Source organism: Pseudomonas sp. ACN5, from assembly GCF_002303975.1.
GTDB lineage: Bacteria > Pseudomonadota > Gammaproteobacteria > Pseudomonadales > Pseudomonadaceae > Aquipseudomonas > Aquipseudomonas laurylsulfatiphila.
In genome coordinates, this window is the sequence record NZ_MRCP01000009.1 from 54,829 (window position 1) to 170,171 (window position 115,343).

100 protein-coding genes and 7 pseudogenes (2 of these 107 only partly in view) are annotated in these 115,343 nt (G+C 57.8%); 67 read left to right on the forward strand and 40 right to left on the reverse strand.

Annotated features, from left to right (window positions below; genetic code table 11):
* Together BSF40_RS17710 and BSF40_RS17715 are read left to right on the forward strand one after the other, a co-directional pair.
* On the forward strand, positions 1-60 hold the end of the coding sequence (locus BSF40_RS17710; RefSeq protein WP_095966046.1) for a HAMP domain-containing sensor histidine kinase. It extends 1,308 nt beyond the left edge of the window; 60 of the gene's 1,368 nt are visible here — the last part of the coding sequence; its start codon lies off the left edge, out of view; it ends in the stop codon at positions 58-60.
* A gap of 322 nt (positions 61-382) precedes the next feature.
* A complete protein-coding gene (locus tag BSF40_RS17715; protein ID WP_095966047.1) occupies positions 383-1,084 on the forward strand; it encodes a response regulator transcription factor in 702 nt (233 codons plus the stop codon).
* On the opposite strand, the gene BSF40_RS17720 is transcribed toward BSF40_RS17715, so the two are convergent.
* The 4 genes from BSF40_RS17720 to BSF40_RS17740 form a co-directional block, all read right to left on the reverse strand.
* Positions 1,081-2,568 carry a sensor histidine kinase gene (locus BSF40_RS17720; protein ID WP_095966048.1) on the reverse strand — a complete coding sequence of 496 codons (1,488 nt, stop codon included), beginning with the start codon at positions 2,566-2,568 and terminating at the stop codon, positions 1,081-1,083. The genes BSF40_RS17715 and BSF40_RS17720 overlap by 4 nt on opposite strands.
* A 584-nt stretch (positions 2,569-3,152) precedes the next feature.
* Positions 3,153-4,418 (reverse strand): nitrate/nitrite transporter, encoded by a 1,266-nt coding sequence (locus tag BSF40_RS17730; RefSeq protein ID WP_095966049.1) that lies wholly within the window; start codon positions 4,416-4,418, stop codon positions 3,153-3,155.
* Positions 4,419-4,469: 51 nt separating this feature from the next.
* Positions 4,470-5,540, reverse strand: a complete 1,071-nt coding sequence (locus BSF40_RS17735) for a sugar phosphate isomerase/epimerase (protein WP_095966050.1) — start codon at positions 5,538-5,540, stop codon at positions 4,470-4,472.
* 112 nt (positions 5,541-5,652) lie between these two features.
* Positions 5,653-7,158, reverse strand: coding sequence for a PLP-dependent aminotransferase family protein (locus tag BSF40_RS17740; protein WP_095966051.1), 1,506 nt, complete (start codon positions 7,156-7,158; stop codon positions 5,653-5,655).
* A 143-nt stretch (positions 7,159-7,301) separates the two neighbouring features.
* Here BSF40_RS17740 and BSF40_RS33090 point away from each other — a divergent pair.
* The 3 genes and pseudogenes from BSF40_RS33090 to BSF40_RS17755 form a co-directional block, all read left to right on the forward strand.
* Positions 7,302-7,412, forward strand: a pseudogene (locus BSF40_RS33090) (DNA/RNA non-specific endonuclease); the annotation flags it as partial.
* Between the two features lie 301 nt (positions 7,413-7,713).
* Complete coding sequence (potE, locus tag BSF40_RS17750; protein ID WP_095966052.1) at positions 7,714-9,060, forward strand: putrescine-ornithine antiporter; 1,347 nt, start codon at positions 7,714-7,716, stop codon at positions 9,058-9,060.
* A gap of 42 nt (positions 9,061-9,102) precedes the next feature.
* Positions 9,103-10,008, forward strand: a complete 906-nt coding sequence (locus BSF40_RS17755) for an amino acid ABC transporter substrate-binding protein (protein WP_095966053.1) — start codon at positions 9,103-9,105, stop codon at positions 10,006-10,008.
* Between the two features lie 165 nt (positions 10,009-10,173).
* On the opposite strand, the pseudogene BSF40_RS33550 reads toward BSF40_RS17755, so the two are convergent.
* From BSF40_RS33550 to BSF40_RS17780, 4 genes and pseudogenes are all read right to left on the reverse strand, one after another.
* Positions 10,174-11,148 (reverse strand): annotated as a pseudogene (locus BSF40_RS33550) (methyl-accepting chemotaxis protein); the annotation flags it as partial.
* Between the two features lie 312 nt (positions 11,149-11,460).
* Positions 11,461-11,739: pseudogene (locus BSF40_RS33555) on the reverse strand (PAS domain-containing protein); the annotation flags it as partial.
* Positions 11,740-11,963: 224 nt separating this feature from the next.
* On the reverse strand, positions 11,964-12,500 hold the full coding sequence (locus BSF40_RS17765; protein WP_095966055.1) for an AAA family ATPase: 537 nt from the start codon (positions 12,498-12,500) through the stop codon (positions 11,964-11,966).
* Between the two features lie 850 nt (positions 12,501-13,350).
* The gene (locus BSF40_RS17780; RefSeq protein WP_095966058.1) at positions 13,351-14,688 is read right to left on the reverse strand and encodes an MFS transporter; all 1,338 of its coding nucleotides are present in this window, start codon (positions 14,686-14,688) and stop codon (positions 13,351-13,353) included.
* 236 nt (positions 14,689-14,924) lie between these two features.
* Here BSF40_RS17780 and BSF40_RS17785 point away from each other — a divergent pair, with 236 nt between their 5' ends.
* Positions 14,925-15,491: a nucleotidyltransferase family protein gene (locus BSF40_RS17785; protein ID WP_256585697.1), complete on the forward strand. Its 567-nt coding sequence runs from the start codon at positions 14,925-14,927 to the stop codon at positions 15,489-15,491.
* 73 nt (positions 15,492-15,564) lie between these two features.
* On the opposite strand, the gene BSF40_RS17790 is transcribed toward BSF40_RS17785, so the two are convergent.
* The gene (locus BSF40_RS17790; protein WP_256589558.1) at positions 15,565-18,885 is read right to left on the reverse strand and encodes an Ig-like domain-containing protein; all 3,321 of its coding nucleotides are present in this window, start codon (positions 18,883-18,885) and stop codon (positions 15,565-15,567) included.
* Between the two features lie 356 nt (positions 18,886-19,241).
* Here BSF40_RS17790 and BSF40_RS17795 point away from each other — a divergent pair, with 356 nt between their 5' ends.
* On the forward strand, positions 19,242-19,403 hold the full coding sequence (locus BSF40_RS17795) for a DUF2986 domain-containing protein (protein ID WP_095966060.1): 162 nt from the start codon (positions 19,242-19,244) through the stop codon (positions 19,401-19,403).
* 53 nt (positions 19,404-19,456) lie between these two features.
* Here the strand turns inward: BSF40_RS17795 and BSF40_RS17800 are convergent, their stop codons facing one another.
* Positions 19,457-20,779 (reverse strand): DUF1329 domain-containing protein, encoded by a 1,323-nt coding sequence (locus tag BSF40_RS17800; RefSeq protein ID WP_095966061.1) that lies wholly within the window; start codon positions 20,777-20,779, stop codon positions 19,457-19,459.
* A gap of 331 nt (positions 20,780-21,110) precedes the next feature.
* Here BSF40_RS17800 and BSF40_RS33095 point away from each other — a divergent pair, with 331 nt between their 5' ends.
* The 4 genes from BSF40_RS33095 (at position 21,111) to BSF40_RS17820 (ending at position 25,628) form a co-directional block, all read left to right on the forward strand.
* The gene (locus BSF40_RS33095) at positions 21,111-21,356 is read left to right on the forward strand and encodes a hypothetical protein (RefSeq protein WP_095966214.1); all 246 of its coding nucleotides are present in this window, start codon (positions 21,111-21,113) and stop codon (positions 21,354-21,356) included.
* A gap of 262 nt (positions 21,357-21,618) precedes the next feature.
* Positions 21,619-24,555, forward strand: a complete 2,937-nt coding sequence (locus tag BSF40_RS17810) for an EAL domain-containing protein (protein ID WP_095966062.1) — start codon at positions 21,619-21,621, stop codon at positions 24,553-24,555.
* Between the two features lie 21 nt (positions 24,556-24,576).
* On the forward strand, positions 24,577-25,008 hold the full coding sequence (locus tag BSF40_RS17815) for a GFA family protein (protein ID WP_095966063.1): 432 nt from the start codon (positions 24,577-24,579) through the stop codon (positions 25,006-25,008).
* A 41-nt stretch (positions 25,009-25,049) separates the two neighbouring features.
* Complete coding sequence (locus tag BSF40_RS17820) at positions 25,050-25,628, forward strand: DUF4157 domain-containing protein (protein WP_095966064.1); 579 nt, start codon at positions 25,050-25,052, stop codon at positions 25,626-25,628.
* Positions 25,629-25,736: 108 nt separating this feature from the next.
* On the opposite strand, the gene BSF40_RS17825 is transcribed toward BSF40_RS17820, so the two are convergent.
* A complete protein-coding gene (locus BSF40_RS17825) occupies positions 25,737-27,020 on the reverse strand; it encodes an MFS transporter (protein WP_095966065.1) in 1,284 nt (427 codons plus the stop codon).
* A gap of 135 nt (positions 27,021-27,155) precedes the next feature.
* On the opposite strand from BSF40_RS17825, the gene BSF40_RS17830 reads away from it, so the two are divergent.
* A complete protein-coding gene (locus BSF40_RS17830) occupies positions 27,156-27,614 on the forward strand; it encodes a helix-turn-helix domain-containing protein (protein ID WP_095966066.1) in 459 nt (152 codons plus the stop codon).
* Positions 27,615-27,722: 108 nt separating this feature from the next.
* Here BSF40_RS17830 and BSF40_RS17835 read toward each other — a convergent pair whose 3' ends face one another.
* The 3 genes from BSF40_RS17835 to BSF40_RS17845 all read right to left on the reverse strand — a co-directional run bounded on the left by BSF40_RS17835 (position 27,723) and on the right by BSF40_RS17845 (position 29,491).
* Positions 27,723-28,181, reverse strand: coding sequence for a metallophosphoesterase family protein (locus BSF40_RS17835; protein ID WP_095966067.1), 459 nt, complete (start codon positions 28,179-28,181; stop codon positions 27,723-27,725).
* 72 nt (positions 28,182-28,253) lie between these two features.
* Positions 28,254-28,709 (reverse strand): glycine zipper 2TM domain-containing protein, encoded by a 456-nt coding sequence (locus BSF40_RS17840; protein WP_095966068.1) that lies wholly within the window; start codon positions 28,707-28,709, stop codon positions 28,254-28,256.
* 83 nt (positions 28,710-28,792) lie between these two features.
* Positions 28,793-29,491, reverse strand: a complete 699-nt coding sequence (locus BSF40_RS17845) for a potassium channel family protein (protein WP_095966069.1) — start codon at positions 29,489-29,491, stop codon at positions 28,793-28,795.
* 236 nt (positions 29,492-29,727) lie between these two features.
* On the opposite strand from BSF40_RS17845, the gene BSF40_RS17850 reads away from it, so the two are divergent.
* Complete coding sequence (locus BSF40_RS17850; RefSeq protein WP_095966070.1) at positions 29,728-30,501, forward strand: ParA family protein; 774 nt, start codon at positions 29,728-29,730, stop codon at positions 30,499-30,501.
* A gap of 57 nt (positions 30,502-30,558) precedes the next feature.
* On the opposite strand, the gene BSF40_RS17855 is transcribed toward BSF40_RS17850, so the two are convergent.
* Positions 30,559-31,731: a DUF1624 domain-containing protein gene (locus BSF40_RS17855; protein WP_095966071.1), complete on the reverse strand. Its 1,173-nt coding sequence runs from the start codon at positions 31,729-31,731 to the stop codon at positions 30,559-30,561.
* 126 nt (positions 31,732-31,857) lie between these two features.
* Between BSF40_RS17855 and BSF40_RS17860 the strand changes: the two are divergent.
* Together BSF40_RS17860 and BSF40_RS33100 are read left to right on the forward strand one after the other, a co-directional pair.
* A pseudogene (locus tag BSF40_RS17860) lies at positions 31,858-32,088 on the forward strand (LLM class flavin-dependent oxidoreductase); the annotation flags it as partial.
* Between the two features lie 404 nt (positions 32,089-32,492).
* On the forward strand, positions 32,493-32,627 hold the full coding sequence (locus tag BSF40_RS33100; RefSeq protein WP_256589550.1) for a hypothetical protein: 135 nt from the start codon (positions 32,493-32,495) through the stop codon (positions 32,625-32,627).
* Between the two features lie 117 nt (positions 32,628-32,744).
* Here BSF40_RS33100 and BSF40_RS17870 read toward each other — a convergent pair whose 3' ends face one another.
* Positions 32,745-33,359 (reverse strand): hypothetical protein, encoded by a 615-nt coding sequence (locus BSF40_RS17870; protein ID WP_095966073.1) that lies wholly within the window; start codon positions 33,357-33,359, stop codon positions 32,745-32,747.
* Positions 33,360-33,454: 95 nt separating this feature from the next.
* Between BSF40_RS17870 and BSF40_RS17875 the strand changes: the two genes are divergently transcribed.
* Positions 33,455-34,333: an MliC family protein gene (locus BSF40_RS17875; protein ID WP_256589551.1), complete on the forward strand. Its 879-nt coding sequence runs from the start codon at positions 33,455-33,457 to the stop codon at positions 34,331-34,333.
* A 66-nt stretch (positions 34,334-34,399) separates the two neighbouring features.
* Here BSF40_RS17875 and BSF40_RS17880 read toward each other — a convergent pair whose 3' ends face one another.
* The 5 genes from BSF40_RS17880 to BSF40_RS17900 form a co-directional block, all read right to left on the reverse strand.
* The gene (locus tag BSF40_RS17880; protein ID WP_015095164.1) at positions 34,400-34,582 is read right to left on the reverse strand and encodes a DUF1289 domain-containing protein; all 183 of its coding nucleotides are present in this window, start codon (positions 34,580-34,582) and stop codon (positions 34,400-34,402) included.
* 2 nt (positions 34,583-34,584) lie between these two features.
* Entirely contained in the window at positions 34,585-34,956 is a 372-nt protein-coding gene (locus BSF40_RS17885; protein ID WP_095966074.1) for a hypothetical protein, read from the reverse strand.
* A 39-nt stretch (positions 34,957-34,995) separates the two neighbouring features.
* Complete coding sequence (gene dmeF / locus BSF40_RS17890) at positions 34,996-35,943, reverse strand: CDF family Co(II)/Ni(II) efflux transporter DmeF (protein WP_095966075.1); 948 nt, start codon at positions 35,941-35,943, stop codon at positions 34,996-34,998.
* Between the two features lie 19 nt (positions 35,944-35,962).
* Positions 35,963-36,238 (reverse strand): metal/formaldehyde-sensitive transcriptional repressor, encoded by a 276-nt coding sequence (locus BSF40_RS17895; RefSeq protein WP_007974809.1) that lies wholly within the window; start codon positions 36,236-36,238, stop codon positions 35,963-35,965.
* Positions 36,239-36,446: 208 nt separating this feature from the next.
* Complete coding sequence (locus BSF40_RS17900) at positions 36,447-37,493, reverse strand: ornithine cyclodeaminase (RefSeq protein WP_095966076.1); 1,047 nt, start codon at positions 37,491-37,493, stop codon at positions 36,447-36,449.
* A gap of 576 nt (positions 37,494-38,069) precedes the next feature.
* Between BSF40_RS17900 and BSF40_RS17905 the strand changes: the two genes are divergently transcribed.
* From BSF40_RS17905 to ctlX, 7 genes and pseudogenes are all read left to right on the forward strand, one after another.
* Positions 38,070-38,849: a transporter substrate-binding domain-containing protein gene (locus BSF40_RS17905; protein ID WP_095966216.1), complete on the forward strand. Its 780-nt coding sequence runs from the start codon at positions 38,070-38,072 to the stop codon at positions 38,847-38,849.
* Between the two features lie 59 nt (positions 38,850-38,908).
* Positions 38,909-39,634, forward strand: a complete 726-nt coding sequence (locus tag BSF40_RS17910; protein WP_095966077.1) for an ABC transporter permease — start codon at positions 38,909-38,911, stop codon at positions 39,632-39,634.
* Positions 39,631-40,341: an ABC transporter permease gene (locus BSF40_RS17915; RefSeq protein ID WP_095966078.1), complete on the forward strand. Its 711-nt coding sequence runs from the start codon at positions 39,631-39,633 to the stop codon at positions 40,339-40,341. Before BSF40_RS17910 ends, BSF40_RS17915 begins: the two co-directional genes overlap by 4 nt.
* Positions 40,342-40,397: 56 nt before the next feature.
* On the forward strand, positions 40,398-41,159 hold the full coding sequence (locus BSF40_RS17920) for an ABC transporter ATP-binding protein (protein ID WP_007986657.1): 762 nt from the start codon (positions 40,398-40,400) through the stop codon (positions 41,157-41,159).
* Positions 41,160-41,171: 12 nt separating this feature from the next.
* The gene (locus tag BSF40_RS17925) at positions 41,172-41,651 is read left to right on the forward strand and encodes an Lrp/AsnC family transcriptional regulator (protein ID WP_007974731.1); all 480 of its coding nucleotides are present in this window, start codon (positions 41,172-41,174) and stop codon (positions 41,649-41,651) included.
* Positions 41,652-41,864: 213 nt separating this feature from the next.
* Positions 41,865-41,999 (forward strand): annotated as a pseudogene (locus BSF40_RS17930) (Lrp/AsnC ligand binding domain-containing protein); the annotation flags it as partial.
* Between the two features lie 253 nt (positions 42,000-42,252).
* The gene (ctlX, locus tag BSF40_RS17935) at positions 42,253-43,191 is read left to right on the forward strand and encodes a citrulline utilization hydrolase CtlX (RefSeq protein ID WP_095966079.1); all 939 of its coding nucleotides are present in this window, start codon (positions 42,253-42,255) and stop codon (positions 43,189-43,191) included.
* Positions 43,192-43,369: 178 nt separating this feature from the next.
* On the opposite strand, the gene BSF40_RS17940 is transcribed toward ctlX, so the two are convergent.
* Together BSF40_RS17940 and BSF40_RS17945 are read right to left on the reverse strand one after the other, a co-directional pair.
* Positions 43,370-45,028 carry an arylsulfatase gene (locus BSF40_RS17940; RefSeq protein ID WP_095966080.1) on the reverse strand — a complete coding sequence of 553 codons (1,659 nt, stop codon included), beginning with the start codon at positions 45,026-45,028 and terminating at the stop codon, positions 43,370-43,372.
* Between the two features lie 224 nt (positions 45,029-45,252).
* Positions 45,253-46,332, reverse strand: a complete 1,080-nt coding sequence (locus tag BSF40_RS17945) for an HAD family phosphatase (RefSeq protein WP_095966081.1) — start codon at positions 46,330-46,332, stop codon at positions 45,253-45,255.
* Positions 46,333-46,597: 265 nt separating this feature from the next.
* Here BSF40_RS17945 and BSF40_RS17950 point away from each other — a divergent pair, with 265 nt between their 5' ends.
* Positions 46,598-47,044 carry a hypothetical protein gene (locus BSF40_RS17950; protein WP_095966082.1) on the forward strand — a complete coding sequence of 149 codons (447 nt, stop codon included), beginning with the start codon at positions 46,598-46,600 and terminating at the stop codon, positions 47,042-47,044.
* An 88-nt stretch (positions 47,045-47,132) separates the two neighbouring features.
* Here BSF40_RS17950 and menE read toward each other — a convergent pair whose 3' ends face one another.
* A complete protein-coding gene (menE, locus tag BSF40_RS17955) occupies positions 47,133-48,635 on the reverse strand; it encodes an o-succinylbenzoate--CoA ligase (protein WP_095966083.1) in 1,503 nt (500 codons plus the stop codon).
* Between the two features lie 32 nt (positions 48,636-48,667).
* Positions 48,668-50,332, reverse strand: a complete 1,665-nt coding sequence (locus BSF40_RS17960) for an isovaleryl-CoA dehydrogenase (RefSeq protein ID WP_095966084.1) — start codon at positions 50,330-50,332, stop codon at positions 48,668-48,670.
* A 128-nt stretch (positions 50,333-50,460) separates the two neighbouring features.
* On the opposite strand from BSF40_RS17960, the gene BSF40_RS17965 reads away from it, so the two are divergent.
* The 7 genes and pseudogenes from BSF40_RS17965 to BSF40_RS17990 all read left to right on the forward strand — a co-directional run bounded on the left by BSF40_RS17965 (position 50,461) and on the right by BSF40_RS17990 (position 58,955).
* Positions 50,461-51,276 carry a PaaX family transcriptional regulator C-terminal domain-containing protein gene (locus BSF40_RS17965; RefSeq protein WP_256589552.1) on the forward strand — a complete coding sequence of 272 codons (816 nt, stop codon included), beginning with the start codon at positions 50,461-50,463 and terminating at the stop codon, positions 51,274-51,276.
* Positions 51,277-51,517: 241 nt separating this feature from the next.
* Positions 51,518-52,735 carry a DUF3422 domain-containing protein gene (locus tag BSF40_RS17970; RefSeq protein WP_095966086.1) on the forward strand — a complete coding sequence of 406 codons (1,218 nt, stop codon included), beginning with the start codon at positions 51,518-51,520 and terminating at the stop codon, positions 52,733-52,735.
* 656 nt (positions 52,736-53,391) lie between these two features.
* On the forward strand, positions 53,392-53,832 hold the full coding sequence (locus tag BSF40_RS17975) for a CBS domain-containing protein (RefSeq protein ID WP_007971558.1): 441 nt from the start codon (positions 53,392-53,394) through the stop codon (positions 53,830-53,832).
* A gap of 94 nt (positions 53,833-53,926) precedes the next feature.
* Positions 53,927-54,454: pseudogene (locus tag BSF40_RS33560) on the forward strand (MCP four helix bundle domain-containing protein); the annotation flags it as partial.
* 387 nt (positions 54,455-54,841) lie between these two features.
* Positions 54,842-55,546, forward strand: coding sequence for a methyl-accepting chemotaxis protein (locus BSF40_RS33565; protein WP_371918098.1), 705 nt, complete (start codon positions 54,842-54,844; stop codon positions 55,544-55,546).
* A gap of 324 nt (positions 55,547-55,870) precedes the next feature.
* Entirely contained in the window at positions 55,871-57,592 is a 1,722-nt protein-coding gene (locus tag BSF40_RS17985; protein WP_095966088.1) for a type I secretion system permease/ATPase, read from the forward strand.
* A complete protein-coding gene (locus BSF40_RS17990; protein ID WP_095966089.1) occupies positions 57,585-58,955 on the forward strand; it encodes an HlyD family type I secretion periplasmic adaptor subunit in 1,371 nt (456 codons plus the stop codon). The genes BSF40_RS17985 and BSF40_RS17990 overlap by 8 nt, the downstream gene beginning before the upstream one ends.
* A 121-nt stretch (positions 58,956-59,076) precedes the next feature.
* On the opposite strand, the gene BSF40_RS17995 is transcribed toward BSF40_RS17990, so the two are convergent.
* The gene (locus tag BSF40_RS17995; RefSeq protein WP_095966090.1) at positions 59,077-64,692 is read right to left on the reverse strand and encodes a putative Ig domain-containing protein; all 5,616 of its coding nucleotides are present in this window, start codon (positions 64,690-64,692) and stop codon (positions 59,077-59,079) included.
* Positions 64,693-65,673: 981 nt separating this feature from the next.
* Between BSF40_RS17995 and BSF40_RS18000 the strand changes: the two genes are divergently transcribed.
* The 23 genes and pseudogenes from BSF40_RS18000 (at position 65,674) to BSF40_RS18110 (ending at position 85,791) form a co-directional block, all read left to right on the forward strand.
* Positions 65,674-66,591, forward strand: a complete 918-nt coding sequence (locus BSF40_RS18000) for an NAD(P)-dependent oxidoreductase (RefSeq protein ID WP_095966091.1) — start codon at positions 65,674-65,676, stop codon at positions 66,589-66,591.
* Entirely contained in the window at positions 66,585-66,899 is a 315-nt protein-coding gene (locus BSF40_RS18005; protein ID WP_095966092.1) for an NIPSNAP family protein, read from the forward strand. The genes BSF40_RS18000 and BSF40_RS18005 overlap by 7 nt, the downstream gene beginning before the upstream one ends.
* Before the next feature lie 15 nt (positions 66,900-66,914).
* Positions 66,915-67,847: a VOC family protein gene (locus tag BSF40_RS18010; protein WP_095966093.1), complete on the forward strand. Its 933-nt coding sequence runs from the start codon at positions 66,915-66,917 to the stop codon at positions 67,845-67,847.
* Positions 67,840-68,217: a YciI family protein gene (locus tag BSF40_RS18015; RefSeq protein WP_095966094.1), complete on the forward strand. Its 378-nt coding sequence runs from the start codon at positions 67,840-67,842 to the stop codon at positions 68,215-68,217. The genes BSF40_RS18010 and BSF40_RS18015 overlap by 8 nt, the downstream gene beginning before the upstream one ends.
* Before the next feature lie 10 nt (positions 68,218-68,227).
* Entirely contained in the window at positions 68,228-69,181 is a 954-nt protein-coding gene (locus tag BSF40_RS18020) for a fumarylacetoacetate hydrolase family protein (RefSeq protein WP_095966095.1), read from the forward strand.
* A 184-nt stretch (positions 69,182-69,365) separates the two neighbouring features.
* The gene (locus tag BSF40_RS18025) at positions 69,366-70,313 is read left to right on the forward strand and encodes a transporter (protein ID WP_095966096.1); all 948 of its coding nucleotides are present in this window, start codon (positions 69,366-69,368) and stop codon (positions 70,311-70,313) included.
* Positions 70,314-70,399: 86 nt separating this feature from the next.
* Complete coding sequence (locus BSF40_RS18030) at positions 70,400-71,635, forward strand: MFS transporter (protein WP_095966097.1); 1,236 nt, start codon at positions 70,400-70,402, stop codon at positions 71,633-71,635.
* Between the two features lie 189 nt (positions 71,636-71,824).
* Positions 71,825-72,688: a VOC family protein gene (locus BSF40_RS18035; RefSeq protein ID WP_007971585.1), complete on the forward strand. Its 864-nt coding sequence runs from the start codon at positions 71,825-71,827 to the stop codon at positions 72,686-72,688.
* Complete coding sequence (locus BSF40_RS18040) at positions 72,685-73,389, forward strand: class II aldolase/adducin family protein (protein WP_172435724.1); 705 nt, start codon at positions 72,685-72,687, stop codon at positions 73,387-73,389. The genes BSF40_RS18035 and BSF40_RS18040 overlap by 4 nt, the downstream gene beginning before the upstream one ends.
* Positions 73,390-73,407: 18 nt before the next feature.
* On the forward strand, positions 73,408-74,868 hold the full coding sequence (locus tag BSF40_RS18045; protein ID WP_095966098.1) for a 2-hydroxymuconic semialdehyde dehydrogenase: 1,461 nt from the start codon (positions 73,408-73,410) through the stop codon (positions 74,866-74,868).
* Positions 74,869-74,878: 10 nt separating this feature from the next.
* Positions 74,879-75,661 carry a 2-oxopent-4-enoate hydratase gene (gene dmpE, locus BSF40_RS18050; RefSeq protein WP_007971588.1) on the forward strand — a complete coding sequence of 261 codons (783 nt, stop codon included), beginning with the start codon at positions 74,879-74,881 and terminating at the stop codon, positions 75,659-75,661.
* Positions 75,662-75,672: 11 nt separating this feature from the next.
* Entirely contained in the window at positions 75,673-76,476 is an 804-nt protein-coding gene (gene dmpH / locus BSF40_RS18055; RefSeq protein ID WP_095966099.1) for a 2-oxo-3-hexenedioate decarboxylase, read from the forward strand.
* 16 nt (positions 76,477-76,492) lie between these two features.
* Positions 76,493-76,693 (forward strand): 2-hydroxymuconate tautomerase family protein, encoded by a 201-nt coding sequence (locus BSF40_RS18060; protein ID WP_007971593.1) that lies wholly within the window; start codon positions 76,493-76,495, stop codon positions 76,691-76,693.
* 35 nt (positions 76,694-76,728) lie between these two features.
* Positions 76,729-77,667 (forward strand): acetaldehyde dehydrogenase (acetylating), encoded by a 939-nt coding sequence (locus tag BSF40_RS18065; RefSeq protein WP_095966100.1) that lies wholly within the window; start codon positions 76,729-76,731, stop codon positions 77,665-77,667.
* Between the two features lie 10 nt (positions 77,668-77,677).
* On the forward strand, positions 77,678-78,697 hold the full coding sequence (gene dmpG / locus BSF40_RS18070; RefSeq protein ID WP_095966101.1) for a 4-hydroxy-2-oxovalerate aldolase: 1,020 nt from the start codon (positions 77,678-77,680) through the stop codon (positions 78,695-78,697).
* A 123-nt stretch (positions 78,698-78,820) separates the two neighbouring features.
* Positions 78,821-78,952 carry a LysR family transcriptional regulator gene (locus tag BSF40_RS33570; RefSeq protein ID WP_371918099.1) on the forward strand — a complete coding sequence of 44 codons (132 nt, stop codon included), beginning with the start codon at positions 78,821-78,823 and terminating at the stop codon, positions 78,950-78,952.
* A 262-nt stretch (positions 78,953-79,214) separates the two neighbouring features.
* Positions 79,215-80,858, forward strand: coding sequence for an acetolactate synthase large subunit (locus BSF40_RS18080; protein WP_095966102.1), 1,644 nt, complete (start codon positions 79,215-79,217; stop codon positions 80,856-80,858).
* 28 nt (positions 80,859-80,886) lie between these two features.
* Positions 80,887-82,329, forward strand: coding sequence for an NADP-dependent succinate-semialdehyde dehydrogenase (gene gabD / locus BSF40_RS18085; protein ID WP_095966103.1), 1,443 nt, complete (start codon positions 80,887-80,889; stop codon positions 82,327-82,329).
* 156 nt (positions 82,330-82,485) lie between these two features.
* A pseudogene (locus BSF40_RS18090) lies at positions 82,486-82,928 on the forward strand (4-hydroxy-2-oxovalerate aldolase); the annotation flags it as partial.
* 98 nt (positions 82,929-83,026) lie between these two features.
* Positions 83,027-83,791, forward strand: a complete 765-nt coding sequence (locus BSF40_RS18095) for an SDR family NAD(P)-dependent oxidoreductase (RefSeq protein WP_095966104.1) — start codon at positions 83,027-83,029, stop codon at positions 83,789-83,791.
* Between the two features lie 76 nt (positions 83,792-83,867).
* Positions 83,868-84,332 carry an SRPBCC family protein gene (locus BSF40_RS18100; protein ID WP_008049901.1) on the forward strand — a complete coding sequence of 155 codons (465 nt, stop codon included), beginning with the start codon at positions 83,868-83,870 and terminating at the stop codon, positions 84,330-84,332.
* A gap of 54 nt (positions 84,333-84,386) precedes the next feature.
* Positions 84,387-84,779, forward strand: a complete 393-nt coding sequence (locus BSF40_RS18105) for a nuclear transport factor 2 family protein (protein ID WP_095966105.1) — start codon at positions 84,387-84,389, stop codon at positions 84,777-84,779.
* 103 nt (positions 84,780-84,882) lie between these two features.
* On the forward strand, positions 84,883-85,791 hold the full coding sequence (locus BSF40_RS18110; protein WP_095966106.1) for a LysR family transcriptional regulator: 909 nt from the start codon (positions 84,883-84,885) through the stop codon (positions 85,789-85,791).
* A gap of 71 nt (positions 85,792-85,862) precedes the next feature.
* On the opposite strand, the gene BSF40_RS18115 is transcribed toward BSF40_RS18110, so the two are convergent.
* Positions 85,863-86,801, reverse strand: coding sequence for a LysR family transcriptional regulator (locus BSF40_RS18115; RefSeq protein ID WP_095966107.1), 939 nt, complete (start codon positions 86,799-86,801; stop codon positions 85,863-85,865).
* Positions 86,802-86,981: 180 nt separating this feature from the next.
* Here BSF40_RS18115 and BSF40_RS18120 point away from each other — a divergent pair, with 180 nt between their 5' ends.
* Entirely contained in the window at positions 86,982-87,857 is an 876-nt protein-coding gene (locus tag BSF40_RS18120) for a LysR family transcriptional regulator (RefSeq protein WP_095966108.1), read from the forward strand.
* Here BSF40_RS18120 and BSF40_RS18125 read toward each other — a convergent pair.
* On the reverse strand, positions 87,820-89,181 hold the full coding sequence (locus BSF40_RS18125) for an aromatic acid/H+ symport family MFS transporter (protein ID WP_095966109.1): 1,362 nt from the start codon (positions 89,179-89,181) through the stop codon (positions 87,820-87,822). The genes BSF40_RS18120 and BSF40_RS18125 overlap by 38 nt on opposite strands.
* Positions 89,182-89,284: 103 nt before the next feature.
* On the opposite strand from BSF40_RS18125, the gene BSF40_RS18130 reads away from it, so the two are divergent.
* A complete protein-coding gene (locus tag BSF40_RS18130) occupies positions 89,285-90,181 on the forward strand; it encodes a LysR family transcriptional regulator (RefSeq protein WP_095966110.1) in 897 nt (298 codons plus the stop codon).
* Between the two features lie 54 nt (positions 90,182-90,235).
* Here the strand turns inward: BSF40_RS18130 and salA are convergent, their stop codons facing one another.
* Positions 90,236-91,498 (reverse strand): salicylate 1-monooxygenase, encoded by a 1,263-nt coding sequence (gene salA / locus BSF40_RS18135; RefSeq protein ID WP_095966111.1) that lies wholly within the window; start codon positions 91,496-91,498, stop codon positions 90,236-90,238.
* A gap of 131 nt (positions 91,499-91,629) precedes the next feature.
* Here salA and BSF40_RS18140 point away from each other — a divergent pair, with 131 nt between their 5' ends.
* From BSF40_RS18140 to BSF40_RS18165, 6 genes are all read left to right on the forward strand, one after another.
* The gene (locus tag BSF40_RS18140) at positions 91,630-92,559 is read left to right on the forward strand and encodes a LysR family transcriptional regulator (protein WP_095966218.1); all 930 of its coding nucleotides are present in this window, start codon (positions 91,630-91,632) and stop codon (positions 92,557-92,559) included.
* A 195-nt stretch (positions 92,560-92,754) separates the two neighbouring features.
* Positions 92,755-93,519, forward strand: coding sequence for an SDR family NAD(P)-dependent oxidoreductase (locus BSF40_RS18145; protein WP_095966112.1), 765 nt, complete (start codon positions 92,755-92,757; stop codon positions 93,517-93,519).
* Between the two features lie 172 nt (positions 93,520-93,691).
* The gene (locus BSF40_RS18150) at positions 93,692-94,639 is read left to right on the forward strand and encodes a transporter (protein WP_095966113.1); all 948 of its coding nucleotides are present in this window, start codon (positions 93,692-93,694) and stop codon (positions 94,637-94,639) included.
* Between the two features lie 160 nt (positions 94,640-94,799).
* Positions 94,800-95,744: an alpha/beta fold hydrolase gene (locus BSF40_RS18155; RefSeq protein WP_095966114.1), complete on the forward strand. Its 945-nt coding sequence runs from the start codon at positions 94,800-94,802 to the stop codon at positions 95,742-95,744.
* An 83-nt stretch (positions 95,745-95,827) separates the two neighbouring features.
* Positions 95,828-96,562, forward strand: a complete 735-nt coding sequence (locus tag BSF40_RS18160) for a pirin family protein (RefSeq protein WP_095966115.1) — start codon at positions 95,828-95,830, stop codon at positions 96,560-96,562.
* A gap of 25 nt (positions 96,563-96,587) precedes the next feature.
* Entirely contained in the window at positions 96,588-97,193 is a 606-nt protein-coding gene (locus BSF40_RS18165) for an isochorismatase family protein (RefSeq protein WP_095966116.1), read from the forward strand.
* 67 nt (positions 97,194-97,260) lie between these two features.
* Here BSF40_RS18165 and BSF40_RS18170 read toward each other — a convergent pair whose 3' ends face one another.
* Genes BSF40_RS18170 through BSF40_RS18195 form a run of 6 tightly spaced genes read right to left on the reverse strand, consistent with a single transcriptional unit; the run spans position 97,261 to position 103,580 of the window.
* On the reverse strand, positions 97,261-98,376 hold the full coding sequence (locus BSF40_RS18170) for an FAD-dependent monooxygenase (RefSeq protein ID WP_095966117.1): 1,116 nt from the start codon (positions 98,374-98,376) through the stop codon (positions 97,261-97,263).
* Positions 98,377-98,422: 46 nt separating this feature from the next.
* Complete coding sequence (locus BSF40_RS18175; protein WP_095966219.1) at positions 98,423-99,943, reverse strand: MFS transporter; 1,521 nt, start codon at positions 99,941-99,943, stop codon at positions 98,423-98,425.
* A gap of 11 nt (positions 99,944-99,954) precedes the next feature.
* Positions 99,955-101,145 carry an efflux RND transporter periplasmic adaptor subunit gene (locus tag BSF40_RS18180; RefSeq protein ID WP_095966118.1) on the reverse strand — a complete coding sequence of 397 codons (1,191 nt, stop codon included), beginning with the start codon at positions 101,143-101,145 and terminating at the stop codon, positions 99,955-99,957.
* A gap of 48 nt (positions 101,146-101,193) precedes the next feature.
* Positions 101,194-102,030 (reverse strand): pirin family protein, encoded by an 837-nt coding sequence (locus BSF40_RS18185; RefSeq protein ID WP_095966119.1) that lies wholly within the window; start codon positions 102,028-102,030, stop codon positions 101,194-101,196.
* Between the two features lie 11 nt (positions 102,031-102,041).
* The gene (locus tag BSF40_RS18190) at positions 102,042-103,112 is read right to left on the reverse strand and encodes an alkene reductase (protein WP_095966120.1); all 1,071 of its coding nucleotides are present in this window, start codon (positions 103,110-103,112) and stop codon (positions 102,042-102,044) included.
* A gap of 36 nt (positions 103,113-103,148) precedes the next feature.
* Complete coding sequence (locus tag BSF40_RS18195) at positions 103,149-103,580, reverse strand: antitoxin Xre-like helix-turn-helix domain-containing protein (RefSeq protein ID WP_095966121.1); 432 nt, start codon at positions 103,578-103,580, stop codon at positions 103,149-103,151.
* Between the two features lie 644 nt (positions 103,581-104,224).
* On the opposite strand from BSF40_RS18195, the gene BSF40_RS18200 reads away from it, so the two are divergent.
* Positions 104,225-104,596 carry an inositol monophosphatase family protein gene (locus tag BSF40_RS18200; RefSeq protein ID WP_371918097.1) on the forward strand — a complete coding sequence of 124 codons (372 nt, stop codon included), beginning with the start codon at positions 104,225-104,227 and terminating at the stop codon, positions 104,594-104,596.
* A gap of 292 nt (positions 104,597-104,888) precedes the next feature.
* Here BSF40_RS18200 and BSF40_RS32035 read toward each other — a convergent pair whose 3' ends face one another.
* The 3 genes from BSF40_RS32035 to BSF40_RS18210 all read right to left on the reverse strand — a co-directional run bounded on the left by BSF40_RS32035 (position 104,889) and on the right by BSF40_RS18210 (position 108,483).
* Entirely contained in the window at positions 104,889-105,062 is a 174-nt protein-coding gene (locus BSF40_RS32035; RefSeq protein WP_141249758.1) for an MFS transporter, read from the reverse strand.
* Positions 105,063-105,117: 55 nt separating this feature from the next.
* Entirely contained in the window at positions 105,118-105,528 is a 411-nt protein-coding gene (locus tag BSF40_RS18205; protein ID WP_064680710.1) for a phosphate-starvation-inducible PsiE family protein, read from the reverse strand.
* Between the two features lie 192 nt (positions 105,529-105,720).
* Positions 105,721-108,483 (reverse strand): ATP-dependent Clp protease ATP-binding subunit, encoded by a 2,763-nt coding sequence (locus BSF40_RS18210; RefSeq protein ID WP_095966123.1) that lies wholly within the window; start codon positions 108,481-108,483, stop codon positions 105,721-105,723.
* 732 nt (positions 108,484-109,215) lie between these two features.
* Here BSF40_RS18210 and BSF40_RS18215 point away from each other — a divergent pair.
* From BSF40_RS18215 to BSF40_RS18230, 3 genes are all read left to right on the forward strand, one after another.
* Positions 109,216-109,758, forward strand: coding sequence for a redoxin domain-containing protein (locus BSF40_RS18215; protein WP_095966124.1), 543 nt, complete (start codon positions 109,216-109,218; stop codon positions 109,756-109,758).
* An 11-nt stretch (positions 109,759-109,769) separates the two neighbouring features.
* Positions 109,770-110,297, forward strand: coding sequence for a thioredoxin domain-containing protein (locus tag BSF40_RS18220; RefSeq protein ID WP_095966125.1), 528 nt, complete (start codon positions 109,770-109,772; stop codon positions 110,295-110,297).
* A gap of 518 nt (positions 110,298-110,815) precedes the next feature.
* Positions 110,816-111,916 carry a low temperature requirement protein A gene (locus tag BSF40_RS18230; RefSeq protein ID WP_095966126.1) on the forward strand — a complete coding sequence of 367 codons (1,101 nt, stop codon included), beginning with the start codon at positions 110,816-110,818 and terminating at the stop codon, positions 111,914-111,916.
* A 229-nt stretch (positions 111,917-112,145) separates the two neighbouring features.
* Here BSF40_RS18230 and BSF40_RS18235 read toward each other — a convergent pair whose 3' ends face one another.
* On the reverse strand, positions 112,146-112,961 hold the full coding sequence (locus BSF40_RS18235) for a CmcJ/NvfI family oxidoreductase (RefSeq protein ID WP_095966127.1): 816 nt from the start codon (positions 112,959-112,961) through the stop codon (positions 112,146-112,148).
* 319 nt (positions 112,962-113,280) lie between these two features.
* Positions 113,281-114,588 (reverse strand): OprD family porin, encoded by a 1,308-nt coding sequence (locus BSF40_RS18245; protein WP_095966128.1) that lies wholly within the window; start codon positions 114,586-114,588, stop codon positions 113,281-113,283.
* A 753-nt stretch (positions 114,589-115,341) separates the two neighbouring features.
* Between BSF40_RS18245 and BSF40_RS18250 the strand changes: the two genes are divergently transcribed.
* Positions 115,342-115,343 carry a 2-nt sliver of an LLM class oxidoreductase gene (locus BSF40_RS18250; protein ID WP_015095116.1) on the forward strand. Its footprint extends 982 nt past the window's final position, so just 2 of its 984 coding nucleotides fall inside the window; the start codon is cut by the window's right edge — 2 of its three bases fall inside, at positions 115,342-115,343; the stop codon falls past the right edge of the window.

The window sequence follows — 115,343 nt, forward strand, 5'->3', positions numbered from 1 at the left end:
AGACTGGAGAACCGTATCGCTGGCGGGTTACGCGCCACGTTGGAAATTTGTCGCGTTTGACGTAGGGGCTGGTGATGCCGGGTGCTGTGGTTGCCTGTACCCAAGTGTCGCAGGGCGACTGCTGGTCGGAATGAAGACGGATCCGGATTTTATGAAAGTCTCTGTTTTTTATATGCTAAAACACATGAAAAACAAAGGGTTGGAATATAAATATAAAGTGTTTTGCAAGACTTTTTGTTTGTTCCGGTTCTGATTGCATCCGACCTAAGTCTGATATCCCGACGCCTGGAGCCCGGTACATACGACTGATGACCGGCGGCTTCGCGGGTTCCCTGCTATTAATCAATGTGTATCCGAATGCTTATTCTTGCGGGAGCGTCTCATGAGCCCATTCATTCGCATCGGCATTGCCGACGATCACCCGATGTTGCGTGAAGGCGTTGCCAATACGTTGAGAAAACGGGCGGATCTTCAGGTCGTGGAGCAAGGTTCCAATGCGCAGGAGGCCATGGATATTGCGCAGAAGGAGCGTCCGGACGTGATGTTGATGGACGTCAATATGCCGGGCGACGTGTTCGCCGCGGTGCGGTTCATTTGCACACAGCTGTCGGATGTGAGGGTGCTGATGCTGACGGTTTCGGAGTCCGAGGATGATGCCTTCCTGGCACTGGAGGCCGGCGCGCGCGGGTATGTGTTGAAAGGTGTCAGCGGGCCGGAACTGGTCCTGGCGATCAGGACGGTTGCCAAGGGTGAATCGTATATCACCCCCGAGTTTGCCAACAAACTGCTGAGCAACATCAACAAGCACGAAGCGGAAACCCGCAAGTTCGATTTGACCCACCGCGAGGAGGAGGTTATTCGTGAAGTGTCCAAGGGGCTGACCAACAGGGAAGTGGCGCAAAGGCTGTTGATCAGCGAAAAAACCGTCAAGCACCACATGGGCTGCGTGATGCAGAAGCTGAACGCGCGAAATCGAGTCGAAGCGGTCACGGCTCTGCGCCACTACCGGGAGCGTGAAGCGATCGGGCACCTTCACATCGGCGCGGCGAAAGCGACAATGGATGCTGAAGCGGCGTCTGACTAGAGTTTGAACTGCGCATTGACCGACGTACCCGCGTCGCAGGAGTCGATACTGAACAACCCGCCCAGCGATTCGACGCGATAACGCAAACCGGCGAGACCCAATCGGGTTCTACCTGATTTCTCGAACTGCATCGCGTCCGCCGCCATGCCTGGACCACTGTCCCTGACGCTGATGTTCAATACGCCATCTATGTACTTCGCCAGGATGACCTGGCCCTCGCCGTTGGCGTGCCGGTAAGCGTTGTTGAGGGCTTCTTGCACAAACCGGTACAAACAGAGTTTGAGCGGCAATGGCGCGGCCTTCGGTAGCTGCCCCAGGGTCAATGTGACCTTGGTGCCAGTGCGTTGCTCGTGCCGTTGCGCCACCAGTTGCAACTCTTCCACCAGGCTCACGTCGTTGATTTCCGGAAGTGCCAGGCCACGTGATAAATCGCGGACCTCACGCAATGCGTCGGTGGCGGCGGCACGGATGGTTTCCAGGGATTCCTGATCGACCGCCGTGCAGTTTTCGGCCAGGTCGTCGAGCCGGATCAGAATCAAGGTCAATAGCTGCGCGGTCCCATCGTGCAGGTCTGCGCCAATGCGCCTCAAGGTGAGTTCGTTGACTCGGGAAAACTCCTGGGTAGCCGTTGCCATCTTGTGCTGGAGTTCAGCATTGCTGATGTGCAAACGGGTTTGTTCGATCAGCCGCAAGTGCAGTGCCACCTGCTGTTGCTGGATAATCTTGTCGCCGCGTCGCACGATGAAGAAAAGCAGGGTCAGCATGGCCAGTGTCGCGGCGCCGACGACCCCCCATACCTCTTCCCGGACCCGATTGATCTCGCGCCTGAGGCTGTCGGCCTTTTCATAGAATTCGCCCACCGCGATGATTTTCCCGGAGCGTGAATCCCGCAGGGGCGCGTAGATTTCATAGAGTGGGACGTTGAGCTGGCGCTCGAACGCGTCCTCATCCTGGGTCAGTTCTTGAAGATCGGTGACCACTTTGCCCTTCAGTGCCTCGGCGATCTCATCCAATGGGAATTGAACGTTGGTGATGTCTTTGTTCGTGCTGTAGACCACCGTGCCATCTGCTCGCCAGATCTTGATCGAGACAATGTGCTGTTTCAGCGAGCGACTTTCCGTGAGGCGGTCCAGGGACTGGACACTTGCTGCCGAGAGGGTGTTGTCCCGGCTCAACTCCTGCACAAAGGGCTCCAGAAACGTATCCATGTACTGAGCGCCTGCTTCTGCTGCGCTATGAACCGCGGCACTTTCAATGCGTACACTCACCAGATTGCCGACGAAAAACATGGTCAGCCCCAGGATCACCGCAGCGGCGATGACAAACTGGGTCGAGTGACTCAGCTTGCGCGTCCGGCCCCTGATCCATGTACGCCAGAGGCCATTGCGATTCATATCGCCAACAGGAGCAGGTTGGTCCAGCACCTCGGCTTGCTGCGCGGTGAACGTCTGGTTTTCGGATTCCGCTTTTGCATTTTTTGCCATAGGTCCGGTTCCCTGATCATCGAGACAGGTCGGTTGGAAACCCGGCAGTTCAACGCAAATCTGGAGATTGACGCCAAGCCCATGACTGACAGTAGATCACTGCATGACGATCCGACAGTTTCAGCGTGGGCACGGTCCCCTGTGGGAGCTGGCTTGCCAGCGATGGTCGTTAACGATAACGCGTGTGCACCGGATAAACGCGGCGCACTGGAGTCCATCGCCAGCAAGCTGGCTCCTACAGTTTTCTCGCGTGGACGCGGTCCCTTGTGGGAGCTGGCTTGCCGGCGATGGTCGTTAACGATTACGCGTGTGAACTGGATGAACGTGGCGCACTGGCGTCCATCGCCAGCAGGCTGGCTCCTACAGTTTTCTCGCGTGGACGCGGTCCCTTGTGGGAGCTGGCTTGCCAGCGATGGTCGTTAACGATAACGCGTGTGCACCGGATAAACGCGGCGCACTTTAGTCCATCGCCAGCAAGCTGGCTCCTACAGTTTTCCGCGTCGGCGCGGTCTTTTGTGGGAGCTGGCTTGCCAGCGATGGTCGTTAACGATAACGCGTGTGCACTGGATAAACCCGGCCTATGTTCAGGCTTGCGCGGCGCTGACCTCGGCAGTGACCGTGGCGTTCTTGCGCACCGCTTGATACAGCAGGCTCGATACCATGAACCCGACAATGGCCAGCAGACTCATCAACGAGAAGACGTAGTTGTAGCCTTGTTGACCCGGGAAGTGGTCGAGTATCGCGCCATAGATGACGTAGGCGAACATGCCCGGCGCATAGCCGATCAGGCAACCAATGCCAAAGGCCGAGCCCGTGATGTGCTGGGGAATGCCGACTTCACCCATCGGTGCCCAGAACACACCGCGCATGGAAAACACAATCAGCGCGAAGGACAGGGTGGCTGCCATGCCTGCGTAGATGAAACCCGGGTTTTTCGGAATGAGCATGATGACGCCCATCAGCGGCAACAACGCCAGGAATGCCCACTTCAGGTAACGGCTGGAACTCTTGAACTGTTTGTCGGCAATGAAGCCGCCAGCGGGGCCGCCGAGGATCTTGAGGAAGTACTGGTTGATGATGCCGTAGGCGCCCACCAGGGCCACGGGCAGTTCGTACATTTCCTTGAGGTAGGGAATGAAGTAGGTCAGGCCGCAGTACACGATGTAAACCATGAACACGTTGAGGCTGACCAGCCAGATGCCCGGCACCTTGATGGCCTCGAGCAGGTTCGACAGTCCGTTCTTCGGCTTGGCGGTCGACTGGGTTTTGCCGCTCTTGAGCAACAGCCAGGTCAGGGTACCGGCAAGAATGTCGATGACCGAGTAGAACAGGATCGCCGACTTCAAGCCGTTTTCACCGGAGCCCATGGCGACGAAGACGCCCAGCGCAGAAAACGCGACCAGGGTATCGATGACGCCACGCCCGCCTTCGAGCAGACCGAACAGGCGCCCCTGTTCCTTGTCGTCACCCAGGTTGCGGATGGCCTTGAGCAGCGAAGGCCAGAAGAGGCAGTCGGCACACACAGCCAGCAGGCAGAACACAACCAGCAGATTGCTGAAGGGCGGAAAGGTCGCCAGGTAAAGCCCCAGGCCCCCGGTGCCGATCAGGCCAAGGGGGATCAGCTTGCGCGTGTCGTAACGGTCGGCGAGCATGCCGCCCACCACGAACAGCGCGGTGGCGATGATGGCGTTGGCGCTCAGCAGCACGCCGATTTCAGTGTGGGACAGCCCCATGAATTCCTGCATGGGGATGTAGAAGGCGTCTTTGAGGTTCGCCAGCTTGTAGATGGTGCCGCCACCGAGGATGAGAATCAGGAATCTGAGCCATTTGGCCTTGTCTTGGGATGTCATTATTGTTCTCCAGGCTTGATTGGGTAGGCAGTGCCGTTCGGCACATCAGGTTCAGGCGTCAGCGCAATGGGCCAGGGTCAACTCGGCCAGGGTTCGGAACTCGGCCAGCAGACCTCGTACATAGGCGACCTGGTTGTTTGCCCAACGGTGTTCATCGGCCAGCATTCGCTCCAGCGAGTAGCCTTGCGGCAGCGCTGTTTCACTCATTTCCCGGTACGCAATGAACGGGTCGGCGGCTTCGTCGAGCTGGCGGAACGCCGGTGCCACGTAATGGTTTTCCTGCTCGAGAATGAAGGCGATCACCTGCGGGGTTGATTCGCCGAGCATCAACAGTTCGAACAACAGGCGAGCGCTGGGCAGGTCGTCTTCGTCACTGCCCTGCAGCACGCCGTAATGCCCGAAGCCGTTTTGCTCAGGCACGATGCGCACACCTTTGAGGTGCGTCTGGCGTATGTGCGGACCCAGGGTGCGCAGTGCCGCGAGGGGCTGCTCGCAGGCATTGATCATGTTGCCGAAGTCGAACAAGGCGTGCAGGCGAGGGTGGTTCAGCCGGCTCAGCAGTTGCGCGATCTCGCCGCTCTTGAGTTCCTCGTGCTGCTCGAAGTCGAAGAACAGGTCGTGTTCGTCTGCCTGTTGCGCGAGGTAGTGCAGGTCCGACTCGATCACGTCCATGACCCGCGACAGCGCCCCTTCGTAGCGTGAGTAGACACGGATGTTGCGGGTGCCCAGCGCCTTGGCGATGGCGATCACTTGATCGACATCCTTTTTCAGGGTGCTGCTGATTTCCAGATGCACATCCAGCCCGAGTGTTTTGGCCTTGTCTGCAAACACCTGAAGCTGCGTGGGTGTCATTTGACTCAGGCTGTTTTCCTCACCGTCGAGCAGGTGCAGGCTCAGGCCCTGGAGTTCGTGGCGATAGGCGAAGTCCAGCAGGTCGCCCGGGGTGACACGGCCGTGGGTCAAGTTGGTCAGCAAGGGGTAGGCATGGGCAAACAGGCGCAGTTGCGCCAGTCGGTCGAGCAACTGGCGGGCCAGTGCCTCCGTCAGTAGGGGGGGAGCCTCGGCCTCGACAGCCTTATGGCTGAGCAAGGCGTTGAATCGTTCCTGGATCTTATTGTTCATTCGAGTCGTTCCTGGTTCAGACACCGGGTCTACCGGCGCAGCCTTTATCGCGCCAGTCAGGAACTCTCGATAGATCCATTATCAGTTAAATCATAAGACCACTTGCCCGGCGTCAAGTGGCCGGCTGCAGGTAGCCCATTTTGTCCAGGGCCTGGGCCAGCGCTTCGACCCGCGCCTGGGCCTGGTCCTCGGGGGTGCTGGCGAAGCCGATCAGCAGCGCCGGCGGCAAGACATGTTCGACGCAGTAGTCGCTCAGGGGATAGGTATGAATGCCATGCTGGCCGAGCGCCCTGGCCAGGGCGTCGTCATCGAGATGCCCGGGTAACCAGGCGATCAGGTGCATGCCGGCTTCCACCGGGGTGATCCTGAAGAAAGTCCCGAGCTGTTTCTGCAACTGTTCGACCAGTGCCTGCTGGCGAGCCTGGTACAGGGCGCGCATGCGGCGGATATGGCCGAGGAAGTGGCCTTCGCGCATGAAGTCCGCGGTGGCGGCCTGAAGCAGGGTAGGCGGGCTGCGATCCATGACCGCCCGCAGGGTGCAGAAGGGTTCGACCAGGGCGTGCGGCAGTATCACGTACCCCAGTCGCAGCGAGGGGAAGAGCACCTTGCTGAAGGTCCCGGCGTAGATGACCCGGGCCCACTGGTCCATGGCATAGAGCGCGGGCAGGGGGCGGCCGTTGTAGCGAAACTCACTGTCACAATCGTCCTCGATGATCCAGCTTTGATTCTGCGCGGCCCAGTCGATGAGTTCCTGGCGTCGTGCATAACTCATGGTGACGCCCAAAGGATGCTGGCGAGACGGCGTGGTAAACACCAGGCGGGCGTCAGGACACACAGCCAGGCCTTGCCGGACGTCGATCCCCTGTTCGTCGATACGCAACGGCACGACCTGGCCACCCTGGGCCTGGAGCGCAATACGCGCCGCGATATGCCCCGGATCTTCCATCCAGAAGCTGTCCTGCGGATTGAGCAACAGCATGCCCAGCAGGTTGAAGGCTTGCTGGGCGCCGGACACGATGACCACCTGATCGGCACTGCAATCAATGCCGCGGGCGTCGAAGACGTACTCGGCAATCGCCTCGCGCAGGGCCAGCAAGCCCTGCAGTTCGCCATAGCCGAGCATGGCCTTGGTCGGCTTGTGCAGATGGCGGTTCAACAGGCGCTTCCAGACCGACTGCGGGAACGCATCGTAGGCGCTGTGACTGGGCAGGAACGAGGTCGGGGTGCCGGTCGCCCAGTCGGCATAGGAAACACCGCGAAAATGATCGCTGCGCAACGACAGCATCGACTGGCTCAGGTCGGACAGGCGAGGCGGTTGGCGCGGCTGCTCGTCATCAATACCGCGGCCTTCCCACTCATGGCCGACATAGGTCCCGGCCCCGGTCCGCGACGTCAGGAAACCCTCGGCAATCAGTTGATCGAACGCATTGAGGATGCTGATCCGCGACAGCTCAAGCTCCTTGCTCAGGGTCCGCGTGGACGGCAGGCGCACGCCACCCTGAAGCCTGCCACTGAGAATCTGTTTGCGAATCTGCAAGTAGAGTTGGCGGTACAAGGGGATGGAACTGGCACGGTCCAGTTCGATACCCGACAACAGCAAACCTGCGGAGGATTTCATTTTTCGTTCGTCTGGATGGAATGTGGTCTGGCCTGAATCGCTGTCAGGCACCCGGGTGCGAAAGGGTAGCGAGGGGTGTCGGATAAGTCATCCACCCCAGCGTCACAATAACAGGGCTGCCGAGTGCGGCGTTGCACTGACCGCCCATTGTTGAAGCCCGTGTCCAGAGGCCGATGGATGACGACACTTCGGTCAAGAGCACTGGGCTCAAATTGCTCGGGGACCTGCCCGTTACAGGTTGCACAGGACGCACCTGGCGGCTGGATGAGCAGCACCCCACAGGTTGGAGGCAACCTAAAGAAGTAACAGATCTTGAATTTGAACTATACCCAATAAGGCAATCGCTCCTGGCCCCGGGAAATGATGCTTGCCCTGATACTCGTCCCAGGATCTTCAACGTCGGACAGACCGAGAAATACCGGTTATGAACGTCTTGAAAATCGCTGTCAGCGATGCGTTGCGTTTACAGGCTCAAGGTCTGATCCCACTGTCCGGCCCCGTGCTGTACGTCGCCAGGCCCAGGTTCAAAACTCTGAACAAGGCAAGGAGTTTGCGATGGCTGATTCAAGCAAGAAAATGGGCCTGATGGGGCTCACGACGCTGGTAACGGTCAACATGATGGGCTCGGGCATCATCATGTTGCCCACCAACATGGCTCAACTGGGTGCCGTCTCGCTACTGTCATGGATCTTCACCGCGATCGGTTCGATGGCCATCGCTTACTGCTTTGCCCAATGCGGGGTCTTCTGTTCGCGCTCTGGCGGCTTGTCCGCCTACACCGAAGAGGCCCACTCAAAGTCGGGTTTTTTCCTTTGCTCGTACCTGTACTTCCTGTCCCTGGCCATCGCCAACGTGGCCGTGGCCATTTCGGCGGTGGGCTACATGACCGCCTTCGTGCCCTGGCTGGGCACGGGTGCCATTCCTTTGTGCGTGGGCACCATCGGGTTGATCTGGTTGACCACCTTCGCCAACTTCGGCGGCCCGGGCATCACCGGCAAGATCGGTGCATTCACTGTGTGGGGCGTGATCATTCCGGTCGCGGGCCTGAGCATCATCGGCTGGTTTTGGTTCAAGCCCGATGTGCTGGCCGCCGCCTGGAACCCCAACAGCCTGCCGATTTCCGAAGCCATCAGCAAAGCCATTCCCCTGACCCTGTGGGCCTTCCTGGGCATGGAGTCGGCAGCCCAGGCCACCGATGCCGTGGAAAACCCCAAGCGCAACGTACCGCTGGCCTGCCTGTTCGGTACCCTCGGCGCTGCCGTGGTCTATGTGCTGTCGACCACCGTCATCCAGGGCATCATTCCCAACGCCGAGCTGGCCAAGTCCTCGGCGCCTTTCGCGCTGGTCTACGCCACGATATTCAATCCGATGGTGGGCAATATCGTCATGGCCCTGGCGGTCATGGCCTGCGTCGGCTCGCTGCTGGGCTGGCAATTCACCCTGGCGCAAACGGCGAAGATGACGGCTGACCAGAACCTGTTTCTCAAGCTGTTCAGCAAGGTCAACTCGATGAATGCGCCCGTCGTCGGCATGATCGTCTGCGGCGTGCTGCAAACCCTGATGGCCCTGTCGACCATCTCGCCCGACGCCGCCGCGCAGTTCAGCAAGCTGGTCAGCCTGGCCGCGGTCACCAACCTGATCCCCTATATCACTGCGCTGACCGGCCTGCTGGTGATCATGCACAAGGCCGGGGTCTCGTCAGCGATTCGCACGCGTAACGTGGTGGTCTTGCTGATTGCCGTCACGTACTCCCTGTACGCCCTGTATGCCTGCGGCAAGGACGCGGTGATGGGCGGCACCCTGGTACTCGCTGTCGGCTACCTGCTCTACGGATTCCTCGCCAAGCGCTTCACCGAAGTGCCAGCGACCAATCAGGCCAGGGCCGCAAACCCTCAGGCGTAGCCATCAGGACTGCATAGACATCTGCATACGGGGAAACCGGACATGAACGTACCATTTGCCACAACCACCAGACTGCTGTTTGCCTTCGCACTCTTGACGCTGCCGCTGGTGGCCGGCGCCAACACCCTTGAACGCGTGCGCAGCAGCCACACCTTTACCCTGGGCTACTTGCCTGACCTGGCGCCCTTCAGCAAGCAGGAAGGCGACAAGGCCAGCGGTTATGCCATCGATCTGTGCCTGAAAGTCGCCGACAAGCTCAAGAGCGAGCTGGGCCTGCCCGACCTGCAAGTGCACTATCTGCCGGTCACGGTTGCGGATCAGGTCAGCGCCGTCAGCCAGGGCAAGGTGGATATCCTCTGCACGCCGACCGCGCCCACCCTGGAGCGGCGCAAGATGATCAGCTACTCCATCCCGGTCTACACCGCCGGCCTCTCGGTCGTGGTGCGCAACGATGCGGCCGAACCCTTGCTCAATGTGCTCAATGGCAAGGTCGCCACTGCCGGCCCGACCTGGCGTGCCAGCATCAACAATGGCCTGGCCAACCAGACCTACGCGACCCTCGAGGGCGGGGTGACCGAAGACTGGATTCGCGAGCGGATGCGCCTGCTCAACGTGATCGCCTCGCTGGTGACCGTGGCCAACAATGACGAGGGCGTCAAGCTGGTCGCCGAGGGCAAGGCCGATGCCTTTTTCTCCGAACGCATGTTGCTGCGAAACGAAATCGCCAAGGAAGGTGCGGCCAGGAACCTGATGATCCTGGACCGCATTTTCGAATACTCGCCGGTGGCGATGATGGTCGATCGCAACGACGAAGACTTCCGCCTGCTGGTCGATACGGCCCTGAGTGAAGCCTATTACTCGGGCTTTGTGGAAAAGGCCTACGACCAGTATCTGGGCGGCAGCAACCTTACCGTGAAGAGACTGTTCAGGGTCTATGCATTGCCGTAGCTGTGGCGAGGGAGCTTGCTCCCGCTGGACTGCGCAGCAGTCCCTCTTTTTGGGGGCGCTGCGCACCCCAGCGGGAGCAAGCTCCCTCGCCACAGGTGATGCCATTGGTTCGGAGCCGCTTCAATGGGCGAGGACCACGGCGAAGCAGGAATCGCCCTGTCGCTACTAACGGTTAAAACGCTCGGCCAGGCTGTGCAGGTAGTCGGCCATGGCTTCAAGGTCCTGGCTGATCGCGGCGCCTTGTTTGGCCTGCCCGGCGCTGTGATCACAGAGTTGGGCAATACGGGTGATCTGCTGATTGATGTCTTCAGCCACGTGACTTTGTTCTTCTGACGCCGAGGCCATCTGCTGGCTCATTCCGGTAATCCGGGTGACGGCCTGACTGATGCCGACCAGCGCCGACTGCACCGCCTCGACACGCTGCATGCTTTCGCGGGACATCTGCTCGCCACGGCTGGCCGTTGACACTGCGCGATCGGCACCGTCGTACAGAGAAGCAATGATGCCGTGGATCTGTTCGGTGGAGGTGCGAGTGCGTTGTGCAAGGGAGCGCACTTCGTCGGCAACCACGGCAAAACCGCGACCTTGCTCACCGGCCCGGGCCGCCTCGATCGCCGCATTGAGCGCCAGCAGGTTGGTCTGTTCGGCAATGGACGTGATGACATCCACGACACTGCCGATCGATTGCGTTTCGCTCGCCAATGCGTTGACCGCCTTGCCGATTTCGTTGACCGCTTCATGCATGGTTTCCATGGCGTTCAGGCTTTGCCGGGCCAGTTCACTGCCCTCGCGCGTCAACTGGTCGGCCTGCGACGCGGCATGCGCGGTGCTGATGACGTTCTGGGTAACTTCCTGGATGGTGGCGGCCATCTGTGAGATGGCGGCGGCAGACTGATCGGTTTCACTGCGCTGACGATCAAGCGACTGCGCCTGAGAACCGGAGAGTTCGGACGACTGCGCGGCCTTGGCCTTGACATTGACCCCGGCATCGACGAGTCGGCTCAGGGCGGTCTGCAAGCGCGCTTCCTCACTGACCATGGCCATGTCCAGGCGACCCTGGGGACCATGATTGTCGCTGTAGGTGAGCGCGACCAACGGATCGGAAAAGGCTTTCGGATGCTCGGCCAGGGTGCGCTCGATGGCTTTGCGATGCCGGGACTCGATCAGGTACCAGGCCATACACAGGCTCGCCACCATCAGCCCCTGTGCCGCCGAATCGGGCAGCCACTGCTCGGCGAGCAATGAAACTGCGCCAGCGATCAGCAACGGCCAGCCGTGTTGCAGTGGCCGGGAAATCCGCGTTTTCAGGGAAACGATGGGCTTGCCGGCCCGCATCCGTGCATAGAGTGCTGCAGCCCGACGGACCTGGTCGCGGCTGGGCAGTGAACGAACCGACTCGTAACCGCTCAGGCGTCCGTTTTCATGGATGGGCGTGACGTAGGCACTGACCCAATAGAAATCACCATTCTTCGCGCGGTTTTTGACAATGCCCATCCAGGGTTTGCCTTGCTTGATGGTGTGCCACATGTGAATGAATACCCCGGGAGGCATGTCGGGGTGTCGAACCAGGTTATGGGGCTGGCCCACCAATTCGTCGTAGGTGAAACCGCTGATGGCAACAAAGGCCTCATTGCAGTAGGTGATCCGGCTATCGAGATCGGTCGTGGAGATCAATCGTTGTTCGGCGGGAAATACTCTTTCATGCTCGGTTACGGGCAAATTCACGCGCATACGATGCGACCCCTCGGATTATTATTATGATGTTGAGCCTATAGAACAGAACGGGCCCGAAGAGGAATTTATGGAGGGGGGAGGCTGACGGAGATTCATCTGACGACAATTTCTTTTCATTTCATGACAAATTCACGATATCGCTGTGGAATCATGCGTGACGTCCAATTGAGTCGGTTTCGGAGCGCGACGTATAACCTCGGGTGACGGATGTCGTCGCCCCTCTATTCAAGGCAGGTTCCAGGCATTGCGGGCAAGCCATGGAGAAAGGCGGCAATCTCCCGACTATTGCGCAAATGCACCACAGGAATCCGCGGGCCCGTGGCCATGCGCACCGCTTCGATGCCCGGGCGGTAGCCCCGATCGAAACTCCACACGAACCCAAGGAACGTCAGGAACGCCCGGTCGAGCTTCTCTGCGCAGCCGGCTGCAAGGTCAGGGCGAGGACGGTTCATGACGCTGCGCAGGATCACCCGGGCGAAGCAGGTGAGGCGCGGCGTATCGAGCCAGATGATCAGGTCGGCCCGGGGCAGGCGCAGGTCGAAGGTGCGCCGGGCATAGTTGCCTTCACAAATCCAGGTATCCGCTGCGATCGCTGCGCTGACCCGCGCGCGAAACTGCTCCGCGTCGGGTTCGATCCAGCCGGGCTCCCAGAACAAAGTATCGAGGTGTACCACGGGCAGGCCCAGATGCTTGCCGAGGGCGCGGGCGAGGGTGGATTTGCCGCTGCCGGCATTGCCCAGAATAACAATCCGTTGCACGAGTGACGTCCTGTCGAAAAAAGATTCTTTACGCATTCCCGGGGAACTGTAGGAGCCAGCTTGCTGGCGATGGACTCCAGTGCGCCGCGTTCATCCAGTTCACCCGCGTTATCGTTAACGACCATCGCAGGCAAGCCAGCTCCCACAAGGGACCCTGCCCAAGCTGAAACTACTGTAGGAGCCAGCTTGCTGGCGATGGACTCAAGCGCGCCGCGTTCATCCAGCTTCCACGCGTTATCGTTAACGACCATCGCTGGCAAGCCAGCTCCCACAAGGGACCCTGCTCACGCTGAAACTACTGTAGGAGCCAGCTTGCTGGCGATGGACTCCAGTGCGCCGCGTTCATCCAGTTCACACGCGTCATCGTTAACGACCATCGCAGGCAAGCCAGCTCCCACAAGAACCCTGCCCACGCTGAAACTACTGTAGGAGCCAGCTTGCTGGCGATGGACTCAAGCGCGCCGCGTTCATCCAGCTTCCACGCGTTATCGTTAACGACCATCGCTGGCAAGCCAGCTCCCACAAGGGACCCTGCTCACGCTGAAACTACTGTAGGAGCCAGCCTGCTGGCGATGGACTCCAGTGCGCCGCGTTCATCCAGCTCACCCGCGTTATCGTTAACGACCATCGCAGGCAAGCCAGCTCCCACAAGGGACCCTGCCCACGCTGAAACTACTGTAGGAGCCAGCTTGCTGGCGATGGACTCAAGCGCGCCGCGTTCATCCAGCTTCCACGCGTTATCGTTAACGACCATCGCTGGCAAGCGGCGATTGTGCAGGGTTCTGCTCGCCAGTCAAAGGCCGCTGAGGGAAACCTCGCTGGCATGACACCTGCCGGCCCGTTTCGTGTGTCAGGCGGATGCACCCACGCCTTCGGCTTTCTCCTGCGCCGCCACGTCATGCAGGGAAATCCTCGAGGTTTCCGGCAATGCCAGCCCACCCGCCAGCGCGAGCAATGCGATCGCGATCAGGTAGAACGCCGGCGACAGGTTGCTGCCGGTGGTGCTGATCAGCCACGTCGCCACCAGCGGCGCGGTGCCGCCGAACAAGGTGTACGCCATGTTGTACGTGATCGCCGAGGCGGTGTATCGAGTGCGGGTCGGGAAGGTTTCCGAGAGCAAGGCCGCCGTCACCACGCCACACAACACCGCGCCAATCGCCAGGAGCATGACGCCGACGACGGACGCTGCGAACGAGCCGGAGCTGGCCATCAGGAACGATGGATACACGACAACGATCAACAGCGCGCAGGCCGTCATCACCGTCATGCGTCGCCCGACCCGATCCGAATACAGCCCGGCCAGCGGGCAGATCGCCGCAGCGAACAGCAATGCAATCAGTGACACCAGCAACGCGGTTGCGCGACTCAGGCCACCGGCGACTTGCAGATAAGTCGCGAAATAGGTGGTGAACATATAAAACGACAGGGCGGTCAGTGACACGAAGGCACCCAGGCAACAGATCGCCGCCCCATGGTTGCGCAAGGTGTCCTTGAGCGGCGAGTGGGCGACCGCATGTTCCTGGGTCACCGCCTGGAATGCCGGTGTCTCGTCGAGCTTCCAGCGCAAGTAAAGCCCCACCAGGCCCAGCGGCGCAGCAATCAGGAACGGCAAGCGCCAGCCCCAACTGCCCATGGCTTCGGCCGACAATGACGCCTCGAGCGCGTAAGCCACCACGGCGGCCGCGGCGAAGGCGGAAAATGTCGACACCGGGATGAAGCTGCCGTACCAGGCGCGTTTGTCACTCGGTGCATGCTCCATCAGGTAGGCACAGGCACCTGCGTATTCGCCCCCGGCGGAAAAGCCCTGGGCGCAGCGGATCAGCGACAGCAGAATCGGCGCCATGACCCCGATCGCCGCATAAGTGGGCAGCAGACCGATCAGGGTCGTCGCGCCAGCCATCAGCAAAATGGTCATCGCCAGGGTTCGCTTGCGGCCGATCCGGTCGCCCAGCATGCCGAAGAAAATCCCGCCAAGGGGCCGAAACGCGAAGGCCACGGCGAACACCGCAAAGGTCTTGAGCAGCGCGGCGCTGGCATCGCCGCTGGGGAAGAACTGCTGGGCGATGGTCGTGGCCAGAAAGCCATAGACGGCGAAGTCGAACCACTCGACAAAGTTGCCGATGCCGGCGGCGACAATCACTCTTCTCAGTGTTTGCGGGCTGACTTGTTCCGTATTTGTGCTCGTCATGCTTGACCTCGACCGTTCGTCAGTAAGCTATCGATTATCGGGGCAGGCACGGCGGCGGCTCACTTCAAAAGTGTCATCCACATAGTCAGTACCGACTTCATACCCTTGAAGGACCCATGATTGGCGCCTGACTGGCCGAAAGCCGCAGTTGGCGAAGGGCGGTGTTTTTGGTGAATTTGTAAAGCACCGGGGGTATTGTCGGTCGCCAGGATCAGATCGATAGGGAAGGGATGAAGATGACATTGACTGCCGAAAGCCTGGTCAGGATCGCAATGACCAATCCGGTCAACGCAGAAATTTACACACGCTTGCCTAAGCTTGGCTTGAACCAATGCATGCTCACGGCCGGCTGCCTGTTCCAGGCCGTCTGGAATCATCGGTCACAGCGACCGCCAGAGTGGGGAGTGAAGGATTACGACGTCTTTTACTTCGATGATGATCTGTCCTGGGAAGCAGAGAATGAGGTCATCCAGTCAGCCCGGCAGCTGTTCAATGATCTCGACGTCAACGTTGAGGTCAAGAATCAGGCTCGCGTTCACCTGTGGTACAGCCAGCGGTTCGGCGGGGATTATCCCAGGCTTGAGTCAGCCAGGGACGGGATCGATCGCTATCTGGTTGCCGGCACCTGCATCGGTTGGGATGTCGCCACCGGCGAGGTCTATGCCCCCAACGGCCTGGCCGACACAGAGCACGGGCTGCTTCGAATCAATCCAGGCAATCCCAGGCCGGACTTGTTCGATCAGAAGGCCAGAAGTTATCAGGTTCGCTGGCCATGGCTCAGGATCATCGCGCCGCACAGTTGAACGGGACCCACCGAACTGACCGATTCGGGCCTCAGATCCTTTGAGGCCCTCGTCGCTAAAGCCAGGTTGAAACTCAGTTCTTCACGACCGGCACCGTCACGGTTTTGCCTAAGGCCGACTTGATGGTCGCCGTCGGGGCAGCCGACGGGCCGCTGCCGACGGTTGTCACCGCTATATTCCAGCGCGCGCCTGTCGGCGTAAGCGTCAGGGTGGCGGTGCCAAGGTTCACCGTGCCGGTTGTGGTCGTGGCCGTCGCCGTGATGCTATTGCCCGTGCCACGCGAGGTGGTGCCGGACAGCACCCAATACCAGCGGCTGCTGCTGCGGGCGGTGACGGTGGCGCTGGTGACGATCAGGTTCTCGACGACCGCTGGCGAGACCGCCACGGACACCGTCGCCGGTGCCGACTCCGCGTTCTTGGCATCGCTGGCCCTATAGGTAAAGGTCGCGGTGAACGGCGCGGGGATCGTGGCCGGTGGTGTGTAGATCACGCGCAGACCGTCGGTGCTGACCGAGCCTTTGCCGGAGTCCGGTTGCTCCAGACCCACCACTTTAAGTGGCACGTTACCGTCAGGGTCGCTGTCGTTGGCCAGCACGTTGATGGTCACCGGTTGGCCGGTGTTGCTGATGGCGCTGTCGGGGTTGGCGACAGGTTTCTGGTTGTCGAGGTCTTCGACGCGTTCATCGCCAGTGCGGAAAGTCGGCAGCGCGGCGGAGTTGACATAGGTGACGCCGTCCCAGCCGGGCAGGGGCGTTGGCATCAACTGGAACTGGCCGGGGTGCTCGACATCCCAACGCATCAGCATGGACGTGTCTTCGTGCTGGGTGTTGTGGCAGTGCTCCAGGTAGGTCCCGGCGAACTCGCGGAAGCGGATCGCGATGTCCACGTCCACCGAGCTGTCGATGCCTTGGCCGATGAGATAGACATCCTTGCGTGCCCATTTTTCCCATTCCGGCGGTGCCTTGCCGTCGCGGCTCAGGACGACGCCTTCTTCGAAATGCACGTGCACCGGGTGGCTCCAGCCGTTGCCGCCGTTCCTGATTTTCCAGACTTCCAGGGTGCCATCGCCGGAGAACCCGGCAGAGGTCGGACCGGTGGCCAATTGCGGCGCGGCGCTGATGATCCGAGGATCCATTTGGTAGCCGAAACCACCGTCGGTCTTGATGGTCCAGGGTTCTTCGTCGGTGCCGTCGGAGCGACCGAAGATGAACTCGCGATGCCGCGCCGCCTTGAGCTTGGCCTGCATCGTCGGGTCGTCGCGATTGATCGTCAACGGGATCATGCTTTTACCCACTGGCTTGCCCGGCTTGGCGGGTTCGTAGTCGGCGGGGTTCATGCTCACGTCCTGGCCGGCATAAGGCTGGACCACCATCTGCATGAACTTGCCCACCACCGGGTCGCCGTCCTCCCATCGCAAGCCGGTACTGGTCAGCTTGAGCACTGCCTTGTACCTGCCGGACAGGACATCGGCCAGGCTCAGCGGCAGACTTTCCGGACCCTTGCCGTCGTGGTGCTCCATCAGGTTGACGAAGTACAGCTTGTCGCCGGTCCTGATCCCGTATTTCGAGAAGTTGACGATGATGTCAAAGCGCTCGGCGATGCCCTGGGCGGGCAGGATGGCGTTGTGGTCCTGCAGGTCGCCGTCAGCGTCCAGATCCATGCTGCCGTCGAACGGCACGGCATGTTCCATGAGGTTGCCGTCGTTGGCGATCAAGTGGAAGGGCACGCGGGTATAGGACAGACCGGAGCCTGTCGGGCCGGGGAATTCGCCACCGGTGCCGACGACTTCACGCACCAGTGCGATCCTGAAGAAGCGTGACACCGAGCCATTGAGAATGCGGAAGCGATAGCTGCGCGCGCGCACGTTCAGGCGTGGTTGGTACTGCCAGTTGACCAGCATCTGATCGCCGAGGAAGCCGTCGGTGTTGAACGGGTTGAACCACAGTTGGCCGTTCTGATCCCAGGCCTTGTCGGCCAGCATCAGGTTGACGTCGTAGTCGCGGTTGCCCCAGGGCAAGGCCGAGCCGCTGGGCAGGCGCAGGTTGACACCGTCTTCCAAGGCTTCGTTACCGCGATCCATGGCACTGTAATAGTTCATCATCGACGCGCTGCCCTTGTAGACGTTCTGCGCGGTGAAATCGAGCATGTGGTCGTGGAACCAGTGGGTGCTCATGGTTTCGCGCCAGTCGCCACGAATCTTGATGGTGCCGTTGTTGCAGGTCTTCAGGCCCGGCGTGGCATCGTTGACATACAGGGTTTCGCCCGGGGCGCAGGGGAACGCCGCGCGGGGATCCTGGGCGCTGGTGTTGATGCTGTCGTAACCGGCCAGCTGGATCGGCCAGCGATAGTCAAAGTACTGCCCGGGAAAGAAAAACGCATTGGCATAGCCGTCGCTTTCGGCCGGGTTGTGACCGTTGTGTTCGTGGGTGCTGAGGGTGTGCAGGCCAAAACCCATGTTGGCCGACGGGTCGATCGGCAGGGCGTTGTAGTGCCGCATCAGCACGCCCTGACCGTAGCGCACCATCAACAGTTTTGGCGGAAAGGTGCCGTCGAAGGTCCAGAGCGCCTTGTGGTTCTGAATCGGCATGTTGGGGTGAAAGCGCGTGTCGATGCCTTTGGTGGTACCCGCAATGATCGGATTGTCCGAGGTCTGGTTGTAGAGCCCGCCTGGCCCGAACTCGCCGACGGCGTAGTTGTGCAGCTGGCGGCGGTCGCGCATGCCGCCGTTGAGCTTGGCGCCTGCTTGCGCGGTCTTGAAGGCGACCTGTGGGTAGAACTCGTTCCAGCGCTGGTGCGACCAGCCTTTTCCTGGCGGACGCCCCTCGGCCGGCGAGCCGACCGGATGGCGGTTGAGGAAGGCTTCTACCTGCGCTTTCCACGGGTTGCGGTCCAGCACGTTGGAATACTGTGACGGAAACGGGTACAGCCCGGGCTGGCGCATGAAAGCTTCGAGCGCCGCAGCCGAAGGGCCGCTGCGGGCGATGTTGTTCGGGTCCTGCGTGGGCGCCGGGCCGACAATCGGAGGCGGGAAGGTCAGGGTGGGCGGCGGCAGTGTCGGGTCAAGTTTTTCCGTGCCGAATTCTTCGAACAACAGCAATTGCTGGGTGTACGGTTGCGCCCCGAACAACGGGCTGGGCTTGCCGTTGGTGGGGATCTTGAACGATGTCTGCAGCGCCGGCGGCAGCACGTTGTCGGTCGTCGGCGTGGTGCGGGTACCATACACGCCATTGGGCAGGGCGAAGGAGCCCGTATTGGCGGGTGGCATGGCCTCTACGGCATCCACCGCGGCCTGGGGGTCGGCCGGCGGATTGGTAAACGCCGAGGGGTCCGTCGGTGATGGCGGGCCGAAATCATCCAGTGGTGCGGCGTCTGCCGTGGCCAGGGTAAAGAACATCGCACAAGGCAGGCTTGTTTTGCGCAGCAAGTAGAAGGAATTGCCTGGTTGAGTCGTGCGTTTCATGTTTCACCCCTCGCGTGATGTCCCGTCGTCTCCCTGTCCGGGACGACTGCTGTTGTGGGCACAAGTGGGGGACGTGCAACTAATGAGCCATCACCCGGAAAAAGAAAAAATCCAGGTAAATGAACAAGTTGTTGTCTGGGGGGCCGGCAGCAGAAGGGGGGGATATTCCTCCAAAATGGTGGTGATTACCCGGAAGGGTGGGTGAAGTACCCCAGTTATGGGGAATGTGGCAGCGCGGCTTGAATGTTTAAGCTGATATCATTCAAGAAATACCGGTTGAGCAGAAAAACATGAATCGTCGCAAGAAAATAAAGCAGCTGCTGAAGGCTCACGCGAAAAAGGCCAGTGCCAAACTGGCACCGCAAAACAAGGATAAATACATCAGCAAGGCTGACCGGTTGAAGCTGGCTGCCGAATCCGCTCAAGACCCGGTTGTTGCCTGCGACAGCTGATCCCGGCAGAGCCAGCCCCCTTTTTCGAATCAGGGGGCCTTGTCACCACCCACTCAGCGAATACCGGCGCCCGCCATGGACTCCGGCACCCACTGTGCCGTCGATAGTGGCTCGATGTAGCGGATGCCGCCATGAGGGCCGACCACGCCATTGATGTTGTAGGTGCCTTTCGACAGGTCGTACGTCATGAAGGGCGTGGCATCCGGGACTTGCTGGTCATAGCTCTGGCTGAAGAACGCGAAGGAGCCACGATACAGCTGGCCACGGGTGTCGTACTGGTCGGAGGCCACCGCGGCCCAGGTATCTTCATCCAGGTAAAAGCGGCGCTTGTGGTAGATGTGCTTTGCACCGGGCTTGAGATTGCCCTCCACGACGTAGACCCGATGTTTTTCCCAGCGAACGAAATCCGGGGCAATGAAATTCGGCGTGGTCAGGGATTTGGCGTCGCGAGCGTAGGTGAGCTTGTAGGTGTTGTAGGGCACGATCATTTCCTGCTTGCCGACCAGCGTCCAGTCATACAGCTCAAGCGCACGGGCAGTACCGGGGTTAGGGGTGTCGTAGGCCAGGATCGAAATCTGTTTGACCCGGCGCTGGGCCGGCATGTATTGCCAGGCGCGGCCGGGAAACTCCGTTGCATTGGTGGCGTTCTTGAGCATGATCGACTCGCCGGCTCGGCGCGCAGGCCCGGTATAGGACAATTTCAACTGATAATAAATGTCCGAGCTGTTGAACGGCTTGGACATGTTCTCGTAGATCGGGAAGGAGACGAATGCCTCGCCGGTGACCGCAAGGCTCGGTACGCCGGCTGTGTCGACCGTCCAGGAGTCGTACTTGGAATGGATGTTGACGCCCTGGTAGCGCAGCAGGAAGTTCCACATCGCTTCGGCACCTGATTGCGGGATCGGGAACGGCACCCCGGGCATCACATTGTCGATGGCGATCCCGCCGTTGAGGGACCTGGCATGGGTGGCATTGCGGCGGCTGTTGTCCAGTACCGCCTGGGGCAGCGAAGCCGTGCGGTGGGTCGGATACACGTCGATGCGAAAGCCGGGGTAGCGCCTGGCCAATGCTACGGTCGTGGCGGTGAGCATGCCTTTGTACGAATCGACATTCTTGCCGTTGATCACCAGCAGCGGTTTTTCGCCCGCAAAGGGGTCCGGGCGCATGCTGTCGCCGGACTTGTAGCCGGGCGGGGCAGTGGTCAGGCCGCCGTTGTAGGGCGGAATGGAGCCATCGGCATTACCGGCTTTTTCGGCTCCCACCCACGTCAGACTGCTGCCCAGCCGGGCGGCTTCCTGGCTCGAGACATAGGCCTGGGCATCGATAGCCAGCGCCATGAGGGGTACGGCAGCCAGAAGAGTTTTCACGAATTTCATATTGTTGTTCTCCTGCCTGGTGTTCCAGGCAACTCGTGACTCCGGCGCAGCCGTCGCTTACGTCGACTCGTCGCCAGAGACCTTTTCAGTACTGCCATTAGATAACCCCCGTGTCAGGGGCGCTTTTCATTCGACGACAGCCCCTTGGCTATTGATGACAGGCCCGGTTGGTCCCGGCGCGCATTCGATGGCGTGATCGCTGGGAGTGACCATCTCTTGTTTGTATTTCCCAACGGAATCATTGAGTTACCCAATGGTCATAGCCAAGGCTCCGGATGAACGTCTCGAGCAGCCGTGCCCCTTCCATAATCCCGACATTCAGGACGTTTTCATGAATCGCGCAGCAATCTTGATCTTGGCCATTTCCAGCGCTGTGTTGTTGGGAGGCTGCGGCCCGCATTGGGATGACGGAGAACGGTACGGGCGATATCACGATCATGATCATCGACGTGGTGACGACTGGAGAGGGAACGATGATCGAGGTTATGACCGTGACTATGATCGTCGTGGCTATGATCGTAGCGACTATGATCGCGATCACCGTCGCTACCGTGATCGCGATGACAATGACGACTGACAGGTTCAACGCCATTGAAAAGCAGGGTGTTATGGGGCGCTGCAGTTAAACCTGGCCCACCGCAGAGCCTGTGCCCGATGGCTCAGACATTCGATGGACAGCAATACGCAGCGAATAATTTGCAGCCCGTCTCATACATGGCACTAAAGTGAACAAATCATTGAAAAAAACCGCTATAAGCTTTACATAAATGTGAAACTAGATGGCACATTGCTAGCAATCAGTCAGTGAGTTTCGGCAGTATTTGGCTCAGGGAGCCCTGATGAGTTTTCGTACATTGACCGACTCCCGGCGGCATTCGAGCCATTGCGAAGTGGCCGCGCTCCAACCCATGGTGAATCCTGATGCTGTCGGCATGGCTTACGCCGGCAACGACGACTCGATCGAACACGTGCTGGACTCAGCGCGCCACTGGGCCCACAGCACTGCCTGGGTGTTCTACCGCGCCGGCGAACAAATGCATTGGGTCGGGCAAGGCGACCCGCAGGCGCAATGGCCTTCGAGCATTGCCAATGAGGCGTTTGAAGCCTTTTGCCGGACTTCGAACCTGCATCGTTGGCCGACCGGCAGAGGCGAAAGTGAGCTGGGTTGGCTGCTCGCACCCGTCAATGAAGCTGCTGAACCTGCGCTCGCGGACTTTGCCCGGCGCCTGGGCATCGAGCTACAGACCAATACCCTGGCCCGTGCGCAGATCACCCAGCGTGTGCTGTATGAAATTACCTATCTGGCCAGTTCGACCCGTGACCGTTCTGTGTTCCTGGTGGGGGTTCACCGTCTGCTGGCCAGCCTGATCGACGCCGAGAACTTCTATCTCGCGCTGTATAACCCGCACACTGGCAAGATCGATTACCCGTATTACGTCGACATCATCGACGTCGATGCCCTGGAATCGGAAAACCATGAATACCTTGACCCTTCGCGCCTGTCGTTGACCGGGCAGGTGTTGACCACTGGCCAGCCATTGTTGATCGACGCCGCCGGCATTCTCGCGGCCCAGGCACAAAACCGTTTCCACTGCGTGGGTGATCGTCCCGAGTTCTGGATGGGCGCACCGTTGAAAAATGCCTCCGATGACGTGTTTGGCATGCTGGCGATGCAGGTCTACGACGTTTCGCGCATCTACAGCGCTGAAGACCGCGCGTTGTTTCTGGTGGTCGCCCGTCACGTGGCCATGGCGCTGGACCGGATCCTGCACCGGGAGGACCTGGAAGAAACGGTGATGCGTCGCACCCTGGAACTGTCCGCACTCAACGATGCATTGCGCCAGGAAGTGGCGGAAAGGGAACGCGCCGAACATCTGCAGAGCGCGCTGTTCCAGATTGCCGAACTGTCCAGCCAGCCCGGTGACATGGCCGAGCTGTTCAAGACCCTGCATGGCATCGTCGGTGATTTGCTGTTCGCGCAGAACTTCTATATTGCGCTGTTCGACGACGCCACCGGCGAAGTGACTTTTCCCTATTACGTGGATGAACGGAAGACGACCTGCCCGCCGGCACGGCGAGGGCGCAGGGGCCTGACCGAGTATGTGATCCGTCAGCGCCGACCTTGCCTGATCGACGTTGCCGAGGCCGAACGATTGCACGCGCAGGGTGAAATCGAAATTGCCCATGAGTCTGTGCGCTCTTACTCCTGGCTGGGCATTCCCTTGTTCGAAGACGACGCGGTGCGTGGCGTGCTGGCGGTGCAAAGCTATACCTCGCAGGTGCGCTATACCCCGCGTGATCAGGAACTGCTGACGTTCGTGTCGCGGCACATCGATACAGCGCTGTCGCGACGCACGGCCGCTGAAGCGATCCATGCCGCCAACCTCCAGCTCGAAGCGCGGGTGCAGAGCCGCACCCGCGAGCTCGATCACGCCAATGCCAAGTTGCAGCACGAAAACGCCCACGATGCGCTGACCGGGCTACCGAATCGCACCTACCTGCAACAGCGCCTCAATCTGGCCTGGTCGCGGTTCGGCAGCGAGGGCGGGCACCTGGCGGTGATGTTCATCGATCTGGACCGCTTCAAGATGGTCAACGACAGCTTCGGCCACCATTTTGGCGACCTGCTGTTGATGCAGGCGGCCCAGCGATTGCGCGGTTGTCTGCGCGAGACCGACATGCTGGCACGCCTGGGGGGCGATGAGTTTTCGGTACTGGCGCCCGAGGCCCCGCTGGATGTGATGATCGAAATCGCCGAACGGATCCTGGTGGCGTTCGACCTGCCGTTTTTCATCAACGGCCATGAGGTTTTTTCTTCCTGCAGCATCGGTATCGTCAGCGCCGACAGTCAGTTCCATCACGAGCCCGCCGACTTGCTGCGCGATGCCGATGCGGCGATGTACCGGGTCAAGAGTGCCGGGCGCGACAGCTACGCGGTGTTCAACCAGGAAGTGCGCCGTGAAGTCTCGGACCAGGTCGAGCGTGAAGGGGCCTTGCGCAACGCGCTCAAGCGTACTGACGAACTGCTGCCGTATTTCCAGCCGATCGTCAGCGTCGAAACCGGCGAGCTGCTGGCCCTGGAAGCGCTGATCCGTTGGCATCAGCCGGGCGGCCGGGTGATCGCGCCGGGCGAGTTCCTGCCGGATGTCGAAGGCTTGCGCCTGATCGGTCGACTGGACCTGTACATGCTGACCAGCATTGCCGCGATCCTCGCGCAGCCCGAGCACGCCAATTGGCCTGCGGTTCACGTCAACTGTTCCAGCTACAGCATGACGCGCCCCGACTTCGCCAGTGAGGTGCTGGAACTCTTGGCGCAGCACCAGGTGTCGCCATCGCGGATCTGCCTGGAACTGACCGAAGGGGCGCTGGTCGCCGAGCCGGCGATCGCCCGACAGACCATGCAGCAACTGGCCGACAACGGTATGTCGGTGGTACTCGATGACTTCGGCGCAGGGTTTTCTTCCCTGAGCTATGTGCATCAGTACCGTTTCAGCGGTTTGAAAATCGACAAGTCGTTCATCCTCGAGCTGACCAGCAGTTCCCGCAGTCGCGCGATCGTCCGGGCGATTGTGCGGATGGCCGAGTCGCTGGACCTGAGTGTGGTGGCCGAAGGCGTCGAAGATGAAGCGACGCTGGAGCTGCTGCGTGAAATGGGCGCAGGGCAGGCCCAGGGTTATCACCTTGCCAGGCCGATGGCGTTGAAGGCGCTGTTGGCGAGTGAACTGCTCGGCCGTCAGGGATCAAGCGGATATCATGGCGCAAGCCAATACGGATGAACATTTTCAAGGGAGAGACTCATGGCATCAGGGCAATGTCTTTGCGGGGCGGTACGCTTTTCCCTCGCGGTTGAACCACGATTTTTCTATCGCTGCCATTGCACGCTGTGCCGCAAGCAAACCGGGGTCGGCCATAATCTTGCCACACTGGTCAACGCTCGCGACTTTCGATGGGAAGACGGGCAAGAGGCGATCACCGGTTGGCGCAAATCCACCGGGTACAGAAATGATTTTTGCTCGCGATGTGGCTCGACCGTGCCTAATGTACTTCGCGAAACACCTTATTTCTGGATTCCGCTCGGACTGCTCGACGCCGGGCTGAGCATGGAATGCATTGGAGATTTCTGCACCGATGACGCGATGCCATGGGATGAACAACGCTCGGAAAAAAGTCATTGCGCAGCCCCGGAATCACTGGGGTTTCTTCTGCATGAACTCCAGGTCAATGCCTGACCCGGAAACGGTTCACCACTGTCTGCTGCCCGGAGTGCCGAATGCCGTCCATCACCACGCCCCTGGTGGCGCTGTTTGTGCTTTGCCTGGCGCTTGAAGTGCCGGCCCAGACCAGCGACTGCCCGGCTGGTGAGAGACAGGTGTGCCTGGACGGCTGCATCTGCCTGCCGGACATGGTGCCCGAGGATATCTACCAGATCGCGACGCCGGCCCTGGCGCTGTGGCTGACCCAGGCCCGCGATGAAGCCGCCACCGCCGGTACCCAATCCATTCCGGCGCACATCCGTGAGCAACTGCTGCCCTGGTACGATCCCGGCGTCCTCGATGCCGCGCGCTACAAAATCAGCGACAACGGCCAATTCAGCGCCGCCACAGCCATGCTGCAGAACCCCGATGTCGGCGCCGTCACGCTGATCGACATCATCCTCTTTCGCGACCCCCAAGCCGCAGAAACGGACGTCGCGCTCTGGGCTCACGAGCTCAAGCATGTGCAGCAATATCAGGAATGGGGTGTGCAGGGATTTGCCCAGCGCTATACCCATGACTTCAATGCCGTGGAGGCACCGGCTTATGCCATACAGGCCGAGGTCAGGCGGGCGGTGCGCAAAGGGGCTGACTGAAGCCGTCCCGGCTCAGCCCCCGTTTGGTGCAGACGATAAATCTGATCACCTAGAAATTCACGCCCCCCATGGCCGCAATCGAAATGGCGAGCAAGAGGTGCCGGGTTTTCATGCTGATTTTCCTTGATCGATCGTTGAGGAATGACAGCTGACCAACCACAGCACCAGGGCTGTCCCACTGATCGAGGCACCCAGCAGGCTGACGGCTGTCCAGCCCCAGTGCGCATACACCTGGGTCGCGGCCGCGGCCCCCAGTGCGCTGCCCACCGAGTAAAAGCACATGTAGGCGCCCACCATGCGGCTTTGGGCGTCGGGGCGTGCGGCAAAAATGAAGCTCTGGTTGGTCACGTGTACGGCTTGCACCGCGAAGTCGAGCAGGACCACTGCGCACACCAGCGCGATCAGTGATGTCTGCGCGAACGCGATGGGCAACCAGGACAGCGTCAGGATCACCAGCGAAAGGCCGGTCACGCGTTGCCCCAGCCCCTCGTCGGCCCAGCGACCGGCGCTTCTGGCAGCAAGAGCACCGGCGACGCCGGCCAGGCCGAACAGGCCGATGGCTGTGTGCGACAGCGACAGCGGAGGCGCGCTCAATGGCAGCACCATGGATGTCCACAACACCGAAAACGCGGCAAAGATCAGCAAGGCCAGCAAGCCCCGGATGCGCAAGACCGGTTCGGTCATGAACAGCCTGAACATCGAACGGATGAGTGCCGGGTAGGTGTTTCGGTTGCGTGGAGACACTGTGGCGGGAAGTACTTTCCAGAACACCGCCGCGAGGGCCAGCATCAAGCCCGACGAAACGAAATACACGGCGCGCCAGCCGGCCAGGTCGGCGATCAGCCCAGAGGTAAACCGCGCCAGGAGAATGCCCAGGACAATGCCGCTGGTGACGGTGCCCACGGCCTGGCCCCGTTGTGACGGCGTTGCCAGCACGGCGGCATAGGCCACCAGCACTTGAACCATCACCGCCAGCAATCCCACGATGACCATGGCGCCCAACAGGGTCAGCCATTGCTGCGCTGCACCGACCCCCGCCAGTGCAATCGCAGACAGCAGTACTTGCGTCAGGATCAACCCCTTGCGGTTGAGCAAGTCACCCAGCGGGACGATGAACAGCAACCCCAGCGCGTAACCGACCTGGGTAGCCGTCACCACGACCCCGATCATCGATGAGGCAACCCCCAGGCTCTGCGCCATTGAGTCGAGCAGGGGTTGAGCGAAATACACGTTGGCGACCGCAAGCGCGCAGGTGCCGGAAAACAACAGCGTAAGTGACGGAGAAAGCCCGGCAGAGCTGTCTGCGCGGGCACTTTCTCCATTATCCGTAGAGGGCAGGCCCGGAGCCTGTGTGGCGAAAGGGCAGGTGGCTGAATCGGCATCGGCTGTCACATGAGCCTCCGTGGCGCTAAACTGGTTTTAATTTAAAACCTGATTGCATTGTTATCGAATCAGGTTTTAAATTGCAACCACTTTGCTCGGGATTGCACGGCAGGCCCGGCAATCCTCATCCGGAAGGTCAATACGATGGTCGAAGACACTTCATCCCACAGCAGCGAATGCCCGGTAGCCAGAACACTGGAGGCCATTGGGGATCGATGGTCGCTGATGATCATCCGCGACGCATTCGACGGTATTCGCCGATTCAGCGAATTTCAAAAAAGCCTGGGGGTGGCCAAGAACATTCTGGCATCACGCTTGAAAACCCTGGTTGAGGTCGGTGTATTCGAGGTTCAACCCGCGTCAGACGGTAGTGCCTACAAGGAATACGTGCTTACGGAAAAAGGGCGGGCGATCTTTCCGGTGGTGGTCAGCATGCGGCAGTGGGGTGAACGTTACCTGTTCAAGCGCGAAGAGACGCGTTCTGTGCTGCTGGACAACGAGCGCGGCCAGACCCTGATGCCGATTGAAGTTCGCTCCTCAAGCGGTCAGAAGCTTGGGCCGTCCGACTGCCACAGGGTCAGGGTGGATGCCGACGAGTCGTGAAACGATGGCCCATGCGTTCGAGGGGGCAGTCGTTGTTCAATTTTTGAATTGTTTTCGGCTTGGCGCTGTATGGCCCGCGCGGAGGTAGGGCGGTACCAGGCCGTTGAATCAGTCGAGCAGTGACACCAGCCGAGGTTCGATTGACTGTGCAGACAGGTCCAGCAGCGCGAGGGTGACCGGTAGCTTGAAGCGTCGACGCCCGGCGCTGCCCGGATTCAGGAACAGTCGTTCGCCGCGCCATTCGATGCCTGGTTTATGGGAGTGGCCGCAGATCACCAGGTCGATACGCTCATCTGGATGGATTGCAACGTCGGCGATGTCATGCACCAGCAGCACCTTCCAGCCGTTGAGGTCCAGGCGCAGACAGTCGGGCAGCTCGCGCGCCCAGGGCGCGTCCAGGTCATTGTTGCCACGCACCCCGTGCACCGGTGCAATGGCCGCCAATTGGTCGAGGATGTGTGCGCTGCCGATGTCGCCGGCGTGAATGATGCCATCGCAGCCCAGCAGGGCGGCGATGGCTTCGGGGCGAAGCAGGCCGTGGGTGTCGGAGATGACACCGACTTTCATTGCTGACGGTTCGAGCGGCATTCTGACGGGCCTGTCTGCTTCGCGATTGTTGCCGCCACTAACTTTGCGGCACTAACTTTGCGGCACTACCCGCGCATCGTTACCGCTGCCCTCGACATAAACGTTCAGGCCTTTTGTCAGCGCCGGATTGATTGGCTGGGTCACCTGAACCAGTACGCCGCTTTGGGTCCGGACGATGATCTGCTGAGCGTCTACGGGCTGATCATACTTTTTCTTTTCGACGTAATTGCCGCCAACCCCGCCGGCGAGGGCGCCGGCAACCATCGCCACATCCCGACCGGTGCCCTGGCCGACCAGGCTTCCCAAGGCTAAACCGCCAAGACCGCCCAATATGGCGCCGACGCCGCTATCGTGATTGGTCTGCATCTGGGTGAGTGTAATCTGCTCGATTTTCCCCGAACGAATCTGTGTCTCGCCAGCGCCTCCGCTCCCGGCGCCGACCGCGGCACAGCCGCCAAGCACCAGCCCAAGAAACGTAACCGACAGCCAGGAAGCGAAAGTTTTCATCGTCGAACTCCATTATCAGGGGAATAGATCATGCAAACGCTTCAATTCACGTTAGACGAAAAAGCCTGATGCATTCGGTTCTTTCACTTGGCCTGATTCGATGGATAAAGACCGGCAAACCGCGCAATCACTACACCCACGTAAAAAACGCCGGAAAATTCTTCGACCATCACCAGTGAACGGGCATGGTTGGTCAACGGGATAAAATCACCGTAACCGGTGGTTGTGAGTGTCGTGAAGCTGAAATAGATCAGCTTGAAGAACGTGCCGGGCTGTGTGAAGTCGAGGTGGCCAGGGCCGAATGAACCAGCGCTGGATACTTCGACCAGGGCATAAACGAAGGACCAGACGAAGGCCAGCATGATGTAACCCGCAAGCGCGCCATGCAGCTTGTCGGCAGAAATTGGCCCTCGCTTCAGAATATAGCGAAGCACTGCGCTAAACGAGACGGCAAGAGACGCCGTATAAGCTATCCCGGCAAGGCCAAGAATCGCGGTACTCCCAGCCAACAACGCCGCCCATTGAAGACCAACCCCAAGCAACGCCAGACCCAGCTTGAGGATGAAGCCCCGCCGAGTCTGCCTGGTGGCGAAAGCACCCACGAGCAGCACCATTGAAAACAGAATGCCAAGCAACGTACGAGCAAATAGACCTTCCTCGAGAAAGGGAAACAGCAGGATCAATCCCAGCAAGAGCAGCAATAGATAGGTGCAGGGACCTTTCCCTATAAGCATCTGAGCTAAACCCTCGTCGGAGTCGGGTTTATCTTGCGGATCTGTCATATCGGTTTCCCAAAGGGCCAAGTAGTGCTTCGGACCTGACGTCGCACGGTTGAAGTCAGACTTGGCTTCAGAATAGTCGGCAGTACGATTCAAGTCGTGAATAGGTGTGGAATGCTCTAGTCCGCGCCTTCAGGCAACCCCTGTCGTGAAACTGTAATATTGCAGTCATAGAATTGACATGAGTGATTACATTTATTACAGATGGCCTTTGGCCTTTTCATGGATGAGCAAGCCTTATGCGTCGTGTCGTATTCAATCAAAAAGGCGGCGTTGGAAAATCCAGCATCGCCTGCAATCTTGCCGCTGTGAGTGCAGCCGAAGGGTACCGAACGCTGCTGGTTGATCTCGATCCCCAGGCAAACTCGACTCACTACCTCACCGGGCTGAGCAACGAGCGTATTCCTGCCGGCATAGCCGATTTCTTCAAACAGACGTTGTCCGGCGGCTTCGAAGGCAGGCGCAATCGGGTGTCCATCACCGAGACCCATTACAACAACCTCCACCTGGTGACGGCGAGTCCCGATCTGGCAGACCTGCAATCAAGACTCGAAAGCAAGTTCAAGATCAACAAGCTGCGCAAGTTGCTGGTTGGGCTGTCCGAGGATTATGAGCGCATCTATATCGATACGCCGCCTTCACTGAACTTCTACACCTTCAGTGCTTTGGTGGCGGCAGACCGGTTGCTGATTCCATTCGATTGCGACAGTTTTTCTCGCCAGGCGATCTACCGGGTCATCGCTCAAGTCGAAGAACTGCGACTCGATCACAATGAGTCCCTTGAAGTGGAAGGGGTGGTGGTGAACCAGTTCACCGGGCACACCGGGTTACACCAGACTCTCGTCAATGAGCTGTTGGCCGAAGGCTTGCCAGTGCTGCCGATTTATCTCAGCAGTTCCGTCAAGATGCGCGAGTCTCACGAAGTGTCTGTTCCCATCGTGCATCTGGCCCCGCGCCACAGACTCTCGCTGGAGTACGCGGGCTTGCTGGATGCACTGGAGCGGGCGGCCTGACAGCGAGTCGCTGTCTACGCACTATTGCAAGCCGCCCGTTACGAACCTGTACTCCGATCAGAAGTATTTGAGCCAGGCGATATCACGACGACGAGCCTTCAATGCGGCAAACCAGCGCACAGGTAGATACAGCGTTATAGCCAGGAGTGCGGCCGTCAGCCACACAGCCCAGATACTGGCGAAACCGAAGTAGTTGCCCTGATTCAAACCGAACAACGCCACATGGGTCAGGTACAGCATTTTCAGCGCGTAAAGATGGAGCAGGTAGAAGAACATCGGCGCCGCGCCAAATACCGCCAAAGTACTGATCCACTTGCGTTGCTGAGCCCGCTCAAAGCCAAGCAGCAGCAACAGGCCCACCCCTAGCGTCAGCGAGAGGAACAGCAGGGAAGGCGGGTACTTTGTGATGTTGAAGAAACTCATGAGGGTGTGTGTGGTGCTTTCATGGAGCACCCAATGTGCCTCGCCATAACCGTTGACCAGGCGCAGTGCGATGAAACCGGTCAATGCGCTGGCCCCGGCCAGTAACAGATGGCGCTGACGCACGGTGGCCGAGGCCGGGCGTGCGAACCAGGGGCCGATGCAGTAACCCAGGGCGATGACACCGATCCACGGCAGCAGCGGATAGGAAGTGCGCAGGCGTAAGCTGTAGGAGAATTCGATCCAGCCGCGATCATGCAAGATTGCCCAAGGCAGGTGCATCGCTGATCCAGACGGGAAGTGCAGAGAATCGAGCAGGTTGTGCCCGGCGACGATGACCAGGCCCAGCACACACAGGAGTGGCCGGGGTAGCCAGACCAGTGCAGCGAGGGCCGTCATGCTGACGCCAATCGCCCAGATCACCTGCAGGTAGATCACATTGGGCGGGAACTGGAATGTCCAGGCGAAATTCACCAGGGTGAATTCCAGCAGAACCAGGAATAGACCACGCTTGAACAGGAACATCGACACCGCTTTCTTGCCCTGGTGCTTTTCGCCGTACAGATAAGCGGACAGGCCCGTGAGAAGAACGAACACCGGCGCACACAAATGGGCGAGGGTCCGGCTGAAAAACAGCGCCGGTTCGGTGCTGTCGATGACCATCGGGTCGGCTACTTGGCGGTGTAGAAAGAACGTCTCGCGCACGTGATCGAGCAGCATCAATATGATCACCAATCCCCTGAGGGCATCGATCGATAGCAGGCGTTGGCTTAGGCTCGTGGCGGGCGGAATCTGATTGAAGTTTGTCATCGAAAGTCGCAGGCAGGGAGGGTGGATAGCTCTGCCAGCAGCCACCGACAGATTATGTTTGGTTACTGTATAACATAATAGGGGTCTGCCCCGTGAGCGTTCCGCCATTGATTCGATACAGCCTGAAGCGAGCCACGTGGCCGTCAGCGTGATGATGTGAAGTCCCTGACAGTGCTGCGTATCGTCACCGCGAAAACCGGGATTGAGGCTCAGCGTAAGTACGACGAACTGCAAAGCAACTATCACTTGCAGGCGCAACTGGTCAGTTACGCGGGCGACACTGGCATTGATATCGGCCGTTATGCCGACAGTGAGGCGCTTTGCACCTACACCGAGGGCATGACCTCCTATGTGATGCATAACTTGCAGGCACTGGCTTGCCCGCGATGGTCGTTAACGATAACGCGTGTGAACTGGATGAACGCGGCGCACTGGAGTCCATCGCCAGCAGGCTGGCTCCTACAGTTTCCCAGCGTGGACGCGGTCCCTTGTGGGAGCTGGCTTGCCCGCGATGGTCGTTAACGATAACGCGTGTGAACTGGATGAACGCGGCGCACTGGAGTCCATCGCCAGCAAGCTGGCTCCTACAGTTCTTCAGCGTGGGCACGTTCCCTTGTGGGAGCTGGCTTGCCAGCGATGGTCGTTAACGATAACGCGGGTGAGCTGGATGAACGCGGCGCACTGGAGTCCATCGCCAGCAGGCTGGCTCCTACAGTTTTTCAGCGTGGACGCGTTCCCTTGTGGGAGCTGGCTTGCCAGCGATGGTCGTTAACGATAACGCGGGTGAGCTGGATGAACGCGGCGCACTGGAGTCCATCGCCAGCAAGCTGGCTCCTACAGTCTTCAGCGTGGGCACGTTCCCTTGTGGGAGCTGGCTTGCCAGCGATGGTCGTTAACGATAACGCGGGTGAGCTGGATGAACGCGGCGCACTGGAGTCTATCGCCAGCAAGCTGGCTCCTACAGTTTCCCGGGGTGCGTAAAAACCTCATTCCATGAAACACGGGGCGATTCACTACTCCGGAAACCAGCGCCGCCGAAGCCTCTCAAGCACACCGTTGGCCTCGATGCGTCGATAGCCCTCGTCATACATTTCCAGTGCTCGCAATCCGTCTGGATGGGACAGGCTAAAACCTATCGTCGAGTTCACCAGACCGCAATTGAAGGCGAAGCGCACGGTATCTTCTGTCCCTGACTGCTGAGCCTTTCGGTTTCTGACCTCGAGGTCGTTGCTCATGATCACGGCTGCCTGAAAGCGTCGAGCAGCGAGTTTTTGGAGGCTCGTCAAGTCTGAGAGGGAATTCTCGAACACGCCCCCTGAGGTCTGGAGCGCCATGACCTGGGCTGAGTATTCGTAATCTCTGGTGATGCCGACGACGGTGCCGGGCGGCAAAATACATTGACCGTCCGGGGTCTTCGGCAAGGGCGCATTGATGGATTCAAAAGCATCGTTACTGACCTTGAATATCGGTCGCGCCGCCAGTTTGATCTTGCCCTGGAATTCGGGTTGCCAGCTCATGTTGAAGCAAGCGGCGACCTGGCCGCTGAGCACCATGTACTTACAGCGTGAATAGGGCACTACTTTTAACCTGGCTTCCACGGCCATCTCTTTGAAGTCGGCGAGGACCACGTCGTTGGTGTAACCGGTACCGTTCCGTTATGGTCGACCCGACGGATGATTTGAGAAACTCGCAAAGAAGCGCTCGCTGACGGAGTAACCGGCCTATGCCGTTGTTTGACGACTGCCCGGATCAAAAAGGACTGCACATGACCCAGTATCTTGCCTTGTTTCTTGTTGGCGCCACGGGATTTGCCCAGGCGCAAACCCTATGCTCCGACGCTTGGTACCAAGCGATCGACAAGCGACTGCAAACGGCCGATGCGCAAGGGCACGGGCCGGATATGGGCTCCGACGAATGGAAATCGGTGATCGAGTTCAAGTTAGGAGTTCGCGGTGGGGCAAACGTCCCTGAACGAAGCTCCGAAGAGTGGTGCATGTACATTGATCAGCAGACCAGGGCGATGCGGGCGACCGGGAGCCACGCCGGAAAACCCCTGACGGTCAATGTCACACCTGGCCCTTCTTACGATTGCGCCAAGGTGGAGCCTGGCAGTATCGAAGCGCTGATCTGTGAGGACAAGGACTTGTCCGCACTCGATCGCAAGCTGTCGCAAGTGTATGCCAGTGCGAGTATCAAGGCCGGCAACGAGCATCCTCCCACGCTGAAAGCAGAGCAGCGTGGATGGATCAAGGGGCGCGATGACTGCTGGAAGAGCGATGACGCGGGTGCATGCGTACGCATGGAATATCAGCGTCGCATCGCCGAGTTGCAGGCGCGGTACCGGCTGGTGTCGGGCACAGGGCCTGTTTACTACGAGTGCGACGGCAACCCGGCTAACGAGGTTACGGCCACGTTCTTCAAAACCGATCCGCCGACGCTAATCGCAGAGCGTGGCGATAGCGTATCGCTGATGTACCAGCAGCCAGGCGGCAGTGGCATTAAATACCTTGGGCGCAATGAGACCCTTTGGGAGCATAAGGCCGAGACGATAATCACGTGGGGATACGGTGCGCTCGAGTTACATTGCAAAAGAAAACCTTGAAACGGCGCGCTTGATCAAAGCGCGCATTCAAACTTTGAGATCAACGACACGCAATACGCTTTTTGGTTAACCCAGTGCTTTCCTGAGCCCTTTCAAGCGCACATTCGCCCGTTGCACAGCGGCCATTTTTTCAGGCCGCTTCATGCGTTTCCACTTTCTGATGTCTTCCTTGCTTCGCCCGCAACTCACACACAGATCACCACTGAGTTGGCAAACTGCAATGCAGGGATTTTCGATTTCCTTAGCCATGGTCAGTCACCTTTGACCACCCGTGATTGAGCCAGGCGACTTTTCCAGTCACCAGCGTGAGTGCGTTGGCACTCCTCCTCAGAGTCGAAGCGGACATGGCGGTCTGAAGGGGTCAGGTCGATGTTGGCCTCATTCAACGCGATGGCCGTCAACTCAAAGATGCGCGCCTTCGCGTGAACCTGGGCGAGCTGCCTGTCAGCCAGGGTTTCGAACACCCAGGTGACCTTCAGGGTTTCAGCCAACGCATTCAGGTCAGCGGTGTGGGTGAGCCAGGTAAAGCCTTTGATTTCACCTTTTGCGGTTTCGCACGCTTCGGTGAGCGTGGTGATCAACCGGCGTTCGATCCGCGCCAGTTCACGTTTGCCTGGTGGCATCAGGGGTTCCTTTGGAGACAAGAGGGGGGAGGTGCGGGATCAGGCCGGTCGAAATTCGACCGTCAGGTGGCTGACTTCGTGCACCGGCTTGAGACGTTCACGAATGCTGTCGGCGCTCGTCGTGGCTTCGCCAAGGACGCTGACGATGGCCGCATGGGCTTGCGGTCCGATTCGCCACACGTGCAAGTCCGTGATGGTGGCATCCCCCGGTTTCTCGACCCGATCGCGGATTTCCTCGGCCACGTGCGCATCGGTCTGATCGAGCAGCACACCGGCGGTGGTCCCCATCAAGGTCCAGGCCCAACGCGCGATAACGATGGCGCCGACGATGCCCATGACCGGGTCCAGCCATACCCAGCCCAGATACCGGCCGGCGAGCAGTGCAACAATGGCCAGAACCGAAGTCAGCGCGTCTGCGATGACGTGGACGTAGGCGGATTTCAGGTTGTTGTCGTTGCTGTGATGGGCATGGGCATGGGCATGGGAATGGCCGTGATCCTCATGATCGTGTCCATGACGGTGCCCATGATTGTGATCGTAGCCCAGCAGCAGGGCACTGACGATGTTGACGATCAAACCGGCAATCGCGATGAGCGTCGCAGTGCCGAACTGAACCTGCGTGGGCTGCAAGAGGCGCATGACAGACTCAACGCCAATGCCCAGGGCAACCATACCGAGGATCAGCGCCGAGGCGAACCCGCCCAGGTCTCCAACCTTTCCGGTACCGAAACTGTAGCGCTGGCTGTAGGCATGGCGTTTTGCGTATCCGTAAGCGGCCGCCGCGATGCCCAATGCGCCGGCATGGGTTGCCATGTGAAAACCATCGGCCAGTAGCGCCATCGAGCCCGTGAGGTACCCGGCGGTGATCTCGCCAACCATCATCACAAGGGTCAATGCCACAACCCAAAGCGTACGCCTGGCATTTTTGTCGTGTGCCGGGCCAAGGAACACGTGGTCGTGCCTGTAGTTGATGGAGGGGCTGCTCATGATGTCTACCTGGATGCGTTCACTTGGAGTAACGGCGAATGGCTTCAAGCAACTCTTCCACGCCCTTGTTGCGCTCCGCTTCGCTCAGCGCAGGGTTCGCGACATGCTCGCGCGCGTGGTCCTCGATGATTTCTTCCATCAAGCCGTTGATGGCGCCGCGAGTGGCGGCCACAAGGTGCAGTGTCCTGGCGCAATCAAGATCCGATTCCAATGCGCGCTCAACGGCCTGGATTTGTCCGGCGATGCGTTTTACGCGCTTGAGAAGATCGTCTTTGTTTGCTGCGATATGGCCCATTGGATGGATACCCCCCCCTACCTATGCTTTGCGCATGATAGGCATACCCCCTATACCTATGCAAGGTCGGCCAAAGCCCGGCCGTGGACCGTAATTCTGTTCAGTAAAGCGAGAATGCTCCTACAGAATCAGCATTACGGCCGTGGACCGGACTTTGCGACCGGGCAGGCGTCAGTCTGCCATATGGGTTGCGGCCCATTGAGTGGAATCAAGCCCGAAGTCTTTCATCGGCGGTTGCTGAAGGCTGCAGCAGCGAAAACAGATTCTTGGGATCCTGCAACTCTGGCACCAGCTGAATATCGCTGCCAATGTTGAGCGTTTTTGCAACATCCAGCACATAGCGCAAGGCGGAGTAGTCCTCGATGGCGAAGCCGACCGAGTCGAACAAGGTGACTTCCTCGGCATGCTGGCGACCTGGGGTCTGACCAGTGACGACTTTCCAGAACTCGATCACCGGAGAGTCGGCGGGCATCTGCTGAATTTCCCCTTCAATGCGGCTTTGCGGCTCGTACTCAACCATGACCCGCGCACGCTCCACGATGTCCCGGTGCAATTCGGTCTTGCCGGGGCAGTCGCCGCCCACGGCGTTGAGGTGCATTCCAGGTTCTATCATCTCAGGCGTTAAAATGGTTGCGTAGGCCTTGTCGGCCGTGACCGTGGTCACGATATCGGCACCACGCACCGCTTCTGCGACGGTTTTGGCAACGCTCACCTGTATGGCAGGGTAGGCCCGCAGGTTGGCGACCAGCTTCGCCGTTGCCGCTGGATCGATGTCGTAGAGACAGATTTCAGTAATGCCGAGCAATGTATGGAATGCCAGGGCCTGGAATTCGCTCTGTGAGCCGTTGCCGATCAGTGCCATTCGGCGGCTGTCCGGTCGGGCGAGGTAGCGGGCCGCGAGCGCAGAAGTGGCAGCGGTGCGAATGGCGGTCGTCAGCGTCATTTCACTCAGCAACACAGGCTTGCCGGTATCGACGTCTCCCAGGGCACCAAACGCCATGACCGTCAGCATGCCATTGTGGGTGTTCTTTGGATGTCCATTGACATACTTGAAGGCGTAGAGCGAGGCATCAGACACGGGCATCAGCTCGATGACGCCCTCGGGTGAGTGGTTTGCCAGGCGCGCGCACTTTTCGAAATCCGGCCAGCGTACGTAGTCTTGACGGATGTATTCGGCCATTTCGATCAGGCATTTGGGTAAGCCGTTTTCCCGGACGAGGAGGCTCAGATCATTTACGTCAATGTAACGGGTCATATGGGGTTCCTTTGCGCGTCTTTTAGTGTGCCGGTCTGGACGACCTGTCGCGTTCGCGATGAGGTGGTCCGTTTGGTTGCAACATACTTATTGTCGAGGCAATGGCGAGACGATTTCGGCCAATACCGGCCCTGGATACAGCCAGAGAAGTCGAAAAACAGAGCGCGCACAGCGGAATCGGCCAGGCACCCGCTACTGCTCATCCTTATGCGGATCAGTCAGCCTCAACGGCAATCGCATTGGTTGTAACGCTCCCATCAAGCGGAGAAACAGCCACTTGCAGCAGACGACAGAATCGGCTGTGAAACCCCTTCGTTCAGCACAGGCAGGCTGTTTGAACGGGGGGTTACGACACCAGCACCCTCCCGGCAATTGGCATTCTGGCGGTCCGTTTCAAGCAGTTGTCGTTCACCGCTTGAGATGGCGTGCAACTGCGACGACTGGCTGCTTCCAGTCGATAACAACAACAAAAACGGCTGCGGTGAAGACCGCATCGACTCTCTGCCCCTGTCAAAAAGTGTGGTCCGACGCAGGCGCCGGATCGCGATAAATCCAAATAATCCGGGACTCAAGAACATGAACATCAAATGGCTGACTTTGCCGGCACTCGCGTTGCTGTGCTGCACCACGGGCGCCAGTGCCAAGGAATGGAAGGAGCTGCGATTTGGCGTCAACCCAAGCTACCCACCCTTTGAATCCACCACGGCCGATGGCGGTGTACAGGGGTTCGGCGTGGATCTGGGCAATGCAATATGTGCCGAGCTGAAGCTCACCTGCGTGTGGGTCAGTAATGATTTCGACGGGCTGATTCCGGGGCTCAAGGCCGGCAAGTTCGATGCCATCGAATCTTCTATGACCGTTACCGACGCGCGTAAAAAACAGATCGACTTTACCGATCGCCTGTACGCCGGACCGACCGCCATCGTTACCCGCAAAGACTCCGGACTGCTGCCTACCGCAGAGTCGCTGCGCGGCAAAACCATCGGCTACATGCAGGGCACGATTCAGGAAACCTACGCCAAGGCCAAACTGGCGCCGGGCGGGGTGAAACTGCGGGCCTATCAGAATCAGGATCAGGTCTATGCCGACCTGGTATTTGGCCGTCTCGATGCGTCGATCCAGGACAAGCTGCAAGCGCAGATGAGTTTCCTGACCTCGCCACAAGGGGCTGACTTCCACAACAGTGAAGGCATCAGCGACCCGTTGGTGCCGTCAGAAATCGCCATTGGTGTGCGCAAGGACAACGAAGAGCTCAAAGGCATGCTCAATGCCGCCATCAAGGCCCTGCACGACAAGGGCATCTACGCGCAGATCCAGCAGAAACACTTCGGTGACCTGGACCTCTACAACAACTGATCCTCGCGCCCCGATCGCTGTGTCGCAGCGACCGGGGCGCATCAAGACAGGTGACTGGCGTGAACTCCTTCCTGAATATTCTGGGGCTCGATCTTTCGGCCCTGCAAGGCTATGGCCCTTTGTTGCTGCACGGCACCTGGGTCACCCTCAAACTGTCGGCGCTCGCGCTTGTGGTGAGTATGGCGCTGGGGCTGCTCGGCGCGGCGGCCAAGCTGTCACCGCTGAAGCTGTTGAATCTCCCGGCGACCTTTTACACGACACTGATCCGTGGCGTGCCCGACCTGGTATTGATGCTGCTGATTTTCTACAGCCTGCAAGGCTGGCTCAGCGCCCTGACCGAGGCCATGGGCTGGCCCTACATGGAAATCGACCCATTCGTGGCCGGCATCATCACCTTGGGTTTTATCTACGGTGCGTATTTCACCGAGACCTTTCGCGGGGCGATTCTCAGTGTGCCACGCGGTCAACAGGAAGCCGCGGCGTGTTTCGGCCTGAACCGTTGGCAGCGCTTTCGTTTCGTGGTGTTCCCGCAAATGATGCGTTTCGCCTTGCCGAGCCTCGGCAACAACTGGCTGGTGCTGCTCAAGGCCACGGCACTGGTATCGATCATCGGTTTGTCGGACCTGGTCAAAGTCGCGCAGGAGGCCGGTAAAAGTACGTTCAACATGCTTGATTTCCTGTTGCTGGCCGCTGCGCTTTATCTGCTGATCACCAGCGCGTCGAACTACGTACTGCGTGTGCTGGAACGACGCTACAACCAGGGCGTACGAGGGATGGCGCGATGATCGAGTTGATTGCCGAATACTGGAAACCCTTTTTGTTCAGCGACGGCGAAACCCTTACCGGGTTGGCGATGACCTTGTGGTTGCTGGTGGCGAGTATTGCGATGGGCTTTGTGCTGTCGTTGCCCCTGGCCGTTTTGCGGGTCTCGCGTTGGAGCCTTCTGCGTTGGCCGGTCCAGCTGTTTACCTATGTGTTTCGTGGTACACCGCTGTATATCCAGCTGCTGATCTGCTACAGCGGGATCTACGGTATCGCTGTGGTCCGCTCGCAACCCTTGCTGGAAGCATTCTTTCGCGACGCGATGAATTGCACCTTGCTGGCGTTCACCCTCAACACCTGCGCGTATACGGTGGAAATCTTTGCCGGCGCCATTCGCAGCATTCCCTACGGCGAAATCGAAGCGGCCCATGCCTATGGCTTGAGCGGCTGGCGTCTGTATCTGCAACTGATTCTGCCGTCGGCGTTGCGCCGTGCGCTGCCTTACTACAGCAACGAAGTGATCCTGATGCTGCACGCAACCTCGGTGGCGTTCACCGCGACCATTCCGGACATCCTGAAAGTCGCCCGGGACGCCAACGCCGCGACATTCATGACGTTTCAGGCCTTCGGTATTGCCGGTCTGCTGTACCTCGTGCTGTCGTTCGGGCTGGTCGGTGCGTTCCGCCTGGCTGAGAAACGCTGGCTGAGCTTCCTCGGTCCGGCCCACTGACTTCCATTCTTTATCCAGAGCGGCGCCGACAAGTGTGCCGCTCCAGGAGTATTCGCATGTACAAACTCACCGTTGAAAATCTGTATAAACGTTTTGGTGACAACGAAGTACTCAAGGGCGTCTCGTTAAACGCGCGGGCAGGGGACGTGGTGAGCATGATCGGCGCCAGCGGTTCGGGCAAAAGCACCATGCTGCGCTGCATCAACTTTCTGGAACGGGCAGATGAAGGCGCCATTGCTCTGGATGGCGAGCGAGTCCTCACCCGCCAGGGTGTCGGTGGCATGCGTGTTGCCAATCCAAAACAGTTGCAGCGTTTGCGTACCCGACTGGCGATGGTGTTCCAGCATTTCAACCTGTGGAGTCACCTGACCGTGCTGGAGAACATCGTGCTGGCGCCGTGTCGTGTCCTGGGCATGAGTCGCAAAGCTGCCGAGGAGAGCGCGCGGGCGTATCTGGACAAGGTTGGCTTGCCGCAACGGGTGGCCGATCAGTACCCGGCGTTTCTGTCGGGCGGGCAGCAACAACGGGTGGCGATCGCCCGGGCCCTGGCGGTGGAACCGGAAATCCTGTTGTTCGACGAGCCCACCTCGGCGCTCGACCCGGAACTGGTGGGTGAAGTGCTGAAGGTGATTCAGGCACTGGCCGAAGAAGGCCGGACCATGTTGATGGTGACCCACGAAATGGGCTTTGCCCGGCAGGTCTCCAGCCAGGTGTTGTTCTTGCATCAGGGGCGGGTCGAGGAGCAGGGTGATGCTACGATACTCGACCGGCCAAACAGTGAACGTTTGCAGCAATTTCTATCGGGTCGTTTGAAGTGAGGCAAGGCGTACATGGCGGATATCCGCGATCTGTCGATCGTGCTTGATCGTATCGATCAGGCAATCATTGAAGTGTTGCGTCACGAAGGGCGCATCACCTATCAAAAGCTGTCCGAGCGCGTGCACCTGACCCCCAGGCCTTGTCTGGAACGAGTGCGCAAGCTGGAACAGCTTGGGGTCATTCGCGGCTATGGTGCGATTCTCGACGAGAAGAAACTGACGCCGGGCTTGTCATTGCTGGTGTTGGTGGCGTTGTCGAACCAGAGCGGACGCGCGGCGCAAAAGGCCTTCGAAGCCAAGGTCCGCGCCTGCCCGCAGGTGCTGGAATGTCGCCTGATCAGCGGCGCGTTCGACTACAGCCTGCGCATGCGCTGCCGTGACATGGAGCATTACCGGGTGTTGACCGAAGTCTGGTTCGACGACCCGGATTTGCACATCGACAAACTGGTCAGCCACCCGGAGCTGGCGATGGTCAAGACCACGATGGAATAGGCACCGAACGAAGTACAACCTGTGGGAGCGGGCTTGCTCGCGAAGGCGGTGTGTCAGTCGACATTGATGTTGGATGACACTGCGCCTTCGCGAGCAAGCCCGCTCCCACATTTGATGTGTGGTCCTTGCCGAATCGGCTGAAGGGGTCAGGGTCTTCAGCCGTTTCCATCAGCGCAACAGCCGTTATCAACCGGTTTTTCCCACCTCGAAACGGAATGTCGCCTGATCAGCGGAGCGTTCGACTACAGCCTGCGCATGCGCTGCCGTGACATGGAGCATTACCGGGTGTTGACCGAAGTCTGGTTCGACGACCCGGAGCTGGCGATGGTCAAGACCACGATGGAATAGGTACCGAACGAAGTACAACCTGTGGGAGCGGGCTTGCTCGCGAAGGCGGAGTGTCAGTCGACATTGATGTTGGATGACACTGCGCATTCGCGAGCAAGCCCGCTCCCACATTTGATGTGTGGTCCTTGCCGAATCGGCTGAAGGGGTCAGGGTCTTCAGCCGTTTCCATCAGCGCAACAGCCGTTATCAACCGGTTTTTTCCCACCTCGAAACAGACAATGAGCCTCTCTCGTCCCTCATTGAGTCTGTGCCCATGCAAACCACCAATACGGTTTTAATGATTCGCCCGACACGTTTCTCCTTCAATCAGGACACGGCGGCGAACAACCGCTTCCAGCGTCCGGCAACCGTTGCTGAAGACGTGCAACTCAAGGCCCTTGCCGAGTTCGATGGCTATGTCGACGCGTTGCGTCGGCACGGCGTCGAGGTCCTGGTGCATAACGATCGTGAAGCGCCGCATACCCCGGACTCGATCTTCCCCAACAACTGGTGGAGCAGCCACCCGGATGGCACCCTGGTGCTGTACCCGATGCAGGGCCACAACCGGCGCCTGGAGCGGGACAAGGGTGTACTCGACGAATTGCTGGGCGAATACCGGATCGAGCAGGTGCTGGACCTGTCCCGCCTTGAAGAGCAGGAGGTTTTCCTGGAGGGCACCGGCAGCATGGTCCTGGATCGGCAACAGCGGATCTGTTACGCCGGGTATTCCACGCGCACCCACGCCCGGGCACTGGATCAACTGGTCACCCAACTGGGCTATGAACTCTGTGCGTTCAACGCGGTGGACCGCCAGGGCGTGGCGATTTATCACACTAATGTGATGATGAGCGTGGGCACGCGTCTGGCGGTGGTTTGCCTGTCATCGGTTGCTGATCCCAACGAACGCCAGGCATTGCGTATGCGTCTGGAAGACAGCGGCAAGCAGGTGATCGACCTGGATTGGGCGCAATTGGAATCTTTCGCCGGCAACATGCTGCAAGTGCATAGCGCAGCGGGCGAGCCACTGCTGGTGATGTCGCGCACCGCCTGGCAATCCCTGGACGCCGATCAGCGTCGCTTGATCGAAACTCACACCACGCCGTTGCCGGTGAACATCGACACCATCGAGCGTATCGGTGGTGGCAGCGCGCGCTGCATGCTGGCCGAGGTGTTCCTGCCCAGGCAAATGTCCACCCGGCAACAGGTGCGATGATGGTCCGCCCGGCAATGACCGTCGGGCGCGATGATATGGCGCGTTAGCCGGGGAACGGAGGGGGGCAGTCGGACTCGGTGTAGGCGAGGCCGCCGTGGTCCACGAAAGCTGGAACGTTGGCCGCTTTGTCTCGAACCGTGGCGACCTCTGCCGAGGCCGCCATTTTCAGGTGAATTGATCAGTTACCGTTTGGCAACGACAAGTTGATGCCTTCCTTCTTCAGGGCATCACGCACATATTGGAATTTCTGGTACTGCGACAGCTCGATCGGTCCGTCATAGCCCATGCTTTGCAGTTTGCGTGGCGGGTAATCAATGTACGTTTTCATCAGTTTCATGATAGCTGCCGAGATCGGCACCATCGTCCAGGTACGCTCGGTAAAGTTGTTCATGAAGAGGTCATAGCGTTCCTGCGGGTCTTGCCACAAATCAAACACCTGCGGCACGGTGGCCACATATTTTTGTGCGCCTTTCCATCCCAGGTTCGAGTCCACGGCGAGACCGCCTGTTTGGGCGCCATCGTCGCCGCGCAGGTTGAATACCGCTTTGTAGTTCCCGACACGGGCCGCACCCGGGGACAATTCATTCTCGGTAAAGTAGAACCACTCCTTGCGCGGTGAAGGGGCGCTACCGGTGAGTACTGGCGTCATATCGTAGCTGTCGAAGATGATCGGCTGACCTTCACGGTCTTTCTCGGGCAGCTTGACGCCAGCCACAGAGGCGAACGTCGCCATCAAATCCAGGCCACCGAGAATCTCGTGGTTTTTCGTGTCCGGCTTGATCTTGTCTGGCCAGACGGCAATGGCCGGTACCCGGTTGCCGCCCTCACGCACCGTGCCCTTGGTGCCGCGGAACGGGGTATAGCCGGCGTCCGGATAAACGTCCTGCCAGGCCCCGTTGTCTGTGGTGTAAACGACCAAGGTGTTCTTATCCAGGCCCAGCGCCTTGAGCTTGTCCATGATGCGGCCGATGTGGGTATCGAGTTCGACGACGGAGTCGGCGTATTTGGATTTGGACATGGACTTATGAATAAACTCCGGAGCCGGCATATTCGGCTGGTGGACTTTCATGAAGTTGACGTTGATGAAAAACGGCTTGTCGGATTTGGCCGCTGTGTCGAGAAACTCGAGGGCCGCTTTTTCGACATAGTTATCAAAGAACGGAATGCCGACCACGCCGGGTTTACCATCCACGACGGGCGTGTCCACGTACTGGCCGTTGACCTTGAACTCTTCAACCGGTTTTTCGCCGGCCTTGCCGGACAACGCGCCTTTGGTCACCTTCTGGAACATCTCGCGGGTTTCCGGATCCATGTCGGGGAACCACGTTGGGTCCGCGTAGGTATAGGCATTGAGGTGATACAGGCCGACATACTTCATCACGTCATAACCTTGGGCGTTGGGCAGCGCATAGTCGGCTTCGCCCAAATGCCATTTGCCGGTGAAGTAGGTGTCATAGCCGCCGGTCTTCAACACGGATGCCAGCGTCCATTCGGCGGCTGGCAAACCACCGCCCTGGCCTTGAAACGCCACGGTGGTCATGCCGCTGCGATTGGGGATACGCCCGGTTTGCATGGCCGCCCGGCCAGGCGTGCAACTCGGCTGTGCATAGAAGGAGTAGAAAGTGACACCTTCTGCCGCCAGCTCATCGATCTTGGGCGTTGGCATGCCGCGCCCGATTCCGCCTCCGTACGGCCCCAGATCGCCGTAGCCAGTGTCATCGGACACGATGAACAGGATATTGGTTTTTTCCGTTTGAGCGGCGTGGGCAAGCCCGTTCAATGACAACAATGCAGCAAACACGACAGACAACTTGAAACGATCCGATAGCTTTTCCATGCCAGCAACCTCGTTGTTTCATAATGTTGGCCGGTGATGAGTGCACAACTGCATTGACCCACGTGCTTTGGACCACCGAGCAATTAGCCCAGGTACTGCATACAGATCACGACTACTGTTGTTGCATGACCCTGTAAGGAGTAAGGCGCACGAAGGAGTCTAGTGCGGCTTTTACTGCTCAGCGGGGTATTTGTTCATACGTTACATTCACCTGCTGCGGTGTTTCACTCGAATGCAAATACCTTCTTCCAATCCTTTTTCATGCTGATGACCGTCCAGCCATCTCGCTTGGCCTGGTCATAAAGGGGTTGCGTGAAGGTGCCTACCTTGGTCTCGGGCAATGCTTGAGCCGGGCCATAGGCATATTCGCGCTCGGCGTCGTCGTGCAGCACCAGCATCACCAGCCGCGCGCCTTGGCCGGCCTTGGTGTATTCCAGCATTTGCTTGTCGCCGGTGGAGTTGCCAAAGGCCGCGTTTGGCTGACGGCCCGTCATCAGATAGATGTTCTCTGGCTTGCCGGCATCGTTGTCGTTGAGCACTACTTTGGGTTGTTTGATCAACTGCGGTTTGCCGTTCTTGTCGTAGACATACTCGGTTGCGCCAGCGCTACCGATGACTTGTTCCGCAGGCACGCCATAGATCTCCTCGGAATAGGTGCGAACGAAGTCCTGCCCACCCCCGGTGACAATGTAGGTCTTGTAGCCATTGTCACGCAGGTATTGCATGACTTCCTTCATTGGCTGATACGTCAGTTCGGTGAAAGGACGCTTCCAGCGAGGGTCGCGGGCTTCGGCCAGCCAGGCACGAACTTGCTGCTTGAACTCATCCGTAGGCATGCCACTGAGGGTCACCATGGCGATTTTCAGGTAGTCATCGAGGGTCAGTTTTGCCATGGCGGCGCGGTCGCCCGACAGGACCGTCTTGAAGGGTTCGGCGCTGGCCAACTCCGGCTTTGCCTTGACCACCGCAGGAACGCGGCTCAGGCAATAAAACAGTTGGCTATACGCAGGATGCTCGACCCACAGCGTGCCGTCCTGGTCGAAGGTTGCGATGCGTTCGGCTGGCGAAACGAACTGGCTACCCCCTTCCTGGGTGGTCGCCTTGACGAACTCCACGATGGCTTGTTTGGCCGGCCCGTCATTCCAGGATGCCAAAGGGTCAGCCGCGAACACCGCCGTCGAAGCGATCAGGCTCAGCCCGAGTACGGCGAGGGGCGCGCCATGGCGGCGTTCAACGTGCGAGCAAAGGCGCGTCGCAGTGACTGCGGAGTTCCAGGTACGCTGCACCAGTATCATGAGATTCATGAAGTTCACCTACGGTGGATGGGTTAATCATTGGCGGCTACATGGCTGCTCACTCTGGCAAGGACTACAGCAGTTAGTTGGAAATCCAGTGTAGTGGGTTTGGGAATAATTGCTGTTTCTGCACTCGGATTGAGACATTGCTCAATGCAGGAGCGGCACGGGGTGGGGCAGGTCTGAGAAGTACATTCCCGAAAATGTGCAACATGAGCTGATCAGCTATACACAATATTCCACACGGCACTTCTTCAACCGATCGAGGTTGTCAATGAATTACACCCTCCCACTGACAGCGCTACTGGTCACAGCCAGTCTCTCGGGCTGCACCCGTTCATCCACCCAGTCGGTGACGCTTCCCCTGAAAGCCACCGAGCAGAATGCCGGCCAGATCGCCAATACAACGCTGACCGCCGTGGACAACGAAAGCAACTTCAACTTCTACATCTCTGGCGTCCCGACAGGAACCACTTTGCCGTTGCGCATTTACACGTTCGTCAACAGAGGCAACTGCCAACAGCCAGGTCCGGTTGCTTACGAGATGAACGACAGGATAACCACTCAGCGTACTGCTCAGGCAGGTTGGACGTTTGAGCGTGTTGCCCCGGTCTCTGTGTCGGATCTGTTGTCCGGTCAATATTCCGTTGTCGTGCGCACGACACCTGAGGATGGCAGCGTCGATCTTTTTTGCGGGGATATCGCGCAAGCGGCTCGGTGACCGTTTTAGTTGATCGTTGAGCCAAGCGTCGCCAACGTGATTGCCGCGTACGCAAGTGCCGCTGATGTTCAGCGGCACTTGCTCGGGCTTATGCAAGCAGCTGTCGCTTCAGAACCTTACCCACCGAACTGCGGGGCAGGGTGTCAATCATCTGCACCGACTTCACGCACTTGAAACCGGCCAGACGCAGGCGGCAGGCCTCGATGATCGCGGCCTCACTGGTAGCGCCTGGCGACGCGGCAACGACGAAGGCAACCGGCACCTCGCCCCATCGCTCATCAGGCTGGCCGATGACGGCGACCTCGGCGACACCCGGCAACGAGGCAATCACCGCCTCCAGTTCTGCCGGGTAGATGTTCTCGCCACCGCTGATGATCATGTCCTTCAGGCGATCCACCACGTGGAGAAACCCATGCTCGTCAATGCGGCCGATGTCTCCGGTTCTGTACCAACCTTGGTGAGTAGCTGCCTGGGAGGCTTGCGGATTACGCCAGTAGCCGGAAAACATCATCGGCCCACGACACCAGACTTCGCCGTCCAGGCCAGGGGCCAGTGGCTCCAGGCTGGACGGATCGACGATTCTGACCTCACCAAACATCAGCACCTTGCCGTGGGAGTGGGCGTGGGCGAGGCCCATTTCCTGGGTCCAAAAGGTCACCGCGCCACAAAACTCGGTAATGCCGTACACCTGCTGCACCTTCACGCCGATGGCCAGGCAGTCTTCGATCAGCCTGTAGGGAACTGCCGAAGCGCCGCAGGTCACGGAAATCAGGCTGCTGCTATCGACTTCCTGTTTTTTTGCCAGGGCCAACAATGCCTGAAGCATCACCGGCACAGTCATCAAGCTGGTGATGCGCTCGCGGGCGATCACCTCCCAGACCTGTGTCGGGTCGAAGTCAGGCAGCAGCACCGTGGTGCAACCTTTGAACACGTTGGTCAGCATGGGTGAAAGACCGCCGATATGGAACATCGGGGCGATTAGTAGAAAACGGTGGTCCTGATTCCATTCCAGCGTGGCGCTGTTGCTTTGCGCGGTCCAGATCAACGCTGCGTGGGAGAGCAAGGCACCCTTGGGTTTTCCGGTAGTGCCCGAGGTGTACATGATCACCGCAGGGGCATCACCGCCGCGGCCCAGCAACAGCGGCGCGTCCGGGCTGGTATCGGCAGTGATGCGCTCGTAGGCGCCTGGCGCTTGTTCGGTACCCTTGTTGATCAGGATCAGACCTGGCCGGTCAGCTACCAATTGCCGGACGGTGGGTGCGAACGCGTCCTCGAACAGCAGCGCTGCCGGTTCGCTGTCGGCCAGGATATGGCTCAGCTCGGGCGCCTGAAGGCGCCAGTTGAGTACCACCAAGGTGGCGCCGGCCTTCGCTACGGCAAACAGCGCGCAGGCGAGAAATTCGCTGTTCTTTGAATAGACCGCTACGCGATCGTCTTCGGCCACGCCCTGTGCAACCAGATAATTGGCCAGGCGATTACAGCGTGCGTCGAACTGGGCGAAGGTCCATCTTCCCGTGGGTGAAACCAGCGCTTCCCGGTCTGGCGTCAAGTCAGCGCGCTGTGCCAGCAACCGTCCTAAATGTACGCTCATGGGGTTCTCCTTTTTTATTGTTATGGCCAAATTCAGAGACGGGGCATGGCGCGCTCGATCAAGGTGCTCAGCGGTGCATTGGAATCGAGGCTGCCAAAGGCGAATCCACACTCGTTGCCCAGGCGTGCCCGGCAGAAGATGTCGGCAATCTCGCTATTGCCTGACTTGAGCAGCAGCCCGGCCTGGATTGCCAGCGCGGTGCGCTCCACCACCAGACGGCTTCGGGCCTCAAGGTTGCCAATGTCCTGGAATGCGTTGTGCAGCCACTGCAGGTGGCTGTCATACAGCGGGTGCAGGCCTGCGGCGCTCTGCAGTTCGGCAAACAAGGCCTCACTGACTGCCGGGTCTTTGTGCAACGAACGCAGCACATCCAGGCATTGCACGTTACCACTGCCTTCCCAGATGGAATTCAAAGGTGCCTGGCGGTACAGGCGCGGCAGGATGTTTTCTTCGACAAAGCCAATCCCGCCCAGACATTCCTGGGCCTCGTTGACGAACGCCGGGGTGCGTTTGCAAATCCAGTACTTGCCGATGGCCGTGGCGATACGAGCGAAGGCCGCTTCCTGCGGATCGTTCGGCGAGGCATCCACGGCGCGGGCGATGCGCATCGTGAAGGCCACGGCGGCCTCACTCTCCAGCGCCAGATCGGCCAGCACGTTACGCATCAGCGGTTGTTCGATCAGCACATGGCCGAAGGCATGTCGTTGGCTGACGTGGTTAAGTGCTTGCACCAGGGCCTGGCGCATCAATGCCGAAGAGGCGATCACGCAGTCCAGACGGGTCAGAGCGACCATCTCCAGAATGGTCGCCACCCCGCGACCTTCAGCACCGACCAGATAGGCCGTGGCGCCCTGGAACTCCACTTCGGAGGAGGCATTGCTCCAGTCGCCCAACTTGTCTTTCAGACGCTGGATGCGCACGGCATTGAGCGAGCCATCAGGCAGGATTCGCGGCATCAGAAAACAGCTCACGCGCCCATCGAGCTGGGCAAGTACCAGGTGCGCATCGCACATGGGCGCAGAGAAGAAGAACTTGTGACCGATCAGTTTGAAGCTGCCATCGGCCTGAGGGTGGGCCTGGGTGGTATTGCTGCGTACATCCGAGCCACCCTGTTTTTCGGTCATGCCCATGCCTATGGTGCAGGCGCGTTTTTGCTCGACGGGTAGCGGACGTGGATCGTAGTCCCGGGCGGTCAGTTTGGGTATCCAGATTTTTGCCAGCTCAGGGGTGTTCAACAGCGCCGGAATGGCGGCGTGGGTCATGGTCAACGGGCAGCAGGTGCCTGCATCTGCCTGGCCATTGAGATACAACAAGGCAGCGCGCACCACATGGGCTCCGGGTTGCCCCGAGTGGTTCCACGAAAAACTGTGTACCTCGCCGCGCATCGCGTTGAGCATCAGCTGGTGATAGGCGGGATGGAACTGCACCTCATCAATGCGCCGGCCATAGCGATCGAAGGCATGGAGTACGGGTTTGTTGCGATTGGCCAGCTCGCCCAGCTCCATTTGCTCGCCGCCACTCATGGCGCCATGGGCCGATAACTGCGCCTGTGCCCATTCGCCGCCGTTCACTCGCACCGCCTCGCGCAGTGGGACATCACTGTCCCAGGCGTTGTAAGCTGGCAACGGCTGCGGCTGATTGAAAACTTCGTGGGTTGAAAACGGGGTGTCGAGCTTTGGCTGGATTGCGGCAGACATGAGAGGGTTTCTCCGTGATAGGTCCGGAGAAAATTACACTCAATGTATTTTTTGTGTCAATCACTGTAATTTACGATAATTCATCAGGTGCGTGCCGAATCGTGCCTGGAAGGGAGGACTGTTTCTTGTTGGAACCCGCTTCAGACGAGCTTGAAAACCCGACGCCAACGCCGCGTCAGTTGATCCTCAAATTGCTCCTGGTTGTCGAAGGTGGTGAGCTGGATGTCACCAGCGCCGTGCGCGCCTGCGCTTTGTTCGGTCTGTCTGCGAACAACACACGGGTTGCCCTTGCCCGGTTGCAGAGCGCCGAACTGATCGAAACTGTCGTGCGCGGCGCCTACCGTCTTGGCCAGGCCGGCAGAGCGCTGGGCGAAGAGATAGGCGCCTGGCGTCAGGCCGAAACGCGTCTGCGCGAGTGGGATGGCAGCTGGGTGGTGGCGCTTACGGCGGCCCTGGGCCGCAGCGATCGCAAAGCATTGCGTGCCCGAGAGCGCGCATTCGGATTGGTGGGCTTGCGCGAACTGGATGACGGATTGTTCATCCGCCCTGATAACCTGGTCGGCGGAGTGGCGCACACACGCGAACGTCTGCTGTCACTGGGCGTGGAAAACTCCACGGCAGTGTTCCAGGCGCAGCAGTTCGATCCGCAGCGAGACGCCCGGGCCCATTTGCTGTGGGACGCCAGTGAGTTGCAGAAAACCTACAGCGACGGCCAACGCACGCTGCAGGCGTCGATGGCGCGCTTGGCCGGCATGCCGATTGAGGACGCTGCCCGTGAGTCGTATGTGCTGGGGGACCAGGCCATGCGCCAGATCGTGTTCGACCCGATGCTTCCTGAGCCTTTGGTGGACTCCGCGCACCGTCGTTCATTCCGCGAGCTGGTCAAGCGATATGACGATGTCGGCCACCAGATCTGGCGCGACTTTCTCGCCCAGGGTAGATGAAACCCGGACGGTGGTTTCGCTTGCCGGCTTCAGGTATGGCAGGTCAACAAACACGCTTCGGACGGTGTCTGTCCCTGGTTCGCTACTGTTGATCCAGGGTTTGTCACCTGGCCGTGACTCATGAGTTCTCCAAACTGTCCCACCAACAACAGCAATCGATAATGCCCCGAAAGATTCGGCACCTGGCTCGGGTGGGCATTCATCGCAAGCGGCAAAAACAACTCCAATATGGCCATACAACATGCACCCGTTACGACAAAGCCTGCACAACGAACTGCACGCGCGCCCGTCACTGTATTTCGATGAGCCGGCCCATGTGTTTCATCTGGCCTTCCTCGGCAGCGATCAGGCGTGCAATGCATTCCTTGAACAATGCTGCCTTGGCACCCTCGACCTGAATGCCGCCCAAGGCATTACCCAACTCGATGGCCATGCACTGAAATGGGAGCGCCATGCCGAGTTTTTCACCCTGACACTGGTGGTCACTTCATCCTCTGATGACTTGTCCTGGACAACACTTCCCGAGGTGCTGGCGTCAAAGGTCGAAGTGCATTTGCCGGCCCTGATCAACTCGGTGCAGATTGTCGTGCGTGGTGAAACCGGCCTGGATCTGTCCCGGTACGGCTTCAAGGATCCGAGCGGTTCGTGCGTGGGCGGTGGCGATGCCATGGTCTGGAGTGATTTTCGCTTGAGCGAGGAGGGCAACAACCACATGCTGTTCGTCAACCGGCGCCTGAATGCCTACCGGCAAGGCCGGATGATACGTCGCCTGCTGGAAATCGAGACCTACAGGATGATGGCCTCGCTATCCTTGACCATGGCCAAGGACTTGAGCGCGCAGCTCGATGCTTTCGACAAGACCCTGGTCACCCTTTCCGAACGCAACGCCGACCCGGACGACAGTAATGCGAAAGCCCTGCTTGCGGACATCTCCAACCTTTCTGCGCAAGTGGTGAGCAGCGCGGCGAAAACCCGGCACCGCTTCAGTGCCACGCAAGCCTATGCGCAATTGGTGTTCGAACGTCTGGGTGAGCTGCGGGAAAGTCACGTAGGTGATTGCCAACGCCTGGGCGTATTTATCGAACGCCGCTTCAAACCTACCGTCAGGTACTGCACCGCCACCGAACAGCGCCTGGAGCACCTAGCCGAAAGCGTGGCCAACCTGGGCGATCTGTTACAAGCACGAGTCCAGGTCGAAATGGAGGAACAGAACTCGGAAATCCTGAAAAGCCTGAATGCTCGCGCCGATGCCCAGATCAAGATCCAGCGCGCAGTGGAGGGGCTGTCGATTATTGCCATTACCTACTACCTGCTCAGTTTGCTCAAGCTGGGTTACTCAGGGGTGCACCTGCTTGGCGTTGAGGTGTCCCCGCGAGAGGCCATGCTGGTCATGGCACCGCTCGCGATCGGTATTCTTGCGTTGATTGTGCTGCGTATCAGGAAAGTCAAAGAGCATTGAGGTGGTGGCCTGCGATGTCGTTGCAGTGCCTTTTCCACTTGCACATGGCGGCCGCCGGCAAAGGGGTGAAACTGATTGCAGGTGTAGCAGGCTTGCCAGGCACCCACCGTGGGTACATCCAGTTGGCGATAAACCAGTCCTCTGCCTCCGTCCTGACTTTGAACTCATGAGCACTAGCATTGTGGAGTCAGCAGGACATGCACTGTTGTAAAGCGCTGCGCTTAACAAAGTGCACCAGTCGGAAGCGACGCGCTGGGCTTTCGCCTCCATTAGCCCACAGCTCATCGATTTGCTGACCTTGGCAATTCGCTTTCTCGGGATGCCTGCTCATGCCACAGAAACTCGCCTGGATCGCAGTTACCGTGAAAACCACCCAAAGCTCGGGAGCCTGGACTTGCGCATAGGATGAAGTGTCTGTGCTGCCGGCTGGCACAAAGACTGCAAGACCTACATCAGGGTTACCTACCACATATTCCTCTGGACTCCTCCTCGGTCAACGATGATCGATGTACTGAACAGGTCATGAATAAGGTTGGTACCTCAGACAGGAATCTCAGGCTTTAAAACTGCAAAAGAACAGGCAAAGGCGCCTGGAACCGAAGGGTTTCAGGCGTTTTTTTTGCGTTTTTTATCCGTAATTATCTTCGGAGCCGTTCATGAAAACAGCCGCACAATTGCTGAAACTGAAGGTCACGCAAAACCAGCAGGTACATAGCATCGCGCCAGATCAGATGGTGTATGAAGCGCTGAAGATGATGGCTGAAAAGAATGTAGGTGCTCTACCCGTGATAGAGGATGGGCAGGTGGTTGGCGTTATCAGCGAGCGTGATTATGCGCGCAAGGTCGTTCTACAGGGGCGATCTTCGGTCGGTACTCCAGTCCGGGTCATCATGAGCGCGCCCGTCGTTACGGCAGACAGTCAACAGAGTATCGAACGTTGCATGATGGTTATGACCGACAGTCATCTGCGTCATTTACCGGTGGTGGAAGGTGATCAACTGATTGGCCTCCTGTCGATTGGTGATCTGGTGAAAGAGGCCATCGTCGAGCAGGCCGACCTGATCCGGCAACTGGAACACTATATCCGTGGACACTGAAACGACCAAGGCAAGGTGGATGCAGGGCGCATAGGCACATGCAGTATTCCAATGTGCTGCCCGTCGGGCGGGTATTAATCAGGGAGCATTTGATATGGCCAAGTTAAGCACGGCACGACGTATTGCTATTGGATTTGCAATTGCGCCGTTGGTATTAATCGGTCTGACGTTCTACGCGCTGCACGATCTGGCAACGCTCAAGGAACAGGCAATGGTGATCGTCAAACAGGACTGGCCGAAAATTGACCCGATCCTGGTCATTGCCACAGGTGTACGGGACAACGCCAGGAACACCAGGGATTTGCTGATCGACAAGGAGAACCAGCTAGCCCAACAATCGATTGAAGCCACTAAAAAACGCATCAGCCAAGCACTCGAAACACTTGAGTCATTGTTCGATTCACCGGATGGCAAGGCCGCCTATGCTGCCCTGAAACAGAACCGGGAAGCCTACGTCTCTGCATTCACCCAGGTGCAGGTGTTGATCAGACAAGGCGCATTTGATGCCGCGATGGCGCAGTTGAAGCAGCACGTCGTCCCCGCAGAACAGCAGGTTTACAAAAGCCTGGACTCCTTGATGGTGCTGCAAGGGCAGATCTTTGCCGATCGCGAAAAGTCGGCACAGGCACTGTACAACGATGCGCGACTGAACATGTTGGGATTGCTTGTGTTCTGTCTGGTCTCAGTAATCGTCGTTGCAGTCATCGTGACGCGTAGTGTCACTCGACCTTTGGGTGGAGAGCCCATGGTTGCTGCGCAGGTCTTGAGTCAAATCGCCCAGGGCGATCTGACGATTCAAGTGCCATTGAACGCGAGTGCTGACGATAGCGTAATGATGAACATGCACCAGATGCAGCAAAGCTTGAATGCGATGGTGAAGCACATCGCGGCGGCGGTCGAACGGGTGGCCAGTTCGTCCGAAGAGCTGAGCGCGGTCAGTAGCCAGACCAGCAGCAGCTTGCAGCTGCAGGGGCTGGAGATCGCGCAGGCTGCGGCAGCGGTCAATCAGATGACGGCGGCCGTCGACGAAGTCGCACGCAATGCAGTCAGCACAAGCGAGGCGTCGCGGGTGTCTGAGCAAACCGCGCAACGCGGCCGTGAGCAAGTTCAAGAAACAGTTTCCTCGATAGGAGCGCTGGCGGACGGCATGACCGATACCTCAGAGCGTATCGGGCAATTGGCCAAGGGCGTGCAAGAGATCAGCTCGGTGCTTGACGTGATTCGCAGCATCGCAGAGCAAACCAATTTGTTGGCCCTCAACGCGGCGATTGAAGCAGCTCGCGCCGGAGATGCAGGTCGTGGATTCGCGGTGGTCGCCGATGAGGTGCGAGCACTGGCCCATCGCACTCAGCTGTCGACTCAGGAAATCGAACAGATGATCGGCAATATTCGGCTCGATACCGTGCAGGCAGTTAACGCCATGCAAAGCAGCCGTCACCTGGTGCAGTCGACCCTCGAAGTCGCGCAACGCTCCGGCGAGGCACTGGAAGAAATTGCCCGTTCGATCTCGCAGATCAATGAGCGCAACCTGCTGATCGCCAGTGCCACAGAGGAGCAGGCCCTGGTGGCGCGTGAGGTAGATCGAAATCTGGTAGGGATTCGTAACGTGTCCGACCAGGTCTCAGTGGGGGGCCAGCAAACCCAGGTAGCAAGTTTGGAGTTGGCGCAGATGGCAGGAGTACTGAACGAGACGGTAGCGCGCTTTAGAGTGTGAGCTTGCACGTTTTGTCCGCTACCCGCGAAGAACTGTATTGCCCTGGCGCGGGAAGGCATTGCCTTGCAGCCCGGTTTCCCTTGCCATGGCGGCGCGCAATGCGAACGTGCCGTTTTGCAACATACCCGCCCGTCACCCACTTCAAAGCCCGATCTGCATAACCGGCACTAACCCGAGGCCGTGTTGTCAGTAATTGGCGCCTGTAGCGACGAGGACCGTCTCTGATAGCGGCACGTCAGACTGCATTTAGTGTTTCTCCCCTTGGGCAAACGCTCGCGATGGATTGCGTCCTGTACCGACTCTTTCTTAAGCGAGCAACCATCTATGGGTTTTTTTCTCAATCCGCGTCATGACATTGACGCCGCGTTATTAAGCTACCGCCGGGTGTTTTGGTCGTTGGCGCTGTTCAGTGGCGTGATTAACCTGTTGGTGCTGGTGCCGTCGCTCTACATGATGCAGGTGTACGACCGGGTCCTTACCAGTCGTAACGAAACCACTTTGTTCATGCTTACCTTGATCGCGCTGGGGCTGTTCATGTTCAGCGCCTTGATCGAGTGGGTTCGTGGCGCGGTGATGATTCGCATGAGCGCGGGGCTCGACGAAGCCTTGGGCGAGCGGCTTTTCGACGCTGCTTTCGCCCGCAGCCTTCGCGAGCACGATGCCAACCCGGCCCAGGTGCTCACCGATCTGGCGACACTGCGGCAATTGATCACCGGCCAGGGCCTGATTGCCTTGCTCGATGCGCCATGGTTGCCGATCTTTTTGCTGATAGCGTTCATCTTTCACCCATGGTTCGGCGTGCTGACGCTGGTTCTGGCCCTGATACTGATCGGCCTGGCTCTGTGGGGGGAATGGGCGACTCGAACACGCCTGGACGAAGCCAATCGGCTGGGTGTGCAGTCGTCGATTTATCTCAACAGCACGTTCCACAATGCCGAAGTCATCCAGGCCCTTGGCATGCTCGGGCCATTGCGTCAGCGCTGGAGCCTGCTGCAGCAGCGCATCGTTGCGGCCCAGGCCCATGCCAGTGACCGTAGTGCGCGTATCACGTCGATGACTCGTTTCGTACGCATTTCCGGGCAATCGCTGGCCCTGGGGCTCGGCGCGCTGTTGGTGCTCGAAGGCCAATTGTCGGCGGGCATGATGATCGCCATGTCGCTGCTATTGGGGCGCGCCCTGGCCCCCGTGGAAATCGCCATCGGCTCGTGGAAGCAATTCAACTCCGGCCGCCAGAGTTACCAGCGCCTCAGCCAACTCCTTGTCCGGCATCCAGGCGAGCGCCTGCGCATGTCGTTGCCGCCGCCCAGCGGCGCGGTGCGTGTGGAGCAGTTGTATGTCGGCCCGCCCGGTGCCTCGCAACCGATCCTGCGGGGGATCAATTTCAATTTGGTCAAAGGTGACGTGCTCGGCGTTGTCGGGCCCAGCGCCAGTGGAAAGTCAACGCTGGCCAGGGCGCTGGTCGGGGTCTGGCCAGCCATGGGCGGGTCGGTGCGCCTCGATAACGCCGAGATCAGCCAATGGTCTCACGACGCCTTGGGCCCGCACCTGGGCTACTTGCCGCAGGACATAGAACTGTTCGACGGCACGGTGGCCGACAATATTGCCCGCTTCGGTGAGCAGGACGCCGACAAGATCATCGCGGCGGGGTGTCATGCTGGCATACACGAGATGATCCTGAGGTTCCCCAAAGGTTACGACACGCCGTTGGGCCCCGGCGGGCTTGGATTGTCCGGGGGACAGAAACAGCGCCTCGGCCTGGCTCGTGCACTCTATGGGCTCCCTACGCTGATCGTGCTCGATGAGCCGAACTCCAATCTCGATGAAGCCGGAGAGCTGGCGCTGGTCCAGGCGATCGGTGCGCTCAAGACTGCTGGCAGCACCGTGGTGCTGATTACACATCGGCCTAGTGTACTGGCGGTGGTTGACCACATCCTCGTGCTCAAGGACGGCACTCAACAAGCATTCGGTCCACGGGATCGGGTGCTCAAGGCATTGCTTGCGGGGCCGAGACCGGCAGCGATCAAGGAGGCTGGCGAAGATGCATGATCTGACCCCAGGCACACAGATGTACAGCGAACAACGACCGGTCGTACGTGATAAACCCACGCCGCCAGGTGCCAATACCGACGCGGGCAGCGCGGCACGATATGGCGTGGGCTTCCTGGCCCTGGCACTGGGTAGCTTCCTGCTCTGGGCCTGCCTGGCGCCGCTCGACCAAGGTGTCGTGGGCAGCGGCACCGTAGTAGTGGCGGGCGAACGCAAAGCGGTGCAGTCGTTGGTCGGTGGCGTGGTGGAAAAACTTCTGGTCAGTGATGGCGACCGCGTCACCCAAGGGCAGTTGCTGGTGCAACTCAACACGGTGCAAGCGCAGTCACAACTGGACGTGACCCGGGGCAAATTGCTTAATGATCGCAGCGTCGAGGCTCGCTTGATTGCCGAGCGCCTGGGCACCGCCGAGATCCAATGGCCCCCTGACTTGCTGGAACACGCTGAAGAGCCGCGGCTCAAGGCAGCCATGGCCTTGCAGAGTCAGTTGTTTGCGACCCGCCGTGCGGAATTGGCCAGTCGCTTGCAGATCATCGAACACGAGACCGCCGCATTGCAGCAGCAATTGACCGGATATGAAGGTGTCAAGCGCAACTACGAAACGCAGATGCGCTTCCAGCAGCAGGAGCTGGAAGGCCTGCGTGTTTTGGCATATGAGGGCTACGTCCCGCGCAACAAACTCTTCGAGGCCGAGCGCAACGCCGCCCAATTGGCCGGGCAGATTGCTTCCGTGACAGGTGATGCCGGCAGGACTCGCCAGTCGATCAATGAAAGTCGGCTCAAGGCCTTGCAGGCTCAGCAGGAATTTCGCCGCGATGCCGAAACCCGGCTCAGTGAAGTCTCCGCCGAGGCATCAGCTTATGCCGATCAGATCAGTGCCTTTGAGTTTGAAGTCGACAACGGTGCGATCCGCGCGCCGGTGTCCGGACAGGTCATGGACGTGAACATTCATACGATTGGTGGCGTTGCCCAGGCGGGGCAAATCCTGATGCAGGTGGTGCCGTTGGATGCGCCGATGGCGATCACCGCGCGTTTCGAGCCGTTGATGGCCAACAAGTTGCGTCCGGGGTTGCCGGTGCACGTGCATTTCACGGCGCTGCAACGGGTGGATACCCCGACTGTCACCGGGACGGTGACTACGGTGTCGGCGGACCAGTTGATCGATGAACAGACTCACCAGCCGTACTTTTCCGCCAAGGTCGAAATTCCCGCAGATACCGTTGTGTCGCTACAGGCCGCCGGCCTGTCGGTGCGGCCGGGCATGCTTGCCGATGTCACGGTGGTCACGGGCGAGCGTACCTTGATGAACTACCTGATGAAACCTTTGCGCGAACGCTTGCTCGCAGCCTTCAAAGAGGAATGAGCGGCTACCCTCGTGTTTTCGAACGCCACACATTGCGGCAGGAGCGTAATGCTGTTCAGTTAAGCGAGAATGCTCCACTGTAGGAGCGGGCAGGCTTGCTATCACCAATTATGGTCTGTACTCAGGCGGTGAAATCGCTGGCGTGCAACTCCTTGACGCCCAGCAGTGCGAATTCGAACTCGGGGGTGGCGTCGGCATCGACACTGCCGTAGAGAATGCCATCGGCAAAGCGCACTTGGCCGGTGGCGTTGGCAGGGTCGAAAGCGTTGCTGGCGATGAAGGTGAAGGCATCGACAGTGCCGGTCAACGGGTTGGCGTCCAGGCCGGAGAAGTCCAGATGATCGCCTTCGATGCTCTTGAAACCGTTGAGCACATCACGCGAAGCACCGACGCCCATGTCCGACAGCGCACCAAATGCGTAGGTATCCGCACCAGTACCACCGGTGAGATTGTCGGTGCCTGCACCGCCGATCAACCGATCATCGCCGGAACCACCCACGAGCGTGTCATTGCCCGCACCACCGTTCAGGACGTTCGCGGCGCTGTTGCCCGACAGACTGTCTGCGTAGGCACTTCCCGTCAGGTTTTCGAAGAATTTCAAGGTGTCGAGCCCCGATCCCCCGGTGTTTTGTTGCACTGAGGTCGAGAGGTTGGCGGTGACACCGGACAGAGCGCGTTCAAAAGACACGGTGTCATTTCCCTCGCGCCCGTCCAGCACGTTGTTGCCGGCAGCGGCGAACAGCGTGTTGTCCAACGCGTTGCCCGTGCCATTGGCGGCGCCCGGGCTCTCGATGTACAGATTCTCGACATGGGCGCCAAGGGTATAGGTCCCCAGGCTGCTGCGCACACTGTCGACCCCTCCGGGCAACACGTTGCCCTGGGTCTCGATCACGCTGTCGTCGGCGTTGTCGACATAGTAAGTGTCGTTGCCATCACCACCACTCATGCTGTCGGCCTCTGCGCCACCATTGAGCACGTTGGCGGCGGCATTGCCTGTGATGAAGTTGCGCAGCGCGTTACCGCTGCCGTCGATCTCCGAGACACCGGTGAGCACGAGGTTCTCGAGATTGGCGCCCAGGGTCCAGCTGACTGATGCCTGCACCGTATCGATCTGCGAGGCCGAGGTATTGGTTTCCATCACGCTGTCGGACGCGTTGTCGACCAGATAGATGTCGTTGCCATCGCCACCGGTCATGGAGTCGGCGCCCAAGTCGCCATCCAGTGTGTCATTGCCCGAACTGCCCACCAGGGTATCGGCCTGGTCAGTGCCGGAGATCATGCCGCCCTGGTTCTGAGCGTTGTCGAAAATGTCCTGAACTCTATTGTTGTCGTCCGGGTTGCCTTGAAAGCCAAGGTCTGCGGCGATGTAGTCGGCCAGACGCTGGCCGACGATTTCCGCCGATTCCTCGTGCAGGTGCCAGACGTCATCGGGATACACCAGCGGATCGACTTCGTAGCGCAAGGGCAGGTCGGTGTAGTCCACCGCCAGCTTGACATCGGCACGTTCGGTGGCGATGGCTTCCTGGACGGCGCGAACATAGCCTACGCCCTCGACGATGGAGGCTATCTTTTCTTCGGAATAGCCCCGGGCACGTGCCGCATCCTCCTGATAGTGGCCGGTTTCCATGATGTACACGTTGAAGTTGCCGAACTGGGCATGCAGGTAATCGAACACCTTCAGGGTGGCGTCCTTGTAGGCAGCGGCCGCCTCTGTTTTGTCCGTGGCACGCGCGATCTCCTGGGCAGCTTCCTCGCCCTGGCCCCAAATGATGCCCATGGTGACGTTATCGATCGATTGCAGTTCGGCGAGCTGGTCCCCCAGCAACGCGACGGCACGCAACAGTGCAGGCCCTGGCTGGTTGGTGTCAGTCAACCACCAGCACAACTTGAGCTCTTCGGCGCCCAGGGTCGACAGGCCGTTGACCGTGCTACCTCCCACCGCGATGTCGATGCCGTTGCCGTCGGCATCGGTGAACTGGCTGCGGACGTCATAGGGGGTGTAGCGGTCCAGGTCTTTGACCAGCATCGAGGTGCCGGACTGATCGTCATCCTCTGTCATGCGCAGCAGGCGCGCATTGGATTGACCGAGCGTGGGCAGGTAGAGAATGTCCTGTTGGGCGCGCTCGCCAAACACGAAGTCGCTGGCGGTGAGGGTGTTGAGGTAGTTGCCGTTGAGGGCGATTTCAAAACGGTTGCCATTGGCATCCGCGTCGGCGGATTTGATGTAGGTCTTGTCGCCGGCCGCGTTGAGGGTCGTGTACAGCGTGTGATTGCTGCCATCGCCGAGACCGAGAAAGCCCAGGCCCGACACATCGATCTTGTCGACGCCAGCAGTGAAGTCATAAATCGTGTCGGTGGCAGTGATGCCGCCGGCGTCGTAATCGCGGTAACTGTCGAGTGCGTTGGTGTAGCGGAAGGTGTCAGCCCCATCGCCGCCATACAGCGAGTCGCGTCCGGCACCACCGTCGATGATGTCTGCCCCGGTGCCAGCCTTGATCGTGTCATTGCCACCGTTGCCCAGGATCAGGTCAGCACCTGCCGTGCCGTTCAGCGTATCGGCATTATCGGTGCCGACGAGGGTACTGGCTGGCGCATCAGCCACCGTCAGGGCGAAGCTGTCGCTGACCGAGGCACCCGAAGGGTCGGTGGCCTTGACCAGTACGTTGTAGTTTCCGGCCGCAGTGCTGATCGGCGTGCCGCTGAACGTCAGGCTGGTGGCATTGAAGCTCAGCCATGTGGGCAGGGCGCTTGCGTCGGCTAGGGTCGCGTTATAGACCAACGCATCCTGGTCAGCGTCGGTGAAACTGTCCTGGGTCACGGTGTAATTGAACGGCGTGCTTTCGGTGGCGTTCTGGTCGAGCAGGGGAATGGCCACCACTGGCACCGCATTGCCTGGAGTGTTCTGGTCGGCGAAGACAAAATGACTCGCCGTCAGGCTGCTCACCAGATTGCCCGCCATCGACAACTCAAAGCGATTGCCGTTGGCGTCGACGGTGAGATCCTTGAGGTAAGTACGGTTGGTCGACGCACTGTAGGTCAGTTGCAGCGTACCGTTCAGGCCATTGCCCAGCGCCGTGTAGCCGAGTGCCGAAACATCGATCTTGTCGGCGCTCACGTCGAAGTCGAGGATTTGGTCGCTGACGCTCGTGGAACTGGTGCGGTAACTGTCGAGTTTCGAGGTATAGCGGAACACATCGGCACCCGCGCCGCCGGTGAGCTTGTCCACCCCGGTGCCACCGATCAGGATGTCGTTGCCCGCGCCGCCATCAAGCGTGTCGTTACCTGCGCCACCGATCAGTTGCTCGTTGGCTGCGGTGCCAGTGAGGGTGTCATTGTTCGGGGTGCCATTGATCACCGTGGGGCCCGCGGGTACGTCCTGCACGGCGAGGGTGAAGCTGTCGCTGACGGTGGCGTTGCTGGCGTCGGTCGCGGTGACCTGGATGGAGTAAGTGCCCGACGCGGTGTCGTTGGGTGTGCCACTGAACGTGCGAGTGGCGGCATCGAATGTGAGCCAACCGGGCAGGGCGCTGCCATTGGCCAGCTTGGCGGTGTAGCTGAGGCTGTCGTTATCCGGATCGGTGAAGCTGGTGGCCGGGACCACGTAACTGAACGCGCTACTTTCGGTCGCGCTCTGATCCAGCAGCGGCGTGGCCAGCACCGGCGCCTGGTTGGTTGGTGACGACGTGGCGAAGACGAAGTTGGCGCTGGTCAGTTTGTCGAGGTAGTTGCCGGCCAGCGTCACCTCAAAACGATTGCCATTGGCGTCGGCGGTCAAGGACTTGATGTAAGTCTTGGTGCCGGTGCTGTTGAGCACAAGGTACACGGTGTTGTTCTTGCCATCCCCCAGGCCGGTAAATCCGATGGCCGACAGGTCGATCTTGTCGTTGCTGACATCGAAATCGGTGATCAGGTCGCTAAGGTTGGCACCGCCGGTGTTGTAGTTGCGGTAACTGTCCAGGCGATTGGAGAACACAAAAGTGTCCGCCCCGGCGCCACCGGTGAGGCTGTCCATCCCGGCGCCGCCGTCGAGCTTGTCGTCGCCCGCGCCGCCACTGAGATTGTCGTTTCCTGCGAGGCCGAGCAGGGTGTCGGCCGAATCGCTGCCCAGCAACGCGTCGCTGGCGCTGGTGCCGGTGACCACCCGATTGAAAATGAAGTTGCTGGCGGTCAGGGTGCTGGCGAGGTTGCCCGAGAGAATCAACTCGAAGCGATTGCCGCTGGCGTCGGCATCGTAGTCCTTGATGTAGGTGCGGTCGTTGCTGGCGCTGTAGTTGACCTGCAGGGTGCCACCACGGCCATTACCCAGGCCGGTGAAGCCCAGGCCGGCCAGGTCGATCTTGTCCTGGGTGACGTCGAAGTCGGTCACAGTGTCATCGAAGCTTGCGGTTGCATTGCGGTAGCTGTCGGACTGAGCGGCGAAACGGAACGTATCGGCGCCGGTACCACCGGTGAGTTTGTCGATGCCCGCACCGCCCACCAGAATGTCGCCACCGGCCCCGCCATTGATCGTATCGTTGCCGGCCCCGCCGTAGAAAATCTCGCTTTCGGCGCTGCCCGACAGGGTGTCGTTGCCAGCCGTACCTTGCACAGTGGTCATCGGCACCGTGTCGCTGACGTAGCTGCCGTCACCATAGATCAACGTGGCACCCTTGCTGGTGTGACTGATGGCATTGCCGATGATGGCATTGCGATCCGTGCCGTCTTCATTGCGCTCTGCAACACCGTAGGTCGAGAGGTTGCTGCCGCTGATGATGTTGCCCTGGATGGTGTTGTCGCTGCCGTTGAAGTACTTGCCTGACACGCCCAGGGTGTCGTCGTAGGACTGAATGATGATTTCCGGAACGGGGCTGCCCAGTGAATTGTTGTGGAGCGTGTTGTCGATGATTTCAACGTGGTTACTGCCGTAGATGCGAACCCCGGCGCTGGCATTGTCGTGAATATCGACGCCGCTGACAGTCACCTCGCTGGACATCTTGATCAGCACCCCTTCGGCGCCGTTGCCGTACACCTCGCCACCGGTAATGGTTATGTTGCTGGGGGAGGGGATGTCCTCGCTGCCGCGCTGCACCACGATGCCATTACCGCCGTTGTTGTAGGCAATGTTATTGGTCAGGGTGAAGTCGTGGGTACTGGTCACGACGTTGAAACCGTGCCGGTCGTTGTCGTAGGCGATGTTGTTTTCAAAGGTACTGTCGCTCAGGAAATCAGCGACGAAGCCGTCCAGGCCATTGCCGTGGGACACGCTGTTCTTGATGACCATGTTGACGGTCTGCTCGTGGGGGTCGAAACCGTACCCGGAGCAATCCTTGATTTCGACACTGTCGAGGGTGACGTTGGAGTCGTAGCCTTCTTCGCCGGGAATGAAGCCATTGAACCAACCATCGATCTTGCCCGTTGTGTTGTCACGATTGCCATCAATGGTGAGATTGCTGACGCCAAAGTCGTGGGTTTCTTCGCCATAAGCGGAGCGAATAACCCCCGTGATATTGGTATCTGAACCGTCAGCCACTTTGACGTTGGTGACGCCCATGCCGTCGCCGTACAGGTAGACGTTGCTCTTGAGCATCAGGCATCCGTCAGAGGGTTCTGCGCCTGCGGAAACGATATAGGTCCCGGTTGGCATATACACCTGGCCACCGCCGGCGGCAGCCGCGGCATCAATCGCACGCTGTATTGCGGCCGTGTCGTCAGTAATCCCATCGCCTTTAGCGCCAAAACTTTGTACGTTGAAAATCATTAACTTATCTCCGTATCAGTCTAAATAGCGGCGCACGCCAATATTCCATCGACGAACAGCTTGTTAGGACTCGGAGGTGCGCAAAAGTTGTGACCGAATATCGGAAGCTCGTCAAAAAACAGATATTACTGATCAGTGGTCTGAGCGGTCTTTTATGAAAACAACTTTATTTTGACGCTCGCCGTGGACAGTGCCTCTCGGCGTTTTCCGACCCTGGACCGGAAAAGAGCACCGCAACTATGTACTGCGGGTCAGGACATGACACGGGAATCAGCGACGGTGAAAATTGCGCGTAACGAAGAGAGAGACGGACTCAGCGGTTACGGGTTTGCCGTCCAGGCATGTTGCAGTGGCCAGCCGATCTTCGCACTAGCCAGTCTTCGGAGACTGAGGTTGTGAGGATGGGGCGGCAAGAGGCTGATTTTTTGGGAAACGGAGTTTTGTGGAAAAGCGACCGGGGGTTAGTGGACATGGAAGCTAATGAACATATCTCACATAACACATGATTTAACAAGTGGGCCATGTCAGATGTTCACGATCAATTTAGATCATTGAAAGATAAAGTTTTTTCAAGATGCTAGGTTTTTGTAAGTTCACGATTAACTGTTCATGAGGAAGGCATTGACCTGGATGAATTTGCCCTGAATACCGCGGTTCGCGGCTGCTATAGGGGCGCCATAACCGATCTTGCGCTGGACGTAAAACCTGAACCAGCGTGAACTGCACAGCAACCACGCTCGCCAACAAAACCACGCGTCCTAACCGGTCGCTCTTGGTCGATTGCTGCCTCCTCATGTCCGTCATTGCTTTCCAGTCTCCTGGCTGAGGCATCGAGTCCACTTCATCCCCCCCCTTTGTATAACGCTTGCTTCTACTTATTCATAACCTGGGCTGTTTGCTCCCAAACCCGACTGCGCCTAGGTTAGCGCCTAGCCGAGCTTCAAGCTTTGCGTAAAAGAACAACAACAAGAGAGGCGAATAATGCCTGTGATAACCATCGGTATGGTGGGAATCGGCCAGCTTGGCCTTCCTATCGCAACCAACCTGCTTGCGGCCGGATTTCGCGTTGTCGGTTACCGACGTCGAGATCGCGAGGCCTTCATCCGTCAGGGTGGCATCGCGCTCGAAAGCCCAGCCGCCGTAGCGGCGCAATCAAACTTCATCCTCACTTGCCTGCCCAGCGAAGTGGCCCACATGGAAATCATGGAGGGGCCTGATGGCCTGCTTCAGTCCATAGGGCCGCAGCACACGCTCATCGAGATCGGCACCTATCACAAAGCCTTCAAGCAACGAATGGCTCAGCGTATCGAACAGCGTGGTGCACGGGTGTTGGAAGCGGAGGTCAGTGGTACTCCATCCATGGTTTCCCAACGCAAGGCTTCCTTGTTTCTGGGCGGTGACCCTGACCTGGTGGAGCACTGCAAGCCTGTGCTCGATGCGATCGCCGACATCCAGTTCCACATCGGTGGGTTTGGGTGCGCGGTCGCGATGAAATTGATCGCCAACTATCTGGTGACTATTCACACCCTGGCCGCAGCCGAGGCGCTGAACCTTGGTGTTAAAGCAGGGTTCAGCGCACAGCAGGTGGTTGAGGTGATACGCCAAAGTGCGGGTGGCTCAACGATGTTCAGCGCAAGAGCACCGATTATGGCTGATCGTCATTTCCTACCGGCGCCAGGACCTTTCGCCACGCTGGAAAAGTACATCGACATGGCCAGTGAGCTATCCGAGGAACTCGGTAGCGCCGCGCCTTTGTTCAATGCCGCCAAGCCCTACTTTCTAAGGGCTATTGAAGAAGGCATTGGTGAAGAAGATATCTCGGCAGTGATCAAGTTGATCGAAGCCGACTCCCAGGCCGACTCCCAGGCACCTTCCAAAAAAGAGAAAACAACATGCTGATTGAACAACGTACCTATCAACTCAAGCCTGGCGCCCTGCACGAATTCCTGCGTGCTTACGAGGAGGAGGGGTTGCCACTTCAGGGCGAGGCACTGGGCAATTTGATCGGTTATTTCAAGCCGGAAACGGGGGACATCAATCGGGTCATTCAGTTGTGGGGATATTCCAGCTACGAGGACCGAGCCCAACGCCGCGCGGCGCTGTCCAGCGATCCAAGATGGCGTACGTTCCTTGGTAAGAACGGTCATCTGGTGGTTACCCAGCAGGTTGAGCTGTTGAGCGCCGCACCCTTTTCCCCTATTCGTTAAGTAGGAGCATCCAAGATGATTCGTTCTCTACAACACGTAGGCGTGACTGTTCCGGATCTGGAAGTGGGTCGCTCCTTCTACGAAGCTGTCGGGCTCGAAGCCCGCATGGCAGGTGAGCATTTGGTGTTGCGATGCAAAGGGCGCGCCCAGGATCAAGTGCGACTGATGCCCGGCACCACAAAGCGCCTGAGTTATGTCTCGTTTGGTACCGATGCTGAGGGCCTGCAGACTATTCGAGAAAACCTCAGCTACCACGGTGTGGTCATCCATCCAGCACCGTTTGATATCGGGCAAGACGGATTGTGGTTTCGTGATCCGTCCGGCGATTGGGTTCACGTCAGTGACGCCGACTCCATGCCGTTAGCTCCTTTGCCGACACCAGAGTCGAACACCCCGGGCCGTTACCGCCGCATCGGTCAGCGCGGCTGCACACCGTCCTCGAAGTTGCGTCGAGTGACGCCGTTGCGCTTGGGTCACTTGATCAAATTCACCCCCGATGTGGATCGTTCGATTGATTTCTATACCCGGGTGCTAGGGATGAAAGTCTCTGATCGCGCGGGGGATAAGATCGCCTTTCTACGGTGTGGCTGTGGCGGTGATCACCATGTACTTGGCCTGGCCAAGAGCAGCCATAGCGGTCTGCATCATCTCAGTTTTGAGGTGATGGGTATTGATGAGATCGAATTGGGCGCTCAACACCTGATGAGCCTGGGCTACGAAAGCGCTTTTGGCCTTGGACGACATGTGGCCGGCTCCAACTACTTTCATTACGTCCGCGACCCTTGGGACAGCATGGTCGAATACTTCTGGGACATCGATGTCATTCCCGAAGATGACAGCGAATGGCTGGCTATCGATGGGGCGCCGCCAGACCTGATCGCCGTGTGGGCAACCAATCCGCCGCCTGAGGCTTTCATTCAAAACTTCGAGGCGGCACGTGATGAGTGATAGCTCTACGACCAAGGAACTGCTGGCAGGGATGTTGAACAAGCCGCTGTTCGTGGTCATGCGTACGCCACGGGATCTGACCCGCGTACCAGAGCTGCTGGACGCCCACTTGAAGTGGGCGATTCTAGCGCAACAACGCGGCGAGTTATTCGCTTCCGGGCCCTTTGTATCGGATCAGACTTTCCCTGGTGAGCTAGGAGGCATGAGCATTCTGCGGGCGGCGGATCAGGCCGAAGCGCTGCGTATCGTCCAGTCAGATCCTTTTATTGCCCACGGTGTTTATGACGTAGAGGTACGCAAGTGGCTGCTCATGGAAGGCGGCCTCACGCTTCACGTCAGTTTTTCCAACCAACGCTTTTCGCTCCTGTGATGGTGGTCCCATGAAGTATCAGCTTTTCACCTATCGGACGGATGTCCAGTCAAACGCTACCGGCCTCCTGGTTGGCGAATACGCCTATGACCTTGGTCAGCTTGTGGCCAAGGCCGGCCTTGAGTTGCCGACAGCTTCCATCGATACATTGCTCGAGAGCTGGGAGACGACCAATCCGCAGCTTCAAAAGCTTGCAGTGGCAGTGTTTGAAGCGCCAGCGCTCTATGAGTCGCAGCGGCTTGATCTTGCCACTTTGCACTTTGCTCCGTTTCTGGAACGTCCAGGCACGATCTATTGCGCGGGAGCAAACTATCGTGACCATGTCGAAGCCATGGCCCGTGCGTTCAACATGAAACTGTCGCTGGATCCGCGCAGCGAGGGCATTGCTCCCTGGCATTTCATCAAGCCCGGCCGCGGCAGTCTGGTCGCCCACAAGCAAGCGGTGGACTTTCCGGAAGGTGTCCGCATGCTCGATTGGGAAGCCGAGTTGGCGGTGGTGATTGGCAAGCGAGCGTCGCGTGTCTCCATTGAAGAGGCGCTCGACTACGTGGCAGGTTACACCTGCGCCAATGACCTGTCGGCGCGTGATCGACTGCGTCGCGAGCAAGTCGATCCCAGCTCGCCGTTTCGCTTCGACTGGATTGGCCACAAATGCTTCACGGGTTCTTGCCCACTGGGCCCATACCTGACGCCCGCACAATTTATCAAAGATCCCGAGAACCTGGATATCAAGCTGTCGAGGAACGGCGCGTGGGTACAGGATTCCAATACCCGCAACCATATGTACGGCGTTGCAGAGCAGATTTCCTATCTGAGCCAGACCATCGATCTGTTTCCAGGTGATGTCCTGTTGACGGGCACACCGGCGGGAGTGGGTATGGAAAGCGGTACGTTCCTGGATCGCGGCGATGTGTTGAAAGTCTGCATCGAAGGGCTCGGCGAGCTGGAAACCACTATTCGCTAATACCGTGCTGACGGCCGGGCGATCAGTGCTCGGTCGTTGAATAACTCAACTGTTTGCAGCGTCCTGACAAATGACGGTGTGCATCGCTGCACCTGAAATTTGCCAGCCGTTGTTAAGTAACGCTAACGCTGAAAGTTTCAAAAAAACTCTCTTCCGTCATACAAAAATAATAATGGTACATGAGATGAGCACACTAAGATCACATACCCGGTACGCGTCAAATGCCTGCATCGGTGCTCTGTGCATGGGTCTTCTTTGCGTTCCGCTTGCCCAGGCAACAGAGGGCGGCGGCAGTTCATACCCACTGGGTGTGAATACGGTCGGCGCGGGAAAGATGCCACCGCCAGGCTTTACCGAGTTCTTTTACTTGTCCGACTACAGTGCGAACAAGACGCTGGACGGCGATGGCGACAAGAAACAAGGCATCCACAACTTCGACCTTAATGTTCAGGCACTGTCGATTCGAGTGGATTATGTCTATCAGGACTTCACGATATTGGGAGCCAAACTGGCCAGTCGCCTTGCCTTGCCCTTGATCAAGGGTGACATCAGTTTTGATGTCGATACGCCTCGTGGTCGCGTTCATCGCAGCGACCACCAAGAAGGTGTCGGCGATCTGACGGTGGTTCCATTTGTATTGGGTTGGAGTTCTCCACGGTACCACCAGTTACTCGGTCTGGATGTGTTTGCGCCCATCGGGTCCTATGACAAGGATCGCCTTTTCAACCCGGGTCGAAACACCTGGGCTTACGGGCCCTGGTATTCATTTACCGCTTATCCGCTGGAGAATCTGGAGGTCAGCGCCAAGCTCATCTACATGATCAATGGCGAGAACTCCGAAACCAACTATCGCTCCGGCCGTGAGTTCAACGCCGACTACAACATTGGCTACAACATCACCCGCGAATGGCAGGTAGGCGTGAACGGCTACTTGTACAAGCAGCTCAGCGACGATGAAAAGAATGGCCAGACCTACTTGGATGGTAACCGTGGTCAGGTCGCCGCTATAGGCCCCGCGATCAAATACCAGACCCCGGCAATCGGGTTTGTCATGAAATGGCAGCACGAGACGATGGTAGAGAACCGAGCTGAAGGTGATCGCATCTGGCTGCAGGCTGTTTACCGATTCTGAACGTCGCGTCCTTGATGGGAAGTCATAAGAACGTGGCGGCCCATCGAACGAATATCACTGTCCAATAATTAAAATCAGGTGAAACCATGACTGGAATATCCAAGTGGCACGTACTGATCGGTGGATTCATTGCGTACCTTTTTGATGCAATGGAGATCATTCTGCTAACGCTCGCACTGCCCGTTATCCGCCAGGACCTGGGTTTCAGCCTCCACGAGGTGGGTGCGCTGGCTAGCGCTACATTGTTGGGTATTGGTGTCAGCGGAGTTGCCACAGGCTGGTACTCCGACAACTTCGGCCGGCGCAAGGCACTGATTGCATCGCTGGCGATCTTCGGTGCACTGACGTGCGTCTTTGCATTCGCCCATGATCTCTACGTACTGATGGGCCTGAGGTTTATCTCGGGTCTTGGGCTCGGTGGGGTATGGACAATCCTCTCGGCCTATATCGTTGAAACGTGGCCGCCCAAGCAGCGCGCCAGGGCCATATCCTTCGTGATCAGTGCCTTCCCGGTTGGCGCCATCGCCGCTGCCCTGGCGGCAAAGTTCATGCTGCCGGAATGGCGTTTGATGTTTTTCGTGTCCGGCGCCTCTGTGATACTGCCGATTATTTATGTGTATTTCCTGATTCCGGAATCTCCGGCCTGGAAGGCTCAACGCGATACTCAGGGCACCACTGCGCAGCGGATATCCGTCAGCGAGATTTTTTCGCCTGAGCTACTTCGTTACACCCTGCTGGGGTCTCTTGCAGCCAGCTTTGCGTTGCTTGGTTCCTGGGGCGTCAGCACGTGGCTGCCCACCTACCTGATACAGGACCGAGGCTTGAGTCTGGCGTCGATGACCAGCTTTATGGCGGTTCTCCATCTCGGGAATTTCTTTGGCCTGAACGTATTCGGCTTCATCGCCGATCGCATTGGCAAGCGGCTTACGATTGTCATATCGCTGTTACTCACATCAACGATGGCGCTGGTCTATGTCTATACCACCCAGACTCAATCGTTGATCTGGATAGGGGCGGGGTACGCATTTTTCATGGTGTTCGCAGGGTTGTTCGGTTCTTACTTCAGCGAAATGTATCCCATCCGGGTGCGAACGCTTGGGGCGGGTTTCTGTTTCAACGTGGGCCGAGGCCTGGCGGCTTTTGCCCCCGTGCTGCTCAGTGGCATTGCCAGCTTTTATAGCCTGGCGGCGGGACTGATGGTGTGCGCCGGGTTCTACGTCATCTCCGCATTGTTTGTGATCTCCATGCCTAGGAATAAAACAGTTTGCGAGGTGAGTACGCAGGCAGGCACTGCAGACATTGGAAAGCAGGCCGTCGGTTGATCTGATTCATTGGTTCCAATGCCTCGTATCCACGGATACGGGGCATTTTTTTTTCCAAAAGAACTGACTGCAGAGGGTTATACATCTATAAATTTTTCAGATAGTGAGAATAACCAATATTTGCTTCTTTTATTTATTGGGCGACGGGAAGATGAGTCCCAGACAACAATAAATAAGAGGACATCCCTCATGATCAACCTGCATGACATTCGGTATATACGGCTGGGCACCGCAAATCTGGACGAGGCACGTCGTTATGCCACTCAGATCCTTGGGTTGCAGATTGCCCGAGAAGCCAACGGCGCGGTGTACTTCCGATCGGACAGCCGAGACCATACGCTCTGCTATTACGAGGGCGATCCGCAAGAAACCACAACAGCGTTCGAAGTCAGAACAGCACAGGACCTGGAAGACGCAGCGGTGTTGCTCGAGCGTAATGAATTCAACGTACAGCATGGCTCACGTGCAGACGCTGAAGTGCGCTATGTCGACGACTTCATTCGCTTCAAAGATCCCAGCGGCAACAACATCGAGCTGGTCTTGCGTCCCCAGGCAAGCGGGCGACGCTATTTTCCGAGTCGCGATGCCGGTATCACTGGTTTCAGCCACATTGGCTTGCGCACCATGAATGCCCGGCGTGATGAACTGTTCTGGACTCAGCTGGCAAACGCCAGGGTCAGTGACCGAATTGGCGAGGCGCCGCTGCTGCGCATCGATGAGGTCCATCACAAGATCGCCTTGTTCCCTTCGTCCCACCCCGGTGTGCAACACATCAACCACCAGGTCGAGTCCGTCGATGACTTGATGCGTGCCTATTACTTCCTGGTTGAGCGGGGCATACGCATCCTCTTTGGTCCGGGCCGCCACCCCACCTCGGGCGCGATGTTCCTTTATTTCGAGGGGCCTGACGGCATGACATACGAATACTCGACAGGGGTCAGCCTGATCTCTCCAGAAAATGATGCAACCCACCAACCTCGGCAGTTTCCGGCGGAGGGTGCGGGATTCTGCGCGTGGGGTGCGAAGCCCGACATTCCGGAGTTCAAATCGTGAGTCAATTTCCAACTCCCAGCCGCGATCAGCAATCGCAAGTGCGCGTGGCAGCGCGGGCCTTGGCCCGCGCTGGTTTAGTGCATGCCTACGGGCACTGCAGCTTGCGACTTGATGAAGAGCACTTTTTGGTTTGCGCCGCGCGACCGATGGGTTTGATCCGTATTGGTGAGCCAGGAATTGTAGTGCCAATCAAAGGTGAATTGCCCGACGGTGTGCTGGGTGAAGTCCGTATTCACCAGCAGATATACCGTAGACGCCCGGACGTCCATGCAGTGATCCGAAGCATGCCTGCCCAGGTCATGACCCTGTCCTGTGCGAGGCTCACACCTCAATCGCGTCATGGAATGGGTAGTTACTTCCAGGCGCCAATCCCGCTGTGGGACGACCCGCAGCTGCTGCGCAGCGACGACCAAGCCAGCGCCCTGGCCAATCAATTAGGGCAGGGGAATGCCCTGGTCATGCGTGGCAATGGTGCCATCGTCGTCGGCGTGTCACTGGTCGAAGCGTTGACGCTGACCTGGTACCTGGAAGACGCCGCACGGATTGAATTGCAACTGCACAGCGCGGGTCTTGCAATCCAAGGACCGGTACTCGACGCACAGGCCTGCGCGCAACGGGCTGTCACCAGCGGCCGAATTTACGAACGCATGTGGGAATACCTGACAGCGGGCGACCCTGAAGCCAGCGTTCAAACACTCTAAAACAAGAAGGAACACTGTATGCCTGCGAAAGAATTCCGCCATTTTATCAATGGTGAATGGGTGAGTAGCGCCCGTACGTTCGAGAACCGAAACCCAGCCGACAACAGCCTGATCGGCTTGGTGCATGAAGCCGGCAAGGCTGAGGTCGACGCCGCCGTGCAAGCTGCGCAAGCTGCATTGAAAGGCCCTTGGGGCAGCATGACCGTCGCCCAGCGAACGGCCCTGTTGCACAAAGTGGCGGAGGGCATCGAACGTCGCCATGAAGAGTTTGTGGCTGCGGAAGTGGCCGATACCGGCAAACCCCGCGCACTCGCCGGGCACTTGGACATTCCCCGTGGCGCGGCCAACTTCAAGGTGTTCGCCGACCTGATCAAGAATGTGCCGACTGAAAGCTTCGTGATGGACACCCCTGACGGTGGCAAGGCGGTGAACTACAGCGTGCGAGCACCGCGTGGAGTCATCGCCGTAGTTTGCCCATGGAATCTGCCGCTGTTGCTGATGACTTGGAAGGTCGGGCCAGCCTTGGCCTGTGGCAATACTGTCGTGGTCAAACCATCCGAAGAGACCCCGGCCACCGCCACGCTGCTCGCCGAAGTCATGAATGAAGCCGGTGTGCCACCGGGTGTGTACAACGTTGTGCATGGTTTCGGCGGTGACTCGGCCGGTGCCTTCCTCACCGCTCACCCAGAGGTCAATGGTGTCACCTTCACCGGTGAAACCGGCACGGGCGAGATCATCATGAAGGCCGCAGCCAAGGGTATCCGCCCGGTATCGCTGGAACTGGGCGGCAAGAACGCAGGCATCGTTTTCGCCGATGCGGACTTGGAAAAAGCCGTCAAAGGGTTGGGGCGCGCCGTGTTCGAGAACAGTGGCCAGGTCTGCCTGGGTACCGAGCGCATCTACGTGCAACGTCCGTTGTTCGAACGTTTTGTCGCTGCGTTCAAAGCCCACGCCGAAGGCATCAAGGTGGGTGACCCGAACCAGCACGACAGCACCATGGGACCGGTGATCTCGCTCGGTCACCGCGAAAAAATTCTCTCTTACTGCCGTCAGGCCGTCGCTGACGGTGCCACCGTGGTCCACGGCGGTGGCATCGCCCTGGTACCGGATCATCTGGCCGAAGGCGCTTGGTTCGAGCCGACGATCTGGACCGGCCTTGCGGAAACCTCGGCCGTGGTGCGCGAGGAAATCTTCGGTCCGGTTTGCCACATTGCACCTTTTGATACCGAAGAAGAAGTCGTCCGCCTGGCTAACGACACTCCCTACGGCTTGGCCGCCAGTGTGTGGACTAGCAACCTGCAGGTCGCCCATCGTCTGGGCAGTGCACTGGACGTGGGTGTTTGCTGGATCAACTCGTGGTTTCTGCGCGACCTGCGTACCGCTTTCGGCGGTGCCAAGCAGTCGGGTATCGGTCGTGAGGGAGGCGTGCATTCGCTTGAGTTCTACACCGAGCTGCGCAACGTCTGCGTGCGGCTGTAAGGAGCTATTCATGAATAAGCAAGAGATTAACGTTCTCGGCCACCAACTGCACCAGGCCCTCTGCAATTGCGAGGCTCTGGCACCGTTGACTGACACTTATCCGGATATGACCCTGGAGCAGGCCTATCAGGTGCAGCTGTCGATGATTCAGCGACGTCTTGACGATGGCCAAAGGATCATTGGAAAAAAGATCGGGGTCACCAGCAAAGTGGTGATGGACATGCTCGGCGTCGATCAACCGGACTTCGGTCATCTGCTCTCGGACATGCTTTACGCCGATGGCGCCGCAATCGCCATCGACGGCTTGATCGCACCCAAGGCCGAAGGCGAAATCGCGTTCGTGCTCAAGGAAGACCTGCGTGGCCCGGGCATTACCGTCGCCGATGTGCTGCGCGCCACCGCCTATGTGATGCCGTGCTTCGAGATCGTCGATTCGCGCATCCGTGACTGGAAGATCCGCATCCAGGACACCGTCGCCGACAACGCCTCCGCCGGGGCTTTCGTCTTGGGCGGGCAGGGCGTGGCCCCGCGTGACGTGGACCTGGCCTGTGTCGGCATGACCCTGGAAAAGAACGGTGAAGTGGTTGCCACTGGCGCCGGCGCTGCGGCCCTCGGCCACCCGGCGAATGCCGTGGCTTGGCTGGCCAACAAACTCGGCCAGCTTGGCATTGGCCTGAATAAGGGCGAAGTCATCCTCTCCGGTTCACTGGCGGCCATGGTGCCGGTCAAGGCCGGTGATCAATTGCGCATCAACCTGGGTGGCATCGGCTCGGCCTCCGTTCGTTTCGTTTGAAGGAAATCCTTATGAATCTCTCTGCAGCAACTATCGCCCAACTGGCCGAACACCTGGAAAATGCCGAGCTCAACCGAGAGGCGGTGGCCAAGATTACCGACGCGCACCCCGACATGGACTGGGAAGACGCCTACGCCATCCAGGACACCATTCGCCAGCGCAAGGAGTCCCGCGGTGTACGTATCGCTGGCCTGAAAATGGGCCTGACTTCTTTCGCGAAGATGAAGCAGATGGGGGTCACTGACCCGATCCACGGCTTCCTCACGGACTACGGTTCTTGCCTGGACGGCTCGGCTATCGATGTCGACGGGCTGATCCATCCCAAGGTTGAAGCCGAGATCGCCTTCGTCCTCAAGTATCCGCTCAAGGGCCCGGGCATCCATGTTGGCGACGTATTGGCTGCCACTGATTTCATCCTGCCGGCGGTCGAAGTGATTGACTCGCGTTACGAGAACTTCCGTTTCGATCTCAAGAGCGTGATTGCCGACAACACCTCTTCGGCCCGCTTCGTCACTGGCGGACAAATGTGCGGCGTGCAGGGCATCGATCTCAAATGCCTGGGCGTGGTGCTGGAGAAGAACGGCGAAGTAGTCGCCACCGGTGCCGGTGCCGCGGTGCTCGGGCATCCGGCGCAGAGCGTCGCCATGCTGGCCAACATGCTCGGTGCCAAGGGGCGTGAACTGCCGGCGGGCTGCTTCATCATGACCGGCGGCATCACCGAGGCCATTGCCGTTGCTGCCGGGGACAACATCACCGTCCGCTACCAGCATTTGGGCAGCGTCTCCATGCGCTTCACTTCGTCCAGCCAGCGTTGATCCGGAGCTATCGACCATGCCCATCGCCATGATCCACCTCGCCGAAGGACGCAGTGAAGAGAAGAAGCATGCACTGTTGCTCAACGTCACCCAGGCCATCGCGCAAAGCCTCGATGTGCCCGTAGATAGCGTACGCGTGCTGCTTCAAGAGATTCCCGAAACCCAGTGGGCTGCGGGTGGCAAGACCCTTGCCGAACGCCGGCGTGGTAACGCCTGATCCCAGGCTGTGTGCAACGACAGGACACAATAACAATGAGCAATCCAATCAGCGTCGCAATCATCGGCTCGGGCAACATCGGCACTGACCTGATGATCAAGATTTTGCGTCACGGCAAGCACCTGAAAATGGCCGCTATGGTCGGCATCGACCCGACCTCTGATGGTTTGGCCCGCGCCCAACGCATGGGCGTGGCGGTGACCCATGAAGGTGTTGAAGGCCTGACCCGCATGGACGAATTCAAGGACATCGATTTCGTCTTCGATGCCACCTCGGCTGGCGCCCACGTGAAGAATGACGCCTTCCTGCGCTCAATCAAACCCGGCATCCGTCTGATCGACCTGACACCTGCAGCCATCGGCCCGTATTGCGTGCCGGTGGTCAATCTGGAGCAGAATCTCGGCCAACTCAACGTCAACATGGTCACCTGCGGTGGCCAGGCGACCATCCCCATGGTTGCAGCGGTATCACGCGTAGCCAAGGTGCACTACGCCGAAATCGTCGCCTCGATCGCCAGCAAGTCCGCGGGTCCCGGCACTCGTGCCAACATCGACGAATTCACCGAAACCACCTCCAAGGCTATCGAAGCGATCGGCGGCGCAGCCAAGGGCAAGGCAATCATCGTGATGAACCCGGCCGAACCGCCGCTGATGATGCGTGACACGGTGTTTGTGCTGTCCGAAGCCGCTGATCAGACACTGGTCGAGGCCTCCATCGAAGAGATGGCGGCCGCCGTACAGGCCTATGTGCCGGGCTATCGCCTCAAGCAAAAAGTCCAGTTCGACGTCATCCCTGAAGACGCACCACTGAACATACCGGGTCTTGGCAAGTTCTCCGGTCTTAAGACCTCAGTGTTCCTCGAAGTCGAAGGTGCCGCCCACTACCTGCCAGCCTATGCCGGCAACCTCGACATCATGACTTCCGCTGCCTTGGCCACCGCCGAGCGCATGGCGCAGTCGATGCTCAACGCCTGAGGAGACCGACATGACTTTTAATCCCGGCAAAAAACTCTACATCTCCGACGTCACCCTGCGCGACGGCAGCCACGCGATTCGTCACCAGTATTCGCTGCAGAACGTGCAGGACATCGCCCGCGCCTTGGACAAAGCCAAGGTCGATTCGATTGAAGTGGCGCACGGTGATGGCCTGCAAGGGTCGAGCTTCAACTACGGCTTCGCCGCCCACACCGACCTGGAATGGATCGAAGCCGCCGCCGACGTGATCAGCCACGCCAAGATCACTACCTTGTTGTTGCCCGGCATCGGCACCGTGCATGACCTGAAAGCAGCCTACAACGCCGGTGCCCGGGTGGTGCGCATCGCCACTCATTGCACCGAGGCCGATGTGTCGAAACAGCACATCGAATATGCCCGCGAGCTGGGCATGGACACCGTCGGTTTCCTGATGATGAGCCACATGATTCCGGCCGAGCAGTTGGCTGCCCAAGCCAAGTTGATGGAGAGCTACGGCGCGACCTGCGTGTACATGGCCGACTCCGGTGGGGCGATGAACATGCAGGACATCCGCGAGCGTTTCCGTGCGTTCAAGGCGGTGCTCAAGCCGGAAACCGAAACCGGCATGCACGCCCACCACAACTTAAGCCTGGGCGTGGCCAACTCCATCGTCGCGGTGGAAGAGGGCTGTGACCGCATTGACGCCAGCCTGGCTGGCATGGGGGCGGGGGCGGGCAACGCGCCATTGGAGGTGTTCATCGCTGCCGCCGAGCGACTTGGCTGGAATCATGGCACCGACCTCTACACCTTGATGGATGCCGCCGATGACATCATCCGTCCGCTGCAGGACCGTCCGGTGCGGGTAGATCGCGAGACGCTGGCGCTGGGTTATGCAGGCGTTTACTCCAGCTTCCTGCGTCATGCCGAAGCGGCGGCCCAGCGCTATGGGTTGCGTACCGTCGACATCCTGGTCGAATTGGGACGGCGAAAAATGGTCGGTGGGCAAGAGGACATGATCGTCGATGTGGCGCTGGACCTGACACGACGTTGAGTTATCCACGCGTCCGCATAACACTCAAGAACTCCAGCTTTACTGCACTTGCCGGTCGAAGCCCACGACGCTTTGCTGGCAAGTGCAGTGTTTTGGTTTCTGAATGTCAGTCAGGGCGCTGTGATGAAAGATCTAAATCTGCTCTATACCTTTGAAGCGTTGTGGCGAGACCACTCCGCTTCAATAGCGGCGCAGAATCTGGGTGTTACGCAGGCAGCCGTCAGCGGAGCGCCCAAGCGGTTACGAAACGACTAAGGTGACAGGTTGTTTACGCTGGTAGGTCGCCGAATGGAAACCACACTGTTTTGTGTCCACATCGCGCCGCGACTGTTGGACTCCCTTGCGATGGTCAGGGAGGCTGGAAGCCAAATGTCGGCGTTTGATCCGAAAAGTTGTGAAAAGAAATTTACCATCAGAATGCGCAACGTAGGCGAAGTCGTTAGGTTCCCCGCCATCGTAAGCGAATTGTCCAAAGTTGCACCTCAAGCACGGATAAATGATTTTAGAGGAGAGTGAAATGCTCAAGGCTTCAGACGTCGTAGTGCAGTGCCTCGAGAATGAGGGCGTAGAGTTCGTGTTCGGGATTCCTGGTGAAGAGAACCTGGATTTACTTGAATCACTCAGGCGCTCCAACATCCGGCTCGTTCTCACTCGACATGAGCAATCGGCTGGTTTCATGGCGGCAACCTATGGCCGGTTAACCGGCAAAACGGGAGTCAGCTTATCGACCCTTGGCCCTGGCGCTACGAACCTGGTCACTGCTGGCGCCTATGCCTACTTGGGTGGAATGCCAATGCTCATGATTACAGGGCAGAAGCCAATCAAAAAGTCCAAGCAGGGCCGTTTCCAGATTCTTGATGTTGTTGGGATGATGCAACCGCTGACCAAGTACACCCACCAGTTGGCGTCCGCTGACAACATTCCCTCGCGTGTGCGTGAAGCCTTCCGCCTTGCTGAGGAAGAGAAGCCCGGAGCGGTTCATCTTGAACTTCCCGAGGACATCGCCGCGGAGCAGACCGAAAGCCGGCCAATTCCTCCGAGCCTGCATCGTCGCCCGCTGGCCGAACACAAGGCCATCGAGGCCGCAGTCGAGAAATTGCAGACAGCCCGTAGCCCGATCCTGGTGATTGGTGCCGGCGCCAATCGCAAGATGACTGCCAAGGTACTCAAGCAACTGATCGACAAGACCGGCATCCCTTTTGTCACCACTCAGATGGGCAAAGGTGTGGTAGATGAGCGTCATCCACGCTTCCTTGGCAATGCCGCACTGTCTTCCGGCGACTTCGTGCACCGTGCTGTCGAGGCGGCTGATCTGATCGTAAACATTGGCCACGACGTGATTGAGAAACCACCATTTTTCATGGTCCGCGGCGGCACCGAAGTCATCCACATCAACTTCCGCTCCGCCGAAGTCGATCCGGTGTACTTCCCACAAGTCGAAGTGATCGGCGATATCGCCAATGCTGTTTGGCAGATCGGCGAAGCCTTGAATGACACTTCACACTGGGACTTCACCCGCCTTATGACGATCCGTGAATCCAACGAGGCCCAAGTGATTGAGGGCGCGGACGACAACCGTTTCCCGATCTACCCGCAGCGCTTTGTCGCCGACGTACGTCGTGCCTTGCCCTCCGAAGGCATCGTGGCTCTGGATAACGGCATCTACAAAATCTGGTTCGCGCGCAACTACAAGGCACATAAACCCAACACCGTACTGTTAGACAATGCCTTGGCAACGATGGGTGCGGGCCTGCCTTCGGCGATGGCTTCACATTTGGTCTATCCGGATCGTCCTGTGGTAGCTGTGTGCGGTGACGGCGGCTTCATGATGAACAGCCAGGAGCTGGAAACCGCCGTACGTTTGAAGATGAACCTGACGGTCATCATCCTACGCGATGATGGCTACGGCATGATCCGTTGGAAGCAGTCCAACATGGGGTTCATTGATTTTGGTCTGGACTACGGCAACCCGGATTTCGTCATGTATGCGCAAAGCTATGGCGCCAAGGGCCACCGGGTGGAAAGCGCCGAAGGCTTCTTGCCGCTACTGCAGCGCTGCATCAGTGAGCCGGGTGTGCACGTTATCGATTGCCCGGTGGATTATTCCGAGAACGATTTCATTCTGAACCATGAGCTTAAAAGACGTAGCGCTTTGGTTTAAGCCAACCCCATTCAGAAAAGGAAACGTCATGCAGCTGAAAGACACTCAGTTGTTCCGCCAGCAAGCCTTCATCGATGGCGCTTGGGTAGATGCGGACAATGGTCAGACGATCAAGGTCAACAACCCGGCAACGGGCGAAATTCTGGGCACCGTACCGAAAATGGGCGCTGCCGAAACCCGCCGTGCGATCGAAGCCGCTGACAAAGCGCTGCCGGCCTGGCGTGCACTGACCGCCAAAGAACGTGCGACCAAACTGCGTCGTTGGTTCGAACTGATGATCGAGAACCAGGACGACCTGGCTCGCCTGATGACCCTGGAGCAAGGCAAGCCATTGGCCGAAGCCAAGGGCGAGATCGTTTACGCCGCTTCCTTCATCGAGTGGTTCGCCGAAGAGGCCAAGCGCATCTACGGTGACGTGATTCCGGGCCACCAGCCAGACAAGCGCCTGATCGTGATCAAGCAGCCGATCGGCGTGACCGCTGCAATTACCCCGTGGAACTTCCCGGCCGCGATGATCACCCGTAAAGCCGGCCCGGCCCTGGCCGCCGGTTGTACCATGGTGCTCAAGCCTGCTTCGCAAACTCCGTTCTCCGCTTTTGCCCTGGCCGAACTGGCCCAGCGTGCCGGCATCCCGGCTGGCGTGTTCAGCGTTGTTTCCGGCAGCGCTGGCGACATCGGCAGCGAACTGACCAGCAACCCGATCGTGCGCAAGCTGTCCTTCACCGGTTCGACCGAAATCGGTCGTCAACTGATGTCCGAATGCGCCAAGGACATCAAGAAAGTGTCCCTGGAACTGGGCGGCAACGCGCCGTTCATCGTGTTTGACGACGCGGACCTGGATAAGGCCGTCGAAGGCGCGATCATTTCCAAGTACCGCAACAATGGTCAGACCTGCGTCTGCGCCAACCGCCTGTACATTCAGGATTCGGTCTACGATGCGTTCGCCGAGAAGCTGAAAGTGGCTGTGGCCAAGCTCAAGATCGGTAACGGTCTGGAAGCAGGCACCACCACTGGCCCGCTGATCGACGAAAAAGCCGTGGCCAAGGTGCAAGAGCACATTGCTGACGCCGTTTCCAAAGGCGCCACCGTGCTGTCCGGCGGCAAGCCGATGGAAGGTAACTTCTTCGAGCCGACCATCCTGACCAACGTGCCGAACAACGCTGCCGTGGCCAAGGAAGAAACCTTCGGTCCATTGGCGCCGCTGTTCCGCTTCAAAGACGAAGCCGACGTGATCGCGATGTCCAACGACACCGAGTTCGGTCTGGCCTCGTACTTCTATGCTCGTGACCTGAGCCGTGTGTTCCGCGTGGCTGAAGCCCTGGAATACGGCATGGTCGGCGTCAACACGGGGTTGATCTCCAACGAAGTCGCGCCGTTCGGCGGCATCAAGGCCTCGGGCCTGGGCCGTGAAGGCTCCAAGTACGGCATCGAAGATTACCTGGAAATCAAATACCTCTGCCTGGGCATCTAACCCGGAAGAGCATTGCTTCAAGCGCAAAGGGCACGAGAGCGCTGTCCCTTTGCGCCGCTTCAAACCGGAATTTCTCTGTGGTCGGGAACGCTGTGGCAGTCGATCATCGCATGCTGCCTTAGCTACCTCCCCACCGCTTAATCCTTGAACCACGCCCCCCATGCGAAGACGGGTATCCATGCCCACCACAACCTGAGCTTGGGCGTTGCCAACTCCATCGTCGCGGTGGTCAGGGTTGTGATCGCGTTGACGCCAGTCTGGCTGGGATGGGGGCCGGTGCAGGCAACACACCATTGGAGGTGTTCATCACCTCAGCCGAGCGCCTGGGCTGGAACCATGGCACCGGTCTGTAAACTCTGATGGATGCCGCCGATGACATCATCCGTCCCCTGCAGGACCGTCCAGTGCGCGTTGATCGCGAAAAGCTGGCACTGGGTTATGCCGGCGTTTACTCAAGCTTCCTTCGCCATGCCGAAGCGGCTGCCCAGCGCTACGGGTTGCGTACCGTCGACATCCTGGTCGAATTGGGTCGGCGAAAAATGGTCGGTGGGCAGGAGGACATGAGCGTCGATGTGGCGCTGGATTTGACCCGCCGCTGATTGGTGCAACAGCGCAACAGTCTTTGGTGGTTTTACGGGATTCTCGATCGTTGTCCCGGTAAATACAGTAAGTGGCATTACAAAACGAGAGTGTGGATATGAGCAACCTTGACGACCGGAACATCATTATCACTGGCGCCTCGGGCGGAATTGGCCGTGCTTCGGCACTGGCTTTTGCCAAAGCGGGCGCGAGGGTTGTGCTGCTTGATCGCGATACCGCAGGCATCGAAGAAACCGCCAGTGCTGTCACGGCTGCCGGCGGCAAGGTTTATTCAATCCCCTGCGACGTTACCGACGAAGATGCTGTGGCCACAGCAGTCGATGATGTCGTCACTCGATTTGGCCGTCTGCATGGCGCGTTCAACAATGTAGGGGTCGAGCAAAGCAACTTGCCTCTGCATGAAATTTCGTCTGCAGCGTGGGATCGCATTATCCGCATCGACCTGACCGGTGTTTTCTACTGCATGAAGCATCAGATCCGGGCCATGTTGAACAGTGGCGGTGGCGCCATCGTGAACACCGCTTCGTCCCTGGGCTCGGTAGCGATTGCCGCTGCCTCGGACTATATCGCTGCCAAGCATGGGGTGGTCGGTTTGACCAAGGCTGCGGCCGTCGACTATGGCACCCTCAACATCCGGGTCAACGCAATCATGCCAGGGATCATCGAAACGCCAATGATCGTGCGTGCGAGCGAAGAGCCCAATTTTGTCAAACAGTTCGCTGTATTGCGCGAACGACACCCTATCGGTCGTTTCGGAAAACCGGAAGAAATCGCCAAGGCTGCGCTATGGCTGCTGTCCGATGACGCCAGTTTTGTGACCGGTACGGCAATGGCCGTAGACGGTGGTTATCTCACCGTTTGAGCCCCCCCTGACAGACTGTCCCTGACACTCGACAGGGAGTCGGTCACTTTTGAACCTGAAACCCCGGAGTACCCCCATGATCAATGTAAGTCGTCGCTTGAAAGTCAATGCCCCTGAGGAGTCGGGCGGTGTGAACCTGAACCGCAGCCAGGTATGGGAAGGGTTGGTGAGCAAGGCTCGCAATGCGGTGCCGTTCGTTGATGCCATTACCGAATGTAATGTCGTTGAGGACCAGGGCAATACCTTTATCCGCGAAGTGGTGCTTTACGGTGAGCGCCTTCAGGAAATGGTCCTTCTTACTGAAGAGCAGCAAGTCGAGTTCGTGCGCCTCTCCGGTAATGCCCGTGGTCTGATCAAGAACGTCATCGAGGAAGAGGATGGCGAATTGTTCCTGCGCTTCTCCTTCGATTTCTCCCTGCCGGGCGTACCAGCGGGCAGCGAGAAGGAAGTCGAGTTCTCAACCGGCATGCAGACGTCCTACCTGAGCGCCGTACGATCCACCCTGCAAGCCATCCGTAACAAGGTCAGCAAAGCGGCATAAGATTCACCGCAGCGACCAGAAATGAAAAAACAAAAACAAGAAATGAGGCGTGCAATGAACCATGAATTGACAGGTATGTTTGAAAGTGTCGATCGGATGTCGGTCGAAGGTTTTTTGAGTTATCTGACCGATGACGTCGTGTTTCGGTTTGGCAATTCCCCGGAAGTAGTGGGGAAAGAGGGTGTCAGGACGGCGATTGAGTCATTTTTTACCCAAATAGCCTCGATGGAACACATTCTTCAAGGCCTGTGGAGCGAAGGCAACACGACAATCATGCGTTTTGATACCTATTACACCCAGCATGACGGCACGATTATCAATGTTCCTTGTTGTGTCGTTGTTCACTTCAATGCTTCCCGATTGATCAACGATTATCGAATACACATTGATATTTCACCCCTGTACAGCAGCGCATCTGCTGGTAATGTTATCCAAGCGTCTGCATAACCACTCATGAGTGCCAGTTGAGCTGCACTTGCCAGTCGAAGCCCACGCCGCTTTGCTGGCGAGTGCAGTGTTTTGGTTTGCGAATTTCAGTCAAGGCATTTCGATGAAGGATTTGAATCTGCTCTATACCTTTGAGGCGTTGTGGCGAGACCACTCAGCCTCCATTGCGGCGCAGAATCTGGGTGTTACGCAGGCTGCCGTCAGCGGTTCGCTCAAGCGGTTGCGAAACGATTATGGAGACAGGTTGTTTACGCTGGTCGGTCGCCGAATGGAGCCGACGCCGTTTTGTGTCCATATCGCGCCGCGACTGTTGGCCTCCCTTGCGATGGTCAGGGAGGCAGGAAGCCAAATGCCGATGTTCGATCCGAAAAATTGTGAAAAATCATTTGTCTTTAGAATGCGCGACATTGGCGAGGTCGTTTGTTTGCCGCCCATCTTGAGCGAATTGTCCAGGGTTGCACCTCAAGCTCGAATACACACCGTCGTGGGTGGGATGGATGAGACGCTCAATGGCCTGTCCACTGGCAGAATCGACCTGGCGCTCGGCTTTTTGCCGACCCTTCAGACTGACATTCACCGTACGCCTGTTATTTCTCAGTATTACGTCTGCGCCATGCGCAAAGACCACCCCTTGGCACATCGCGGCTTGAGCCTCGAAGCCTTTGTCGCCAGTGAGCATTTGTTGGTGGAGTCAGGTGGGGGCGGTCACCAGGCATTGGAGCGTGCTTTGGTCGATGCGGGCGGCAGAGACTGCATTAAAATGCGCACCCCTCAGTTCTTGTCCGCTCCGCACTTGCTGTTGGATACCGACATGATATGGACGCTGCCCATTTCCCTGGGTAAAACCTTGGCGCGCTTTTATCCTCTGGTCATACACCCTCTGCCCCTGCAAATACCCTCGTTCGAGATTGATCTGTACTGGCACGACCGATTTCACCGAGACCCTCAGAACAAGTGGTTGAGAGAAATGGTTGGCCAGGTACTGCGCAGCCAGCAATCAGCCTGGCAATAGTCGCTTTCAAAGGGAACCGCGGCCATTAAGGCGTTATGTTCCCCGAACTCAAAACATCAACCGGCGCGGTATCAAGCGACACAATCAACGGTGATGCTTCGTTCCTGGATGCTCTGGGGTAAATGGAGGCTCAGGTAGTCGATCAGGCTGCGAACGGAGGGCAACATACCCTTCGGTTTGGGGTAGAGCAGATGGATGATATGCGTTGCACCGCTCCAGGAGGGGATAACGACTTCCAGGGCCTTCGCGCGAACAGAGGCTGCAGCTATGGGTTCCGGCAACAACGCGACGCCCAATCCATTGACGGCGGCCTCCAGTTGCATGCGTAGATCATCGAAGATCAGACGTGGCTGATGGCTGACCAGCAGCTCCTCACCTGACGAACTGCTGAGGAACCATCGGCCGACGCCGTCATGGATGTCACCAGGACGAGAAAGCGTCTCGATGTCCGACAGGGCCTGGATCGTGGCAGGTCGCCCGACACGATCGAGAAAGCGCGGGCTTGCGACCAGAATCTGCCTGGTTGCCCCTAATTTCTTTGCGACCAACCCGGCCGTTTCTTCAATCCGGGCACGCGATCGCAAGGCCACGTCAAAACGCTCTTCAAAGAGGTCGACCTCTCGATCTACAGCATTCAACTCAAGCCGCACCTTCGGATACTTTTCCATGTACCCAGGCAGCAGGGGAGCTAAATAACTCTGCGCCATCACCTGAGGACAGCTCAACCGTACCAACCCGACGGGTTCCCGTCGAAGATGCTCCACGCTTTCATAGGCGGTATGCGCACCCTCGACGACGGGTTGGCTGAGCGTAAAGAAATGATGGCCGGCTTCGGTCAGCGAAACCTGGCGCGTTGTGCGATGTAACAGCCTGGCCCCCATTCGTAATTCAAGATCCGCGATATGACGACTGAGCAACGTTTTTTCAATGCCCGTTGCCCGTGCCGCTGCCGAGAAACCTCCATGTTTGACCACCAGTACGAAGTAATAAAGGTCATTAAGGTCTTTCATGCAGTGACGCTCTCCTGCGGGGCACTGTTGAACAATCGTCAACGGAACCTGGCGCTTTACTGATTGGGTTCGAGGCGTGTGGAATGGCTTCGAAGGCTGACGTGGCTATCATTGATCAAAGTGGATGCGGGATAAACTAGCTACAATTGAAATGACTGATCCACTGATGGAGCAATCAACATGGAACTTCTGAACGACATGGCGTTGTTCGTCGAGGTCGTCAAAGCCCACAGTTTTCGCAAAGCCGCAGAAGCGATGGCGATGCCCAATTCGACCTTGTCGCGACGCATCAGCGGGCTTGAAAAGGCCATTGGCTTGAGACTGTTAAATCGCACCACGCGCAAGATCGAATTGACCGAGGCGGGGCAGTTGTACTTTGACCGGTGCAAGCGAATCGTTGACGAGGCGCGGCTGGCGCACGAGCAGCTGGGTGAAATGCTCGCGCATCCAAGCGGCCTTTTGCGCGCGTCACTGCCGGTGGATTTCGCCAACATTTACCTGGCACCGCTCATCGCCGAGTTCGCCCGACGGTACCCTGGTATCAGCTTTGAATTCGACCTCACGCCACGCCAGGTTGACCTGGTCAGCGAACCCGTCGATGTGGTTATTCGCATGGGCGAACCGGCAGATTCGAATCTGATTGCACGCAAGCTGGCGAGCCTCTCTCGTCGTTTGTACGCCTCGCCTCGTTATCTGGAACTCAATGGAGAACCCTGCGATCCGTCCGAGCTGGTAAACCACGAATGCTTGCGCCTGCGAAAGGCTGGCAAGTGGCAGCTTTCCCATTCAGGCGAAGTGGTTGAGGTCGAGGTGGGAGGACGTTTTCAACTGAATAGCGTCGGGATGCTTCGGCGATTGGCGACACTGGATCTGGGGATAGCGCTGCTACCTGAAGGCATTGCAGCGGACGATCTGCGCACTGGCTTGCTACAACCGGTACTGCCCCAATGGCAGGCCAATCCGATCCCGGTGTATGCCCTCACTGAAACCCGTCTTTTGCCTGCAAAAACTCAACGTTTCATTGAGTTTCTGCGTGAGCACCTTGAGCACGCTTGACTGTCGGGTTCCGTCGAGTGCTGAGCCAATAAAGACCACCAATGGCTGTCGCGCCGATCAGCACAGGAAGCGCCAACCAATGGAAGAAGACCTGTGATGTGCCCGCGGTGGAAATAAACCAGGCGCCCAGCGTCGAGCCGACAATTGAACCGCAACGGCCGACGGCCATTGCCCAACTCACCCCGGTCACCCGGGCGGCGGTGGGGTACAAGGTGGCTGACACCAGGTTGAGTCCGTTTTGCGCACCGGCTACACCGAAGCCGATGAGAAATACCATGGCAGCCAATTGATAGGGATCACCCATCAGATAGCCCGTGACGGCAATGACCACAGCCGTTACCGAGTACGAGAACGTCATTACAGGGTACGGGCCGACGCGATCCATCAGCAGGGCCATGAGAATGGCGCCGACGGTACCGCCCAGCGGCACCATGGCGCCAATACGCGAAGCGTAAGCGATATCGTAGCCGGCGTCTTTGAGCAGGGTAGGCAGCCAGCTGGTCAGCAGATAAAACACAAAGAGCGAGCAGAAGAAGGTCACCCACAGCAGCAATGTTCGGACCAATCGGCCGTCGATGAACAGGTGCGAGATCGGCGACCTGACCTGGGCCGGGCGCTCGTCATCGAGGATCGTTACACCGCTCCAGCTCTTTCGGGTGATGCGTTCGACCACCCGACGCAAGACGTCGGCGTGCTTGCCCGAAGACGCCATAAACCGAACCGACTCAGGCATTAGCCAAGCCAACAGTGGCAGTAGCGCCAGCGGCATGACGCCACCGAGCACCAGCACAGAGCGCCAGCCGAATGCAGGAATCATGTGTGCGGCGAGCATGCCGCCCAAGGCAAGGCCCGCCGTGAAGCCACTCCAGCTCAAGGTCACCATGATCATGCGTCGGCGGGCGGGGGAGTATTCGGCGCTCAAGGCAATGCACGCCGGCATCGCACCACCCAGGCCGATGCCGGTGATGAAACGCAAAACCGTAAGTGACTCGATCGAATGGGTAAAGGCGCTGGCCAGGGTGGCGAGACCAAACACCAGCACTGAAATCAGTAAAACGCGTTTACGCCCGAGGGCATCGGCGACCGGTCCCAGTATCAGGCTGCCGACCATCAGGCCGAATAATCCAGTCCCGAAAACTGGTGACAACTGGGCAGGCAACAGACCCCATTCTTCGCGCAGTGACGGGGCGATATAACCAATGGCTGCGGTATCGAAACCATCTACCAGGACGATGAGGAAGCACAAGGCAAGGATGACGATCTGGTACGGCGAGATCTTCGCGTTATCAATGATCTCGCCAATTCGGGCGTTGTCAGGATTCATGCGGCTACCTTTTATTTTTTTTATCTGGACGGGATCGTCGCGAAGCGCATTAAATAAAGGAAGCCAATTCTAATTATTCAAACTATCTGGTTTTGTTATACCTATGCGCACCGACCTCAACTTGCTCCGCGTCCTGCTGGCCGTTTATGAAGCCGGCAATGTCACAGCTGCGGCGAAGCGGCTAGGCATGAGCCAACCTGCAACCAGTGCTGCACTGGCCCGCCTGCGTCACTCACTGGGCGACCCGCTGTTCATTCGCTCGGGCAACCTGATGGAGGCGACGCCACGTGCGCAAGGCATCATTGAACGCACCCGCGAGGTGATCGAAATCATCGACCGGGACATCCTCAGCGGCCCGACTTTCGACCCTGCCACCAGCGAGCAGGAGTTCGTCTTTTGCCTGAGCGAAGTGGGTGAAGTGGTCTTTCTACCCGCGCTATTCCAAAGCCTGCGCAGCGCGGCACCGAATACCCGCATTCGAACTGTCAGTCTGGCACCTGATGAGCTTGTGGAGAACCTGCATGAAGGCCGGGTCGATGCGGTGCTTGGCTATTTTCCCGACCTCACAACCCCCAACATCTATCAGCAGCGGCTGTTCTCTCATGACCTGGTCTGTCTGATCCGCCTCGATCACCCGCTGGCGGGGGAGCAACTGTCCCTGGAGGACTTCATCAGGCTGGAGCATCTGCAGGTACGTGATGGCAGCCGACGCCAGGAAATGTTCGAAGCTCACCTGACCAAAGCAGGTATCCACCGCAACATCGTGCTGCAGACTTCTCACTACATGAGTGTGCCATCGATCATCGAACGCTCCGATTTGATCGTGGTGTTGCCACGCACCGTCGCCAACATGTACACGCATAATCTGAACGTGCGAATGGTCGAGCCTCCCGTGGACATTCCACGCTACGACCTCAAGCAGTACTGGCATGCACGTTTCCACGAAGCGCCGAGAAGTGTCTGGCTGCGGCGCTTGATCATGTCGGTATTCAATGGGTGACAATCAGGTCAATCTGGAACGATTGACCTGGCAGAAGGGGCGAGAAAAACGCGTTTAGCAGAGTGTCAGGGCTTTTTTCACTTCATCGTCCAGACTATGTTGCCAAACCCAATCCAGGCGCTGTTCCAACGCGTTCTTCAATTTCCGGGAATCGCGACCAACGGTTGGGTTCTTGTATTCGTACAACTCACCGGCTTCCCAGGACGTGCGCTGAACGCGCGAGGCACGCTCGCGTCGGACCTCATCGTAGGCCGCCAGCAGTGCGGGTACATCCGCCGCTGAAGCCGCCTCGTTCGAAAGCAACTCTGCCAGAAAGTAAGCATCTTCGAGGCCCTGGCCTGCGCCAGCACCCTGGTGTGGCAGCATCGCGTGAGCCGCGTCCCCAATGAGTGCTACTCGCCCGTGGACATAAGTGGGTAACGGCTCCACATCGTGAAGGGCCCAAAGCGTCGGGTTTTCAATGCATTGAAGTAGCGTTTTTACGGCAAGCCCTGAGCTTTCAAAACTGTTCAGCATTTGCTCTTTCGAAGCCGCTTTCACCCATGGCATGTCGGCCGGCCAGGAGGGATGTTCGACATGGCGGTCGGACACAAAGGCAACGATGTTGATCAGACGCCCCTTTTTAACGGGAAACGTCAGGACGTGGGCGTCTTCGCTCAGGTACATCTGAGGCACGTTGAGTAAGTGCTCATCCAGTGCTGCCGCACGATAAGCATCACGGAGTACCGCCGTTTCCACCAATCCCCTGAACGCTGACGTGCCGGTGAAGCGCGGCTTTACGGCTGAATGGCCAGCAGCAGCAAGCAGGGGATTACGCAGGGCTGATTTGATTCCGTCTGCGGCAATGACAACGTCGGCTGGGTAGGAGCTGCCGTCGGAAAACTTCAGTGATACTTCGTTATTGTTTTCTTCATAGCCGACGACTTGCCTGCCCAACGACGCAATGCCTTGCGGTAGGCGCTTGGCCAACAGATCGATGAAGTCGGCGCGATGGACAGATGATTGCCCTACGCCCGGCGCAACGCTGGTACCTATCAGTGAGGCATCGTGCGCATGACGCCACTCGAACCAGACGTCCTGCCAGGGGGCAGAAGTGCTGTCGGCAATTTCATGGTAGTCCTCGCCGATACCGAGCTGCTTGATAGCCTGTACAGCATTGGCGCCAAAAGAAACGCCGGCGCCGATTTCACCGAAAGCGGGGGCGACTTCAAACAGCTTGACGTGTGTCATTCCCTTTTTTATCAGGCCTAGTGCCAGGGCAGTCCCGGCAATTCCTCCACCCACGATGGCTACACGTAGCGCATGCTTGCGGTCCATTGAGTCACCTTTCTATTGTGATTATTGGTGGGCCATTTTTCGCAACTTTGATGCGCAGCGTCCAAGACTTTGTCCCTATGCACCATAGCCTCGCGGCTATACTAGGGAACCTCCCTGGTAGAAAGGCCGTCATGGATATCCGTCAAATCAAGCGTTTTATCGCGGTGGCAAGAACACGGAATTTCACTAAGGCAGCGCAGTCGCTGCACGTCGCGCAGCCGTCACTTAGCAAGCAGATCCATCTGCTCGAGGAAGAGTTGGGTTTTCAACTATTCCTTCGTGAGACACGCCCCATTCAGCTGACCCCAGCCGGTCAGCGATTCTATGAAGATGCCATAGCACTCGTTGGCAAATTCGAACAGATGACGGCAAATGCTCGTCAGACGGCCTTGGGCACACGTCAGACGTTCACGATCGGTTTCGTTGCCTCGGCCTTGTATGGTGCCCTCCCGACGATTATTCGCCGTTTGCGAAGAGTTCGGCCGGACCTGGACGTGAAATGGGAGGAAATGACATCTGGTGAACAGATGGTTGCGCTACGGGAAAGGAAGATCGATGTAGGGTTTGGACGCATCCACACGGAGGCAGCCGAGGTCGATCGAATAGTGCTCAGAGAGGAGCGCCTTATGGCTGCCATAGCACCGGCCTTTGAGCTTGCTTCCATATCTACCCCTGTTTCACTAGCTGAACTGGGTGGCTGGCCGATCATTGTTTATCCCTCCCGATTCCATCCAAGCTTCGCTGATCAGGTGTTGAACATGATCAGAGCGAAGGGTGGCGAACCCTCGGAGGTACACGCAGTAGGCGATCTTCAGACAGCGTTAGGATTGGCGTCCGCGGAGTCGGGTTATTGCATCATTCCCGCCTCGGCTCGCCACCTCAGACGTGAGCTGGTTTATCGACTTGTAAGCGACAAAGAAGCGGTCTCACCGTTGATCATGAGTTACCGCCTTGATGATAACGATAGCGTCGTAGAAGTCATCAAAGAGTTAACACGTACGTTGTACGCCGAAAAACCGGAGTGGTTAGAGCCGGAATACAACCGCATTTTGAATTTCTGACCCTGCCTGTTATTTCCCTTTTAGACCCTTTCACCGTGATTGGAGCGTGAGCGCAACAGTCCTTGGTGATTTTCGTGCCTAGTCAATAGGTAGTGGTCTACCTACAGTTCGGCAACTCATTAACCACCACGACTGATCGGGTGTGTTACTGCAAGATCTGTTCTTATAAAAACAAGCAAGAATAACGGAGTGCTTATGGGTCATCGTCTGCAGGGTAAAGTTTGCATTATTACAGGCACTGGCGGGTCAATGGGGCGAGCGGCTGCATTAATGTTCGCGCAACAAGGCGCCAAAATAGTGGGGTGTGACATCTATCATGAGGCGGCTCAAGAGACGGTTGATGCCGTGAAATCCATGGGTGGGGAGATGGTCTCATTAAACCATTGTGACTTGACGGACCCTGCCAACTGCACCCGTCTAGTTGAATTGGCGGTGTCGGAATACGGGCGCGTCGATGTGTTATTCAATAATGCGGCGATGGCCTATTTTGGATGGATCGATCAGATATCAGACGATGATTGGCATCGAACAATCGATCAGGAACTGAATCTGGTTTTCCACCTCGTGCGTGCAGCCTGGCCGGAGTTAATCAAGTCTGCGGGCGCTTCCATTATTAACACGGCATCTGTTTCGGCATGGTCGACCTACCGCATGCTCCCTGGAATCGCGCATAGCGCGGCCAAAGGCGCTGTGCTTTCCATGACTCGCCAACTGGCACTGGAAGGCCGGGTCCATGGTTTGCGCGCCAACAGCATTTCCCCAGGTTTGATTGAGTCCAAGCAAACAATCCCGTTGCTGCAGGATCCCGAGTGGGCAGAAACGATGGTGGGCAAGGTGATGCTGGGACGTTTGGGCAAGCCCGAAGAAGTTGCGGCCACCGCTGTGTTCCTGGCCTCTGATGAAAGTTCTTTCATCACGGGTACGGATATTCGGGTCGATGGTGGAACCACTGCCTGGTAACTTTGCCTGACATTAAACTTGATTAATCAACTGGGCCTGCCTGAAACAAGGAGGGACTCTATTGCCTTGCAAATAATAAACACCCATTAGAGGCAGGCCCGTTGCTCTGTTTGTTCTGTTTGTTCGCATGAATCTTCGTAATCAAAATAATAATCCATACGAGATCATCCTTATGTTGCGCGTAAAAACGTTGCGGCTCAGCAAACGCTCTCCCTTGCTCTGCACGGCAGCCATACTGCTGACTTGTACCCAAACTCACGCCACCGAAAATAACGGAACCGCTTACCCACTCGGTCTTGACACCGTATTGGCTGGGCGAATGCCGCCGCCAGGGTTAACCACCTTTTTTTACAGCTCCGCTTACGAGTCGACTGAACTAAAAGGTGCCTATGGGCGCAGCATGGCCGGGATTGAAGACTTCAATCTCAGTTACCAGTCACTCGCGGTATGCCTGGACTACGTTTATTCCGACTACACGTTATGGGGCGCAACACTGGCCAGTCGTGCCGCCTTACCCTACATAAAAGGGCAGGTGAGTTTTTATACCGAAACGCCCCAAGGGCGTGTCCGCAACAGTGGCAAGGATGAAGGCTTCGCCGATCTGGCGTTTACGCCACTGTTTCTGGGCTGGAGCTCTCCACGTTTCCATCAGATGCTGGGTGTGGATTTTTATGCGCCCACCGCTTCGTATGACAAGGATCGGCTGTTCAATGTGGGAACCAATGTGTGGTCCTACTCGCCGTGGTACTCCTTCACGGCAAACCCGATAGATGAGGTGGAGATAAGCGCCAAGATTCTCTACATGATAAACGACAAGAATCGTGCGACTGATTACCGGTCGGGGCGCGAGATTAATGCTGACTATCATCTTGGCTACAGCTTGAACAAAAATTGGCAGGTTGGGGTCAGTGGGTATTTGTACAAGCAGGTGAGCGATGATGAGCGTCACGGTGAGTCGGTGTGGGAGGATGGCAATCGAGGTCAAGTGGTTGCTTATGGCCCTGTTGTGAAATATCAAACCCCCGAATTTGGCGTACTGATGAAGTGGCAGCATGAAACGCTTGTCGAAAACCGGGCCCGCGGCGAGCGACTCTGGCTCCAGGCGGTCGTGCGTTTTTAAGCCTGGTCTATTGGCCACAGCTGCGAAGCAGGGGCGCCAGTCGTGGCCCTTGCGCCGTGATTGGTGCATCAGCACAACAGTCCTTGGTGATTTTCCTGTCTAGTCAGTCTCTGGTGCCTCATTTATGGTCTGGTGATTAGACAATCAGGCGGGCTTTGGGATGCAGCAAAAGGAACACTTCAAAACGCTGAGCGGCTTCGGCTCCGTGCACGACATACCCAAGCTGCCAACCGGTTTTACTGACGTCTTCGAAAGCTACGAGATCGCGGCCAACGGCGTGAAACTGCACGCCGTCATTGGCGGGCAGGGCAAGCCGTTGCTACTGCTTGGAGGCTGGCCGCAAAACTGGTTTGCGTGGCGTTACCTGATGCTGCCGCTGGCTCGCACGTTCACCGTGATCGCTGTCGATCCGCGGGGTGTCGGGCTCTCGGAAAAAGCGCAGGAGGGTTATGACTCAAGGACCTTGGCCCAAGACATGTTTGCGCTAATGGACGCCTTGGGGCATGAGTCTTTTGCCATGGCCGGCCATGACATCGGCATGTGGACCGGTTATGCCATGGCACACGATCAACCCGCCCGAATCGAGCGCATTGCGCTGGGCGAGGCGCTTATTCCAGGCTTATCGGACTCTCCGCCATTGCTGCCTGAGCAGCGCTGGCTCAGTGATTTTCTCTGGCATTTCAACTTCAATCGGGCGCTGGGCATCAACGAGCAACTGGTCAGTGGTCGCGAAGAACTCTACTTCGGTCACCAGTTCGCGACGAAAGCAGGGTCGCCAGAGGCGGTACCTCGTTACGCGATCGACTTCTACATCGAACAACTCAAGCGCGATCCACAAGCCCTGCGGGCCAGCTTCGACTATTACCGCGCAATCGATCAGTCGATTCCACAGAACCAACAGCGCAAAGCAACACGCCTGACCTTACCGGTGTTGGCATTTTCGGGTGCGCTTGCCTGTGGCGACAGCGTTGAAGCCGAGTTGCGCACGGTCGCATCGAATGTCGAATCCGTGGTCATTCCGGATTGCGGTCACTATCCGGCGGAGGAACGCCCGGAGGCATTGCTGGCTGCGTTTGAGGCTTTTTTCGCGCCCTATGCACGATGACCAATTGCCGTTCGGTGAGAGATGGTGGGGCTACACTCATTATTGCGCATTGAACGACACCACCAGTACCAGAGGCTGCTGTCATGTCTGTCGTTATCGCCCCGCTTAGTCGCGCCAACCTCGGCGGCCATTTCCACGGTTTTGGTCTGCGCACCGAGGCAGAATTGATCTCCCCCTTCATCGGGGTCGACCACTACTGGATGGACGCGCCGACCTTTGGGCCACACCAGCATGCCGGCATTTCGGCGGTGTCCTACCTGCTTCCCGATTCCGAGACGGGCATGGCCAACCGTGACTCGATCGGTACCCAGAACGTGATTCAACCGGGCGGCCTGCACTGGACTACCGCCGGCCGTGGCGTGGTGCACGAAGAGGTTCCGGTCGAAACCGGCAAAAAGGTTCACGGACTGCAGATTTTCGTCGCTCTCGCTCCGTCGAACAGGGACATCGCTCCGTTCCCGCTGATACTCGAAGCGCAGGATGTGCCAGTCATGCAGGAGCCAGGTGCCAAGGTGCGGGTGCCGTTGGGGAGCTATCGTGAAATGCGCTCCCCGCTGAGTCCACCGACCGAGGTAACGATGCTCGACATCTCTCTGGAGGAGGGTGCCGAGCTGAGTGTGTCTATTGCCGCAGGCCACTGCATGTTTGCCATGCCAATCGACGGCACGGTGGAGGTGGAGGCCCAGCGCTTCAATCGCGAGGACCTCAAGCTTCCGGTGTTCCCGGCGCAAAATACTCCACGCGAGGTCAAGTTGAGAGCCCCGCAGGGCAGTGCCAACGTCGTGCTGTTCAGCGGACCTCCGCTACCCTTTTTTTGAACCCAACGAAACGAGGATTTGTACTATGGCTGCCGTACGATTCACTGCAGAGAACGCCGCGTTGTTACTGATCGACCATCAGGTCGGCACGATGCAACTGATCAAAAACATCGACCGTGAGTTTGCCGCCAAGCAGTCGATTGCGCTGGCCAAGATGGCGAAGATCCTCAACATGCCGGTCGTGATTACGTCCAGCCAGGAAGATCAAGCCCAGGGCCCGATTCTTCCGGAAATCGCCGCGATACTCCCAGAAGCGCACGCGGCACGGATCAAGCGTCCCGGTGTGGTCAACGCCTGGGAATACGCTGACTTCCACGATGCAGTGCTCGCCACTGGGCGTAAGCATCTGATCATGGCCGGTGTGACCACTGACGTTTGTCTTATCTTTCCGGCAATCGATGCTGCGCTCGAAGGCTTTGCCGTGCAGGCCGTACTGGATGCTTCGGGTTCGCCCAGCGATCTTTCCGAAGAATTCGCTCGTCAACGAATGCACGACGCCGGCGTCGTGCTCACCGCCACCAATACGCTCATGGCAGAGATCGGACAGGATTGGTCTACACCTACCGGACAGCAGCTGATTGGCTTGTTGTTCACCGATGTATTCCCAGCCTTGGGTGCTGGCATCCAGTAAACCACGATCCCGTCACGTTGCTCGAAGCGCATGGCTCTTCGGGCAACGCGACAGTTCTCAGATCAGTTCACTCTGCCGCATAACGAAGATATTCGGCGCTGATCCGGTTTGAATGGGTAACCAACCCGCGGACGAAGGGTAATCGTGCTGCTTCATAACGGGCCAGCACAGCGGCAACGGGTTCGTCTGCGCTTTGGTCTGCGAGCATTTGAGCCAGCACCGCCGCATCTTCCACTCCGGTCAAAAAGCCGCGCCCGGTCATCGGAGAAACGACGTGGGCAGCGTCGCCGATGATGGCCAGTGCGCCACGTGCCAACCGCTGCGGCTTGTATTCGGCAATCGGAGCGCCGCTCAATACATTCGCTGAGCGCACGCCGACAGTCACTGCCTCTGCCCACATCTCAGGCCAGACCTGAGGGACCTGGGCGACCAAGCCAGACCTCACGTCTTCATCGATCGTCCCGCGTCCGAGTGTGCCCACGATGTGGCCATCGGCGGTCAGGCAGCGGGTGCTACGGAGCAATGCCTCCTGATGCACATCGAACCATGCGAATGTGACTTGACGCTGACCTGGCTCCATCGAGCCGTCGCGACCTGGAAGCACCGCGGCAACCAGACGATATCCGCCCACGAACTCAATCCATAGGCCGCCGTCCGATGGCCAGGGGACGGGACGCGTCAGCGTTCGCTCCTCGACCAGCCCACGCCACACCAGATAACCGGCATAGCGGGCAAGCGGTGCGTCGGGCGTGATTGCCTGGCGAACGATGCTGCGATATCCATCCGCACCGATCACCGCGGCGGCAAACCTCTGCGTTCCGTCGGCAAAGGAGAGTAGTGCCAGATCCCCACGGTCTGCGACCGAGGTGACAGCTTTGCCTTCTTCGAGGACGATGCCCGGTGTTGCGAGAGCCCGGTCTCGTAGCCAGTTGTAAAGCGCCGGCCAGGTCGTCAGTTCACGATAGGCCGGTACCACGGGCAAGATGGGCGCAACACGTGGATCATGGCCAACCGTCGTCGCGACCAGTTCAAGATCAATACTCAGGCTGTCCCCACCGTGCACGCGCCCGACAGAGCGCTCAACGACACGAACGGGGACGCCCCTGGTCGCGCAAGCGAGCGCCAGCGTGAGGCCAGCAAGGGATCCGCCGACAATAATGATTTCCGGGTGCGTGGTGTTCATCACGTGTAAGCACTCATAACGTCAACATTCCTGAAAATATTCCAGTTCATCTGAAGGTCTTTTGCGTGACTGAAATGATCAGCGCGATCACCGCCACGCCGATCACGACCCAAAAGTATTCCATGCTGGCGACCAGGGTCGATTGCTGCTGCAGCATTTGTGCGTGCATCGCCACCGAGATTTGGTTCGCTGTCGTGGCGCCCACTTCGGATGACAGTGCTTGCGCCAGCTGTTGAGTCTGCTCCACATAGAGAGGGTCGCTGGCGCTGAAATGCACGTTGAGGTTGTTGTATTGCAGGGTCGTGCGCCATTGCAGAAACAGTGTGGCGGCCGTGGTGCCAATCGCCATGGCGATCTGTCCCATCATGTTTTTGATCTGATAGGCATGCGCGAACAGCTTCTCCTCTTGCATCACATCCCTAAAGGTCTGCATGGCCGCGGTCGACATCACCAACATCACAAAGCAGCCATTGAGAATCAATGCCGGCAGAATGTTCGACCACATGTTGGCGCTGGGCGTCAGCGAGGACAGCAGCCAGCCAAAGCCACCCAGCGCGATGAATCCCAGAATGAAGAACTTCTTCGGGGCAGGGTGCTTTGGAAGGAGAGTGGCCATGATGACCCAGGTGGCCAGGGTGCCGGTCAGTCCGATGGCCTGGAATGTACCGATGGTGTCCCAGGAGTAGCCCAGTCCCGTTTGCAGGAAGTACGGCAAGATGTAGTTATTGGCGCCCAGTACAACGTAGGCGTAGCAAAACAGCGCCACGCCCTGGAGGTAACGAGGCTGCATCAAGTCCCGGACCTTCAGGAAGGGATTGGCCTTGTTGTGTTCGGCGTGGAAGAAGGTGTACATCCCCAGTGCTGCCAAGAGTGCGCAACCGACGATGATGAAGGTGTCGTTATAAAAGTCGTAGTAGGAGCGCTGCAAAATGTAGAGCAGAAAGAAACTGCTGACCGACAACAAGAGAATGCTTGCCAGGCTTGAGGGGGTTCGGTCCTCTTCGGGGATAGGGCTCGTCGGCAGAAAACGCACGCAAAGCGCTGCTGCAACCAGGGCGCCGACGATCAATATCCAGAAGATGGCGTGCCAGGTATTTTCAGCCACCACCCACGACGAGATAAAAGGCGCCGCAGCCGTCCCGCCAGCGAGCCCGGTGGCAAATACTTTGATTCCCGTGAACCGGCCCGGGCCAGGGGGAATCAGGTTGATCATGAGGCGTGCCGACGTCATGAACGAGGCCCCACCCAGGGCCATGATGACTCGGCCTACGGTGAAACTGGTCAAATCAGCACTCACACCACACACCAAAGCGCCCAGCACGAAAACGCTGATTGAGCCGAGCATGAAATTGCGCCAGCCCAGGCGCTCCGTCAGCCAATGCTGTTTCGAAATCACCACCACTGCGATACAGGCATACAGGGCGGCCACCAAGCTGAATTCTTCAGGGCTGGCCTCGATTTCGCCGCGAATCGGTGCATTGGCAAAAGCGATCATGCCCGCCTGTAAATATTCCAGCGCACATAGCAGGCCCACAGTGAACAACAAGGCAGCATGTTTTCTGTACATGATCCGCCCCATCAAAGCTTCACGTTTTTGGGGGCATGGTCACTGCCCTCATTGGCACTGATCACGCGTTCCACAACGTCATTGGCGTCCTTAAGTTCGTTCTTGAAAATCTCGGTGCTGTAGACCGGTTGCTGTGCACCGGTCTTGTTCAGGACAGGGCCATTGCGATCGGAGGTATCGACTGAAACCCGCATGGACAAACCCAGTCGCAAGGGGTTTTGTGCGATTTCCTGCGGCCGCAAGGCAATCCTTACCGGCACCCGTTGGGTCACTTTGATCCAGTTGCCTGTAGCGTTTTGGGCCGGCATCAAGGAGAAAGCACTGCCGGTACCGGCATCCAGGCCGATGATGGTCCCGTGGAAGATGACGCTGCGGCTGTAGGCATCCGCACGCAGTTCAACGGGTTGGCCAATACGCAGATCTTCAATCTGCGATTCCTTGAAATTGGCATTGACCCAGACTTGATCAACCGGCACCACCGACATCAGTGCGACGCCCGGACTGATTTTTTGTCCGACCTGCACACTGCGTTTGGTGATGACGCCAGCAACCGGCGAATAGATTTGGGTGCGATGCAAGGCGATGTAGGCATCACGCAGGTTGCTTGCCGCGACCAGCACATCCGGGTGAGTGCGAAGCGTGGTGTCGTCGACCATCGCGCGCCGAATGGAGAGCGCGTGTTGGGTGCCATCAAGCCCTGCTATTGCGTTTTTGAGTACGTCGGCGGTGTGGCTGATCTCTTCACGAGAAACGGCACCACTGTCGGCGAGTTGGTTGCGCCGACGCAAATCATCTCGAGCCTTGCGCACGTCGTTTCGACGCTGCTCGACTTCGGCCAGGAGTTGCTGGACCTGGTAGTACTCAGTGCGTGCCAGGCGTACTGCGCGAGCGAGGTTCGACTGGGCGCGCTCATACTGAATTTCGGCGTCCACGGCGTTCAATGTGACCAACGGCGCGTTGCTATCGACATGATCGGTGTTGTCGCCGTTGATTGCCGTTACGGTACCGCTGACTTGGGAGGTCACCTGAACCACATTGCCGTCGACATAGGCATCGTCGGTGGATTCGCTATCCAGTTTCAGCAGGTAGGCAACGCACAAGGCAACGACCATAAGGACGATGGCCAGGATCAGCAGCAATGTGGGGCGGTGCGATGTTCGCTGTTGAGTGGTAGCGGCTGGGGAGGGCGTAGTTGTCGTCATAGCGTCATTTACCTGCCAGGGAGGGCGCGTTGTTCGGTCAACATTGAGTTAACGAGGTTGCAGCGTTCCGAACGCGCCGCGCTGGTAGCCATCAATGGCTTCGGCCAGCGCGAGCTGAGAGGCAAGCGCCAGCGGACCTTGCCAATACACGGGTTGATTCAACGGGACACCTGAAAACAGCACAGCCTTGGCGTTGCCCTTGGGGGCGCTCAACCTGACTGCGCGATCGTCATGCAGCGGCAGATTCACCGGCAGCGTGAGCTCGATGAGATTGAAGGGGAGGTCGTCGACCCACACTTCGCCGTCAATCGGCATCACGAACGCCACATGACCCTCGGGAATCGGGACGCTGACTTCAGCGCCGTCCTCGAGCGAGATGTCCAGCACGGTCACTTCGGTGGGCACCGATAATGGCGACGACATTTGGGCGAAGCTGCCCAGCGGCACGCGCACCTTGACCCCTGGCAACCGCACCACGGGCACATCCTGCGCTTCGAGACTGAGCGCAAACGGAGCGTCCGCTTGGCGCTCCTGCGGCAGGTTGATGAAAATCTGCAGCATGTGCACCGTCTTGCCCGGCTCGGCCGGCACCTCCTCGTGCACCACCCCTTTACCCGCCGCCGTCCAGTGCAGCCCACCGGGTCGAATCAGGTTGCGGTTGCCCAGCGCGTCGCGGTTATCAATCCCGGTTTCGGAATCAAGAAACAGATAGGACACAGCCGAGAACCCGGCATGTGGGTGTGGTGGAAAAGTTGGCCCACTGATCCAGGCATGATCGACAGCAAGGAACGGGTCGATAGGCTTGGCGAACTGATTTCCACGCAGACTGAAAGCCCGAAACTGACTGCCGTGATTCATGCGCTGCAGGCGTGCAAAGGGTGACATGGCCGTGTTCCTCAGACGGGTTGCGCTGCGGGCAAAGCAGGGTAGTCGATATACCCTTGCGCACCCGGTGTGTAGAACGAATTCTTGTCCGGAACGTTGAGCTGGGCACGTGTGCGAAAGCGCTCGGGCAGATCCGGGTTGGCGAGGAATGCACTGCCAAACACGGCAGCATCAGCGCGGCCATCAGCGATCAGGGATTCGGCGGAGTGTTGATCGAGCCCGCCACCGATCAGGTAGCTGCCGTCAAACAGTGGACGTAACAAGCCGTGGTAGTCGACATTGGCGCCGAACAGGGCGACATGCAGATAGGCAAGATTCAGCCCATGCAGGTGTTCGACCAGATAGGTGTAGGTTTCTTGCGGGTTGGCATCGACGATGTCGTTGAAATTCATTTCAGGGGAGATTTTGAGACCCACCCGGTCACCACCGATTTCCGTCGCTATTGCGGACAGCACGTCCAATACAAAACGCACACGGTTTTCAACCGATCCACCGTATTCATCCGTGCGCTGATTGCTGCCAGTCGAGAGGAACTGTTCAGGCAGGTAGCCCGACGCGGCATGCAACTCGACACCGTCGAAGCCGGCCTCCATGGCCAGGCGCGCTGCTTGGCGATAGCCCTCAATGATTGCGGCAATCTCAACCACGCTCAATGCATGGGGGGTAACGAAATCCTGAAGGCCCGTTGCGGTCCAGGTCTGGCCAGCGGGTTTGATCGCGGATGGTGCCTGTGGCAGCGCGCCATTCGGCAGCAACGAAGGGTGCGAAATGCGACCGCTGTGCATCAACTGCATGAAAATCCGTCCGCCACGTGCATGCACGGCCTCAGTCACGTGCTTCCACGCAGCGACCTGCTCGGCGGTTTCGATACCAGGGGTACGAACATAACCCTTGCCCATAGCGATGGGGAACACGCCTTCACTGATGATCAGTCCGGCACTGGCACGCTGAGCGTAGTAAGTCGCAACCAGTTCGCTTGGCACACCGTCATCGTCGGCGCGTGAGCGCGTCATCGGGGCCATGATCATGCGGTTGGAGAGGGTGTAGCGACTGAGCTGGACTTGGGAAAAGAGAGAATTCATTGCGGGGCTCCTCAGTAGTGATGGAGCCATCATTGATCAATCCTGATCCGGGATAAACTGGGTGAAATTGAATTGACTGATCCACCATTGGAGCAATTTCTCTAGTGGATTCCGCGATGCGGCCGTAATTCTGTTTTCGAACACCTTTTCAGCTAAAAGACAGACAACGGCAACTCGATCTAGCCGTTCTGATGCGATGGCGTTGAGAGGCTTTTGTTCACAGCCACATCGCTTGAGCGTGGAGATTGACGAGTAGAGGAGCTGCTCCAAGCTACGCTCCTGAAGGTCAAAGGCTATACGAACCACTTGGAAAAGCTCAGCGGAGAAGCCAGCCTTAATTTGGAGCAACCGCTCTGATTCATTGAGCAATACGCGATTGGCGCTGAAATCCCAAAATGCGGCGATCGCAGCGTCGCGCGATTCTCCGTTCTTGTTTATCTGACGCCGATCAGTCGTCGGGTTACTCATATTGTAATGGTAGAGCTGAATACGGGGCCTAAGCTGAGCGGGATTTCACATACACGATTTAACATAATATACATTATGCGCACTCATGGATATTCCACACAGGGCGTCTCCAAGGTACATTTCAACCTCCAGCCACACCCTTCGTGTGAGGATCATCTAAAAATTATAAAAACGCATTTAAAAACTATAATCCTCAGCAAATCAACAAGATGGGCTACACCATATTCAGGGTTCGTTAATTTTCCCGGCGGTAGCTTAGCGCCCACTGATTCAGAGCTTCCATCGATTTCATTTGTTGTTTACCACTGGACGCGTCTAAATCAACTGTCTTCGATCCAACGGCAGACAATTGAGCGCCAACATTTAAAAATTAGACAGAGTCGCTAATCGACATTTAAAAATTATAGTGGACTACAGGTCGCATAACGGCTCTAGCACGGCAGTTTCAGCGGTCACCCATCCACGCGGCGGCCTACGTAAATCCTGGACTTTCACCAAGGCTAGGAAGGCGCAGATTTTTACGTAGCACTAGACCTTAGTAGAAGAAAAATTTCAGCGGATAGCCGAGGTTTCACTTGCTGGTGAACTACTAATCGCCGAATGGCAAAGGCCTTCTGGAGTACGTGGTCAGGGCAATAAGGCAGATGTGGATATCGAGATTGAGGAGCGTCTGCGCGATCCCCTACTGCAATTGCTCAAATGTGATTTTTGGGGGGGAGGAAACGGGGCATGTATTAACCGGGCACCCGTGGTGCTGGGTAATCGATCCAAACGACAGCACAAGCGATTTTTTAAAAGGCGTCAAAGGCTCATCAATTTCTGTCGGCCTACTACGACATTCGATCCCAGTTCTAGGTGTGGTTTACGCGCCGATAACAGAAGACCGTGGTAAGGACTGCCTCGCTTGGGCTGAGGGTATGCCTTACCTATTGCGTAATGGCCAGCCGGTGGACGTAGATCTTAGCCAAAGAGATTTAGAGGTTGGAGCTTTGGAGGGGCACCAATCGCCTGTATGAAGTTACTTCATCGAAATTGGTCAGAGCTATCAAATTGTTGGCAAGCACTTTGAGTGTGGTTCTTGGGGGCGATGGTCAGCTAAATGCGGTCTGTTTGTAGAGTTTAGTTAAGATCATGACCATAACTCAACTAAACATCTATTTAGTTGAGCTAAGTTTGGATAGATTTTAATCGCATTGAAGCATTGTGCAACAGCGAAAACCGCCCTCGCCCTTCTTATTCATTACTGAAATACCAAACGCCCGATGCGGTGCATCAGGCGTTTGGTTGTATCGGTGTAACTCTAAACAATTAGCGCAGTGGCAGGTCCTTGGTTTCTGGCATGCGCAAATAGACCACGGCACTGATGGCGCTGATCACCGTCAGGTAGATCCAGAACAAGTGCCCATAGCCCCATCCGGCCATCGCGGCCATAAGATACGGTGCGGTTCCGCCACACAGTGTCACTGATAATGCGTACGGCACGGCTATACCGGGGTGCTCTCGCTAAAAAATTGTCGGCATTGCGTAACCCTTGTAGCTATTCATCCTTATCACGCTCTCGTAAGAGCCAGCAGACGATGCCGAGCACCAGGGTGGCAAATCCTAGTGCGGCAATGGTGAGCGCAGGAGTAGCGGCAGAATCGAGAATAACGAACTTCCGGCTGAGCGCCAGCAAGGCGATCAACAGCACTGTGCGAACCTGAACGATGCTGTTGCGTCGTAGGGCCGGGCGTACAATCGAATGCTTAAACTCCAGGGCTATCAGCACGGTGAAGATTGAACCAAAGAGGGCCTGGAAAACATCGTGATCTAGAGGGTCAATCGCACCACCGATCACCAACGGCACAACCCTGCGACAGAGCTGCAGTAGCGCCATCAAAATCACAGACGCGATGATGAGACTGAGCGCAAGAACAACCAATTGTTCGAAACGTTCGTAAGCATTCATCAGCGCCCACTGAAGTCTGAAATTTTTCAGCGTCGAGTTGCGCTCACGCCCTTCAGAATCAGGCTTTGGCACGATAATCCTCCACACTTGCGTCTTCAGCCTGCCGGGCTCATCCAGGCATTTGAGGATCCAGTTCATCATTGCACGTCGTGATCAACAGGCCCGCTCCCAGGTTACGTGAGTGTGTTGAGGCTAAGTCCCAGTCTCCGCAACAGGTGCCAGATCATCTGGCTGGTCTGGAGGACTACCCTTTTCGGCGGTCTTTGGCGCATCCACCTCCACCTTATTGAAGACCACTTCGCTACGCTCCTTGTCGTAACCCAACTCAACGCTGTCGCCGGCTTGCAGCTTGTCAGCGAGCATTTCCTTCGCAAGCCGCGTTTCGACGGCCTGGCGAATCTGACGTTTCAACTCACGCGCGCCAAACTCAGGCTGATAACCAACATCCGCCAGGTGATCAATGAGTGAGTCATCAATTTTCACTGTGATGTTCTGTGCAGATGCGGTTCGAATGACCCGATCAAGCTGAATGCTCACAATCGATCGGATGTTGTCACGGGTAAGGGCATGGAACACGATGATGTCATCAATACGGTTCAGGAATTCGGGACGAAAATGCCCTTTCAAGACTCCCATTAATTCATCACGTAACGCTTTATCCGTAAGGCGTTCATCTTCAGGGCGCTCAAGATTCTCCATGATAATGGGAGAGCCCAGGTTGCTGGTGGCGATAATGATCGTATTGCTGAAGTCCACAACACGCCCCTTGCCGTCCGTGAGACGCCCATCGTCGAATACCTGCAGCAATACGTTGTTCACGTCGGGATGCGCCTTCTCGATCTCGTCGAGCAGAATCACACTGTAGGGCTTGCGGCGGACACGCTCTGTCAACTGCCCGCCTTCGTCGTATCCCACGTAACCGGGTGGCGCACCGATCAACCGGGCAACCGCATGACGCTCCATGTACTCCGACATATCAATACGAATGATCGATTGCTCGTCACCAAACACCGTTTCCGCCAACGCTTTGGCTAGTTCGGTTTTGCCGACGCCCGTAGGGCCAAGAAAGAGAAACGTGGCAATCGGTCTGTTGGCTTGGCCAAGGCCGGCTCGAGACAAACGAACGGCATCGCTGACCGCGCGAACAGCATCTTCCTGCCCGACCAGCCGATCACGCAATGTGTCTTCCATATTCAACAGCTTTTGACGCTCCTCCTGCGTAAGCTCGGTCACAGGAATCCCGGTGAGACGGGACAGTACCTCGGCAATCGACTCCAGGGTCACCTCAAGGGTTTCGGAGCCTGTCTTGCGCTCCCAGGCTTCTGTTTCCTCTCCCAGTTGCGCTTGTTTTTGACCAATGCGTTCTTCGAAGCCTTTGGATTCATCAAATCGTTTACGGGAGGATGCATAGTCCTGTTCACGTTTAAGTTGGGTGATTTCGGCTTCCAACTCCTGAATGCCAGCCGGCCTCGAGGAGGAACTGATTCGAACCCGGGCCGCTGCCTGATCGATCAGGTCAATGGCTTTATCCGGTAGATAGCGCGAGGTGATGTAACGATCCGACAGCTCTGCTGCCGCCACAAATGCTTCATCGGCGAATGTGACCTGATGGTGAGCCTCAAGCTTGTCGCGCAGCCCACGCAGGATAATGATGGTCTGTTCTACGGTGGGCTCGGATATCAACACAGGCTGAAAGCGTCGTTCAAGCGCTGCGTCTTTTTCGATGTGCTTTTGATATTCATTGAGTGTCGTCGCACCGATCAAACTAAGCTCCCCGCGCGCCAATGCGGGTTTCAATACGTTGGCAATATCCAGGCCGCCCTCCTCACCACCCTGCCCCGCGCCAACGATCGTGTGTAACTCATCGATGAACAGAATAAGCTCCGAGCTTTTTGCGGCGACTTCATCAAGCAGTTGCTTGGCTCGCTCCTCAAATTCACCACGATATTTAGAGCCCGCAACCATTGAGTTCAGATTGACTTCAACAAGCCGTCTGCCACGCAAGATCTCAGGGACATCGCCCTTCACTATTCGTTGTGCAAGCCCTTCGACGATGGCGGTTTTACCGACGCCAGGTTCGCCGATAAGAACTGGATTGTTCTTTCTGCGCCGCGCCAGCACCTCAATGGTATTTTCGATTTCCTGCGCGCGCCCCAGTACGGGATCGAGTTTGCCCTCACGAGCCAGTGACGTCAGGTCGCGACCGAACTTGTCGAGTGTCGGTGTTCCCGTCGGGGTATCGACTCGCCCATCCTCAGCGCCCTTACCCACTACCTTGACCACCTTCTGCCGCAAGGCTTCAGGCGTTACGCCGTATTTTTTAAGCAATGTCCCGGCAATACTGTCTGGTACAGAGGCAAGTCCGATCAACAGATGCTCCGGGCCAACGTACGAATGTCCTAAATCACGAGAGGCCTGGAACGCAGAATTGAACACTTTCTTCAACCGGGGCGAAATGCTCATCCGGTCCACCGGGGACTGGTCCTGCGCCGTGCCTTTCTGAGCATGTTGATCGATGTAGCCTTTGATCTCGTCCGCAGAAAGCTTCAGCTCCTTGAGCAACGCCGTACCCACATCGGTATCCGCCAGCACATACAACAAGTGCTCGGTATCGAGCTCGCTACGGTTGAGCTCATGGGCTTTTTCACCCGCGCGTTGCAGGATTTCCAGCGTCTGGGAACTGAATGCATCGGTTGCATCGACAGATTCTCGAGGCACTTGCGCAGAGAGCCTGAAGTCATCGCCCCCCTGATCCTTTGCTCCGCCCATGCTGTCGAAAAAGCGAGACACTCCCCCGCCCAGCAGAGAATCGAATGGATTCAACATGCTTTGATGGCGTAAGAGTTGACGGTAATCGTGGTCGCAAATGGACATTGTCCTGGCTTGGCCATTTTGCGATACGGTCACTCGCGCGACCGCTGGTCTCGCATTACATATTTCACAGAGAGTAGCCATGATGAGTTGTCTCCAAAGGTGGATAACACGAACTCATTCAGATGGATCTACTTCCCTGTAAACGATGCACAAGAAGCTGGGACATGAGATCCGCATTACGCTGAGCTTGATCAGGAAGACGATTATGTTGCGGGGAATGGCAGTCACGACAGACGATGCCATCCAATCAAGATAGTCGGATCTCATCAAAACACGCTATGGGCGACCCAGGATACCGACGAACGACGTCTGATAAATTCGTGCTCAAAAATACCGCCAGTCGTAAACCACCAACTCATCAGCAATTGAGGCTAGGGAATCACCAGTGATCGAGCAACGCTTTGATGTCGGGATTCGCGGGGGCGAATCGATCAGCAATGAGAGGATCGGGCGATTACGGTGAAGGCGGATGGGCAACAGAATTAGCGCGAGGCCTTGCTGTGGAAACCGAAAATGCGTTCAGCGACTACGGCAAGCGACAACAGCGACTATAGTCATTGGTGAGCCAGAGCGAATCCTGCCGTTGCGCTACCCACATGGCCCTCAATCCAAATACCGCGAAAGCACGGCGAACGTCGTCGTGCTTCTTGACGCGGATCGTGAACGTTTCGCTGCCGAAAACACTCAGGCTCAGGCTGAGATCGAGGCATCGTTGCCTTTATAAATCCCTTGATGGTGGATGGAGTTATCCCGCCGGGAAAGTCGTATCCCCCCTGAGTAGATCCCACCCACCTATCTATCAGGGCTCAAGCAATGAACACTTCAGAATTGGATGTTGCAAAAGAAACGAATGACGACCTGGTTCAGGGGCCGCTGTCAGCCGGCACTGTCGCGCCCGGCTTCTCGCTGTACGCGACCCCTGATCAGCAGTTGTCGCTACGCGAGCTAAAGGGAAATCCCGTGATACTGGCGTTTTATCCCGCAGACTGGACTTCTGTTTGTGGCGACCAACTGACCTTATACAACCAGTTGCTACCCACATTCAGAGAATACGGTGCGACGCTACTGGGTATCTCGGTTGACAGCGCTTGGTGTCATCAGGCCTTTTCCAAAGATCGGAATTTTCACTTCAGCCTGCTCGCCGATTTTGAGCCCAAAGGGGCTGTGGCTCGACAGTATGGAGCGTACGACTCCCACCTGGGAGTTTGTAAGCGGGCGCTGTTCGTGATTGACAAGGAGGGAGTGATCGCCTGGAGCTACATCTCACCGATGGCAATCAACCCTGGGGCGGACGGCATTCTGGATGCGCTGGATGCTCTGGCGAGTTCGCCCCAAAGCGCGCCAACCAAAAATTAGCAGGTGATCACATGGCCACTCTCAAAGTCCCGGTAAGTGCCAACGACCATCGCCAAGGAAGTGGGCATGCCAAAGTCACCTTGGTGGAATTTGGCGACTATGAATGTCCCTACTGCGGTTTAGCGTATTGGGTCGTCAAAAAGCTACAGCAGCATTTTCGCGATGATCTGCAGTTTGTGTTCCGTAACTTTCCACTGACCACCGTACACCCGCATGCGATGGGTGCAGCCGTCACCGCTGAGTATGCCGGGAGTCGAGGATTCTTCTGGGAGGCTCACGACGAATTGTATGAAAATCAAGATCGATTGGGCCTGCCGCTGTTTGGGGCCATCGTTCTAAAACACGGCCTCTCCAGCGAAGAACTCTATGTTGCTATGCAGGACGGCACTTACATACCCAAAATAAAATCCGATTTTAATGGCGGCGTACGGAGCGGCGTGAATGGCACCCCAGCGTTTTACATTGACGGGCTTCGCTATGACGGGGCTCCAGAGTTCACCGAGATGAGTCAGATGATTGAGCTTTCGTTAGTGAGTTGACGAAATCGCTAGATAGAGAATCGCTTGGCATCACCCACACCGTAGCCGAGGGCGAACGTGCCCCATTGCGCAGCGCACCAGGTGTGCATTCGATAATATTTCAATACGGGAGATTGAAGAATCCGCGGTGCTGCCAACGATAAGCATCGCTCATAAAGCAGCGGCACGAAAATATCAGCCCAGCGAACCGAGGACATAAAAAATGGCGATGTTAATTTTTGACAGCTCGGAAGATTCCATAGTCGAGGCGCGTGTCCTGGTCGAGGCGCTGAATGAATGGTTGGCGGAACAGCAGCCCAGTTGCCCGTTAAGGTCCGCCCGTGCGCAATGTTGCTATCGGCCCGATGGCACGCTGGATTCTGTATTGACCGTACTAACAGACGTGGTGGTGGACTAGGTCAGGTGTTGCACTCAGTTTTTGCGACCGCCCCCAAGGTTGACGCCTATACCCGTCCACCCGTTCGCTTATCCGTTAGTTTCCTTCTACATTAAAGAGGTGCACACGGAGCCAGCAGCGAATGAAATCTTTGAAGTATTATGAAAAAAATCGACACGCCACATGGTTAGAGTTGTTTTTTGACCTGATTTTTGTTGTAGCAATTGGCAAGGTTACGCATACTCTCGGACATCTTCATCACGGCCACTTTGAACAGGAGCAATTATGGACATTTTTACTGCTTTTTGTTCCATTATGGTGGATCTGGTCCAGCCACACGATTTACTCAAATAGGTTTGATACAGACAGTAGCCTTCACCGCTTGGCAACATTATTTTTAATGTTGCTGCTCATTGTGCTGTCTGCACGGATTGGGGAAGAATTGGAAGTAAACTTTGCGCTTGTTATTGCCTGCTATTTTGGTATACGTGCCATCATCAGCATTATGTACATTTCGTCCATAAATAAATTTGATCACCGTAGCGAATTCTCCTCCAGGCTTGGCTTCGCCCTGTTAGTTAGCGCAGTGATTAGTCTTTCATCCATTCTTTTTGACCCACCTATGCGTTACCTTGTCGCTTACATTGGGATTTTTCTTGACATTCTGCTCCCTTTATTTTCTTGGGGTAAGCTAAAGCCATTGCCCGCACATACAGAACACTTGGTTGAACGACTAGGTTTACTCACCCTTATCTTATTGGGCGAGTCGGTAATTAGCCTTTCTGTAGGGTTATCTGACATCCAATGGGATCGTTATAATGTGATGGCGGCAATCACCGGATTTATCATGATTTGCAGTATCTGGTGGATCTATTTTGATAGCTTTTACCTACTGAGCAAAAATGAAAGTAGTATGAGTGGACACTCCTTAATCTACTCGCACCTTTTTCTGTTTGTGGGGCTAGCACTTCTCGCAAATTTGATCAGGCATGCGATCCTGAATGACATTGCGATGCGCGATTTCCAGATTACGTCAATCATCGGCATGGCCTTATTTTTCTTAGGCAAGCAATATGGCTACTTCATAGCGGTACCTAAAATAAGGAAATACATACTACAAAACACCTTGATCGTGTTTTCTCTAGGTGGTTTGGTTATATTCCTACCCCGCGTCGAGTACATATTGGTCGGCCTGACAGCAACCATGATCTGTTATGTTTTATTAAACTTCAGGTATCGTTGAATCTTTAAAGTTGGGCCATATCACGGGTGGATCAGCTATCCGCGCGCACCAAAGACTCAGCAGCTGATTGTCGAGGACTGGCGCACTGCGGATCGTGCTGAATGTGGTTAGCTGTTCAAACCCTTCACCCAGTCGCTATACATCCCTACCAACGAGAAGCGGGTGGTCGCATGGTAAAGCACGGGGGGGAACACCGCGCGGCGATAGGCCCGCGCCAAGCGGCAAAAACCTAATCAAAGAAGGCCAGGGTGCGAACTTCGATACTCTCGCGCGGCGGGGCTCCCGGCGGCGTATTGGGGTCTTTGAAGGCGGTATGGGGCGTGAAGCGGGCACGGCCGTCGTAACGTGAGTCATACCCCTTGATCAGCAAGACTTCGTCACGGCGCATGTCCGGAAAATAGTACCAGCGCTGTTGCGGATTGTAGGCCAGGTGGTAGATCTCACCGATACGATCCGGATAGACCAAGTCGGTGGCCAGCAGGTCATTGGAGTTGAGCGTCGAGGCGTCCAACACGGCCAGCGGTGAGCGCTTGACGGGCCCGCTCATCGGGCGCCAGAGGTTAATCTGGGCCACCGACACCAGTGCGGCGGCTTGATCCTGACCCAGCACGTCGCGAATACGCTCAGGCCCCGAGCGGTCGGTGTAGTCATTATGCACACGGCTGGCTGGACCGCGAATATCCCGCCGCTCGGCGTCGCTGCGCCTGGTGTGGTCGAAGATGACGACCCGGCTCGCGCCCGTCAACTCCTTGATCAAGGCCTTGACCTCGTCATAGTAGATGCTTTCCACTGAGGTATCGTCGTAGAGATCCTCGACCACCGTATCCCGCCGATGGAGTTCAAACCCCTGCTTGTCCAGAGACAGGCTGTCTGCCAACGGACGACCGTTGCGTATCGTGACCTCGCGCTCCTCCTGCTCAGCAAAATAGTGCGGTTCACTGTTACCGGTCAGAGCCTCGGTATGCACATAGGGCTTCGCATCGTGCTTGACCAGGTAGGTAAGTGTCGTGATAACGCTAGCGGGCGTATCAGTTGTGTGCTTCAAGTAACACCTCCCAGTCTGCTGACCGCTTCAGGCGTGGTGTCACCGTGGCGGAGCTGTAACTTGTACGTAGGCACCTTCCCGCTCAATCGTATGCCTTCGAATGGACACTATCAAATTTAGCCCGAGGTGCATGGCTCCCGACTGGTAAAAAAGGACCACTGTTACCTCGGCATCGACGACCAGCTTGACCATGACTGGCGCGTCGCACTCCGGGTCTGCGCCGATCATGAGCATCCGATATCCCGGCCCGCCCTTTACATTCGTTTGTCTGCCATGACGGGTTCGGACGTTGGTTGAATCAAACTTCCCGCACCACTATCTAGAAAAGCGGAATGCTATAACTCACAAAAACACGATTCTGATCTACGTTACGAGATGCTTCGCTGTTGGACTTGCCGTTACGCCAGCCGAACCCTACGCCTTTGAGCGCTCCGGATTGAAGGACGTAGTCCAGACTAATGTCTCTTTCCCATTCCTTTTGGTTGTTGCCTGACGTAGTTTTAATATTATCACCGGAGAGGTACATGACAGAGCCTTTCAGGCCAGGGACACCCAGAGCGGTGAAGTCGTAAGCATACTGACCGAAAGCTGTGCGCTCGCCTGCGCGGGTGAAAGTTTGGATAAGGCGGTCTGTATACAAGTACAGGCTTGCTCCACCGGCGCCCTTGTCAGTCAGGCTACCCTGATTGAGTTGAGTGAAGTTGCTGCCATCTGACACACTTTGGTACCCCGCAGTAATCGCGTGACCACCCAGTGTGTAAATCAACGCGGCACTCCAGGTACGGTTGTCGATCTCTCCACTACCGTTTTTGGTGTAGCCACTCATTCTGTAGCCTGACGTCCCGGAGCTATTTGCCCCTGACGAGTCAGTTTTGAAATAGCGCAGGTCGGTTTTAAGGGACTGATTGTCCGAGAGGGCAAGGGTGTGAATTAATCCCATAAAATGCTGCGTATAGTAGTTGTCGAGGCTGGCGTAGTAGTACTGAGCTGTCAGATTCTTGGTAACGTTCCAATCGCCCCCGGCGAAGTCAAACTGATTGCTTTCCCGCGTACCACCGGCAACGGCCAACCCCGTCTGATCGCTCGAACCACGTCCTGTTGCATGTTCGATACGACCTCCAGTCAAGGTCAACCCTTTGAGCTCGCTCGAGGTGATTTGACCGCCCTCGAAGGTTTGTGGAAGCACGCGCCCGTCGTTGGCGACCAGAATTGGGAGTTTCGGAATCAAAGTGCCGTAGCGAAGTTCAGTTTTCGACATTTTGACTTTTACGGTCAGCCCCAGCCGGCTCCACTCGTCGACGGCACGGTTGTCACTGTCAGAAGGCATCATGCTGCTACCGACATGCCGTCCTTTGCCACTGTCCAAGGTAACTCCCAGCAACCCCAGGCCATCGACACCAAAGCCAACCATTCCATCGGTATAGCCCGATTTGAAGTCCAGCGTGAAACCCTGCGCCCATTCTTCGGTTTTGGAAGGTGCGGCAACGCCATCGCGGTTGTCGTTATTGAAGTAGAAGTTTCTCATTCCCAAGGTGGCTTTGCTGTCACTCAGGAAGTCCGCATGCACCTGGGCACTCAGGGTAATACTAAGAAACACCGAACTTGCAGTTATTGTTTTTCCACTCATTTATATAGCGCTCCATTTGTTATTTTAAAGTAATAGAAGCAACGCAAGATTTTCAGGTGCGCGTTTTTTATTATTCTTAATATCCTGCTGAAAACGAGAAATCGACGATGCCTCGCCCCTCCTGCATCAAGTTAATATTGTTAATGCAAGTTCCAAAGTCGCTCATCGCACCTGTTTCTGTTATGCAACGCGATAGCGATAGAGCGGATTGTGTGAGAAAGGCGCAGGGAGTGCCTTGCCTGGGGAAATGGAGTTCTGCGTTGCGGACTGAAAATTTATCTTATCGTCTGAATTTCAGGATTGGGGCCGGACCCAATTGTCGGTCGAGTACCCAAAGGCTCAGCGGGCTGACCTGACGACTGTCCTCTATAGCAACCCGCGGCGCGGCGATCACGACGTCCAAGGCCCAGACTGCGGTGTAATCATCTGCAACAGGTACCGAGACGGACGACGAACATGGCGGTTCCCCGCAATGCCGCCTACGCTTGTTGGATGGTTCCCATGCATTTGCTCAGACGATGTATCGGGTTGGTACGATCTGATTTATTTTGACCGTCCGCTCAATGCTAATCTGGACCTGCCCGCGCGTATCGCCAGCAACTGGCCCCTCACTCCGGTCGACCCGACCAGCATGTACGGCGCAACGGGCAAAGATTGCACCCACTACCCCACCTGTCGTTCCCAAGCGACCGATGCCGCAGCACCTCTGGAAACAGGGGCGCTGTTCACGCTCTCCCATTGAGGAAGATGAGTAT

What these genes read in the sequence shown, in the direction of transcription:
- BSF40_RS17970 (WP_095966086.1), top strand. Translation starts at nt 51,518, where the DNA reads ATGCACCCGTTACGACAAAGCCTGCACAACGAACTGCACGCGCGCCCG.
- ctlX (WP_095966079.1), top strand. Translation starts at nt 42,253, where the DNA reads ATGCAAACCACCAATACGGTTTTAATGATTCGCCCGACACGTTTCTCC.
- BSF40_RS17925 (WP_007974731.1), top strand. Translation starts at nt 41,172, where the DNA reads ATGGCGGATATCCGCGATCTGTCGATCGTGCTTGATCGTATCGATCAG.
- BSF40_RS18195 (WP_095966121.1), bottom strand. Translation starts at nt 103,580, where the DNA reads ATGAGTAACCCGACGACTGATCGGCGTCAGATAAACAAGAACGGAGAA.
- BSF40_RS17730 (WP_095966049.1), bottom strand. Translation starts at nt 4,418, where the DNA reads ATGACATCCCAAGACAAGGCCAAATGGCTCAGATTCCTGATTCTCATC.
- BSF40_RS17920 (WP_007986657.1), top strand. Translation starts at nt 40,398, where the DNA reads ATGTACAAACTCACCGTTGAAAATCTGTATAAACGTTTTGGTGACAAC.
- BSF40_RS17990 (WP_095966089.1), top strand. Translation starts at nt 57,585, where the DNA reads ATGCATGATCTGACCCCAGGCACACAGATGTACAGCGAACAACGACCG.
- BSF40_RS18025 (WP_095966096.1), top strand. Translation starts at nt 69,366, where the DNA reads ATGAGCACACTAAGATCACATACCCGGTACGCGTCAAATGCCTGCATC.
- BSF40_RS17855 (WP_095966071.1), bottom strand. Translation starts at nt 31,731, where the DNA reads ATGACAAACTTCAATCAGATTCCGCCCGCCACGAGCCTAAGCCAACGC.
- BSF40_RS17780 (WP_095966058.1), bottom strand. Translation starts at nt 14,688, where the DNA reads ATGACGAGCACAAATACGGAACAAGTCAGCCCGCAAACACTGAGAAGA.
- dmpG (WP_095966101.1), top strand. Translation starts at nt 77,678, where the DNA reads ATGACTTTTAATCCCGGCAAAAAACTCTACATCTCCGACGTCACCCTG.
- BSF40_RS18170 (WP_095966117.1), bottom strand. Translation starts at nt 98,376, where the DNA reads ATGAACACCACGCACCCGGAAATCATTATTGTCGGCGGATCCCTTGCT.
- BSF40_RS17840 (WP_095966068.1), bottom strand. Translation starts at nt 28,709, where the DNA reads ATGAAAACTTTCGCTTCCTGGCTGTCGGTTACGTTTCTTGGGCTGGTG.
- BSF40_RS18190 (WP_095966120.1), bottom strand. Translation starts at nt 103,112, where the DNA reads ATGAATTCTCTCTTTTCCCAAGTCCAGCTCAGTCGCTACACCCTCTCC.
- BSF40_RS17810 (WP_095966062.1), top strand. Translation starts at nt 21,619, where the DNA reads ATGAGTTTTCGTACATTGACCGACTCCCGGCGGCATTCGAGCCATTGC.
- BSF40_RS18200 (WP_371918097.1), top strand. Translation starts at nt 104,225, where the DNA reads ATGTGGATATCGAGATTGAGGAGCGTCTGCGCGATCCCCTACTGCAAT.
- BSF40_RS18115 (WP_095966107.1), bottom strand. Translation starts at nt 86,801, where the DNA reads ATGAAAGACCTTAATGACCTTTATTACTTCGTACTGGTGGTCAAACAT.
- BSF40_RS18010 (WP_095966093.1), top strand. Translation starts at nt 66,915, where the DNA reads ATGATTCGTTCTCTACAACACGTAGGCGTGACTGTTCCGGATCTGGAA.
- dmeF (WP_095966075.1), bottom strand. Translation starts at nt 35,943, where the DNA reads ATGAGCAGCCCCTCCATCAACTACAGGCACGACCACGTGTTCCTTGGC.
- BSF40_RS17880 (WP_015095164.1), bottom strand. Translation starts at nt 34,582, where the DNA reads ATGGCTAAGGAAATCGAAAATCCCTGCATTGCAGTTTGCCAACTCAGT.
- BSF40_RS18160 (WP_095966115.1), top strand. Translation starts at nt 95,828, where the DNA reads ATGTCTGTCGTTATCGCCCCGCTTAGTCGCGCCAACCTCGGCGGCCAT.
- menE (WP_095966083.1), bottom strand. Translation starts at nt 48,635, where the DNA reads ATGAGCGTACATTTAGGACGGTTGCTGGCACAGCGCGCTGACTTGACG.
- BSF40_RS18105 (WP_095966105.1), top strand. Translation starts at nt 84,387, where the DNA reads ATGAACCATGAATTGACAGGTATGTTTGAAAGTGTCGATCGGATGTCG.
- BSF40_RS17915 (WP_095966078.1), top strand. Translation starts at nt 39,631, where the DNA reads ATGATCGAGTTGATTGCCGAATACTGGAAACCCTTTTTGTTCAGCGAC.
- BSF40_RS18045 (WP_095966098.1), top strand. Translation starts at nt 73,408, where the DNA reads ATGCCTGCGAAAGAATTCCGCCATTTTATCAATGGTGAATGGGTGAGT.
- BSF40_RS18145 (WP_095966112.1), top strand. Translation starts at nt 92,755, where the DNA reads ATGGGTCATCGTCTGCAGGGTAAAGTTTGCATTATTACAGGCACTGGC.
- BSF40_RS17850 (WP_095966070.1), top strand. Translation starts at nt 29,728, where the DNA reads ATGCGTCGTGTCGTATTCAATCAAAAAGGCGGCGTTGGAAAATCCAGC.
- BSF40_RS17795 (WP_095966060.1), top strand. Translation starts at nt 19,242, where the DNA reads ATGAATCGTCGCAAGAAAATAAAGCAGCTGCTGAAGGCTCACGCGAAA.
- BSF40_RS17755 (WP_095966053.1), top strand. Translation starts at nt 9,103, where the DNA reads ATGAACGTACCATTTGCCACAACCACCAGACTGCTGTTTGCCTTCGCA.
- gabD (WP_095966103.1), top strand. Translation starts at nt 80,887, where the DNA reads ATGCAGCTGAAAGACACTCAGTTGTTCCGCCAGCAAGCCTTCATCGAT.
- BSF40_RS17995 (WP_095966090.1), bottom strand. Translation starts at nt 64,692, where the DNA reads ATGATTTTCAACGTACAAAGTTTTGGCGCTAAAGGCGATGGGATTACT.
- BSF40_RS18175 (WP_095966219.1), bottom strand. Translation starts at nt 99,943, where the DNA reads ATGTACAGAAAACATGCTGCCTTGTTGTTCACTGTGGGCCTGCTATGT.
- BSF40_RS33100 (WP_256589550.1), top strand. Translation starts at nt 32,493, where the DNA reads ATGGTCGTTAACGATAACGCGGGTGAGCTGGATGAACGCGGCGCACTG.
- BSF40_RS18080 (WP_095966102.1), top strand. Translation starts at nt 79,215, where the DNA reads ATGCTCAAGGCTTCAGACGTCGTAGTGCAGTGCCTCGAGAATGAGGGC.
- BSF40_RS17900 (WP_095966076.1), bottom strand. Translation starts at nt 37,493, where the DNA reads ATGACCCGTTACATTGACGTAAATGATCTGAGCCTCCTCGTCCGGGAA.
- BSF40_RS18245 (WP_095966128.1), bottom strand. Translation starts at nt 114,588, where the DNA reads ATGAGTGGAAAAACAATAACTGCAAGTTCGGTGTTTCTTAGTATTACC.
- BSF40_RS18180 (WP_095966118.1), bottom strand. Translation starts at nt 101,145, where the DNA reads ATGACGACAACTACGCCCTCCCCAGCCGCTACCACTCAACAGCGAACA.
- BSF40_RS18230 (WP_095966126.1), top strand. Translation starts at nt 110,816, where the DNA reads ATGAAATCTTTGAAGTATTATGAAAAAAATCGACACGCCACATGGTTA.
- BSF40_RS18185 (WP_095966119.1), bottom strand. Translation starts at nt 102,030, where the DNA reads ATGTCACCCTTTGCACGCCTGCAGCGCATGAATCACGGCAGTCAGTTT.
- BSF40_RS18015 (WP_095966094.1), top strand. Translation starts at nt 67,840, where the DNA reads ATGAGTGATAGCTCTACGACCAAGGAACTGCTGGCAGGGATGTTGAAC.
- potE (WP_095966052.1), top strand. Translation starts at nt 7,714, where the DNA reads ATGGCTGATTCAAGCAAGAAAATGGGCCTGATGGGGCTCACGACGCTG.
- BSF40_RS17885 (WP_095966074.1), bottom strand. Translation starts at nt 34,956, where the DNA reads ATGCCACCAGGCAAACGTGAACTGGCGCGGATCGAACGCCGGTTGATC.
- BSF40_RS33095 (WP_095966214.1), top strand. Translation starts at nt 21,111, where the DNA reads ATGAATCGCGCAGCAATCTTGATCTTGGCCATTTCCAGCGCTGTGTTG.
- BSF40_RS17895 (WP_007974809.1), bottom strand. Translation starts at nt 36,238, where the DNA reads ATGGGCCATATCGCAGCAAACAAAGACGATCTTCTCAAGCGCGTAAAA.
- BSF40_RS18000 (WP_095966091.1), top strand. Translation starts at nt 65,674, where the DNA reads ATGCCTGTGATAACCATCGGTATGGTGGGAATCGGCCAGCTTGGCCTT.
- BSF40_RS17945 (WP_095966081.1), bottom strand. Translation starts at nt 46,332, where the DNA reads ATGAATCTCATGATACTGGTGCAGCGTACCTGGAACTCCGCAGTCACT.
- BSF40_RS17950 (WP_095966082.1), top strand. Translation starts at nt 46,598, where the DNA reads ATGAATTACACCCTCCCACTGACAGCGCTACTGGTCACAGCCAGTCTC.
- BSF40_RS18035 (WP_007971585.1), top strand. Translation starts at nt 71,825, where the DNA reads ATGATCAACCTGCATGACATTCGGTATATACGGCTGGGCACCGCAAAT.
- BSF40_RS18140 (WP_095966218.1), top strand. Translation starts at nt 91,630, where the DNA reads ATGGATATCCGTCAAATCAAGCGTTTTATCGCGGTGGCAAGAACACGG.
- BSF40_RS17960 (WP_095966084.1), bottom strand. Translation starts at nt 50,332, where the DNA reads ATGTCTGCCGCAATCCAGCCAAAGCTCGACACCCCGTTTTCAACCCAC.
- BSF40_RS18065 (WP_095966100.1), top strand. Translation starts at nt 76,729, where the DNA reads ATGAGCAATCCAATCAGCGTCGCAATCATCGGCTCGGGCAACATCGGC.
- BSF40_RS17720 (WP_095966048.1), bottom strand. Translation starts at nt 2,568, where the DNA reads ATGGCAAAAAATGCAAAAGCGGAATCCGAAAACCAGACGTTCACCGCG.
- BSF40_RS18095 (WP_095966104.1), top strand. Translation starts at nt 83,027, where the DNA reads ATGAGCAACCTTGACGACCGGAACATCATTATCACTGGCGCCTCGGGC.
- BSF40_RS17715 (WP_095966047.1), top strand. Translation starts at nt 383, where the DNA reads ATGAGCCCATTCATTCGCATCGGCATTGCCGACGATCACCCGATGTTG.
- BSF40_RS18155 (WP_095966114.1), top strand. Translation starts at nt 94,800, where the DNA reads ATGCAGCAAAAGGAACACTTCAAAACGCTGAGCGGCTTCGGCTCCGTG.
- BSF40_RS18060 (WP_007971593.1), top strand. Translation starts at nt 76,493, where the DNA reads ATGCCCATCGCCATGATCCACCTCGCCGAAGGACGCAGTGAAGAGAAG.
- BSF40_RS18130 (WP_095966110.1), top strand. Translation starts at nt 89,285, where the DNA reads ATGCGCACCGACCTCAACTTGCTCCGCGTCCTGCTGGCCGTTTATGAA.
- BSF40_RS17820 (WP_095966064.1), top strand. Translation starts at nt 25,050, where the DNA reads ATGCCGTCCATCACCACGCCCCTGGTGGCGCTGTTTGTGCTTTGCCTG.
- BSF40_RS17790 (WP_256589558.1), bottom strand. Translation starts at nt 18,885, where the DNA reads ATGTTCTTTACCCTGGCCACGGCAGACGCCGCACCACTGGATGATTTC.
- BSF40_RS18220 (WP_095966125.1), top strand. Translation starts at nt 109,770, where the DNA reads ATGGCCACTCTCAAAGTCCCGGTAAGTGCCAACGACCATCGCCAAGGA.
- BSF40_RS17940 (WP_095966080.1), bottom strand. Translation starts at nt 45,028, where the DNA reads ATGGAAAAGCTATCGGATCGTTTCAAGTTGTCTGTCGTGTTTGCTGCA.
- BSF40_RS17975 (WP_007971558.1), top strand. Translation starts at nt 53,392, where the DNA reads ATGAAAACAGCCGCACAATTGCTGAAACTGAAGGTCACGCAAAACCAG.
- BSF40_RS17740 (WP_095966051.1), bottom strand. Translation starts at nt 7,158, where the DNA reads ATGAAATCCTCCGCAGGTTTGCTGTTGTCGGGTATCGAACTGGACCGT.
- BSF40_RS17985 (WP_095966088.1), top strand. Translation starts at nt 55,871, where the DNA reads ATGGGTTTTTTTCTCAATCCGCGTCATGACATTGACGCCGCGTTATTA.
- BSF40_RS17830 (WP_095966066.1), top strand. Translation starts at nt 27,156, where the DNA reads ATGGTCGAAGACACTTCATCCCACAGCAGCGAATGCCCGGTAGCCAGA.
- BSF40_RS18210 (WP_095966123.1), bottom strand. Translation starts at nt 108,483, where the DNA reads ATGGCTACTCTCTGTGAAATATGTAATGCGAGACCAGCGGTCGCGCGA.
- BSF40_RS17800 (WP_095966061.1), bottom strand. Translation starts at nt 20,779, where the DNA reads ATGAAATTCGTGAAAACTCTTCTGGCTGCCGTACCCCTCATGGCGCTG.
- dmpH (WP_095966099.1), top strand. Translation starts at nt 75,673, where the DNA reads ATGAATCTCTCTGCAGCAACTATCGCCCAACTGGCCGAACACCTGGAA.
- BSF40_RS17735 (WP_095966050.1), bottom strand. Translation starts at nt 5,540, where the DNA reads ATGAACAATAAGATCCAGGAACGATTCAACGCCTTGCTCAGCCATAAG.
- BSF40_RS17785 (WP_256585697.1), top strand. Translation starts at nt 14,925, where the DNA reads ATGACATTGACTGCCGAAAGCCTGGTCAGGATCGCAATGACCAATCCG.
- BSF40_RS18125 (WP_095966109.1), bottom strand. Translation starts at nt 89,181, where the DNA reads ATGAATCCTGACAACGCCCGAATTGGCGAGATCATTGATAACGCGAAG.
- salA (WP_095966111.1), bottom strand. Translation starts at nt 91,498, where the DNA reads ATGGACCGCAAGCATGCGCTACGTGTAGCCATCGTGGGTGGAGGAATT.
- BSF40_RS33570 (WP_371918099.1), top strand. Translation starts at nt 78,821, where the DNA reads ATGAAAGATCTAAATCTGCTCTATACCTTTGAAGCGTTGTGGCGAGAC.
- BSF40_RS18110 (WP_095966106.1), top strand. Translation starts at nt 84,883, where the DNA reads ATGAAGGATTTGAATCTGCTCTATACCTTTGAGGCGTTGTGGCGAGAC.
- BSF40_RS17845 (WP_095966069.1), bottom strand. Translation starts at nt 29,491, where the DNA reads ATGACAGATCCGCAAGATAAACCCGACTCCGACGAGGGTTTAGCTCAG.
- BSF40_RS18120 (WP_095966108.1), top strand. Translation starts at nt 86,982, where the DNA reads ATGGAACTTCTGAACGACATGGCGTTGTTCGTCGAGGTCGTCAAAGCC.
- BSF40_RS18030 (WP_095966097.1), top strand. Translation starts at nt 70,400, where the DNA reads ATGACTGGAATATCCAAGTGGCACGTACTGATCGGTGGATTCATTGCG.
- BSF40_RS17835 (WP_095966067.1), bottom strand. Translation starts at nt 28,181, where the DNA reads ATGAAAGTCGGTGTCATCTCCGACACCCACGGCCTGCTTCGCCCCGAA.
- BSF40_RS18215 (WP_095966124.1), top strand. Translation starts at nt 109,216, where the DNA reads ATGAACACTTCAGAATTGGATGTTGCAAAAGAAACGAATGACGACCTG.
- BSF40_RS18005 (WP_095966092.1), top strand. Translation starts at nt 66,585, where the DNA reads ATGCTGATTGAACAACGTACCTATCAACTCAAGCCTGGCGCCCTGCAC.
- BSF40_RS18100 (WP_008049901.1), top strand. Translation starts at nt 83,868, where the DNA reads ATGATCAATGTAAGTCGTCGCTTGAAAGTCAATGCCCCTGAGGAGTCG.
- BSF40_RS17815 (WP_095966063.1), top strand. Translation starts at nt 24,577, where the DNA reads ATGGCATCAGGGCAATGTCTTTGCGGGGCGGTACGCTTTTCCCTCGCG.
- BSF40_RS17905 (WP_095966216.1), top strand. Translation starts at nt 38,070, where the DNA reads ATGAACATCAAATGGCTGACTTTGCCGGCACTCGCGTTGCTGTGCTGC.
- BSF40_RS18205 (WP_064680710.1), bottom strand. Translation starts at nt 105,528, where the DNA reads ATGAATGCTTACGAACGTTTCGAACAATTGGTTGTTCTTGCGCTCAGT.
- dmpE (WP_007971588.1), top strand. Translation starts at nt 74,879, where the DNA reads ATGAATAAGCAAGAGATTAACGTTCTCGGCCACCAACTGCACCAGGCC.
- BSF40_RS18150 (WP_095966113.1), top strand. Translation starts at nt 93,692, where the DNA reads ATGTTGCGCGTAAAAACGTTGCGGCTCAGCAAACGCTCTCCCTTGCTC.
- BSF40_RS17875 (WP_256589551.1), top strand. Translation starts at nt 33,455, where the DNA reads ATGCCGTTGTTTGACGACTGCCCGGATCAAAAAGGACTGCACATGACC.
- BSF40_RS33565 (WP_371918098.1), top strand. Translation starts at nt 54,842, where the DNA reads ATGACGGCGGCCGTCGACGAAGTCGCACGCAATGCAGTCAGCACAAGC.
- BSF40_RS18020 (WP_095966095.1), top strand. Translation starts at nt 68,228, where the DNA reads ATGAAGTATCAGCTTTTCACCTATCGGACGGATGTCCAGTCAAACGCT.
- BSF40_RS18165 (WP_095966116.1), top strand. Translation starts at nt 96,588, where the DNA reads ATGGCTGCCGTACGATTCACTGCAGAGAACGCCGCGTTGTTACTGATC.